General features: G+C 73.2%; 99 protein-coding genes (2 of these 99 cut by a window edge). 56 read left to right on the top strand and 43 right to left on the bottom strand.

The window, feature by feature from the left end:
- From DN051_RS29670 to DN051_RS29695, 6 genes are all read left to right on the top strand, one after another.
- Nucleotides 1-48, top strand: partial view of a hypothetical protein gene (locus DN051_RS29670; protein WP_053758146.1) — the 3' end only. 288 nt of this gene lie to the left of the window's left edge; 48 of the gene's 336 nt are visible here — the last part of the coding sequence; its start codon lies off the left edge, out of view; the stop codon is at nucleotides 46-48.
- A 7-nt stretch (nucleotides 49-55) separates the two neighbouring features.
- Nucleotides 56-871: a TlyA family RNA methyltransferase gene (locus DN051_RS29675; protein WP_053758145.1), complete on the top strand. Its 816-nt coding sequence runs from the start codon at nucleotides 56-58 to the stop codon at nucleotides 869-871.
- Nucleotides 868-1,773, top strand: coding sequence for an NAD kinase (locus DN051_RS29680; RefSeq protein ID WP_053758144.1), 906 nt, complete (start codon nucleotides 868-870; stop codon nucleotides 1,771-1,773). The genes DN051_RS29675 and DN051_RS29680 overlap by 4 nt, the downstream gene beginning before the upstream one ends.
- Before the next feature lie 106 nt (nucleotides 1,774-1,879).
- Entirely contained in the window at nucleotides 1,880-3,622 is a 1,743-nt protein-coding gene (gene recN / locus DN051_RS29685; RefSeq protein WP_199314707.1) for a DNA repair protein RecN, read from the top strand.
- A 21-nt stretch (nucleotides 3,623-3,643) separates the two neighbouring features.
- Nucleotides 3,644-4,414: a hypothetical protein gene (locus DN051_RS29690; protein ID WP_112439872.1), complete on the top strand. Its 771-nt coding sequence runs from the start codon at nucleotides 3,644-3,646 to the stop codon at nucleotides 4,412-4,414.
- A gap of 190 nt (nucleotides 4,415-4,604) precedes the next feature.
- Nucleotides 4,605-5,732, top strand: a complete 1,128-nt coding sequence (locus DN051_RS29695) for a glycosyltransferase family 4 protein (RefSeq protein ID WP_234388739.1) — start codon at nucleotides 4,605-4,607, stop codon at nucleotides 5,730-5,732.
- Nucleotides 5,733-5,753: 21 nt separating this feature from the next.
- Here DN051_RS29695 and DN051_RS29700 read toward each other — a convergent pair whose 3' ends face one another.
- The 5 genes from DN051_RS29700 to DN051_RS29720 all read right to left on the bottom strand — a co-directional run bounded on the left by DN051_RS29700 (nucleotide 5,754) and on the right by DN051_RS29720 (nucleotide 15,318).
- Complete coding sequence (locus tag DN051_RS29700) at nucleotides 5,754-7,397, bottom strand: PucR family transcriptional regulator (RefSeq protein ID WP_112439874.1); 1,644 nt, start codon at nucleotides 7,395-7,397, stop codon at nucleotides 5,754-5,756.
- Nucleotides 7,398-7,497: 100 nt separating this feature from the next.
- On the bottom strand, nucleotides 7,498-8,904 hold the full coding sequence (locus DN051_RS29705; RefSeq protein ID WP_053758140.1) for an FAD-binding oxidoreductase: 1,407 nt from the start codon (nucleotides 8,902-8,904) through the stop codon (nucleotides 7,498-7,500).
- A 139-nt stretch (nucleotides 8,905-9,043) separates the two neighbouring features.
- Entirely contained in the window at nucleotides 9,044-13,060 is a 4,017-nt protein-coding gene (locus DN051_RS29710; protein WP_112439876.1) for a S1 family peptidase, read from the bottom strand.
- A 4-nt stretch (nucleotides 13,061-13,064) separates the two neighbouring features.
- Nucleotides 13,065-13,391: a trypco2 family protein gene (locus DN051_RS29715; protein ID WP_220451572.1), complete on the bottom strand. Its 327-nt coding sequence runs from the start codon at nucleotides 13,389-13,391 to the stop codon at nucleotides 13,065-13,067.
- A gap of 124 nt (nucleotides 13,392-13,515) precedes the next feature.
- On the bottom strand, nucleotides 13,516-15,318 hold the full coding sequence (locus tag DN051_RS29720; protein ID WP_053758138.1) for a glycoside hydrolase family 15 protein: 1,803 nt from the start codon (nucleotides 15,316-15,318) through the stop codon (nucleotides 13,516-13,518).
- Nucleotides 15,319-15,829: 511 nt separating this feature from the next.
- Here DN051_RS29720 and DN051_RS29725 point away from each other — a divergent pair.
- From DN051_RS29725 to DN051_RS29765, 9 genes are all read left to right on the top strand, one after another.
- Nucleotides 15,830-17,479, top strand: coding sequence for a CTP synthase (locus tag DN051_RS29725; protein WP_112439878.1), 1,650 nt, complete (start codon nucleotides 15,830-15,832; stop codon nucleotides 17,477-17,479).
- Between the two features lie 83 nt (nucleotides 17,480-17,562).
- Nucleotides 17,563-18,189 (top strand): NUDIX domain-containing protein, encoded by a 627-nt coding sequence (locus tag DN051_RS29730; RefSeq protein ID WP_053758136.1) that lies wholly within the window; start codon nucleotides 17,563-17,565, stop codon nucleotides 18,187-18,189.
- Between the two features lie 181 nt (nucleotides 18,190-18,370).
- Nucleotides 18,371-20,437 (top strand): tetratricopeptide repeat protein, encoded by a 2,067-nt coding sequence (locus DN051_RS29735; protein ID WP_112439880.1) that lies wholly within the window; start codon nucleotides 18,371-18,373, stop codon nucleotides 20,435-20,437.
- Between the two features lie 129 nt (nucleotides 20,438-20,566).
- A complete protein-coding gene (ald, locus tag DN051_RS29740) occupies nucleotides 20,567-21,691 on the top strand; it encodes an alanine dehydrogenase (RefSeq protein ID WP_053758134.1) in 1,125 nt (374 codons plus the stop codon).
- Between the two features lie 358 nt (nucleotides 21,692-22,049).
- Nucleotides 22,050-23,228, top strand: coding sequence for a ParA family protein (locus tag DN051_RS29745; RefSeq protein ID WP_079000693.1), 1,179 nt, complete (start codon nucleotides 22,050-22,052; stop codon nucleotides 23,226-23,228).
- Complete coding sequence (locus DN051_RS29750) at nucleotides 23,213-23,785, top strand: hypothetical protein (protein WP_079000691.1); 573 nt, start codon at nucleotides 23,213-23,215, stop codon at nucleotides 23,783-23,785. Before DN051_RS29745 ends, DN051_RS29750 begins: the two co-directional genes overlap by 16 nt.
- An 18-nt stretch (nucleotides 23,786-23,803) precedes the next feature.
- Entirely contained in the window at nucleotides 23,804-24,964 is a 1,161-nt protein-coding gene (locus tag DN051_RS29755; protein ID WP_112439882.1) for a segregation and condensation protein A, read from the top strand.
- A gap of 95 nt (nucleotides 24,965-25,059) precedes the next feature.
- Nucleotides 25,060-25,629: an SMC-Scp complex subunit ScpB gene (gene scpB / locus DN051_RS29760; RefSeq protein ID WP_324612320.1), complete on the top strand. Its 570-nt coding sequence runs from the start codon at nucleotides 25,060-25,062 to the stop codon at nucleotides 25,627-25,629.
- A complete protein-coding gene (locus tag DN051_RS29765) occupies nucleotides 25,629-26,693 on the top strand; it encodes a pseudouridine synthase (protein ID WP_112439885.1) in 1,065 nt (354 codons plus the stop codon). Before scpB ends, DN051_RS29765 begins: the two co-directional genes overlap by 1 nt.
- A 24-nt stretch (nucleotides 26,694-26,717) precedes the next feature.
- On the opposite strand, the gene DN051_RS29770 is transcribed toward DN051_RS29765, so the two are convergent.
- Genes DN051_RS29770 through DN051_RS29780 form a run of 3 tightly spaced genes read right to left on the bottom strand, consistent with a single transcriptional unit; the run spans nucleotide 26,718 to nucleotide 28,490 of the window.
- Nucleotides 26,718-27,200, bottom strand: a complete 483-nt coding sequence (locus tag DN051_RS29770; RefSeq protein ID WP_053758128.1) for a Rieske (2Fe-2S) protein — start codon at nucleotides 27,198-27,200, stop codon at nucleotides 26,718-26,720.
- Nucleotides 27,197-27,790, bottom strand: coding sequence for a DUF6529 family protein (locus tag DN051_RS29775; protein ID WP_053758127.1), 594 nt, complete (start codon nucleotides 27,788-27,790; stop codon nucleotides 27,197-27,199). The genes DN051_RS29770 and DN051_RS29775 overlap by 4 nt, the downstream gene beginning before the upstream one ends.
- 22 nt (nucleotides 27,791-27,812) lie before the next feature.
- Nucleotides 27,813-28,490 (bottom strand): hypothetical protein, encoded by a 678-nt coding sequence (locus DN051_RS29780; RefSeq protein WP_112439887.1) that lies wholly within the window; start codon nucleotides 28,488-28,490, stop codon nucleotides 27,813-27,815.
- 295 nt (nucleotides 28,491-28,785) lie between these two features.
- Between DN051_RS29780 and aroH the strand changes: the two genes are divergently transcribed.
- The 5 genes from aroH (at nucleotide 28,786) to der (ending at nucleotide 33,333) form a co-directional block, all read left to right on the top strand.
- The gene (gene aroH / locus DN051_RS29785; protein ID WP_053758125.1) at nucleotides 28,786-29,148 is read left to right on the top strand and encodes a chorismate mutase; all 363 of its coding nucleotides are present in this window, start codon (nucleotides 28,786-28,788) and stop codon (nucleotides 29,146-29,148) included.
- Nucleotides 29,145-30,230, top strand: coding sequence for a prephenate dehydrogenase (locus DN051_RS29790; protein WP_053758124.1), 1,086 nt, complete (start codon nucleotides 29,145-29,147; stop codon nucleotides 30,228-30,230). The genes aroH and DN051_RS29790 overlap by 4 nt, the downstream gene beginning before the upstream one ends.
- A gap of 202 nt (nucleotides 30,231-30,432) precedes the next feature.
- Complete coding sequence (cmk, locus tag DN051_RS29795; RefSeq protein WP_053758123.1) at nucleotides 30,433-31,128, top strand: (d)CMP kinase; 696 nt, start codon at nucleotides 30,433-30,435, stop codon at nucleotides 31,126-31,128.
- A 62-nt stretch (nucleotides 31,129-31,190) separates the two neighbouring features.
- Nucleotides 31,191-31,778 (top strand): lysophospholipid acyltransferase family protein, encoded by a 588-nt coding sequence (locus DN051_RS29800; protein WP_112442505.1) that lies wholly within the window; start codon nucleotides 31,191-31,193, stop codon nucleotides 31,776-31,778.
- A gap of 76 nt (nucleotides 31,779-31,854) precedes the next feature.
- Nucleotides 31,855-33,333 carry a ribosome biogenesis GTPase Der gene (gene der / locus DN051_RS29805; protein WP_053758122.1) on the top strand — a complete coding sequence of 493 codons (1,479 nt, stop codon included), beginning with the start codon at nucleotides 31,855-31,857 and terminating at the stop codon, nucleotides 33,331-33,333.
- 54 nt (nucleotides 33,334-33,387) lie between these two features.
- On the opposite strand, the gene DN051_RS29810 is transcribed toward der, so the two are convergent.
- Together DN051_RS29810 and DN051_RS29815 are read right to left on the bottom strand one after the other, a co-directional pair.
- Nucleotides 33,388-33,795, bottom strand: coding sequence for a hypothetical protein (locus DN051_RS29810; RefSeq protein ID WP_053758121.1), 408 nt, complete (start codon nucleotides 33,793-33,795; stop codon nucleotides 33,388-33,390).
- Between the two features lie 133 nt (nucleotides 33,796-33,928).
- The gene (locus DN051_RS29815; RefSeq protein ID WP_053758120.1) at nucleotides 33,929-34,711 is read right to left on the bottom strand and encodes a hypothetical protein; all 783 of its coding nucleotides are present in this window, start codon (nucleotides 34,709-34,711) and stop codon (nucleotides 33,929-33,931) included.
- Between the two features lie 543 nt (nucleotides 34,712-35,254).
- On the opposite strand from DN051_RS29815, the gene DN051_RS29820 reads away from it, so the two are divergent.
- The gene (locus DN051_RS29820) at nucleotides 35,255-35,896 is read left to right on the top strand and encodes a LysM peptidoglycan-binding domain-containing protein (RefSeq protein ID WP_053758119.1); all 642 of its coding nucleotides are present in this window, start codon (nucleotides 35,255-35,257) and stop codon (nucleotides 35,894-35,896) included.
- Nucleotides 35,897-36,004: 108 nt separating this feature from the next.
- Here DN051_RS29820 and DN051_RS29825 read toward each other — a convergent pair whose 3' ends face one another.
- Genes DN051_RS29825 through DN051_RS29835 form a run of 3 tightly spaced genes read right to left on the bottom strand, consistent with a single transcriptional unit; the run spans nucleotide 36,005 to nucleotide 40,076 of the window.
- Nucleotides 36,005-36,730: an ABC transporter ATP-binding protein gene (locus DN051_RS29825; RefSeq protein ID WP_112439889.1), complete on the bottom strand. Its 726-nt coding sequence runs from the start codon at nucleotides 36,728-36,730 to the stop codon at nucleotides 36,005-36,007.
- Complete coding sequence (locus DN051_RS29830; RefSeq protein ID WP_112442507.1) at nucleotides 36,727-39,570, bottom strand: ABC transporter permease subunit; 2,844 nt, start codon at nucleotides 39,568-39,570, stop codon at nucleotides 36,727-36,729. The genes DN051_RS29825 and DN051_RS29830 overlap by 4 nt, the downstream gene beginning before the upstream one ends.
- The gene (locus DN051_RS29835) at nucleotides 39,570-40,076 is read right to left on the bottom strand and encodes a hypothetical protein (protein ID WP_112439891.1); all 507 of its coding nucleotides are present in this window, start codon (nucleotides 40,074-40,076) and stop codon (nucleotides 39,570-39,572) included. The genes DN051_RS29830 and DN051_RS29835 overlap by 1 nt, the downstream gene beginning before the upstream one ends.
- A gap of 131 nt (nucleotides 40,077-40,207) precedes the next feature.
- On the opposite strand from DN051_RS29835, the gene DN051_RS29840 reads away from it, so the two are divergent.
- The 4 genes from DN051_RS29840 (at nucleotide 40,208) to DN051_RS29855 (ending at nucleotide 43,805) form a co-directional block, all read left to right on the top strand.
- Nucleotides 40,208-40,786 (top strand): MTB12 C-terminal domain-containing protein, encoded by a 579-nt coding sequence (locus DN051_RS29840; protein ID WP_053758164.1) that lies wholly within the window; start codon nucleotides 40,208-40,210, stop codon nucleotides 40,784-40,786.
- Nucleotides 40,761-42,044: an ABC transporter substrate-binding protein gene (locus tag DN051_RS29845; RefSeq protein ID WP_112439893.1), complete on the top strand. Its 1,284-nt coding sequence runs from the start codon at nucleotides 40,761-40,763 to the stop codon at nucleotides 42,042-42,044. Before DN051_RS29840 ends, DN051_RS29845 begins: the two co-directional genes overlap by 26 nt.
- A 45-nt stretch (nucleotides 42,045-42,089) precedes the next feature.
- Complete coding sequence (locus DN051_RS29850) at nucleotides 42,090-43,166, top strand: helix-turn-helix transcriptional regulator (RefSeq protein WP_112439895.1); 1,077 nt, start codon at nucleotides 42,090-42,092, stop codon at nucleotides 43,164-43,166.
- Nucleotides 43,167-43,589: 423 nt separating this feature from the next.
- Nucleotides 43,590-43,805: an I78 family peptidase inhibitor gene (locus DN051_RS29855; RefSeq protein ID WP_053758105.1), complete on the top strand. Its 216-nt coding sequence runs from the start codon at nucleotides 43,590-43,592 to the stop codon at nucleotides 43,803-43,805.
- Between the two features lie 77 nt (nucleotides 43,806-43,882).
- On the opposite strand, the gene DN051_RS29860 is transcribed toward DN051_RS29855, so the two are convergent.
- Both DN051_RS29860 and DN051_RS45935 read right to left on the bottom strand, forming a co-directional pair.
- On the bottom strand, nucleotides 43,883-44,926 hold the full coding sequence (locus DN051_RS29860) for a phosphatase PAP2 family protein (RefSeq protein WP_053758106.1): 1,044 nt from the start codon (nucleotides 44,924-44,926) through the stop codon (nucleotides 43,883-43,885).
- A gap of 242 nt (nucleotides 44,927-45,168) precedes the next feature.
- Nucleotides 45,169-46,416, bottom strand: coding sequence for a glycosyltransferase family protein (locus DN051_RS45935; RefSeq protein ID WP_199314709.1), 1,248 nt, complete (start codon nucleotides 46,414-46,416; stop codon nucleotides 45,169-45,171).
- 261 nt (nucleotides 46,417-46,677) lie between these two features.
- Here DN051_RS45935 and DN051_RS29870 point away from each other — a divergent pair, with 261 nt between their 5' ends.
- Nucleotides 46,678-48,288 carry an MFS transporter gene (locus DN051_RS29870; RefSeq protein WP_112439897.1) on the top strand — a complete coding sequence of 537 codons (1,611 nt, stop codon included), beginning with the start codon at nucleotides 46,678-46,680 and terminating at the stop codon, nucleotides 48,286-48,288.
- 364 nt (nucleotides 48,289-48,652) lie between these two features.
- Entirely contained in the window at nucleotides 48,653-49,843 is a 1,191-nt protein-coding gene (locus DN051_RS29875) for an acyl-CoA dehydrogenase family protein (protein WP_053758109.1), read from the top strand.
- A 45-nt stretch (nucleotides 49,844-49,888) separates the two neighbouring features.
- On the opposite strand, the gene DN051_RS29880 is transcribed toward DN051_RS29875, so the two are convergent.
- Nucleotides 49,889-50,326, bottom strand: coding sequence for a cell division protein SepF (locus DN051_RS29880; RefSeq protein ID WP_053758110.1), 438 nt, complete (start codon nucleotides 50,324-50,326; stop codon nucleotides 49,889-49,891).
- Between the two features lie 310 nt (nucleotides 50,327-50,636).
- Here DN051_RS29880 and DN051_RS29885 point away from each other — a divergent pair, with 310 nt between their 5' ends.
- The 4 genes from DN051_RS29885 (at nucleotide 50,637) to DN051_RS29900 (ending at nucleotide 55,928) form a co-directional block, all read left to right on the top strand.
- Entirely contained in the window at nucleotides 50,637-51,845 is a 1,209-nt protein-coding gene (locus DN051_RS29885; protein WP_112439899.1) for a DUF5685 family protein, read from the top strand.
- 773 nt (nucleotides 51,846-52,618) lie between these two features.
- The gene (locus DN051_RS29890) at nucleotides 52,619-53,524 is read left to right on the top strand and encodes a S1 family peptidase (RefSeq protein ID WP_053758112.1); all 906 of its coding nucleotides are present in this window, start codon (nucleotides 52,619-52,621) and stop codon (nucleotides 53,522-53,524) included.
- Between the two features lie 194 nt (nucleotides 53,525-53,718).
- The gene (locus DN051_RS29895) at nucleotides 53,719-54,576 is read left to right on the top strand and encodes a slipin family protein (RefSeq protein ID WP_053758163.1); all 858 of its coding nucleotides are present in this window, start codon (nucleotides 53,719-53,721) and stop codon (nucleotides 54,574-54,576) included.
- A 269-nt stretch (nucleotides 54,577-54,845) separates the two neighbouring features.
- Complete coding sequence (locus DN051_RS29900) at nucleotides 54,846-55,928, top strand: S1 family peptidase (protein ID WP_112439902.1); 1,083 nt, start codon at nucleotides 54,846-54,848, stop codon at nucleotides 55,926-55,928.
- 76 nt (nucleotides 55,929-56,004) lie between these two features.
- Here the strand turns inward: DN051_RS29900 and DN051_RS29905 are convergent, their stop codons facing one another.
- Nucleotides 56,005-57,192: an AAA family ATPase gene (locus DN051_RS29905; protein ID WP_112439904.1), complete on the bottom strand. Its 1,188-nt coding sequence runs from the start codon at nucleotides 57,190-57,192 to the stop codon at nucleotides 56,005-56,007.
- Nucleotides 57,193-57,459: 267 nt separating this feature from the next.
- On the opposite strand from DN051_RS29905, the gene DN051_RS29910 reads away from it, so the two are divergent.
- From DN051_RS29910 to DN051_RS29920, 3 genes are all read left to right on the top strand, one after another.
- The gene (locus tag DN051_RS29910; RefSeq protein ID WP_112442509.1) at nucleotides 57,460-60,927 is read left to right on the top strand and encodes a DNA polymerase III subunit alpha; all 3,468 of its coding nucleotides are present in this window, start codon (nucleotides 57,460-57,462) and stop codon (nucleotides 60,925-60,927) included.
- Complete coding sequence (locus DN051_RS29915) at nucleotides 60,924-61,892, top strand: DNA polymerase Y family protein (RefSeq protein ID WP_112439906.1); 969 nt, start codon at nucleotides 60,924-60,926, stop codon at nucleotides 61,890-61,892. The genes DN051_RS29910 and DN051_RS29915 overlap by 4 nt, the downstream gene beginning before the upstream one ends.
- A 232-nt stretch (nucleotides 61,893-62,124) precedes the next feature.
- Nucleotides 62,125-63,003, top strand: a complete 879-nt coding sequence (locus DN051_RS29920) for an esterase/lipase family protein (protein WP_053758102.1) — start codon at nucleotides 62,125-62,127, stop codon at nucleotides 63,001-63,003.
- Between the two features lie 498 nt (nucleotides 63,004-63,501).
- Here DN051_RS29920 and DN051_RS47320 read toward each other — a convergent pair whose 3' ends face one another.
- On the bottom strand, nucleotides 63,502-63,636 hold the full coding sequence (locus tag DN051_RS47320; RefSeq protein WP_112439908.1) for a hypothetical protein: 135 nt from the start codon (nucleotides 63,634-63,636) through the stop codon (nucleotides 63,502-63,504).
- Nucleotides 63,637-63,775: 139 nt separating this feature from the next.
- Here DN051_RS47320 and DN051_RS29930 point away from each other — a divergent pair, with 139 nt between their 5' ends.
- A complete protein-coding gene (locus DN051_RS29930) occupies nucleotides 63,776-64,390 on the top strand; it encodes a class I SAM-dependent methyltransferase (RefSeq protein WP_053758162.1) in 615 nt (204 codons plus the stop codon).
- Nucleotides 64,391-64,440: 50 nt separating this feature from the next.
- Here DN051_RS29930 and DN051_RS29935 read toward each other — a convergent pair whose 3' ends face one another.
- Both DN051_RS29935 and DN051_RS29940 read right to left on the bottom strand, forming a co-directional pair.
- A complete protein-coding gene (locus DN051_RS29935) occupies nucleotides 64,441-64,941 on the bottom strand; it encodes a ribonuclease FAU-1 family protein (RefSeq protein ID WP_053758101.1) in 501 nt (166 codons plus the stop codon).
- Nucleotides 64,922-65,851 carry a GNAT family N-acetyltransferase gene (locus DN051_RS29940; RefSeq protein WP_112439910.1) on the bottom strand — a complete coding sequence of 310 codons (930 nt, stop codon included), beginning with the start codon at nucleotides 65,849-65,851 and terminating at the stop codon, nucleotides 64,922-64,924. The genes DN051_RS29935 and DN051_RS29940 overlap by 20 nt, the downstream gene beginning before the upstream one ends.
- Nucleotides 65,852-65,922: 71 nt before the next feature.
- On the opposite strand from DN051_RS29940, the gene DN051_RS29945 reads away from it, so the two are divergent.
- A complete protein-coding gene (locus tag DN051_RS29945; protein WP_053758161.1) occupies nucleotides 65,923-66,297 on the top strand; it encodes a GntR family transcriptional regulator in 375 nt (124 codons plus the stop codon).
- A gap of 19 nt (nucleotides 66,298-66,316) precedes the next feature.
- Here the strand turns inward: DN051_RS29945 and DN051_RS29950 are convergent, their stop codons facing one another.
- Together DN051_RS29950 and DN051_RS29955 are read right to left on the bottom strand one after the other, a co-directional pair.
- On the bottom strand, nucleotides 66,317-67,090 hold the full coding sequence (locus tag DN051_RS29950; RefSeq protein ID WP_053758099.1) for a DUF72 domain-containing protein: 774 nt from the start codon (nucleotides 67,088-67,090) through the stop codon (nucleotides 66,317-66,319).
- Nucleotides 67,091-67,119: 29 nt separating this feature from the next.
- Entirely contained in the window at nucleotides 67,120-68,214 is a 1,095-nt protein-coding gene (locus tag DN051_RS29955) for a DUF5925 domain-containing protein (RefSeq protein WP_053758160.1), read from the bottom strand.
- A gap of 168 nt (nucleotides 68,215-68,382) precedes the next feature.
- Here DN051_RS29955 and DN051_RS29960 point away from each other — a divergent pair, with 168 nt between their 5' ends.
- Nucleotides 68,383-69,807 carry a GH39 family glycosyl hydrolase gene (locus DN051_RS29960; protein WP_112439912.1) on the top strand — a complete coding sequence of 475 codons (1,425 nt, stop codon included), beginning with the start codon at nucleotides 68,383-68,385 and terminating at the stop codon, nucleotides 69,805-69,807.
- A gap of 10 nt (nucleotides 69,808-69,817) precedes the next feature.
- Here the strand turns inward: DN051_RS29960 and DN051_RS29965 are convergent, their stop codons facing one another.
- From DN051_RS29965 to DN051_RS29990, 6 genes are all read right to left on the bottom strand, one after another.
- Nucleotides 69,818-73,555 (bottom strand): lipopolysaccharide biosynthesis protein, encoded by a 3,738-nt coding sequence (locus DN051_RS29965; RefSeq protein ID WP_112439916.1) that lies wholly within the window; start codon nucleotides 73,553-73,555, stop codon nucleotides 69,818-69,820.
- Nucleotides 73,548-74,348, bottom strand: a complete 801-nt coding sequence (locus DN051_RS29970; protein WP_112439918.1) for a polysaccharide deacetylase family protein — start codon at nucleotides 74,346-74,348, stop codon at nucleotides 73,548-73,550. The genes DN051_RS29965 and DN051_RS29970 overlap by 8 nt, the downstream gene beginning before the upstream one ends.
- Entirely contained in the window at nucleotides 74,345-75,331 is a 987-nt protein-coding gene (locus DN051_RS29975) for a glycosyltransferase family 2 protein (RefSeq protein WP_053758095.1), read from the bottom strand. The genes DN051_RS29970 and DN051_RS29975 overlap by 4 nt, the downstream gene beginning before the upstream one ends.
- A complete protein-coding gene (locus tag DN051_RS29980; protein ID WP_053758094.1) occupies nucleotides 75,328-76,149 on the bottom strand; it encodes a glycosyltransferase family 2 protein in 822 nt (273 codons plus the stop codon). Before DN051_RS29980 ends, DN051_RS29975 begins: the two co-directional genes overlap by 4 nt.
- 322 nt (nucleotides 76,150-76,471) lie before the next feature.
- On the bottom strand, nucleotides 76,472-77,569 hold the full coding sequence (locus DN051_RS29985; RefSeq protein WP_053758093.1) for a GNAT family N-acetyltransferase: 1,098 nt from the start codon (nucleotides 77,567-77,569) through the stop codon (nucleotides 76,472-76,474).
- A gap of 1 nt (nucleotide 77,570) precedes the next feature.
- Nucleotides 77,571-77,915, bottom strand: coding sequence for a hypothetical protein (locus DN051_RS29990; RefSeq protein WP_053758092.1), 345 nt, complete (start codon nucleotides 77,913-77,915; stop codon nucleotides 77,571-77,573).
- 408 nt (nucleotides 77,916-78,323) lie between these two features.
- Here DN051_RS29990 and DN051_RS29995 point away from each other — a divergent pair, with 408 nt between their 5' ends.
- Nucleotides 78,324-79,127: an SGNH/GDSL hydrolase family protein gene (locus tag DN051_RS29995; RefSeq protein ID WP_053758091.1), complete on the top strand. Its 804-nt coding sequence runs from the start codon at nucleotides 78,324-78,326 to the stop codon at nucleotides 79,125-79,127.
- 3 nt (nucleotides 79,128-79,130) lie between these two features.
- On the opposite strand, the gene DN051_RS30000 is transcribed toward DN051_RS29995, so the two are convergent.
- The 4 genes from DN051_RS30000 to DN051_RS30015 form a co-directional block, all read right to left on the bottom strand.
- The gene (locus DN051_RS30000) at nucleotides 79,131-80,771 is read right to left on the bottom strand and encodes a serine/threonine-protein kinase (RefSeq protein WP_112439920.1); all 1,641 of its coding nucleotides are present in this window, start codon (nucleotides 80,769-80,771) and stop codon (nucleotides 79,131-79,133) included.
- Between the two features lie 40 nt (nucleotides 80,772-80,811).
- Entirely contained in the window at nucleotides 80,812-82,383 is a 1,572-nt protein-coding gene (locus DN051_RS30005) for a HoxN/HupN/NixA family nickel/cobalt transporter (RefSeq protein ID WP_112439922.1), read from the bottom strand.
- Nucleotides 82,380-83,888: a tetratricopeptide repeat protein gene (locus DN051_RS30010; protein ID WP_112439924.1), complete on the bottom strand. Its 1,509-nt coding sequence runs from the start codon at nucleotides 83,886-83,888 to the stop codon at nucleotides 82,380-82,382. The genes DN051_RS30005 and DN051_RS30010 overlap by 4 nt, the downstream gene beginning before the upstream one ends.
- Before the next feature lie 94 nt (nucleotides 83,889-83,982).
- On the bottom strand, nucleotides 83,983-85,512 hold the full coding sequence (locus DN051_RS30015; protein WP_112439926.1) for a DUF4331 domain-containing protein: 1,530 nt from the start codon (nucleotides 85,510-85,512) through the stop codon (nucleotides 83,983-83,985).
- 206 nt (nucleotides 85,513-85,718) lie between these two features.
- On the opposite strand from DN051_RS30015, the gene DN051_RS30020 reads away from it, so the two are divergent.
- From DN051_RS30020 to DN051_RS30030, 3 genes are all read left to right on the top strand, one after another.
- Nucleotides 85,719-86,261: a sigma-70 family RNA polymerase sigma factor gene (locus DN051_RS30020; protein WP_053758086.1), complete on the top strand. Its 543-nt coding sequence runs from the start codon at nucleotides 85,719-85,721 to the stop codon at nucleotides 86,259-86,261.
- A complete protein-coding gene (locus DN051_RS30025) occupies nucleotides 86,258-87,076 on the top strand; it encodes an anti-sigma factor (RefSeq protein WP_112439928.1) in 819 nt (272 codons plus the stop codon). Before DN051_RS30020 ends, DN051_RS30025 begins: the two co-directional genes overlap by 4 nt.
- 115 nt (nucleotides 87,077-87,191) lie before the next feature.
- Complete coding sequence (locus DN051_RS30030) at nucleotides 87,192-87,461, top strand: hypothetical protein (protein WP_053758084.1); 270 nt, start codon at nucleotides 87,192-87,194, stop codon at nucleotides 87,459-87,461.
- 274 nt (nucleotides 87,462-87,735) lie between these two features.
- Here DN051_RS30030 and DN051_RS30040 read toward each other — a convergent pair whose 3' ends face one another.
- Genes DN051_RS30040 through hmgA form a run of 3 tightly spaced genes read right to left on the bottom strand, consistent with a single transcriptional unit; the run spans nucleotide 87,736 to nucleotide 91,049 of the window.
- Nucleotides 87,736-88,905: a type ISP restriction/modification enzyme gene (locus DN051_RS30040; protein ID WP_053758083.1), complete on the bottom strand. Its 1,170-nt coding sequence runs from the start codon at nucleotides 88,903-88,905 to the stop codon at nucleotides 87,736-87,738.
- A gap of 40 nt (nucleotides 88,906-88,945) precedes the next feature.
- Complete coding sequence (locus tag DN051_RS30045) at nucleotides 88,946-89,695, bottom strand: GntR family transcriptional regulator (RefSeq protein WP_053758082.1); 750 nt, start codon at nucleotides 89,693-89,695, stop codon at nucleotides 88,946-88,948.
- 28 nt (nucleotides 89,696-89,723) lie between these two features.
- A complete protein-coding gene (hmgA, locus tag DN051_RS30050) occupies nucleotides 89,724-91,049 on the bottom strand; it encodes a homogentisate 1,2-dioxygenase (protein WP_112439932.1) in 1,326 nt (441 codons plus the stop codon).
- 164 nt (nucleotides 91,050-91,213) lie between these two features.
- On the opposite strand from hmgA, the gene DN051_RS30055 reads away from it, so the two are divergent.
- From DN051_RS30055 to DN051_RS30090, 8 genes are all read left to right on the top strand, one after another.
- The gene (locus tag DN051_RS30055; RefSeq protein WP_053758080.1) at nucleotides 91,214-91,777 is read left to right on the top strand and encodes a hypothetical protein; all 564 of its coding nucleotides are present in this window, start codon (nucleotides 91,214-91,216) and stop codon (nucleotides 91,775-91,777) included.
- Entirely contained in the window at nucleotides 91,774-92,391 is a 618-nt protein-coding gene (locus tag DN051_RS30060; protein ID WP_053758079.1) for a TetR/AcrR family transcriptional regulator, read from the top strand. Before DN051_RS30055 ends, DN051_RS30060 begins: the two co-directional genes overlap by 4 nt.
- A gap of 110 nt (nucleotides 92,392-92,501) precedes the next feature.
- Nucleotides 92,502-94,733, top strand: a complete 2,232-nt coding sequence (locus DN051_RS30065) for a molybdopterin oxidoreductase family protein (protein ID WP_053758078.1) — start codon at nucleotides 92,502-92,504, stop codon at nucleotides 94,731-94,733.
- A 157-nt stretch (nucleotides 94,734-94,890) separates the two neighbouring features.
- Entirely contained in the window at nucleotides 94,891-96,291 is a 1,401-nt protein-coding gene (locus DN051_RS30070) for a CitMHS family transporter (protein ID WP_112439934.1), read from the top strand.
- A 121-nt stretch (nucleotides 96,292-96,412) separates the two neighbouring features.
- Nucleotides 96,413-97,675: an MFS transporter gene (locus tag DN051_RS30075; RefSeq protein ID WP_053758076.1), complete on the top strand. Its 1,263-nt coding sequence runs from the start codon at nucleotides 96,413-96,415 to the stop codon at nucleotides 97,673-97,675.
- Between the two features lie 82 nt (nucleotides 97,676-97,757).
- Nucleotides 97,758-98,225 (top strand): DUF3574 domain-containing protein, encoded by a 468-nt coding sequence (locus DN051_RS30080; RefSeq protein ID WP_053758075.1) that lies wholly within the window; start codon nucleotides 97,758-97,760, stop codon nucleotides 98,223-98,225.
- A 100-nt stretch (nucleotides 98,226-98,325) separates the two neighbouring features.
- Complete coding sequence (locus DN051_RS30085; protein ID WP_053758074.1) at nucleotides 98,326-99,714, top strand: aldehyde dehydrogenase family protein; 1,389 nt, start codon at nucleotides 98,326-98,328, stop codon at nucleotides 99,712-99,714.
- Between the two features lie 14 nt (nucleotides 99,715-99,728).
- Entirely contained in the window at nucleotides 99,729-100,826 is a 1,098-nt protein-coding gene (locus DN051_RS30090) for a Zn-dependent alcohol dehydrogenase (RefSeq protein WP_053758073.1), read from the top strand.
- Between the two features lie 250 nt (nucleotides 100,827-101,076).
- On the opposite strand, the gene DN051_RS30095 is transcribed toward DN051_RS30090, so the two are convergent.
- The 3 genes from DN051_RS30095 to DN051_RS30105 form a co-directional block, all read right to left on the bottom strand.
- Nucleotides 101,077-102,084, bottom strand: a complete 1,008-nt coding sequence (locus DN051_RS30095; protein WP_112439936.1) for a DMT family transporter — start codon at nucleotides 102,082-102,084, stop codon at nucleotides 101,077-101,079.
- An 84-nt stretch (nucleotides 102,085-102,168) separates the two neighbouring features.
- A complete protein-coding gene (locus DN051_RS30100; protein ID WP_420709148.1) occupies nucleotides 102,169-102,894 on the bottom strand; it encodes an ArsR/SmtB family transcription factor in 726 nt (241 codons plus the stop codon).
- Nucleotides 102,895-102,964: 70 nt separating this feature from the next.
- Nucleotides 102,965-103,606 (bottom strand): TetR/AcrR family transcriptional regulator, encoded by a 642-nt coding sequence (locus DN051_RS30105; RefSeq protein ID WP_053758071.1) that lies wholly within the window; start codon nucleotides 103,604-103,606, stop codon nucleotides 102,965-102,967.
- Between the two features lie 80 nt (nucleotides 103,607-103,686).
- Here DN051_RS30105 and DN051_RS30110 point away from each other — a divergent pair, with 80 nt between their 5' ends.
- From DN051_RS30110 to DN051_RS30120, 3 genes are all read left to right on the top strand, one after another.
- Nucleotides 103,687-104,838, top strand: a complete 1,152-nt coding sequence (locus DN051_RS30110) for an acyl-CoA dehydrogenase family protein (protein ID WP_112439938.1) — start codon at nucleotides 103,687-103,689, stop codon at nucleotides 104,836-104,838.
- A gap of 58 nt (nucleotides 104,839-104,896) precedes the next feature.
- Nucleotides 104,897-105,184, top strand: coding sequence for a YiaA/YiaB family inner membrane protein (locus DN051_RS30115; RefSeq protein ID WP_053758069.1), 288 nt, complete (start codon nucleotides 104,897-104,899; stop codon nucleotides 105,182-105,184).
- Between the two features lie 73 nt (nucleotides 105,185-105,257).
- Nucleotides 105,258-105,905: a TetR/AcrR family transcriptional regulator gene (locus DN051_RS30120; RefSeq protein WP_053758068.1), complete on the top strand. Its 648-nt coding sequence runs from the start codon at nucleotides 105,258-105,260 to the stop codon at nucleotides 105,903-105,905.
- Between the two features lie 96 nt (nucleotides 105,906-106,001).
- On the opposite strand, the gene DN051_RS30125 is transcribed toward DN051_RS30120, so the two are convergent.
- Nucleotides 106,002-106,463, bottom strand: coding sequence for a MaoC family dehydratase (locus tag DN051_RS30125; protein ID WP_053758067.1), 462 nt, complete (start codon nucleotides 106,461-106,463; stop codon nucleotides 106,002-106,004).
- A 139-nt stretch (nucleotides 106,464-106,602) separates the two neighbouring features.
- Between DN051_RS30125 and soxR the strand changes: the two genes are divergently transcribed.
- Entirely contained in the window at nucleotides 106,603-107,118 is a 516-nt protein-coding gene (gene soxR, locus DN051_RS30130; RefSeq protein WP_053758066.1) for a redox-sensitive transcriptional activator SoxR, read from the top strand.
- Between the two features lie 67 nt (nucleotides 107,119-107,185).
- On the opposite strand, the gene DN051_RS30135 is transcribed toward soxR, so the two are convergent.
- From DN051_RS30135 to DN051_RS30150, 4 genes are all read right to left on the bottom strand, one after another.
- Entirely contained in the window at nucleotides 107,186-108,253 is a 1,068-nt protein-coding gene (locus tag DN051_RS30135; protein WP_112439940.1) for an RNA ligase (ATP), read from the bottom strand.
- A gap of 192 nt (nucleotides 108,254-108,445) precedes the next feature.
- Entirely contained in the window at nucleotides 108,446-109,048 is a 603-nt protein-coding gene (locus DN051_RS30140) for a hypothetical protein (protein WP_053758158.1), read from the bottom strand.
- Nucleotides 109,049-109,487: 439 nt separating this feature from the next.
- Entirely contained in the window at nucleotides 109,488-110,804 is a 1,317-nt protein-coding gene (locus DN051_RS30145; protein WP_112439942.1) for a serine-threonine protein kinase, read from the bottom strand.
- A gap of 89 nt (nucleotides 110,805-110,893) precedes the next feature.
- Nucleotides 110,894-112,156: an exo-beta-N-acetylmuramidase NamZ family protein gene (locus DN051_RS30150; protein WP_053758063.1), complete on the bottom strand. Its 1,263-nt coding sequence runs from the start codon at nucleotides 112,154-112,156 to the stop codon at nucleotides 110,894-110,896.
- 230 nt (nucleotides 112,157-112,386) lie between these two features.
- Here DN051_RS30150 and DN051_RS30155 point away from each other — a divergent pair, with 230 nt between their 5' ends.
- The 3 genes in view from DN051_RS30155 to DN051_RS30165 are tightly spaced (at most 27 nt apart) and all read left to right on the top strand, a layout consistent with a single transcriptional unit that may run on beyond the window.
- A complete protein-coding gene (locus DN051_RS30155) occupies nucleotides 112,387-113,148 on the top strand; it encodes an SDR family oxidoreductase (RefSeq protein WP_053758062.1) in 762 nt (253 codons plus the stop codon).
- The gene (locus tag DN051_RS30160) at nucleotides 113,145-114,812 is read left to right on the top strand and encodes a class I adenylate-forming enzyme family protein (protein WP_112439943.1); all 1,668 of its coding nucleotides are present in this window, start codon (nucleotides 113,145-113,147) and stop codon (nucleotides 114,810-114,812) included. The genes DN051_RS30155 and DN051_RS30160 overlap by 4 nt, the downstream gene beginning before the upstream one ends.
- Nucleotides 114,813-114,839: 27 nt before the next feature.
- Nucleotides 114,840-115,343, top strand: partial view of a TetR/AcrR family transcriptional regulator gene (locus DN051_RS30165; RefSeq protein WP_053758060.1) — the 5' portion only. It continues 90 nt past the right edge of the window; the window shows 504 of its 594 coding nt (coding positions 1-504); its start codon is at nucleotides 114,840-114,842; its stop codon lies off the right edge, out of view.

A 115,343-nucleotide genomic window follows, 5' to 3' on the forward strand; every position in this document is an offset into this window, starting at 1 on the left:
GGCCGACCGGGCCACCCGTCCGATGCACCGTATGGCAGTAGGAGCTGAACCGAACGTGGCAGGAGTCGCACGTCGCCGTCTGGACGCGGAGCTGGTCCGCCGCAAGCTCGCACGCTCGCGTGAGCACGCAGGCCAGCTGATCGCCGCGGGCCGGGTGAGCGTCGGCAAGACCGTCGCGACCAAACCGGCCACGCAGGTGGAGACCGCCGCCGCGATCGTGGTCGCCACCGACGCGAACGACCCGGACTACGTGTCTCGGGGCGGCCACAAGCTGGCGGGCGCGCTGGAGGCGTTCGTACCGCGGGGGCTGACGGTCGAGGGGCGGCGCGCCCTGGACGCGGGCGCGTCCACCGGGGGCTTCACGGACGTGTTGCTGCGGGCGGGGGCCGCGCACGTCGTCGCCGTCGACGTCGGATACGGACAACTCGCCTGGACTCTGCAGAGCGATGAACGCGTCACGGTCAAGGACCGTACGAACGTACGCGAGTTGACGCTCGAGGCGATCGATGGAGAGCCGGTGGATCTGGTGGTGGGGGATCTGTCCTTCATCCCGCTCGGAATCGTCCTGCCCGCACTGGTGCGGTGCGTGCGGCCGGACGCCGACCTGGTGATGATGGTCAAACCGCAGTTCGAGGTGGGCAAGGAGCGGCTGGGAAGCGGGGGAGTCGTACGGAGTCCGCAGCTGCGTGCCGAGGCCGTGCGCGGGGTGGCCGAGCGGGCCTGGGAGCTGGGGCTCGGGGTGAAGGGCGTGACGGCCAGTCCGCTGCCCGGCCCCTCGGGGAACGTGGAGTACTTTCTGTGGCTGCGGGCCGGGGCTCCCCGACCGGACCAGGCCGACATCGACCGTGCAGTGGCGGAGGGGCCCCGTTGACACCGAACCGAGCTCGTACTGTTTTCCTGCTCGCCCACACCGGGCGGCCCGCGGCCATTCGCAGCGCCGAGCTCGTGGTCAAGGGGCTGCTGCGGTCCGGTATCGGGGTGCGGGTCCTGGCGGCCGAGGCGCGCGACCTGCCGCTGCCGGACGAGGTGGAGCTGATCGAGGAGGCGACCGCGCAGTGCCTCGACGGGTGCGAGCTGCTCATCGTGCTCGGCGGTGACGGCACGCTGCTGAGGGGCGCGGAGTTCGCCCGCGCGTCCGGGGTGCCCATGCTCGGTGTGAACCTCGGGCGGGTCGGCTTCCTCGCCGAGGCCGAGCGGGACGACCTCGACAAGGTCGTCGACCGTGTGGTGACGAAGGCGTACGAGGTCGAGGAGCGGATGACCGTCGACGTCGTCGTGCACAGCAACGGGGACATCGTGCACACGGACTGGGCGCTGAACGAGGCCGCCGTGCAGAAGGTGTCCGCCGAGAAGCTGCTGGAGGTCGTCCTGGAGATCGACGGCCGGCCGGTGACGGGGTTCGGCTGCGACGGGATCGTGCTGTCGACCCCGACGGGCTCCACGGCGTACGCCTTCTCCGCGGGCGGGCCCGTGGTGTGGCCGGAGGTCGAGGCGCTGCTGATGGTGCCGATCAGCGCGCACGCGCTGTTCGCGAAGCCGCTGGTGACGTCGCCGAACTCGGTGCTCGCGGTGGAGGTGCTGCCGCACGTCCCGCCGGGGGTTCTGTGGTGCGACGGCCGCCGCACGGTGGAGCTGCCGCCCGGCGCGCGGGTGGAGGTGCGGCGGGGATCCGTGCCGGTGCGGCTGGCCCGGCTGCACCACGCGTCGTTCACCGACCGGCTGGTCGCGAAGTTCGCGCTGCCCGTGTCCGGATGGCGGGGGGCGCCGCACTAGTGCCGCGGCACTAGCGTGTGGCGTGAGGGCGATCACGCGGTGAAGCGGTGTGCACTCGCCCGGGTGACATGGGTGGCCCGCGTGCACTTCCTCGGCCGGACCTCGTATGGTCGTGTCCGTGTTGGAGGAGATGCGGATACGGTCGCTCGGAGTCATCGACGACGCTGTCGTCGAGCTGTCGCCCGGGTTCACGGCGGTCACCGGTGAGACGGGCGCGGGCAAGACCATGGTGGTCACCAGCCTGGGGCTGCTGCTGGGCGGGCGTGCGGATCCGGCGCTCGTCCGGATCGGCGCCAAGAACGCGGTCGTGGAGGGGCGGATCAGCCTGTCCGCGGACGCCTCGGCCGCCCTGCGGGCCGAGGAGGCCGGCGCCGAGCTGGACGACGGGGCGCTGCTGATCAGCCGTACCGTCTCCGCCGAGGGGCGCTCGCGGGCGCATCTGGGCGGCCGGTCCGTGCCCGTGGGGGTCCTGGCCGAGCTGGCCGACGAGCTGGTCGCGGTGCACGGGCAGACCGATCAGCAGGGGCTGCTCAAGCTGTCCCGGCAGCGGCAGGCGCTCGACCGGTACGCGGGCGGCGCGGTGGCCGGGCCGCTCACCAAGTACACGGAGGCCTACCGGCGGCTGCGGGCCGTCTCCGTGGAGCTGGACGAGATCACCACGCGCGCGCGTGAGCGGGCCCAGGAAGCCGACATGCTGCGCTACGGGCTCGACGAGATCGCCGCCGTGGAACCGCGGGCCGGTGAGGACGCGGAGCTGGCCGAGGAGGCGGAGCGGCTCGGGCACGCGGAGGCGCTGGCGTCCGCGGCGACCGCAGGGCACGCCGCGCTCGCGGGCAACCCCGAGGACCCCGAGGGCGTGGACGCCGCCACGCTGGTCGCGGGCGCGCACCGGGCGCTGGAGGCCGTACGGTCCCACGATCCGGCGCTGGCCTCGCTGGCCGACCGGATCGGCGAGGTCGCCATCCTGCTCGGCGACGTGGCAGGGGAGTTGGCGGGGTACGCCGACGACCTGGACGCCGACCCGCTGCGGCTGGCCGCGGTCGAGGAGCGGCGGGCCGCGCTCACGGCGCTGACCCGCAAGTACGGCGCGGACGTCGACGCGGTCCTCGCCTGGGCGGAGCAGAGCGCCGCGCGGCTGACCGAACTCGACGGCGACGACGAGCGGACCGGGGAGCTGACCGCCGAACGGGACGCGCTGAGGGCCGAACTGGGCGGGCTGGCGCAGGCGCTGACGGACGCGCGGACGGAGGCCGCCGAGCGGTTCGCCGGCGCCGTGACGGCCGAACTGGCCTCGCTGGCGATGCCGCACGCGCGCGTGTCGTTCGAGATCCGGCAGACCGAGGACCCGGAGGGCGTCGAGGTCGGCGGACGCACCGTCGCCTACGGGCCGTCCGGGGTCGACGAGGTCGAGCTGCTGCTCGCGCCCCACCCGGGCGCGCCGCCCCGGCCGATCGCCAAGGGCGCGTCCGGCGGTGAGCTCTCGCGCGTGATGCTGGCGGTGGAGGTCGTGTTCGCGGGGACGGATCCGGTGCCGACGTACCTCTTCGACGAGGTGGACGCCGGTGTGGGCGGCAAGGCCGCGGTCGAGATCGGGCGGCGTCTGGCTCGGCTGGCGAAGACCGCGCAGGTCGTGGTGGTGACGCACCTGCCGCAGGTCGCGGCGTTCGCCGACCGGCAGTTGCTGGTGGAGAAGACCAACGACGGCTCGGTGACCCGGTCCGGTGTCAAGGTGCTGGAGGGCGAGGAGCGGGTCCGGGAGCTGTCGCGGATGCTCGCCGGGCAGGAGGACTCCGAGACGGCCCGCGCGCACGCCGAGGAGCTGCTGGAGACGGCTCGGGCGGACGCCTAGCCGGACTTGGGGAGTGGCGTGATGACCGGCCGTACGCCCAGGATCACCTCGTTCGTCCGCGCCGCCGCCCTGACCGGGGCGGCGGTCGCCGTCCTGCGGGCCACCGCGCCGGGTGGGCGTGCGCGGTGGGAGCGGACGAACCACGCCGGGCGGCCCGTCGGGCTGTACGCCGGGCCCGCGGTGGCCCTCGCGGCGGCGGTGGGTGCCGGGCGGGTGCTGCCCGGCGCGGTGCCGGCCGTCGTGGCCGCCGGTGTCTGCGGGGCGTACGACGACGTCGCCGGGGCCGGGGACGGGCGCCGTGGCTTGCGGGCGCACCTGGCGGCGCTGCGGGACGGCGAGGTCACCAGCGGCGCCGTGAAGCTGATCGGTGTCTGCGCGGCGGGGCTGCTGACCGGCGGGGCGCTCAAGGAGCGGCCGGTGGACAAAGTGCTCGCCGGGGTCGTGGTCGCCGGGGCCGCGCATGCCGTGAACCTGGTGGACGTCCGGCCCGGGCGGGCCGCCGCGGCGGTCCTCGCGCTCGCGGCGCCGGGACTGCTGCGGGAGGGGCCCGGCGCACCGGCGGCGGCGGTCGCGATGGGCGCCGCCGCGGCGGTGCTGCCCGGCGATCTGAGGGAGCGCGTGATGATCGGTGACATGGGCGCGCACGCGCTGGGCGCCTTGCTCGGCGCGGCGGTCGTCGCGGGCAACGGGCGGGCCGGGCTGGTCGCGCACGCGGCGGCGGTGGTGGCCGCGGCGGTCTACGGGGACAAGGTCGGCGGGTCGGCGCACGCGCGATATCACTCGTGTGAGTGACCCGGGTCGCCAGGTTGTCTGCGGTCGGCGGGAGGCCGGGGCGGCCGGCGGTGCCGGAACGGCCGTACGGCCTGGCATGCTTGGGCGGGTACGCGGAGATCCCGCACCGTCCACCCCTCCCCACGAACCCTCCGCACGCCGCCTCGTGACCGTCCGACGCCGAACCAGGAGCCCCCGCCCAGGTGAACCCGTGAGCAGCCCCTCACCGCACGGCCGGTCGCCGCTGCGCACCGTGCAGGTGCTGGGCGGCGGCAACGTCGGCAGCAGCGCCCATGTGCGCTCCCTGACCGCCGGGCTCGTCGCACGGGGCGTGCGGGTCACTGTGTGCGCCCCGGTCGAGGCGGATCACTCCTACGACTTCACCGGTGCCGGAGCCGACCACGTCCATGTGCCGCGCAGCAGCGATCCGGGGTCCGTGGCCGCGCTGCGCGCCGCGTGCACCCACGCCGACCTGGTGCACGCGCACGGGCTGCACGCCTCGTTCCGGGCCGCCCTCGCACTCGCCGGACGCAGTACCCCGCTGGTCGTCACCTGGCACAACCGGGCCCACGCCGAGGGAGCGCGCGCCCAGTTCCTGCGCCTGCTGGAGCGGCGGGTGGTCAGGGCCGCCGCGGTGGTGCTCGGGACCACCTCGGACCTCGTGGACCGGGCCCGGCGGGCGGGCGCCCGGGACGCCCGGCTCGCCGGCGTCGGACTGCCCGGGCCGCGCACCCCCGTCGAGCACGACGACCCCGACCGGCAGCAGCCCAAGATCCGGGCCGAACTCGGTGCCACCGGCCGCCCGTTGCTGATGGCCGTCGGCTCCCTCGACCCCCAGCGCGGCTACGACCTCCTGCTGGACGCCGCGCGCGCCTGGCGCACCCGCGACCCCGTGCCGCTGGTCGTCATCGCGGGGGAGGGCCCGCTGCGTCCGGTGTTGCAGCGCCGTATCGAGGACGAGGAGCTGCCGGTGCGGCTCATCGGGCGCCGTGACGACGTGGGCGAACTGCTCGCCTCCGCCGATCTCGCGCTGCTGCCGAGCCGGTGGGAGGCGCGGTCCGTGCTCGCCCAGGAGGCCCTGCACGCGCGTGTGCCGCTGGTCGCCACCTCGGTCGGCGGGCTTCCCGAACTCGTCGGCGACGCGGCCGAACTCGTCCCGGCCGACGACGCCGAGGCGTTCGCGGACGCCGTCGAACGGCTCCTCGACGATCCCGAACGGCGGGAGCTGCTCCAGGAGATGGGCCTGCGGCAGGCGGCCACGTGGCCGAGCGAGGACGACACGGTCGCCCAAGTCCTGAGCGTCTACGACGAGTTGACGCAGGCCAGGCCGTTCATCTGAGGCCCCGGCGGGTGGCGGCGGCTAGCCGACGTGGCGGCGGGCCCGCAGGGCAAGGCTCAGGGCCAGCACGGTGTGCGGGTCGTCGAGGTCGGTGCCGAGCAACTCACCGATGCGGGCGAGGCGGTTGTAGAGCGTCTGGCGGTTGAGGTGCAGCTCACGGGCCGTCTCCGCCTTGCGGCCCGCGTGCGCCAGGTAGGTCTCCAGCGTGGGCAGCAGGGGCGGCTTGGAACGCCGGTCGTGCGCGGTGACGGGACCGATCGCGCGGTCCACGAAAGCCGCGAGGTCGGGATGGTCGCGCAACCGCCACAGCAGCAGGTCGATGTCCAGGCGGCGGGCGTCGTACCAGGGCCGGTCGCCCAGACCCTGGGCCGCGGTCGCCGTCTCCGCCGCGTGCCGCAGGCCCGCCGACGCCGCCGCCCACCCGCCTGGCACCCCGACCACCACGACCGGCGGGCGGGCGCCCGGCCGCTGCATGCCGGCCCGCTCCACACCGGCCCGCAGCGCCGCCGCGACCCGGTCGGCGACCGCCGAGCGCTCCGACTCCGAGCGCAGCCCCAGCAGCAGCGGGACGCGGCCCTCGACCGGCCGTACGCCCAGCAGCACCGGAACGCCCACCGCGGCCAGCTCCTCGGCGACCGCGCGCGCCAGCACCGCCCAGCCGCCGCCGGGGGCCAGCGCCTCGCCCAGCCGCATGACCACCGGCAGCAGCGGGCTGTCGCCCGGCTTGAAGCCCAGGACGCGGGCCTGCGCCGGGGCGTCCTCCGCCGGGATGCGGCCCTCCGCCAGGTCGGTGAGGAAGTCGCCGCGTCCGCGCGCGGCCAGCTCCTCCTCCTGGCGCGCCTGCATCAGGACCACGGCGAGGATGCCGGCGGCGCGCTCCGCCGCGATCCGGTGCACCGGCGCCAGCGGCGACCGCACCGGCAGCAGCACCAGCCGCGCCCGTACCGACCCCGCCCCGGCTCCGCCGCCCGGCACGTCCACCAGCACCGATCCGGCCGGCGGCGGAGCGTCCTTGTGCGGGCCGCGCAGCCCCTTCCACACCTGGAGCGGCTCGGCACCCTCGGGTCCGGCCCCGGCGGCGTACAGCAGCTGGCCGTCCGGGGTCTCCAGGAAGACCGGGTTGTCGCTGAAGCCGGCCAGGATGCCGAGCACCTGGGGTATCCCGCCGCCGCCCAGCAGGGCCTCCGTGCAGCGCCGGTGGACCTCCTCGGCGCGCTGGAGCAGCGCGTAGTGGCCGTTGACGATCTCGGTGTGGATCTCCTCGGTGACCGTCACGAACGGCACCTCGCGATGCAGTTGGACCAGGGGCAGCCCGGCCGCGCGAGCGGTGTCGACCAGGGCGGCGGGCAGCCGCGTGAAGCGCGGTCCGAGCTCGACCACGAGGGCCGCGATGCCCCGTTCGGCCAGGGTGCGCACGAACGCCCGCTGGTCGGCGGGCCGGGTGCCGAGGCCGTAGCCCGTGGTCAGCAGCAGTTCGCCGCCCTTCAGCAGCGAGGCGATGTTCGGGACCTCGCCGGCGTGCACCCAGCGCACCGTCCGCTGCAACCGGTCGGCGCCCGCGAGCACCTCCGGCAGCCCGCTGCGCAGACCGGGCAGCTCCAGCGCCCGCTGGACGGTGATCCCGGCGCTCCGGCTGTCGAAACGGTGGTCCGTGCGGCTGTCCATGCAGCGGACGCTACCCGCGCGCACCTTCCGGCGACATCTCCGCGCGGTCCGGCGAACGATCACCGCGTCCGGGCCCCGGCCAGCCGAGGTCCGCGGCGGCCTACAGCGGCTTGATGTTGTGGTTGAAGCGGAAGACGTTGTCCGGGTCGTGGCGCCGTTTCAGCTCGCCCAGGCGCCGCATGCTGCCGGCGCCGAGCCCGGCTCTCACCCGCTGGGGGCCCTCGTCGCCGACGAGGTTGAGCGGCGCCGCGCCCGTGCTCCACGGCTCGGCGTCGGCGCGGGCGTCCCGGACCCAGCGCACACAGCGCTCGTCGTGCGCGGGGTCCCGCCACACGGCGAACGGGTGCACGGCCCAGCGGGCACCCCGGTACGGCAGGGGCAGGCCGGCCGGGCCGTCGGCGACCGCGGCCCCCACCGGGAAGAGCAGGTGCTCCGTGCCGGTCCGCGGGGGCATGGACCGGGCGCGGGCGCAGAAGACGTCCACGAACCTGTCGGGGGCGCCGGTCAGGTACTCGGCGGACCAGTGGCACCGCAGCCCCGGCGGCACGTCGAACATGCGCTGGAGGCCGGCGTACGGCAGCGCGGTGACGGTCCCGACCTCGTGCGGCAGCGCGAGCAGCGGCTCGGCCAGCCCGCGCAGCTCCCGTACGTCTCCCGCGTACGCCAGCAGCGCCCCGCACCACAGCCGGCCGCCCGGCGACCCCGGCGGGGATGCGGCGGCCGGTTCCGGTACGAAGGCGGCGGGCCGGCCGGTGAACCAGCGCACGGCGCCGCTCGCCCGGAGCGGGCCGGACTCGACGACGTCGCGGAAGGCGCGGGTCAACTCGGCGCCGAACCGGGGCGGGCACACCACGAGGGCGACGCTGAACCGCGGCACCTCGTACAGCCTCAGGGTGAGGGCGGTGGCGACGCCGAAGTTCCCGCCGGCGCCGTGGAGGGCCCGGAACAGGTCCGGGTTCTCGTCGGGGTTGGCGTGGGTGCGCTCGCCGTCCGCGGTGACCAGTTCGACCCCGAGCAGATTGTCGGCGGCCGGACCGCAGCAGCGCTCCAGCCAGCCGCTGCCGCCGCCCAGGACGCAGCCGGCGACACCGGTGGTCGAGACCCGAGCACCGGTCGTCGCCAGCCCGTACGGCCCGGTCGCCCGGTCCAGGTGCCCCGTCGTGGCGCCGCCGCCGATCCGCGCCGCCTCGGCCGCCGGGTCGACCGTCACGCCGTGCATCGGGCGCAGGTCGACGACGAGACCGGCGTCGTTCACCCCCATGCCCGCCAGGCTGTGCCCACCCCCGCGCACCGCGATGTTGAGGTCCAGGTCCCGGCCGAAGCGCACCGCCCGCACGACGTCCGCCTCGTGCGCGCACCGCGCGATCACGGCGGGGCGGCGGTCGATCAGCGCGTTGAACACGGACCGGGCCCCGTCGTAGCCCGGGTCCCACGGGGCGAACACGTCACCGGAGAGGTCCTCGCGCAGCGCGGCGAGGGCCGTGCGCGCCTTCGAGAAGGGAGTCATCGGCGCCCCCTCGACGCCAGGGCGATCCGTTCGGGTCCAGGCTATGCCGGTGGGGTCGGGCGGTCCTGTCCGGCGGGGCCGGACCTCCGGCAGTGCGGATCCCGGCCACCGCGCCGAGCCGCCGGAGCAGCCTCGGGGCTCAGTGGGCCTCCTCCGGGCCCGACGGACCGGCCAGGATCCGGCGGTGGTGCTCCAGCGCCCGGCGCCGGTCGGAGGGCTCGTCGGGGTAGTCCCGCAGATGGGCGTCCATGCGGTCCTTCGCGCGTCGTATCCGCTCCTGTGCCCGGGGCCGCTGGGGCGCCCGCGCCAGCCAGTGCCCCACCAGCAGCAGTACGGCATGGGCCTTGCGGCGGTGCGCGGGCCCCGCGTGCTCCTCCAGCCAGCCCAGCGCGAAGTCCACGGCGGCGTCGGCGTGTTCCGGATCGGATAGGTCGCCGTCGCGCAGCAGCGCCTCCAGCAGCTTGCCGAGCGCGTCGTTGCGCTCGCTGCCCGGGCGGAGCCGGTCGCGCGCCACCTGCGAGACGCGGCGGCGCACGGCCGGGGAGGCGTCCCGGCTGCCGAGCACGGGGGACAGCAGATCGGGCACCCAGCCGGAGCGGTCGTACAGGGCGCACCAGTCGGCGCACGCCAGATGCAGGCGTTCCAGCACCGGGGCGTCGAGCAGGTCCGCGCCCTTCAGCAGCTCGCCGAGCAGGGGCGCGGTGTGCGCGGCCCGCCGGTCCAGCAGATCGCAGGCGCGCGAGACCAGGCGGTTCCATTCGGGCCGGATGCCGTGCCGGTGCAGCCGCAGGGTCTCGACCAGCCAGGGCCGTTTCTTCCCCGGCGGGAGCAGGGTGAGCGGGGACAGCACCTGCACGGCGCGGGCGGCCAGCCGGCCGCGGTCGTCCGGGCTCGTCCGCCGGCCGCCCAGCGCGCTGTTCAGCAGCCCCACCGCGCCCTGGCCCCGCGGGTACCGGTCCAGCCACTCCAGCGTCGCGGCCATGGCCCGGTCGTGCTCGTCGGCGCCGAGGTCGGCGCGGCTCAGCAGCGAGCTGAGCAGAAAGGCCGTGTGCGGGCTGGTGGGTGCGGGTGGCAGCTGGGCGAAGGCCGCCGCCATCAGCCGGTCCCGGGTGCCCGGATCGAGGTTCTTGTGCAGCAGCGGGGGCAGCACCGAGCGTGCCACGGTCGGGTACGGGTGCTTCTCCACCAGGTCCAGCGCCTGGCGCGTGAGCCGGTCCAGCACCTCCGGGTCCTGGTCGGGGTGCGAGGTGCGCAGCAGGGCGCCCGCCACCTCGCTGACGCCCCGCCACGAGGAGGAACCGGACGACGACAGCCAGCGCACGGCCAGTCGCTGGAGCTGGAGCTGCTCCTCGTCGGTGAAGGCGGCGTTGCGGTGCCCGTCCGCCTTGCGGACGTTCTTCAGCAGCGGCGGCAGGACCATGCCCAGCTCCAGGTGCCGGTCCGCGTTGGGCTCCAGCCAGTTCCAGGCCGCCTGCACGGCACGCGCCAGGGTGTCCCGCCCCGGCAGGTCGGGGGTGACCAGCTGCCTGAGCACGTACGCGGCGGCCGGACGGCGGCCGTGCCCCCCGCCGTCCTCCAGCCACAGCAGCGAGTCCTTCACGGCTTGCTCGAAGACCTCCTTGGGCAGGTCCCGCTGCTGCCGGCAGCGGCCCAGCACGGCCTCCAGGGCGAAGCTCGCGTCGGCCGGGTTCGCGGGCGCCACCGTGTCCAGCAGCAGCCGTGCCGTGCGGACCAGGCCGGTGCCGGTCAGCTCCGGGCGCATGAGGAGCGTCCTGGCCACGAAGCTCGCCTCGGAGGTGGTCCCGTACTCGTCCAGCCAGTTCAGGCCCCAGCGCAGGACCTGGCCGAGGCGCGGATCGTCGCGGGACAGGGCCTTCTTGCGCGGGTCCAGGAGCTCGCAGAGCGGGCGGGCGGCGCTGTGGCGGGGCGCGTGCAGGGTGAGCCACTCGTAGGCCAGGTCCGTCGTCCACTCCAGCGGACCGGGCGCGATGTCCTCGGCCCGCAGCACATGGTGGAAGGCGAACGCCGCCGCCGGATGGACGGCGTTGCGGCGCAGCCAGGCCATCAGGTACGGGCGGCTGACCTCGGGCGGCAGATGGCGCGCCGCGGTCAGTACGGCGTCGCGGGCCCGTGTCCTGCCGTGGTGCCGGGCCAGCCACGGACCGGCCAGCTCGCGCGCCGCGACCGGACGCCAGGTGGGCCGCGTCAGCAGGACCTCCAGTTCCCGGCCCTCGCTGCGGGGTTCCTCCACCACCAGCTCCCGCAGCGTGTCCAGGCGGGCCGTGCACCACTCCTCGACCTCGGCGGCCAGCCTGCCGCCCGCCTCGTCGCCCAGCGTCGCGCGCAGCCGGTCCACCGACGCGGCGACCCGCGCCAGGGCGGTGCCGTCGGCCAGTCCGCTCTCCAGCACCCGGCGCAGCCCGGCCCGGTGCACCCGCTCCCCGCCGGCCTCGACGACACCGTGACCGAGCAGCACGTCCCCGTACAGGTCGTGCACCGGACGCAGACTGTCGGCCTGGACCGACAGCAGACCGTTGCGCACCAGCCGCTGGATGGTCCCGGCGCCCGCTACGCGGCGCGGGTCGGCCGGGTCGTCGCTGTCGGGCGCGAAGCAGTCGAGCGCGTCCTTCAGGGCGCAGGGCGCGTGCGCGACGATCCGGGCCACGGCGGTCGTGGCGGGGTCCGCGTCGCCGTCCCAGGGCACCGCCGGCAGCCCGACCTCGGCCAGGACGCCGTGCAGCCAGACCCGGAAGTCGGCGTCGGGCCGGGGCACCACGGCCGTGATGTCGTTGCCCTCGCGGGCCTGGTTGTCGTAGACCGAGGCGAACAGCTGGCTGAAGGCGGGCGGGCCCTCGCACATCAGCTCCACCCGCTCCTCGCCCTGCTGTCCGACGGCGTTCGGGGCGAGGCCGCGCACCAGTTCCCGGCAGATGGCGCTGTGGTACCCCGGATCGGAGCGGACCCGGATCCGTACGAAGGTGTCCTGGGGACGCAGCGGTTCGGATTCGAGGTCCTTCAGCCGTACGGAGCGCGCGGTCGTCAGGAACGCCGCCCGGGTCCCCGACGCGGCGACCGCGTCCCGCACCCGGCCGTGGATCTGGCCCGCGTCGTTGATCCAGTCGATGTCGTCGGCGACCACGAGCACCCGCCCGGCCCGCGGGCCGACGCTGTCCCCGACGTCGGTCAGGGAGGCCTTGCCGGTGAGGTGGACGACCAGCCAGCCCTCGCGGTCGGCGCGGGCGGCGGTCTCCAGGCACAGCCGGGTCTTCCCCGCGCCGGCGTCGCCGGTGAGGACCACACCCGACGGCAGCCCGGGGCCGCTCGCCAGTTCGGTGAGCCGGGCGAGGACGTTCCCGGGCGAGCTGTCGTCGCCGGGGTCGACGAAGTGCACCTTCTCCTCGACCAGGGGGTGGCGCATCCGCCGGATCGCGTCCAGCCGCAGGTGGTGCCGCTGGAGCCGGCCACCGGTGCGGTCCCAGCCGTCCGGCAGCGCGGGCCGCGGCCGCGGGTCCACGCCCTCGGCCGTCAGCAGCGCCCGCCACTCCTCGTCGTCGACCCGGTCCAGCGCGGTGACCTGGTGCATGGCGACCCCGGTCGGCGTCAGGTGCTCGCGGAACACCGCGACCAGAAGGCCGTCCGTGGTGATCACCGCCGCACCGGACATGCCCTGCCACGGGCTGGCGCCGGGCGGCGCCGAAGCGGGCGCCGCGTCCTCGATGCCGACGCGCAGATCACCGGGCGCTCCCGTGTCGGCGGTACGCACGGAGCAGCGCACGGCGGCCCGGCCCCGCCGACCGCCGTCCGGAGTGCCGATCTCGGCGTACACCGGGTAGCCGGCGGCGTGGGCGCCGACAGTGGAGATCCGGGCGCGGTCCACGCCGCCGATCCGGACCGGGTCGACCCGCGCCGTAGGCGCCGCGGCGAAGCGGAGCAGGGCGAGGTCCGCGCCGGTGTCCCGCCACACGGGGGTGACCGGCCGGTAGTCGCCGTCACCGCCGAGGTCGGCCGCCAGGTCCGCGGCGTCGTCCAGGACGTGGGCGGCGGTCAGGACCAGGTGGTCGGAGATGCGGTAGCCGCTGCCGAGCCGAAACCGCGAACCGGGCAGTTCACCGACGACCCGAGCCACCCTGGCCACGTCCGGGAGGGACGTCACCACCGGGTCACCGCGGGCGTCGGCTCAGGGTGTCCGCCGTCTTCACCGGTTCGTCGTCCAGGGTGCGGGCGTCGAGCTGGAGCCGCAGCGTCTGTACGTCGCTGCGGCCCTGCGTGCGCTGCGCCCCCGCGGAGATCACATGGACCTTGATGCCGCCGTTCACCCCGCCCGAGCGGGTGAGCGTGGTCTGGAGCTCCAGCTCCAGCGAGGAGACCGACAGCCGTACGGGCCCGCCTTCGGTCTCGGCCGCGTCCATCGCCTGGGCCAGTTCCCGCCGTATCGCGCCGAGCGCGGCGGCGAGACCGATGCCCTCTTCCGGGTCCTGACCGGCCATACGCTCCCCCTCGTCGGACGTTCGACCAAAATGCTTGGTCAGCGAATCTAACGTCGTCGGGTGCGCCACGCCAGTGCCGCGGCCGGGCCCGGGATCGGTGAACTCCCCGGGCCCGCCGCGCAGTTCAGCCCCCGTACGCTCCCGAGGCCGTCAGCCGCAGCGCGGTGTCGATCAGCGGGACGTGGCTGAAGGCCTGCGGGAAGTTGCCGACCTGGCGCTGGAGGCGCGGGTCCCACTCCTCGGCGAGCAGACCGAGGTCGTTGCGCAGCGACAGCAGCTTCTCGAACAGCTTGCGGGCCTCGTCGACGCGGCCGATCATCGCCAGGTCGTCCGCCATCCAGAACGAGCAGGCGAGGAAGGCGCCCTCGTCGCCGGGTAGGCCGTCGACGCCCGCGTGCTCGCCGTGGGTCGGGTAGCGCAGGATGAAGCCGTCCGGCGTGGACAGCTCGCGCTGGATGGCCTCGATGGTGCCGATGACCCGCTTGTCGTCCGGCGGCAGGAAGCCCATCTGCGGGATCAGCAGCAGGGAGGCGTCCAGCTCCCGGGAGCCGTAGGACTGCGTGAAGGTGTTGCGTTCCTTGTCGTAGCCCTTCTCGCAGACGTCCCGGTGGATGTCGTCGCGCAGCTCGCGCCAGCGCTCCAGCGGGCCGTCCGCGTCGCCGGACTCCAGCAGCTTGATCGTGCGGTCGACGGCGACCCAGGCCATGACCTTGGAGTGCACGAAGTGGCGGCGCGGTCCGCGCACCTCCCAGATGCCCTCGTCCGGCTCCTGCCAGTGGTCCTCGAGGTAGCGGATCAGCTTCAGCTGGAGCAGCGAGGCGTAGTCGCTGCGGGCCAGGCCCGTCATATGGGCCAGGTGCAGGGCCTCGGTGACCTCGCCGTACACGTCGAGCTGGAGCTGGTGGGCGGCGCCGTTGCCGACCCGGACGGGGGCGGACTTCTCGTAGCCGGGCAGCCAGTCCAGCTCGGCCTCGCCCAGCTCGCGCTCGCCGGCGATGCCGTACATGATCTGGAGGTTCTCCGGGTCACCGGCGACGGCGCGCAGCAGCCACTCGCGCCAGGCGCGGGCCTCCTCGCGGTAGCCGGTGCGCAGCAGCGAGGACAGCGTGATCGCGGCGTCCCGCAGCCACGTGTAGCGGTAGTCCCAGTTGCGCACGCCGCCGATCTCCTCCGGCAGGGAGGTGGTCGGGGCGGCGACGATGCCGCCGGTGGGGGCGTACGTCAGGGCCTTGAGGGTGATCAGGGAGCGCACCACGGCCTCCCGGTAGGGCCCGTGGTACGTGCAGTGCTCGACCCAGTCGCGCCAGAACTCCTCCGTCGCCTCCAGCGACTGCTCGGGCTCCGGCAGCGGCGGCGGCTCACGGTGCGACGCCTGCCACGAGATGGTGAAGGCGATCCGGTCGCCCGGCGCGACCGTGAAGTCGGCGTAGGTCGTCAGCGCCCGGCCGTAGGTCTCGGCGGAGGTGTCGAACCACACCGAGTCCGGTCCCGCGACGGCCACCGTGCGTCCGTCGTGCTTGTGCACCCACGGCACGATCCGGCCGTAGGAGAAGCGCATCCGCAGCGCCGACCGCATCGGCACCCGGCCCGAGACGCCCTCCACGATGCGGATCAGCTGCGGCGCGCCGTCCCGGGGGGGCATGAAGTCGATCACCCGGACGGTGCCGCGCGGGGTGTCCCACTCCGACTCCAGGATGAGCGAGTCGCCGCGGTACTGGCGCCGAGCCGCCGTGGGGGGCTCGGCGTCCGCCGCGTGCGCAGGGCCGATCCGCCAGAATCCGTGCTCCTCGGTACCCAGCAGACCGGCGAAGATGGCATGCGAGTCGAAGCGGGGCAGGCACAGCCAGTCGACTGTGCCGTCCCGGCAGACCAGGGCAGCGGTCTGCATGTCTCCGATGAGTGCGTAGTCCTCGATGCGCCCGGCCACGTGCAACTCCAGTCGAACGGCCACGTAGCCCCATAGGGGGCTTTCGCTGTGCGGTCAGGGGGTTGTTGTACTGCGTCGTTGAGCTGTGAAGTAAAACTGTCGACCTGCCGGGAGGCAAAACGACGGTCGTCGCTCAACGAACTGACGAGCTCTCGTTGTTCCGGTGCGTACGGGCGAGGGGTGGTGCCGTGTTGCCGGCGGGCTCGGCAGCGAGTGTCCGAGCAGGATACGACGCACGTAGATGATCTGCGTGCCGCTCCGGGCAACGCGTGTGCGCCGAACGAGTGAGCACCGGGTGAGAATCCGGTGCACGGTGCATGTCCGTGGCGGGCCGTGCGCGGAGCGTGGCCGGACGCCATCCCGTCGTGGCGCTGTTACCCTGGTAGCCCGTGGACCGGTGGGCACGAAACCCCCGAACCGCAGCGACGGCTCCTCCAGAAACCCGGGATCTCCGGGGCCGGACAGCCGCACCGCACCCCCAGACCGCGACCACGGGAGCCCCCTCTTGGCCATGCCGCCCAAATCCACGACGACCAAGCACATCTTCGTCACCGGGGGTGTCGCCTCCTCGCTCGGCAAGGGTCTGACCGCCTCCAGCCTGGGCATGCTGCTCAAGGCCCGGGGCCTGCGCGTCGTGATGCAGAAGCTCGACCCGTACATCAATGTGGACCCCGGCACGATGAACCCCTTCCAGCACGGTGAGGTGTTCGTCACCAACGACGGCGCCGAGACCGACCTGGACATCGGCCACTACGAGCGCTTCCTCGACCGCGACCTGGACGGCTCCGCCAACGTCACCACGGGTCAGGTCTACTCGACGGTGATCGCCAAGGAGCGGCGCGGCGAGTACCTGGGCGACACGGTCCAGGTCATCCCGCACATCACCAACGAGATCAAGAACCGCATCCGCCGCATGGCCACCGACGACGTGGACGTCGTCATCACCGAGGTCGGCGGCACGGTCGGCGACATCGAGTCGCTGCCGTTCCTGGAGACCGTCCGCCAGGTCCGCCACGAGGTCGGCCGCGACAACGTCTTCGTCGTGCACATCTCGCTCCTGCCGTACATCGGCCCCTCGGGAGAGCTGAAGACGAAGCCGACCCAGCACTCGGTGGCCGCCCTGCGCAACATCGGTATCCAGCCGGACGCCATCGTGCTGCGCTGCGACCGCGAGGTGCCCACCGCGATCAAGCGGAAGATCTCGCTGATGTGCGACGTCGACGAGGCCGCCGTGGTCGCGTGCCCCGACGCGCCGTCCATCTACGACATTCCCAAGGTCGTGCACTCCGAGGGCCTGGACGCCTACGCGGTCCGCCGCCTGGACCTGCCGTTCCGCGACGTGGACTGGACGACCTGGGACGACCTGCTCGACCGCGTCCACAGCCCGCGGCACGAGATCACCCTCGCGCTGGTCGGCAAGTACATCGACCTGCCCGACGCCTATCTGTCGGTCACCGAGGCGCTGCGCGCGGGCGGCTTCGCGAACAAGACCCGCGTCAAGATCAAGTGGGTCACCTCCGACGACTGCAAGACCCCGTCCGGTGCCGAGGCGCAGCTCTCCGACGTGGACGCGATCTGCATCCCCGGCGGCTTCGGCGACCGCGGCGTCTCCGGCAAGGTCGGCGCCATCCGGTACGCCCGCGAGCACCGGATCCCGCTGCTCGGTCTCTGCCTCGGCCTCCAGTGCATCGTGATCGAGGCGGCGCGCAACCTCGCCGGCATCGCCGACGCGAACTCGACCGAGTTCGACCCCGCGACCGCCCACCCGGTGATCTCCACCATGGCCGAGCAGCTCGACATCGTGGCGGGCGAGGGCGACATGGGCGGCACGATGCGCCTCGGCATGTACCCGGCGAAGCTCGCCGAGGGCTCGATCGTGCGCGAGGTGTACGACGGCAAGGAGTACGTCGAGGAGCGGCACCGGCACCGCTACGAGGTGAACAACGCCTACCGGGCCGAGCTGGAGAAGAAGGCGGGCATCCTCTTCTCGGGCACCTCGCCGGACAACAAGCTCGTCGAGTACGTGGAGTACCCGCGCGACGTCCACCCGTACCTGGTCGCCACGCAGGCCCACCCCGAGCTGCGCTCGCGGCCGACGCGTCCGCACCCGCTGTTCGCCGGGCTCGTGAAGGCCGCGGTCGAGCGGAAGAATTCGAAGTAACACACCAGTTGTACGGTGGCCGGGGTGCATACCTTCAAAGGGTGGGCACCCCGGTTTCTTTTGTGCACGTGAAAGGGCAGGGCATGACGATCAAGGACACCCCCGAGGAGTGGGAGATCCGCGCCTCGGACACCCCCTTCGTGGGCAACAAGACCTCCGTCCGCACGGACGACGTGGTCATGCCCGACGGCACCGTCGTGCGCCGCGACTACCAGGTGCACCCCGGCTCGGTGGCCGTCCTCGCCCTCGACGACGCGGACCGCGTGCTGGTCCTGCGGCAGTACCGCCACCCCGTGCGCCACAAGCTGTGGGAGATTCCGGCCGGCCTGCTCGACGTGCCCGGCGAGAACCCGCTGCACGCCGCCCAGCGCGAGTTGTACGAGGAGGCGCACGTCAAGGCGGAGGACTGGCGGGTGCTGACCGACGTGTACACCACCCCCGGCGGCTGCGACGAGTCCGTGCGCATCTTCCTGGCCCGCGGTCTGTCCGAGGCCGAGGGGGCGCGCTTCGCGGTCGAGGACGAGGAGGCCGACATGGAGCTCGGGCGCGTGCCGGTCGCGGATCTCGTGCGGGGGGTGCTCGCCGGGGAACTGCACAACAACTGCCTGGTCGTCGGCGTCCTCTCGCTGGTCGCCGCCCGGCAGGGCGCCGGCCTGGACGCGCTGCGCCCGGCCGAGGCGCCCTGGCCCGCCCGCCCCTTCGAGGCCTGAACCCGCACCCCGGCCCCTGCGTCCCGGCACGGCGTCCTTTGGTGTGACGATCGCCTGATCCGATCGGGGGACGTCCCCGTCGTGCTCCACACGGTTCGTCGCAGAGCGTGAACTAGGCTCTGGAAACGCCCGAACCGGAGTCCCGGCGGGACTGTGCACGTGTGGGACGGGAGTGTGGCCCGTGACGGATCAGGCGGTGGACACGGACGGCGCGTGGTCGTCGGGACACACGTCGGTGGAGACCCCTTTCCTGGGCCGTACACGGGAGTTGAAGGAGCTGCGCGCCGACATCGAGCGTGCGGGGCTGGACACCATCTCGGGGAAGAAGGCCCCGCGCGCGCGAGTGCTGCTCATCGCGGGCAGACCCGGCTCCGGCCGTACGGCGCTCGCCGAGGAGCTGGTCCGGCAGGTCGCGAAACGTTACCCCGACGGCGTCCTGCGGGCCCGGCTCAGCGAGCCCGACGGCACCCCCGTCCCCACCGAGCGCACCGCCCGTGACCTGCTGGCCGCGCTGGACCGGCCGATCCCGCCCGGTGCCGCCGAGGACGAGCTGGCCGAGGCGCTCCGCGAGGCCCTGGCCGACCGCCGGGCCGTGCTCCTGCTGGACGACGCGGCCGAGGCGGAGCAGGTCGACGCCCTGCTGCCGGACACCCCGGACTGCCTGGTCGTCGCCGTCTCGAAGGGCCCGCTCACCGGTATCTCCGACGTCCGTCCCTGCACCCTCGGCGGCCTCGACACCAAGTCCGCCGTCGAACTGCTGTCCCGGCACACCGGCTCGGTGCGCATCACCGTCGACCCCAGGGCCGCCGAAGGGCTCGTCGAGGAGTGCCAGGCCCAGCCGGCCGCGCTGACGCTGGCCGGTGGCTGGCTGGCCGCCCGCCCCAAGTCGGCCGTCGCCGACCTGGCCAAGCAGCTGCGGGCCGAGGGCGACGACGCGACCGCGCTCGGCCGGGTCTTCCGGCTCGTCCATGCCTCCCTGCCGCCGTCCACCGCGCGCACCCTGCGGCTGCTCTCCCTCGCCCCGGCCGGCCATGTCGACCCGCACACCGCCTCGGCGCTCGCCGGCTGCTCGGTCAACGGCGCCCGCACCACGCTGGACGACCTGGCCGCCGTCGGACTGCTGCGGGCGGTGGACGGGCCGCTGCCGCAGTACGAGGTGCCGGGCAGCCTGCACCCCCTGCTGCGCTCCCTGACCGAGACCCTGGACCGCCCGGCCGAGCTCCAGCTGGCCCGCGCCCGGATGCTGGAGCGGACGGTGCGGCTGCTCCAGTCGTGCCGCGCGATCACCGAGACCGACAGCCCGCAGGCGCGCGAGAAACTGCTCGGCATGCCGCGCTCCCTGCGCTTCCCGAGTCCCCGCGCGGCCGCCGACTGGCTCAGCATCCGCAAGCCGGCGCTGCTCGCCGCGGCCCGTCTCGCGGTCGCCGACGGGGAGCTGGACACCCTGGCCCGGCGCCTGATGTCCCAGCTGGTCCGGGCGATGGTGGCGCACTTCGGCATGCGGGCGGCGGCGCCCGACCTGTACGGCATCCACGGCCTCGTGCTCGACGTGGCCGAACGCCAGGACCTGCCCCGCGAGCGGGCCGCGGCGCTGCTGAACCTCGGCGACCTGGACGCCCAGACCGGCCGGACGGCCGAGGCGCTGACCCGTTTCCGGGCCGCGCTGGACGCCGGACGCCTGGCGAACGACCCGTACGCGACCGGACGGGCGATGGAATCCGTGGGCGGCGCGCACCAGGAACGCGGCGACCACGACCGGGCCGCCGACTGGTACGGCCGCGCCCTCGCCGAGCGGCTGGCCCGCGACGAGCGGGCCGAGGCCGCCCGGCTCTACGGCCGGATCGCCACCGCGCACACCTACGCGGGCCGCTACGGCGAGGCCCAGCGGCACTGGCGCGCCGCGATCGCCGGCTACCGCAAGCTCGGCGACATGGCCGCCCACGCAAGGGCGTTGAGCGAACTGGCGCGGGTCCAGGAGTACGCGGGACGGCCCGAGGAGTCGCTGCGCACCTGCCAGGAGGGCGTCGAGTGGGCGCGCCGCGCCGAGGACGTACGACTCCAGGCGGCGCTGCACATGAGGCTGGCGGACACGCTGGAGCACCTCGGCGACTCCACGGCCGCTCTGCTGCACCGCAACGCGGCCGGGCGCATGCTGGGGGATGAGGTCCAGGAGGACGACTCGGGTGATCCAGTCACGGAACAGCCGGGTAGTGCCTGCGAAATCCGCAGTACATCCGCTGAAGATTGATGCAATGAAAGGCTAGACAGCGGGAACGCCTTCATTAAACTGGCTGTGCCGCACGTTCTCCAGCGGTGTCTCCCGGTGTGCCCATTACATCCGGGTAGATCGTGTATTGCCCCCTCTGAGTCAAGGACCGTGATCGACGTGAAGGTCGGCATCCCCCGCGAGGTCAAGAACAACGAGTTCCGGGTGGCCATCACCCCCGCCGGCGTGCACGAGCTGGTGCGCAACGGCCACCAGGTCGTCGTCGAGCGGAACGCCGGTATCGGCTCCTCCATCCCGAACGAGGAGTACATCGCCGCCGGGGCGCAGATCCTCGACACGGCCGACGAGGTGTGGGCCACCGCGGACCTGCTGCTGAAGGTGAAGGAGCCGATCGCGGAGGAGTACCACCGGCTGCGCAAGGACCAGATCCTCTTCACCTACCTGCACCTGGCCGCCTCCAAGGAGTGCACCGACGCCCTCCTGGAGTCCGGCACCACGGCCATCGCGTACGAGACCGTGGAGCTGCCGAGCCGCGCCCTGCCGCTGCTCGCCCCCATGTCCGAGGTCGCGGGCCGGCTGGCCCCGCAGGTCGGCGCCTACCACCTGATGCGCGCCGCGGGCGGCCGCGGTGTCCTGCCCGGTGGTGTCCCGGGCGTGCCGGCCGGCAAGGCCGTCGTCATCGGCGGTGGCGTCTCCGGCTGGAACGCCGCGCAGATCGCCATCGGCATGGGCTTCCACGTGACCCTGCTCGACCGTGACATCAACAAGCTCAAGGAAGCCGACAAGATCTTCGGCACGAAGATCCAGACCGTCGTCTCCAACGCCTTCGAGCTGGAGAAGGCGTGCCTGGAGGCCGACCTCGTCATCGGCGCCGTCCTCATCCCGGGCGCCAAGGCCCCGAAGCTCGTCACCAACGAGCTCGTCGCCCGGATGAAGGCGGGAAGTGTCCTTGTCGACATCGCGATCGACCAGGGCGGCTGCTTCGAGGACTCCCGTGCCACCACGCACGCCGAGCCGACCTTCCGCGTCCACAACTCGGTCTTCTACTGCGTCGCCAACATGCCCGGCGCGGTCCCCAACACCTCCACCTACGCGCTGACCAACGCCACGCTGCCGTACATCGTCGAGCTGGCCAACCGCGGCTGGGTCGAGGCGCTGCGCCGTGACGCCGCGCTGGCCAAGGGCCTCAACACGCACGACGGCAAGGTCGTCTACCGCGAGGTCGCCGAGGCGCACGGCCTGGAGCACGTGGACCTGGAGACCCTGATCGGCTGACCCGATCGACTAAGTCACCTTTTCGTAAAGGCGATACGTCAACACGCCTCGTCAACCGAGCACACCCGGCCGGACCTTGCCCGACAAGGTCCGGCCAGGTGTGTGTATGGTCACTTTGCGAAGCTCGGCCAACTCGCCTCGAACGTAACCCTTGAGCCGATTCGTACACCGGTGAAACCTGCCGTGCGACGGCCGTACGCCCTTGACAGAGGGATGTTTCATTGCCGACACATCCTGCCGGGTCCGGCGGATTGTGTTGCTGCGGACCGCCGACACGCCATAGAGTCGCCAACCGTCGGCATGGTGCCACGCTGACCTGTCTAGAAGTTTCCTGGTCACCAAGGAGGTAAGACGACTTGTGAATGAGTCGACATTTTCTCCCGGGGGTGGTCAACCAGGAAGCCCTGCGCGGGGTCAGGCTCCCGCGGGGTTCGAGGCTGTCGGCTCCGTCGCGGTGCGCACCTTCGCAGCCCACCAGAGTCACCAGATGTCAGGGGTGACTCACTCAGCACACCAGAGCATGGATGGCCATCACGTGAACGCCATGGCCGGCGACGGAAGTGGCGCGCCCCACAACCACTTCGCCGACTACGACGAACTGCCCGACGGGCACTTCTACGACCCCGACGCCGAGTACGAGCCGGACCCCGAGTACGCGGCCACGCTCGCGCCCGACGCCGCACGCCAGCGCCGCGAGCGCATCGGCCCGACCGGCCGCCCGCTGCCGTACTTCCCGATCCCGGGACCGCTGACCGATCACGGCCCCGCGAAGATCATCGCGATGTGCAACCAGAAGGGCGGCGTGGGCAAGACCACGTCGACCATCAATCTGGGCGCCGCGCTCGCGGAGTACGGACGCCGGGTGCTGCTCGTCGACTTCGACCCGCAGGGCGCGCTGTCGGTGGGTCTCGGCGTCAACCCGATGGAGCTCGACCTCACCGTCTACAACCTGCTCATGGAGCGGGGCATGGCGGCCGACGAGGTGCTGCTGAAGACGGCGGTCCCCAACATGGACCTGCTGCCCAGCAACATCGACCTGTCGGCGGCCGAGGTGCAGCTCGTCTCCGAGGTGGCCCGCGAGTCGACGCTCCAGCGCGCCCTGAAGCCGCTGCTGCCCGACTACGACTACATCGTGATCGACTGTCAGCCCTCGCTCGGTCTGCTCACAGTGAACGCCCTGACGGCCGCTCACAAGGTGATCGTGCCGCTGGAGTGCGAGTTCTTCGCACTGCGTGGTGTCGCGCTGCTCACCGAGACGATCGAGAAGGTCCAGGAGCGGCTCAACCCGGAGCTGGAGCTCGACGGCATCCTCGCCACGATGTACGACTCGCGCACGGTGCACAGCCGCGAGGTGCTGGCGCGCGTCGTCGAGGCGTTCGACGACCACGTCTACCACACGGTCATCGGGCGCACGGTCCGCTTCCCGGAGACCACGGTCGCCGGCGAGCCGATCACCACGTACGCGTCCAACTCCGTCGGCGCCGCCGCCTATCGCCAGCTCGCCAGGGAGGTGCTCGCCCGGTGTCACGCCGAGTGAGTCTGCCGGGGGCCGACGAACTGTTCCGTACGACAGGGGGAATGGCGCTCCAGGCATCCACTCCCCGGCGCCAGGCCAACGGCGAGCCCCGGGTGCCGCCGCCCGCGGGCGAGGGCGACGCGGCGGCAGCGGCGGCCGAGGACGCGCCGCAGTCGGTGCCCGTGCAGGGCGGTGACGGCGACGGCGACGAACATGTCGCGGCGGAGGCGGAACCGATCGACGCGGGGGAGTCCCGCAGCCGGGGCACGGCCCCGGAGCGCTCCACGCGGCGCCAGGCGGCCCAGGAGGGCTCGGGCGGGGCCGCACCCCGCAAGCAGCGCGGGCGGGCGGCCGCACGGCGCCCCAGCGGACGTGAGCGGCACGACGAGAAGATCACGGTGTACGTGTCCGCCGAGGAGCTCATGGATCTGGAGCACGCCCGGCTCGTGCTCCGCGGTGAGCACGGACTGGCCGTCGACCGCGGACGGATCGTCCGGGAGGCGGTCGCCGTGGTGCTCGCGGATCTGGAGAGCCGGGGAGACGCCAGCATCCTCGTACGACGGCTCCGTGGACGGTAGCGGTAGCCTGCGAGGGCTATGACCTCGAACGACGCTTCCGCCACCGGCTCCGGCGCCGGACGCCGGCGTGTGCTGGGCAGGGGCCCAGGGGCTCCGGCTCCGGCCGTCGAGGCCCCGGTCGCCTCGCCGCTGCCGCCCGAACCGGTCACGGCCGTGGCACCGCACGGGGCGGAACCAGAGGTCCCTGCGGCAGAACCAGCGGCCCGCGCGATCCATGCGGTCCCCGAAGCGGAACCTGCCGTCCCCGCGGTCCCCGTGGCGCAAGCCGCGGTCGCCGTCGCTCCGCGGCCCGAGGCCCCCGTACCGCGAACCGCCGCCGATGCCGCCGAGGCCGCAGAAGCCGCGGAAGCCGACGAGGGCGATTCCGGAGTCTTCAAGGTGCGGCTCTCCAACTTCGAGGGCCCCTTCGATCTGCTCCTCCAGCTGATCTCCAAGCACAAGCTGGACGTCACCGAGGTCGCGCTGTCCAAGGTCACCGACGAGTTCATGGCCCACATCCGTGCCATAGGGCCGGACTGGGACCTGGACGAGACGACCGAGTTCCTGGTCGTCGCCGCGACGCTGCTCGACCTGAAGGCGGCCCGGCTGCTGCCCGCCGCCGAGGTGGAGGACGAGGCCGACCTGGCGTTGCTGGAGGCACGCGACCTGCTGTTCGCCCGGCTGTTGCAGTACCGCGCGTACAAGCAGATCGCCGACATCTTCAACCACCGCCTCGACGAGGAGGCCCGGCGCCACCCCCGTACCGTCGGCCTCGAACCCCACCACGCCGAGCTGCTGCCCGAGGTGGTCATCAGCATCGGCCCCGAGGGGTTCGCCCGGCTCGCCGTCAAGGCGATGCAGCCCAAGCCCAAGCCGCAGGTGTACGTCGACCACATCCACGCGCCGCTGGTGAGCGTGCAGGAGCAGGCCGGGATCGTGGTCGCGCGGCTGCGGGAGCTGGGCGAGGCGAGCTTCCGGGCACTGATCGAGGACACCCCCGACACGCTCACCGTCGTGGCGCGCTTCCTGGCGCTGCTGGAGCTGTACCGGGAGAAGGCCGTGGCGCTGGAGCAGGAGGCCGCCCTCGGTGAGCTGCTGGTGCGCTGGACCGGCGGGGAAGAGGACGCGGCGCTCCGCGTGACCGACGAGTTCGACCGCCCGCCGGAGAAGCCCGAGGAAGCCAAGGAGGAGAAGGAGTGAGCGAGGAGAGCGTTCTCGAGGAGGTCTCTCGGCCGCCGGCCGCGCCGCGGAGCGTCGCCGACCTCGATCTGAGGCCCGCCCTGGAGGCGGTGCTGATGGTCGTGGACGAGCCCGCGACCGAGGAGCACCTCGCGAAGATCCTCCAGCGGCCCAGGCGGCAGGTCGCGAACGCGCTGCGCGAACTCGCCGACGAGTACACCGCGCAGCGGCGCGGCTTCGAACTGCGCCTGATCGCGGGCGGCTGGCGTTTCTACACCCGGCCCGAGTACGCCGCGGCGGTGGAGGGCTTCGTCCTGGACGGCCAGCAGGCCCGGCTGACCCAGGCCGCCCTGGAGACGCTGGCGGTGGTCGCCTACCGCCAGCCGGTCAGCCGGAGCAGGGTGTCTGCCGTGCGCGGAGTCAACTGCGACGGCGTGATGCGCACCCTCCTCCAACGCGGTCTCGTCCAGGAGGCGGGCGCGGAACCCGAAACAGGTGCGATCCTGTACACGACGACGAACTACTTCCTGGAGCGGATGGGCCTGCGCGGCCTGGACGAGCTCCCGGAGCTCGCGCCCTTCCTCCCGGAGGCCGAGGCGATCGAGGCCGAGACACAGGAAGGCGTTCCGTCGTTCGATCCGGACGCTCCGGATTCCGAGGACGCAGACGACAAGACGGAACTTTGATGCGAAGCAGCGGTAGCGGCAACAGCGGCGGGCGCGGTAACCACCGCGGAGCCGGGAACAACAGGGACCAGAAGCAGGGGCAGGGCCGCCCCCGCAAGCCCCGACCCGAGGAGCGCCGCTACGACGTGGGCCCCGGCGCCACCAAGGACGGCCCGAAGTCGGGGCGCGGTGCGAGTGCGCGGGGCGGTGCCAAGGGCGGCCCCAAGCAGGGCCGGCAGGACGGCGGCCGCACGGCTCCGGCGCGTTCGCGTGAGTACGACGCGCGGACCGAGGAGCGCAACCGGGACCGGTACGCGGAGAAGAAGGACGTGAAGCTGCCCAAGACCTTCCCCGGTGCGGAGCTGGAGGGCGAGCGGCTCCAGAAGGTGCTCGCGCGCGCGGGGTACGGCTCCCGGCGCGCCTGCGAGGAACTGATCGAGCAGGCGCGCGTCGAGGTCAACGGCGAGATCGTCCTGGAGCAGGGCCGGCGCGTCGACCCCGAGAAGGACGAGGTCAAGGTCGACGGTCTGACCGTCGCCACGCAGTCGTACCAGTTCTTCTCGCTGAACAAGCCCGCCGGTGTGGTGTCGACGATGGAGGACCCGGAGGGCCGTCAGTGCCTCGGCGACTACGTCACCAACCGTGAGACGCGGCTGTTCCACGTCGGCCGGCTCGACACCGAGACCGAGGGCGTCATCCTGCTCACGAACCACGGCGAGCTGGCCCACCGTCTGACCCACCCCAGGTACGGCGTCAAGAAGACCTACCTCGCGCACATCGTCGGCCCGATCCCGCGGGACCTGGGCAAGCGGCTCAAGGACGGCATCCAGCTGGAGGACGGGTACGCGCGCGCGGACCACTTCCGGGTCGTCGAGCAGACCGGCAAGAACTACCTCGTCGAGGTCACCCTGCACGAGGGACGCAAGCACATCGTCCGCCGCATGCTCGCGGAGGCCGGGTTCCCCGTGGACAAGCTGGTCCGCACCGCCTTCGGCCCGATCACCCTCGGGGACCAGAAGTCGGGCTGGCTGCGCCGTCTGTCCAACACCGAGGTCGGGATGCTGATGCAGGAGGTCGATCTCTGATCCGGGGTCGGCCCCGGCCGCGCGTCAGCCCCGGGTGATCGATTCCCCGGCGACCGTGATCGGTTCGGCGGACAGGGGCTGGGTCGCCGGGCCGGCGGCGACCGAGCCGTCCGTGATGCGGAACCTGCTGCCGTGGCAGGCGCAGTGGATGGTGCCGTCGGAGACGGCCGAGACCGCGCAGCCCTGGTGCGGGCAGATCGACGAGAAGGCCTTGAACTCGTTCGCCCGGGGCTGGGTCACCACGATCTGCTCGTCCTTGATGATCGCGCCGCCGCCGACCGGGATGTCGCCCGTCCGCGCCAGCTCCGGACGGGCCGGCGCGCTCCCCGCCGCCTCGCCCGGCGGGGCCGGCTCCGAGGTGGCGCCGCTGTCCTTCTTGCCGCCGCCGTTGCCCTCCTCGCCGTACTCGCCGCACCCCGCGACCAGTGCCGCGGCTCCCGCGGCACCCGTCGCGAGGAGGACCGTGCGACGTGTCGCGTCAGGAGTCGTGTCGTCACCAGAGGTCATGTCGTCACTCCGAAAGTGCGGAAGAACCACAGGGCGGAGGTCAGCCACACGACCGCCAGGACCGTGAACACGAGTCCGCCGACGACCGGCACCAGCCAACCGGGAAGGCGCTCCGAACGGAGCAGCAGCATCTTGGCACTGAAAGCACCGAAGAAGAAGCAACCCAGGGCAGAGTGCAAAAAAACGCGCATATCGTACGTCTGGTAGCCCAACGCATACAGGCAGTGCACGGCCACGGGGACCGACACGAGGAACGCCGCGCGGCCCGACCAGCGGTGCAGCAGCGGGGCCCAGCGCGGGCCGGGCAGCCGGCCGTACAGCATCAGCGCGGAGACGATCTGCACCACGGCGAGGAACACGGCCGCCGTCGCCAGCCATGACTTCACCGCGCCCGTGCTGCTGAACCCCGCGAGGTTGAAGGCCGTCCCGGCCGGGTCGTGGACCCGCCCGTACGCCCCGAGGGCGACCGCCACGGCGGCGGCCACCAGCGCCGGTACGAGGTAGGTGAGGGAGCGGCCGGGCCCCCGTCGTGCCCGGCCCCGGCGGTGGGGCGGGAAGTCCTGGGTGACGGCGTTCGGGTCGACGGTCATGGTCGGCTCCCGGGGGACGGGGTCAGGGGGTGGCCGGGCGGGCGGTGAGGCGCTGTCCGTCGACCGTCACCGCACCGGTCGCCGGGTCGATCCGCGGGGCCGGCGACGGCGCCCCGTCGCGGGTGAGCACGCCGACCTGGCTGCCGTCCCTCAGCACGATCCAGCCGGCGTCGATCCGCGCCTCGCGCACGGTGGCGGTCGCGCGGTAGAGACCGGACGGCTTCTTCGCCCGGTCGGCGGTGAACGCGTGCTCCCGGCCGCCGACCTCGACGGTGCCGCGGATCCGCTTGCCCTGCCTCAGGACGGCGTTCAGCTCGTCGCCGTCCCGGCCGGTGAGCCGCATCCCGCCGTCCGCCGCCACGTCACCCCGGAGCCAGGACTCGCGGGCGCGGCCGTCGCAGAAGTACGCGATCGCCCTCCCGTCGCGCACGGTCACCGCCACCGCGGCGGAGTCGTCGTCGGTGCGCCCGGCGTACTCGGCGTCGTCGGGCACGGGGGCGGACGGCTCGGGCGCAGCGGTGGACGGCGCTTCGGGCGCAGCGGTGGACGGCGCGGGCGGGGCCGTGGTCGTGGCCGCCGGGGGCGGCGAGGCGAACGCCGACGGGGAGCTCCTTTCCCCCGTCGTCGCGTTCAGCGACAGCATGAACACCCCGAACAGCAGTCCCGCGAGAAGGGTGAGCAGGGGTCCGGGACGCTTCATGACGGGCCTCCCCCCGAGGCGGACTCCCTGTCATCAGAGCGGACCCGCGGCCCGGCGTCCAGAGGCGCACGGGGGTGTTCTCCAGACCGCGGTCCGAGCGGCGGAAGCAGGGTGACCCGTGGGACGGGAGCGGCCCGCGAGAGCCGTCCGCCGCCCCGTACCCGGCCCCCGGCCACCGCCGGACCCGGCGGCCCGGCGGTGCGCGCCGTCTCACCGAGCGGGCGTGGTGCCCGGCCCGCTCGCGGGCTGACTACGCTGGACGGAGCCGATACGCACACCAGCAAGGAGCATCGTCGTGGCGGTACGAGCGGTCCGGGGCGCCGTCCAACTGGACAGGGACGAGGCCGGACACATGGACGAGCAGGTCGGAACCCTGCTCACCGCCATCCTGGAGCGGAACGGCCTGACCGCCGAGGACCTGATCAGCATCTGGTTCACGGCCACTCCCGACCTGCACAGCGACTTCCCGGCGGCCGCCGCGCGCAAGCTCGGCATCGTCGACGTCCCGCTGATCTGCGCCCAGGAACTCGACATCGACGGCGCGATGCCGCGTGTGGTCCGGGTCCTCGCGCACATCGAGTCCGACCGCGCCCGCGCGGACATCAACCACGTCTACCTCGGCACCGCGGCCGCCCTGCGCAAGGACATCGCCCAGTGAGGACCGCACTGGTCATCGGCACCGGACTCATCGGCACCTCCGCCGCCCTGGCCCTCGCCCAGCGCGGTGTCGTCGTGCACCTCACCGACCACGACCCCGAGCAGGCGCGCACGGCCGCCGCGCTCGGCGCCGGCACCGACGGGGCACCCGAGGGACCCGTCGACCTGGCGATCGTCGCGGCCCCGCCCGCCCACGTCGCCACGGTGCTCGCCGACGCCATGCGGCGCGGCGTCGCGCGCGGCTACCTCGACGTGGCCAGCGTCAAGGGCGGACCCCGCCGCGAGCTGGAGGCGCTCGGCCTCGACCTCACGGCCTACCTCGGCACCCACCCCATGTCCGGCCGTGAGAAGTCCGGCCCGCTGGCCGCGAGCGGCGACCTCTTCGAGGGCCGCCCCTGGGTGCTCACGCCGACCCGCGACACCGACACCGAGGTGCTGAACCTGGCCCTGGAGCTGGTCTCGCACTGCCGGGCCGTGCCCGTCGTCATGGACGCCGACGCCCACGACCGCGCCGTGGCCCTCGTCTCCCACATGCCCCACCTGGTCTCCAGCATGGTCGCCGCGCGACTGGAGAACGCCGAGGAGGCCGCCGTACGGCTGTGCGGGCAGGGCATCCGCGACGTGACCCGTATCGCCGCCTCCGACCCGCGGATGTGGATCGACATCCTCTCCGCGAACCCGGGACCGGTCGCCGACCTCCTCGCCGACGTCTCCGCCGACCTCGACGAGACGGTCCGCGCGCTGCGCGCCCTCCAGTCCTCCGACGAGGCCAAGCGCCGCGACGGCAGCGCCGGCATCGAGGACGTCCTGCGGCGCGGCAACGCGGGGCAGGTCCGCGTCCCCGGCAAGCACGGGTCCGCCCCGCGGGTCTACGAGACGGTCGCCGTCCTCATCGACGACCAGCCCGGCCAGCTGGCCCGCATCTTCGCGGACGCCGGACTGGCGGGCGTCAACATCGAGGACGTGCGCATCGAGCACGCCACCGGGCAGCAGGCCGGCCTGGTGCAGCTGATGGTCGAGCCGAAGGCGGCGCCCGTACTGAGCGCCGCGCTGCGGGAGAGGGGATGGGCCATCCGCCAGTAGGCCCGCGCCGGACGCCGGGCCCGCTGCCGGGCTTCCGCACCCCCGACGCCCGCGGGGCCGCCGCCGGACCGGGCTCCGTACGGCCGTCGTCCGGGGACGGCCGCCGTGCGGCCGGACGAGTGACGCGCACCCAGTAACCTTGTGCGGGGCACGATCGCGCCCCGCACACTCCCGCCACACCGCACCAGGAAGGTGTCCCCCCGTGGAAAACGGCGCCGTTCGGACCGCCCAGCCCGTGATTGTCGCCATCGACGGCCCCTCCGGCACGGGCAAGTCGAGCACGTCGAAGGCCGTGGCGGCGCAGCTCGGCCTGAGCTACCTGGACACCGGCGCCCAGTACCGGGCGATCACCTGGTGGATGGTGGCCAACGGGATAGACGTCGAGGACCCCTCCGCGATCGCCGCAGTGGCCGGCAAGCCGGAGATCGTCTCGGGCACCGACCCGGACGCCCCCACGATCACGGTGGACGGTGTGGACGTCGCCGCCCCGATCCGCACCCAGGACGTCACCTCCAAGGTGAGCGCGGTCAGCGCGGTGCCCGAGGTGCGGGCCCGGATCACCGAGCTCCAGCGTTCGGTCGCGGCCGCCGCCGGCCGGGGCATCGTGGTCGAGGGCCGTGACATCGGCACGACCGTGCTGCCCGACGCCGACCTGAAGATCTTCCTCACCGCCTCGCCGGAGGCCCGCGCCGCCCGCCGCAGCGGTGAGCTGAAGGGCGCCGACGTCGACGCGACCCGGGAAGCCCTGATCAAGCGGGACACCGCCGACTCCAGCCGTAAGACCTCGCCGCTCGCCAAGGCGGACGACGCGGTCGAGGTGGACACCACTGATCTCACCCTCTCGCAGGTCATCGAGTGTGTCGTCACCCTCGTCGAGGAGAAGCGGGCCGGAAAGTGAGTGAGGTACCGGTCCCCTCACCGCGGGGCGCGGAGGTCGGGCGGCGCATCGGCGTCGGGCTGATGTACGGGCTGTGGCGGCCCCGGGTGCTGGGCGCCTGGCGGGTCCCCGCGACGGGCCCGGCGATACTCGCCGTCAACCACTCCCACAACGTCGACGGACCGATGGTCATGGGCGTGGCGCCCCGGCCCGTGCACTTCCTGGTCAAGAAGGAGGCGTTCGTCGGCCCGCTCGGCCGCTTCCTGACCGCGATCGGCCAGGTGGAGGTGGACCGCCGGAGCACCGACCGCACGGCCATCACCCGCGCGCTGGACGTGCTGTCGGCCAGCGGCGTCCTGGGCATCTTCCCCGAGGGCACCCGGGGCGAGGGCGACTTCGCCGCGCTGCGCGCCGGACTCGCCTACTTCGCCGTGCGCAGCGGCGCCCCCATCGTCCCGGTGGCCGTCCTGGGAAGTTCGGACCGCCCGGGACGGTTGATAAAGGCGCTGCCTCCGCTGCGCAGCGGTGTCGACGTCGTGTTCGGCGACCCGTTCGAAGCGGGCGACGGCAGCGGACGACGCACGCGCACGGCGCTGGACGAGGCCACCGAGCACATCCAGAAGCAGCTCACCGACCACCTGGAAAACGCCAGGCGCCTCACCGGGCGCTGAGCGAGACTGAGTAGTGGATTCGCCCCGATCGGGGCACTCCACCGATCACCACGATGAACGACGAGGTACGGACTTCATGAACGACCACATCCAGCCCGACGGCTCGGAAGGCTTCGAGCACGATCACGGGGCGCTCGGCGACGCCGAGTACGCGGAGTTCATGGAGCTCGCCGCGGTGGAGGGCTTCGACCCGGAGGACGTCGAGGGCGCCATCGAGGCGGCCGGGCACGGGCCGCTGCCGGTGCTCGCCGTCGTCGGCCGCCCGAACGTCGGCAAGTCGACCCTGGTGAACCGGATCATCGGCCGCCGCGAGGCCGTCGTCGAGGACAAGCCGGGCGTCACCCGCGACCGTGTCACCTACGAGGCCGAGTGGGCGGGCCGCCGCTTCAAGGTCGTCGACACCGGCGGCTGGGAGCAGGACGTCTTCGGCATCGACGCGTCCGTGGCCGCGCAGGCCGAGTTCGCGATCGAGGCGGCCGACGCGGTCGTCTTCGTCGTCGACGCCAAGGTCGGCGCGACCGACACCGACGAGGCCGTCGTACGGCTGCTGCGCAAGGCCGGCAAGCCCGTGGTGCTGTGCGCCAACAAGGTCGACGGCCCCAGCGGCGAGGCCGACGCGTCGTACCTGTGGTCCCTCGGACTCGGCGAGCCGCACCCGGTCTCCGCGCTGCACGGCCGGGGCACCGGCGACATGCTGGACGCCGTCCTGGAGGCTCTGCCCGAGGCACCCGAGCAGTCCTTCGGCAGCGCCGTCGGCGGCCCGCGCCGTATCGCCCTGATCGGCCGCCCGAACGTCGGCAAGTCCTCGCTGCTGAACAAGGTGGCCGGCGAGGAGCGCGTGGTCGTCAACGAACTCGCGGGCACCACCCGCGACCCGGTCGACGAACTGATCGAACTCGGCGGCACGATCTGGAAGTTCGTGGACACCGCGGGCATCCGCAAGCGGGTCCACCTCCAGCAGGGCGCCGACTACTACGCCTCGCTGCGCACCGCGGCGGCCGTCGAGAAGGCCGAGGTGGCCGTCGTCCTGATCGACTCCGAGGAGTCCATCTCGGTCCAGGACCAGCGGATCATCTCCATGGCGGTGGAGGCCGGCCGCGCGATCGTGGTCGCCTACAACAAGTGGGACACCCTCGACGAGGAGCGCCGCTACTACCTGGAGCGGGAGATCGAGACCGAGATGGGCCAGGTCGCGTGGGCGCCCCGGGTGAACGTCTCGGCGCGGACCGGCCGCCACATGGAGAAGCTGGTCCCGGCGATCGAGACGGCCCTCGCGGGCTGGGAGACACGCGTCCCGACGGGCCGGCTGAACGCCTTCCTCGGCGAGCTGGTCTCCGCCCACCCCCACCCGGTGCGGGGCGGCAAGCAGCCGCGCATCCTGTTCGGCACGCAGGCCGGCACCAAGCCGCCGCGGTTCGTGCTGTTCGCCTCCGGTTTCATCGAGGCGGGCTACCGGCGGTTCATCGAGCGCCGGCTGCGTGAGGAGTTCGGTTTCGAGGGGACGCCGATCCACATCTCGGTCCGGGTGCGCGAGAAGCGCGGCAAGAAGAAGTAGCGGCAGCGCACACCGATGAAGGGGCGGCCCGTCGCGGGCCGCCCCTGAGGTGTTTCAGTTCCCCTTGCGCGGCCCGGGCGGCAGTGCGGCCGGGACGTGGTGCAGTCCGGTGCCGTAGTGCTGTCCGATCTGCCCGATCCGCTGCCAGGTCGTCGTGTGGTGCGCACCGCCGTGCCGGGCGCTCTGCGCGCCCGCGCTGTAGGCGCTGTACGAGCTGCTGAACGAACCGGCGCGATGGCCGCCGTGCGCTTCCGCACCGTGCGGGATGTTCCCGAACGCGGTGAACCCCAGATCCTCCTCGCCGCTGCGGTCGCCCGGCAGCGAGCGGAACGACTTGACGTACTCGGCGTAGAGCGCGTCGTAGATCGGTGTGGCCGACGGGCCGCCATGAGGATCCTGGGCCGACTGCGCGGACAGGATCGGCGAGTAGCTGTGGTGGCGGGGAACCTCGTATGCGTGCACGTATGTCCAAACGACCCCGGGCCTGAAGGGATGCGGCTCACGAGCGCCGCCGAGGGGCGTGCGGAACCACGCGAACGGTCACGGACGAGCCGTGGCCGCCGACGGCCGGCGCCCTGCTCGGCGAGCTCCGGGGTCACGTCCCGGCGAGCGGCAGGACACTGGCGACCAGCTTCCCGTTGGCCGCCGCCTTGTCCAGCGCGTCCCGCAGCAGGTCCTCCCGCGGCTGACGGCCGATCGACCCGACCGGGGCCGCGAACATCAGCACCTGCTGGTGCTTGTTGGCGGCGGCCCGCCATCCGTCGGTCACCTGGAGCGGCTGGTGCGCCTGCCACCACGCCACCGGCTGACCGCTGTTCGGGCCGGGCTGGAGCACCGCGTGCAGCTGGCCCATGGCCAGGAGCACGGACCAGCCGTGCAGCACCGGCGGCAGGGAGTTCAGCTCGGTCACCGGCATGAAGCCCTGTTCGATCAGCAGGGGCAGGAAGTCGTCGCCCACCGTGGTGGAGCCGGGGCGCACGATGGGGCCGGTGGGTTCGACCACGAGGGCGGGGTGCAGTTCGCCGGTGATCAGCACGAGTCCGCTGGTGACGCCGAGCACCGCCTGCTGGGGCACGACCTGCTCCGGCTCGAGGTCGACGCTGTCGCCGCTGATGGACTTCACGGCGCCCAGGAGCTGTTCCTCGGTGACCTGGACGACCTGGGAGGGCAGGCAGGTGGCGTGGGCGAAGGCGAGCACGGCGGTCTCGTCCCCGATGAAGAGGACGGTGCTGGTGCGCTCGCGCTCGGAGTCGCCCGGGGTACGGCAGGACGTGCAGTCGTAACTGCCCGGGGCGTTCTCTCCGGCGAGCAGCCGGTCGGCTTCTTCGTCGCCGATCTCGGCGCGTACCTCGTCGCTGACGTCGAGCATGCGCGGCACGGGTGACTCCCTCGGGATGCGTGCGTGGCGGGACCGGGTGGCTCCCGGCCCGTGCTCCGGGGTCGGTCCCCGGCTCATGAAGAAGACAACGGGCGATCTGTGGCGGGAGTCACGCAGACCGGCGAACGGAATCGAACCATCCACCGCACACGGTCACGAGCGGCACGGAATCGGGCACTCACCGTCAAGTCGTTGCCTGATCAAGGCACTTGGAGCGGTGAAGTGGGTCACAGATGGACAGAGCGACTGGTCGACAAATCAGGAAATCGGCGAATGAAAAGGGTGGCCGAAATTCGTTGATACCCGAGGTAACCGCGAACTGGCCTGGCGCGACGGCGAGTTGGTTGAGCTCCGCTCGCCGGGCTCCGTACATTCCTCCGCCGTGTGCAACGAGCACCGCTCGGGTACGTCCGCCACCGCACCGGCCATCGGTCCGGCGCAGAGTACGACCGTCGGCGGACGGGGCGAGGCGCGGCCACCGCGGCCCTACGCGGAGGACGCGCCCCGTCTTGGGGGATCCCGGGTACGTCGAGAGGGATTTACATGTCCGAATGTGCCGATACCACTCGCGGCAACGTCCGTAGGACACGTACGACGGCGGTCCTGACCGGAGCGGCCCTGCTGGCCCCGCTCGGGCTGCTGACGGCCACCGGCGGCGCGGCCGCCGCGGACGGCGGGGTGTGGGACCGCATCGCCCGGTGCGAGAGCGGCGGCAACTGGCACATCAACACCGGCAACGGCTACTACGGCGGCCTCCAGTTCTCCGCCGGGACCTGGCGCGCGTTCGGCGGCACGGCCTACGCGCCGACCGCGGACCGTGCCTCCAAGGAGCAGCAGATCGCCGTCGCCACCGAGGTCCAGCGCGCGCAGGGCTGGGGCGCCTGGCCGACCTGCTCGGCACGTGCCGGGGCGTACGGCAGCGGTCCCGAGGCGCCCGCGGCGCCCTCGGCCGGCTCGCCGTCCACCGAGGCGGTCCCGAAGCGGCAGGCGAAGGCGCCTGCACGGGCCTCGGACCGTACGGACCGCGGTGCCTCCCGCGGCGACCACACGGTGCGCCGGGGCGACACCCTGAGCACCATTGCGGAACGGCACGGCACCACCTGGCAGCGGCTGTACGCCGCCAACAGGTCCGTCATCGGCGGTGATCCCGACTTGATCGTCCCCGGGCAGCGCCTCGCACTCTGAGCGGCGCTTCCCGCCCCGGGAACCAGGCCCCGCCCGGTACGCCGACCGGGCGGGGCCGCGGCGCACCGGGCGCGGTCCCGCCGTGGCCCCGGGTCCGGCCCGCCACCGTCATCCCGGCGGGCCGGCCTCACGCGGGAGACCGGGGGCACCGCCGCGCGGCGTGCGGTCCGCGCCTTTTCGCGCCCGCAACTCGTCCGCCTCCCCGCTGAAGACCACGGCGCCACGGCGCAGTTCGTGGACCAGCGCACGCCGGCCGCGCAGGGCGGGCGGCAGCCGCTGCTCGGCCAGCACGACGCAGGCGTCCAGCGAGGCCAGCAGCTCGTAGGCGCGGGCCGCGACCGCCGGGGACATGCCCTGCGTCGGCTCGTCGACCAGCACCACGCGCGCGCGTGCGGACACGGCGCGGGCGAGGGCCAGCATGCGCTGCTCACCGCCCGACAGGGTGCCGGCCCGCCGCGCGAGGCGCGGCTCCAGCGGGGGGAAGGCGGCCAGCGCGGTGTCCAGGACGGGCCGCGACGGCGAGGCGAGTTCCAGGTTCTCCCGCACGGTGAGGGAGGCGAACACGGCCTGCCGCTCGGGTACCAGCCGCAGCCCGCGACGGGCCCGCTCGTGGGCGGGCACACCGGTCACGTCCACGCCGTCCCACACCACCGCGCCGCCCGACAGCGGCACGACACCGGCCAGCGCGCGCAGCGCGGTGGTACGCCCGGAACCGTTGCGGCCGAGCAGGACGGTCGGGCCGGCCGGACCGCTGGAGGGGGCGACGACGGTGACGCCGTGCAGGGCCTCCAGCGGGCCGTAACGCACGCGCGCGTGGCGCAGGGCGATGGTCACGGGCCGGCCTCCCGGGCGGCGAGTGTGTCCAGGACGCGGGCCGGCGGCCCCGACGCGACGATCCGGCCCGCCGCCATGACGTGCACGACGTCGGCGAGTCCGGCGACGAGGTCGAGGTCGTGCTCCACGACGAGGACGGCGGTCCCGTCGGCGGCGAGCGCCCTCAGCACCCGGGCCAGCGCGGCCACTTCGGCGGCGTCGAGGCCGGCCGCTGGCTCGTCGAGGAGCAGCACGAACGGACCGCCCGCGAGGGCCCGGGCCAGTTCGACCCGGCGCAGTGTGCCGGTGGGCAGCCCGGCGGCCGGCAGCGCCCGCGCGGGGCCCGCCAGCCCGAACAGCCGCAGGGTCCGCTCCACGGCGTCCGGATCGGCGATCCGCCCCTGCTCGGCACCGACCCGGACGTTGTCCGCCACCGTCAGCGAAGGGAACACGGCCAGCTGCTGAAAGGTCCGTGCGACACCGAGGCGGGTGCGGGCGTGGGCGGGCAGCCGGGTGATGTCCCGCCCGCCCAGCAGCACTTGACCGCGGGTCGGGCGCAGGGTGCCCGCCAGGCAGTGGAACAGCGTGCTCTTGCCGGCCCCGTTGGGCCCGACGACCGCGGTGATCCGCCCCGGCGGCAGGTCCAGGCCGACCCCGTCGAGGGCCCGGAAGCCGCCGTGACGCACCTGGAGACCGCGGGCGGTGAGGGTACGGGCGGCGGGTGGGGGCGGGGGCTTCGGGGACGGAGTGGTGGGCCCGTCGTACCGGGACGTGCCGACCGCCGCACCCGGCCCGGGCCCCGGCGGGGCCTGCCGCACGCGTTCCCCCGAGGTGCGTCCGGCCGTCGTACGGCTGGCGCGTGGCCCGGGCCGCAGTCGGCCGGCGGCGGTGCGCAGGGCCCCGTACGGTCGGGCGGTGAGTGCGGGACGGGTCAGCGGTGTGTCCGGGGTGGTGGTCGGCGGGCGCGTCCGGCGGGCCTCGCGGAGGTGGTCGCGTACGGCGCTTCCGGTCGTGGTCAGGGCGGTGGGCGGCCTCGGCCGCAGGCGGTCGGTGAGGGTGCGCAGGGCCTCGTACGGCCCGCCCGGGAAGCGGCCGACCAGCACCGCCAGCAGGCCGATCAGGGCCGCCGCGACGCCGCCCCGCGTACCCGCGTCCAGGCCGACCAGAAGGGCCGCGGCGGCCAGGGCGCCGAGTGTGCTGTCGGCGCCCAGCACGACGACCGCCGCGAACCACAGCAGGCCGCGCACGGGATCGAACGCGGTGGGGTCGAAGGCGCGCAGCCCCATGCCGAGCATGCCGCCGCCGAGCGCGGCGAGCGCGGCGCCCGTGACGAACGCCAGGAGTTTCAGGGAAGGCACCCGCACACCGGCCGCCGACGCCCCCGACTCGTGGTCGCGCAGGGCCGCCAGCGCCCGGCCGGTACGCCCCCGGCGCAGCGCGCGCGTCGCCAGCAGGGCGCCGGCCAGGAGGACCAGTTCCAGCAGGTAGTAGGCGCGGTCCCCGGCGAAGCCGGCCGGGCGGCCCAGCGCCAGTCCGGAAGTGGCGTACGGCTGGGTGAGGACGAACCGGCTCACCGCGACGCCCACCGCGAACGTGGCCAGCGCGAGCGCCAGGCCCCGGCGGCTGATCGCCGGCCAGCCGGTCAGCAGACCGAGGGGCGCGACCAGGACGACCGCGACCGCGAGCGCGGCCAGTTCCGGCAGCCTGGGCAGACCCGGCAGGCGCCCGGCGGCGAGCAGGGCGGTGAACAGGGCGCCCAGCCCCGCGTACGCCGCCTGCCCGAGGGAGATCTGGCCGCCGCGGCCGGTGACCACCACCAGCGACAGCAGCACCACACCCAGCGCGGGCACCTGCACCGAGGTGTGCAGATCCGGTCCGGCCAGGCCGAGCGGCAGCAGCAACAGCACCGCGGCGACGACCCGCGCCCCGGCCGGTGCCGGCGCCCGCGGGACGGCCGGGCGGGGCAGCGCGTCCCGGGCGCCGATCCCCGGCAGCACCAGGGCGACGACGAGCAGGGCCACCACGAACAGGTTGGCGCCGACGGCGCGCAGCAACGGCTCGCCCCAGCCCTCCGGATGAACCCGCGTCAACTGGGCCTGCGCGACGCCGAGACCCAGCGCGACCACCACCGCGACCGCCGTACCGCGCATCCGAGCGGCCACCGCGACCGCGACCACCTCCATGACCAGCAGCGGCATCCCGTACGGGTCGAGGCGCACGTACGGCGCCAGCAGGACGCCCGTCAGACCCGCGGTGAACGACCCGAAGGCCCAGCCGGCCGCCGCCACCCGGTCCGCGTCGGTCCCGCCGAGCCGGGCGAGCTGCCGGTCGTCCACGACCGCCCGCAGCTCCCGCCCGAAACGGGTCCACCGCCCGGGGCCGCGGAGCCCCCGCGCGGGCGGACGCAGCGCCACCGCGACCGCTACGGCCAGGACGAGCACGACGGCCAGTTGCGCCCACGGCTCGTCCGGCATCAGCTCCGGCGCGTCGTCGCGCGCCCCCTGCCCCCACAGCAGCGCCGCCCCGCCGACCAGGAGCACGAACACGCCGATGGACGCCACCAGCGTCCGCGCCGGATCGCCGCCGAGCGCCGACAGCGGGCGGAAGACCCATCGTTCCAGGGCCAGTCCGAGGCACGGCGCGACCACCAGCAGCGTCACCGCGGCGGCCGGCCACAACGGCAGGCCCCACTCCACGACGAACTGCCGCAGCACGTAGGCGCACACCATCGCGATCGCACCGTGCGCGAGGTTCAGCACGCCGGTCGCGCGGTACGTCACGATCAGCCCGAGCCCGGTGAGCGCGGCGGCGCCGCCCACCGACAGACCCGCGAGCGTCAGGTCGTAGGTGACGGAGGACATCAGCCGGACGTCCCGGGGGGCTCGCAGATCGGGCACGGGTCCAGCTCGCCGCTCGCCACCGGCTTCGCGTCGACCGGCACGGCCTCCGCCTTCCCGGTCACCAACGGGCAGTCCGCGCGGTGGTAGAGCGTGCCGCCGGGCACCATCAGCAGGTCCCCGGCGACCGCGACCGGCAGGAGCGCCACGCGTCCGGCCGCCCCGTCCGGCTCGGTGGGTCCGGCGGCCACCAGCAGGCCGTACAGCTCCTCGATCCGCGCGGCGGCGAGCGCGGTACGGCCGTGGGTGAGCAGTACCGACCCGGCGACGATCAGCGCGGCGCCGGGAACCGTGCACGAGGCCAGATAGGGCAGTTGACGTTCCGCGAACCGCTCTCCGGACACGCCGTACCAGCCGAGGACGCACAGCACCGCGCCGGCCGAGAGCGCGGCCCAGCCGGCCCACAGGACGGGGTGCGCCGTCCGCGGTCGGGCCGGTGGGACGGGACGGGCTGGTCGGGCTGTTGTCATCGCCGGCTCCCACACGTCGTGTGTCTGGCTGTATGTCCAACTCTGCCGATTGCCTGCACTATGCCTTCTGGAAGCCGACCCTGAAAGAACCGGGCGCGCACCGCCCGGACGGACACCCGGTGGTGAGCCAGATGGTTCTCGGGAGCGACCTCGGGCAACGGCACGCGCAGGGACGCGTTCCCCGGGCGAGAGGGCGGAGGGCGGCGCCTGCGGTGGCCCTGCTCCTCCTCCTGGCCCCGGCCCTCGCGGCGTGCAGCGACGACGAGGGCGGCGGCGGTGACGGCCCCCCTCCGACGCCGAGCGTGGAGCGTACGCAACCGTCGGGCGCCGGGGCGGGCGCGCCCGCCGACACGGGCGCGGCCGAACAGGAGATCAGGCGGAACTGGGAGCGGTTCTTCGACCCGGACACGCCCCTGGAGGCCAAGCAGGACTTCCTGGAGAACGGCGACCGGATGGCGCCGGTGCTGCGGGCGTTCAGCGGTGACGAACGCGGCGCCCAGGTGGGGGCGGAGGTCGACCGGGTCGAGTTCACCTCGGCGACCGGGGCGAACGTGACCTACACGCTGACGCTTCAGGGCGCCACCGCCCTGCCGGACGCCGCCGGAACCGCGGTCGAGCAGGACGGCACCTGGAAGGTGTCGGTCAAGACCCTGTGCGGACTCGTCGCGTTGAACGGCACCGGCGATGCGACGCCGGCGCCGGGTTGCTGAGGCCGCCGCCGCGGCGGCGCTGCTCCTGCTGGGCACGGCCTGCGGCAGCCGGCTGCCCGAGAGCGACTTCGAGGACCGCGCCGCGCCCACCGGGCACGGCGCGGCCCCGCTGCGCGTCGGCATCATCACCAGCGCCACCAGCCCGGTCGGCGGCGACGCCTTCACCGGCCCGCGCGACGGCGCCAAGGCCTACTTCGACCACCTCAACGCGCGCGGCGGCATCGACGGCCGCCGCGTCGAGGTGCGCCTGTGCGACGACGGCGGCAGCGGCGTCGGCAACAACGAGTGCGTGCGGCAGCTGATCGACGAGGACCGGGTCGTCGCCCTCGTCGCCACCTCGGCCCTGGACTACGCCGGCGCCCCGCTCGTCTCCCGCGCGCGTGTGCCCGACATCGGCGGCCAGCCCATCGGCGCCGCCTACGACACCCACCCGCACCTTTACGGCATCTACGGCAGCCAGGCACCCCGGCAGGGGAGAGCGGGCTGGGACGGGAAGCTGTACGGCGGCACGGAGGTGTACCGCTACTTCAAGCGCGAGCACGGCGCCCGGACGGCCGCGGTCGTCTCCTACAACCAGTCCGCGTCCGCGGCCTACGCGCGGCTTATCGAACGCGGCCTGAGGGCCGAGGGCTACCAGGTCGTCACCGAGCAGGTCGACTTCGTGCTGCCCAACTTCCGGGCCGTCGCCGCCGACCTGAAACAGCAGGGCGCCGACCTGGTCTTCGACGCCATCGACGCCCACGGCAACGCCCGTCTGTGCGAGGCCATGGACGACGTCGGCGCCGAGGTCACCGCCAAGGTCACCAATGTGCAGAACTGGACGTCCACCGTCGCCGAGGACTACCGGGACGCCCCGCGCTGCCGCAACGCCCTGTGGGCGACCGGGGCCAGCCGCAACCACCAGGACACCGGGCACCCCGGCGTACGCGAGTTCCGCGACGCCACCGAGGGCCTGCCGGCCCGCTCCCAGTGGCAGTTGGAGGGGTGGGCGGCGGCGAAGTGGTTCACGGACGCCGCCCGGTCCTGCGCCGGCACCGATGTCACGCGCGCGTGCCTCGACCGCCAGGTGGCCCGCGGCGACGGCTACACCGCCGGCGGCCTGCTGCTGCCCGTGACCTTCCGGCCGCTGCCCGAGCCGCCGCGGACCCGTACGAACTGTCTGTCGGTGGCCCGCTGGCAGGACGGCCGGGGCTGGGTCTCCCAGGGGGACATGAACAGCACCTGCTTCGAGGTCCCGATGCTGGCGTACGACCCCTGATCCTTCAGGACCGTCCCTGTCCGCAACGGCTGGCAGACTCGGCCCATGCTGGAAACCTCCGCACGCCTCCTGCGCCTGCTCTCGCTGCTCCAGGCCCACCGTGACTGGTCCGGCGCCGAACTGGCCGACCGCCTCGGCGTCACCCCGCGCACCGTGCGCCGTGACGTCGACCGGCTGCGCGAGCTGGGCTACCCGGTCAACGCCAGCCCCGGCACCGGCGGCGGCTACACCCTGGGCGCGGGCGCCGAACTGCCGCCCCTGCTGCTGGACGACGACGAGGCCGTCGCGGTCGCCGTCGGGCTGCGCACGGCCGCCGGCCAGGGCATCGACGGCATCGGCGAGTCCTCGGTGCGGGCCCTCACCAAGCTGGAACAGGTGCTGCCCGGCCGGCTGCGCCGCCGGGTCGGCGCGCTCAACGCCTTCACCGTGCCGATGCTGCACGGCGGGCGTCAGGCGGCCGTGGACCCGGCCGTGCTGACCGAGCTGGCGGGCCTGTGCCGGGACGCCGAGCGGCTGCGTTTCGACTACGCCGAGCGCGGCCCGTCCGCACCGGCCCCGGGCGGGGGGACCGCCGGAGCTGCCCTGGTCCGCCGTACCGTCGAACCGCACCGGCTGGTGTGCACCGAGCGCCGCTGGTACCTGGTCGCCTGGGACCTCGACCGCGACGACTGGCGTACGTTCCGGGTCGACCGCATCGTCCCGAAGCCGCCGCACGGGCCGCGCTTCGCGCCGCGCACCCCGCCCGCCGAGGACCTGGCGGCCTACGTGTCGGAAGGTGTCTCCACGCGCGCGTACCCGACCCGGGCCGCCGTCCGGCTGCTGGTGCCCGTCGAGGAGGCCGCGGAGCGCATCTCGCCCTCCGCCGGGACATTGGAGGCCGACGGCGACGACGCCTGCATCCTGCGCACCGGCGCCGCGAGTTCGGACGTGATGGTCATCCACGTGATGCTGATGGGCTTCGAGTTCGAGGTGCTGGAGCCGGCCGGACTGTCGGAGTCGATCAGGACGGCACGGGACCGCCTGAGCCGGGCTCTCGAACGGGGCGCCGACGCGGCTCGGCGCCCCGCGGACGGCGCAGGGCGTACGCCGGGGAGTCGGAGCGGACCCCGGGCGGCGTCGTGAAGTCGTCCGAGTCCGCCGGGTGCGCCGGGTGCGCCGGGTCCGCGCCACGGGCGCCCGCGAGCCGTCGCGACGCTGCCCGCCGGGCGGGGGCCGCGGCAGGGGGCGTACGGAGAGTCTGTGGGGGAGACGTGCATTTCCTGTGTCGCCCGGCCCCGTGCCCGGCCGCCCGGAATCGGAAAGGAATGGGGGTCGCGGGCGATCCTGCCGGAACTTTTCGCGGAGCAATTCGAAGAGTGGTCACCCCGCACGGGAATTACGTTCGAATGCCTGCGTACGGCGTACCGATCCGTCCATTGGAGTGACGGAGTTCCACCGAAACGCGTGTCGTGATCCTGTGACAGAAGCGTGACCGCAGAGGGACCAGTGACCCACGGTGCACGGCTGTGCCTTCCCCGGCCGCCGTCCAGCGCCTAGCGTGGCGGCATGGCACCCATTCCGACACCTCCCAGGGAACCCGACGACCGTCCCGAGGCGTACGTCGGCCTCGAACAGGCCGCGGCCGAACGGCTCGCGCGTGAACGCGGCTGGTCGACCGTGCGGTCGCTGCCGCCCGGGGCGATCATCACGATGGAGTACCGCGTGGGGCGGCTGAACTTCGAGGTCAGGGACGGAGCGGTGGCCCGCTCCTGGAAGGGCTGACCCGTCCGGCGCGGCAGAGCGAGGCCCCGGTTCCCGGTGTGGAACCGGGGCCTTCGCCGTGTGTGCCGAGCGGCCGGTCAGGCGCCCGTGACGGGGCGGGCCGCCGGGGCGGAGCCGCGCGGGTGGCGCTCGGGATGCGGGGGCCGGCGGCTGCCCACGGGGGTGACCGGGGTGCGTTCCGAACGGGTGCTGTGCGGACCGGGGGCCAGGTAGGCCGGCGCTCGGGTGGCGCGGGCCGCCGACTGGGGGATCGTCTCGCGCACGGGTGCCGGCTCCTCGTCGGCCGTCGGGCACGGGGTGACCGCGACGGGAGCCTCGACCGGGGCGGGCGCCGACCGCGGCGCGGTGCGCCGCACGGCGGCGAGCCAGCGGTCGCGCAGCACCAGGATCCAGGCCTCGGCCGTGGCGATCACCGGCTCGAACCACGGCAGCGCCAGCAGGATCAGCAGCCCCGCGGCCCAGCCCAGCAGGACGTCGCTCAGCCAGTGAGTGCCGAGGTAGACGGTGGTCAGGCCGACGCTGAGCGACAGCACGGCCGACAGCGCGGACAGCCAGCGCCGGGCCCGCGGCGTGGACGCCAGATAGGCGAGGATGCCCCAGGTCACGACCGCGTTCGCGGTGTGCCCCGAGGGAAATATGTCACTGCCTGCCTGGAACCAGTGCCACATCTCGTTGGAGCCGACCTCGGTCGCGTAGTGCGGGCCGGAGCGGCCCAGACCGTACTTCACGGCTCCCACGGTGACGTTCAGCAACAGCAGCGCGGCGCCGAAGGCCAGCAACGGCCGCAGCGTGTGCTGCCGCCAGCAGCGCCAGCCCAGCCAGGCGGCGACCATCACGGCGGTCGGGCCGCGCTGCCCGAGGACGACCCAGTAGTCCAGGAAGGCGTGGATCCCGGGCCACTGCTGGTAGGGCCGGAACAGCATCGCCTGCCAGTCGAACCGGACGAGCCACGAGGTGGTCACCACCGCGAGGACGATCGTCAGGTAGAAGGAGAGCGTCGCGCCGAAGAGCACCACCCGGTGCCGCGTCATGCGCGGCACGTCGAGGACCGGCCGCACGGGTTCGCGGTCCAGTCGGGCGAAGATCCGGTCGAGCCGGGTCGGCTTTGGTTCGGTACGCACGCAATCGACGTTACAGCGAGTGAGCTGAGTTCCTCGCCGAATCACTGCGGTTGTAATGACGATGTGATGTGGGATTACTCTCAAGCGGGGGTTTATTTCCAAGGATTCTGCTATCCGCGGGCGCCGTTCCCTTCAATTCCTTTGACCGTTCCGTGGATCACTGTTTCGGCATGCTTATGAATGCGTTCACCCGGTCATGGGACGGATTTCCCCATGGGAACACCGAATGGCCGAACGCCTGGTCACGGCGGACCGGAGCCGTTCAGCCAGAACGCCCCGTACACCGCCGACGCCACCGCGATACCGCCCACGACGAGCGCGCACGCGGTCGTGCGCAGTCTGGCCAGGGCGATCGCGAGCGGCAGCAGCAGCGGGAAGGCCGGCATCAGCAGGCGGGGCTTGGAGCCGAAGTAGCTCGACGCGCACAGGGCGAGCGCGGTGACGACCCCGGCGTAGACCAGGAGCGGAAGCGGCTGGCGCTGCCGTACACAGACGACGTACAGCCAGATCACCAGTCCGACCCCGACGATCAGGCCCGCCCCGGCCGCCGCCGACGGGAACGACGTGAACTTCTCGCCGATGAAGCGGGCGAAGGCGTAGCCGCCGTCGAAGCCGTTGCGCCAGCCCGCCTGGACGTCGAGATAGGCGAGCGGGCCCCCGCCGGTGTGGGCGCCGACCCACAGGACGTACCCGGCGGCTCCCAGGGGCGCGACGAGCATGCCGAGGGCGCGCCGCCCGACGGACGCGCCCGCGGTGGAGGGGGCGGCGGCCGGGGAGAGGGCGTGCGGCAACTCGTGTGCGCCGCCGGGGGAGGCCGCGCTTCGCTGTCGCGCGGATGGAGCAACGCGCCGGTCCCGGACGAACGTGGCGATCGCCGCCGCCCACACCGCCGCGACCACGGCGAGCCCCACCGGCCGGGTGAGCCCCGCGAGCAGGGCCAGCGAGCCGGCCGTGACCCAGCGGCCGGTGAGCACCGCGTACAGCGACCAGGCGGCGAGCGCCGTGAACAGGGACTCGCTGTACGCCATCGACTGCACGATCCCGACCGGCAGCACGGCCCACAGCAGCACCGCGCAGACCCCGGCCCGCCGGCCGTACACATGGTCGGCCACCGCGAAGATCCCCCAGGCCGCCGCGAGCGAGGCGGTCAGGGAGACGGCGAACCCGGCGTCCGCGTAGGACATCGGGGTCACCGCGTGCAGCAGCCGCTCCAGCCAGGGCAGCAGCGGGAAGAAGGCGAGGTTGGAGTGGACGTCGCCGTTCGGCAGGCGCACCTCGTAGCCGTAGCCCAGCTCGGCGACCCTGGTGTACCAGAGCGCGTCCCAGCGGGCGGTCAGCAGCGTGTACGCGCTCTTGTCGCGCGCGGCGCTCCACACGGCCAGGGCCAGCAGTCCGAGCGCCCGGACGGCCGCGTACCCGAGGAGGGCGGGGGCCGCCCGGCGCAGGGCGGCGGCGCCGCTTCGTGCCACAGGCGTTTCAAGATCGGTCACGGGCTCGATTATCGACGGACCGTCCAACCGGCCGGTCGGCGGTGTGGGCGCCGGCATGCGGGGTAGTGGCGCATGCCACACCGTTGCGCCGAATGTATGAGACGTCCGCCACTCGGGTCCGGCGGCGACTCGCGTACGCTGACGTGTCACTCGCCGCACGTTGCGCGCGCCGGGGAGCACCGCTCCTCTCCGGTCGAGACGCGGGGGAGTCCCCACCCCCGTGAGCCCGCCGAGGCGAGGGAACTTCTGGGAGGTACGTGAATGTCCGGGACGACCACGGGCGCTGTCGGGCTGCGCCGGCGGGCGGCCGGGGCCGGTGCCAACCGCTGGGTCGTCCTCGTGGTCCTCTGCGCCAGCCTGCTGCTGGTCGCGGTCGACGCGACCGTGCTGCACGTGGCGGTGCCCGCCGTCACCGAGGATCTCAAGCCCAGCGCCATAGAGCTGCTCTGGATCGTCGACGTCTACCCGCTCGTCTGCGCCTCGCTGCTGATCCTGTTCGGCACGCTCGGCGACCGGGTGGGCCGCAGACGGGTCCTGCTGCTCGGCTACACCCTGTTCGGTGTCGCCTCCGCCATGGCGGCCGTGGCCGACACCGCCCAGGTCCTGATCGCGGCACGGGCGCTGCTCGGGGTCGGCGGCGCGATGATCATGCCCGCGACGCTGTCGATCCTGCGGCAGGTGTTCCCCGACCGGCGCGAGCGGGCGGTCGCGATCGGTGTCTGGAGCGCGGTGGCCGCGGTGGGCGCGGCGGTCGGGCCCCTGCTCGGCGGATTCCTTCTGGAGCACTTCTGGTGGGGGTCGGTCTTCCTCGTCAACATCCCGCTGATGCTGGTCAGCCTGCCGGTGGGGCGAATTCTGCTGCCCGAGTCGACGGGTGCGGGGGACGGCCCCTGGGACGTGGTCGGCGCGCTGATGGCGGCGGCCGGACTGTTCGGGGTGGTGCTCGGCGTCAAGCGGCTGGGCGGCGGCGAGCCGGCGGACAGCGCGTTCACCGTGGTGCCGCTGGTGCTGGGCGCGGCGCTGCTGGTCCTGTTCGTGCGCCGGCAGCGGCGGCGCAAGCATCCGCTGATCGACCTGCGGATGTTCGCCCGGCCGGCGTTCAGCACGTCCGTCGGGTGCATCGTGCTGGCGATGCTCGCGCTGGTCGGCCTGGAGCTGATCGCGGCGCAGTACCTGCAACTGGTGCTCGGCCTGTCGCCGCTGGAGACCGGGCTGCGGCTGCTCCCGCTGACCGTCGCCGCGATGGCGGCGGGGCTGCTGGGAGCGCGGATGCTGCGGCGGTTCGGGCCCCGGCGGATGGTGTCCGCCGGGTTCTGCCTGACGGCCTTCGCGGTGGTCCTGCTGACCGCGATGGGACGGCACGACAACCCGGGACTGCTGCTGGCCGGCTTCGTGCTGCTCGGGTTCGGGCTGGAGACCACGCTGTTCGGGGCGTACGAGTCGATGCTGAGCGAGGCGCCGCCGGAACAGGCCGGTGGCGCGGCGGCGATCGGTGAGACGTCGTACCAACTCGGGGCCGGGATCGGGATCGCGCTGCTCGGGAGTGTGATGAACGCGGCGTACACGCCCGGACTCACCTCGGTGCCCGGCGTTCCGGCGTCGGCCTCGGCCGCGGCGGGGCATTCGCTGGGGGAGGCCTACGCCGTCGCCGACCGGCTCGGCGGAACGGCGGGCGAGGCCCTGCGGAGGGCGGCCCGGGACTGCTTCGTGCACGGTCTGCATGTGACGTTGCTGGTGAGCGCGGGACTGTTGCTCATGGGCGCGGCGATGGCGCTGCGGCTGCCCCGGCTGATGCACTGCGAGGTGGGGGAGGTCGAGGTGCCGGCGCCGCGGGAGGCCGCCCGCCCCCTGCCCACCCACGCCCGCCCGTGACCGCCTCGCCGCCCGGGGTGTGGGCCGGCCGGACCGTGTCGTGGTGACCGGACGCCGCGGCGGTGGCACGATCCCCGCTGTGGACCGTCGTGCCGCGGCGCCGCGCCGCGCCGGGGTGGACGTGCGGGCGGCCGCCTCGTAACGTCGGCATCCAGTCCGTGCCTAGCGGTGCTAGTGCCGCAGCAGGCAACGTTCGCCCCGTCGCGACGCCCGGCACGCCCTCTCGCCGCACCGGCCGAAAGCCCGAGTACGTCCAGTACGAGGACTTCCGGCCGGTACACCGAGAGCACGCACCGGACGCCGCTCCTTGACGGGCGAACGTTGCCTGCCACGGCACTAGTTTTGAGCTGCCGGAGGGTGGTCCGTGTCCGCGACCTCGAAGTTGCCCCCGTTCGATCCGACCGATCCGCTGGGGATCGACGAGCTCCTGGAGCCCGAGGACCTGGCCGTGCGGGACACCGTCCGCGGCTGGGCCGCGGACCGGGTGCTGCCGTACGTCGCCGAGTGGTACGAGACCGGCGAGCTGCCGGTGATCCGCGAACTGGCCCGGGAACTCGGCGCGATCGGCGCCCTCGGGATGTCGCTGAGCGGGTACGGCTGCGCCGGAGCCAGTGCCGTGCAGTACGGCCTGGCCTGTCTGGAGCTGGAGGCCGCCGACTCGGGCATCCGCTCCCTGGTCTCCGTGCAGGGCTCGCTCGCCATGTACGCCATCCACCGGTTCGGCTCCGAGGAGCAGAAGCTGCGGTGGCTGCCGCCCATGGCCGCCGGGGACGTCATCGGCTGCTTCGGACTGACCGAGCCCGACCACGGGTCCGACCCCGCCTCGATGCGGACCTACGCCAAGCGGGACGGCGGTGACTGGATCCTCAACGGGCGCAAGATGTGGATCACCAACGGGTCCGTCGCGGGCGTGGCCGTGGTGTGGGCGCAGACCGAGGACGGGGTGCGCGGGTTCGCCGTCCCGACGGACAGCCCCGGATTCTCCGCGCCCGAGATCCGGCACAAGTGGTCGCTGCGGGCCAGCGTCACCAGCGAGCTGATCCTCGACGACGTCCGGCTGCCCGCCGACGCCGTGCTGCCGGACGTGACCGGCCTGCGCGGTCCGCTGAGCTGCCTGTCCCACGCCCGGTACGGCATCGTCTGGGGCGCCATGGGCGCGGCGCGGACCTGCTTCGAGACCGCCGTCGACTACGCGAGGACGCGGGAGCAGTTCGGGCGGCCCATCGCGGGCTTCCAGCTCACCCAGGCCAAACTCGCCGACATGGCGGTCGAACTGCACAAGGGGATTCTGCTCGCCCATCATCTGGGGCGGCGGATGGACGCGGGCCGGCTGCGTCCCGAACAGGTCAGCTTCGGCAAGCTCAACAACGTGCGGGAGGCCATCGACATCTGCCGTACGGCCCGGACGATCCTCGGTGCCAACGGGATCTCCCTGGAGTACCCGGTGATGCGGCACGCGACCAATCTCGAATCCGTGCTCACCTACGAGGGCACCGTCGAGATGCACCAACTCGTGCTGGGCAAGGCGCTCACCGGGGTCGACGCCTTCCGGTGACGGTGAGCCGTCCACCGTTCGGGCGGACCGGTGAGCGGCCCTGCCTCAGCTCTGGTTGAAGAAGCCGTCCTCACGGCGGGCGGCGGAGTCCCCGCTGATGATCTCCGTGTCGGCGGGGGACAGCAGGAACACGCGGTTGGACACACGGTCGATCGAGCCGCGCAGCCCGAAGATCAGGCCGGCCGCGAAGTCGACCACGCGCTTGGCGTCGGCGGGCTCCATGGCCGTCAGGTTCATGATCACGGGGACGCCGTCCCGGAAGAGTTCACCGATGGCGCGTGCGTCCCGGAAGCTGTCCGGCGTGACCGTGCCGATGCGACGGCCCACCTCCTCGGCCGTGTCGGTGGCCACCTTCACCCGGGGGTCCGTGACCCAGGCGTCCCCGGACTCGGGTTCCTCGTAGGTGTCGTCGTCGTAGTAACGCTCGTCATCGTTGTCGTCGACGAGGCCGAGCCACGCACTCGCCTTGCGCACCGATCCCATGGACGCCTCCTCTCACAGCGGTCTTTCTGCTTTCCGCATCCCTATGGTCATCCATGATGCGGACGGCGCGCCAAGTGGATAGACGCCGCGCGGGGGGTTTGTGACGGTACTGGTGCACAGCGAATACGTCGAGAGCCCGGCTGTGGCAAGGGTGTTGCCGAGCCCGGCTGCTGACTGTGAGTGAAATACGATTCTTCTCGGCGTCCGGGTGAGCGGTGGGGCGGACGGGTGACGCAAGAGGGCAGCCCGATGTGAAGATCAGTCGATACGATGCCGCCGCTCAGCGCCGTACGCATCTCGGGGGGTCGCCATGTTCGGAATCGTCAGGCCGTGCCGGCATCGGCTGGGGGAACGGCTCAGAACCCAGTGGATGGCGCATCTGTGCGGGCTGTGCCTCGCGCTGCGCAGTGACCACGGGCAGTTCGCCCGGGTGGCGACGAACTACGACGGGCTGCTCATCTCCGTTCTGACGGAGGCTCAGGCGGAGGGGGCGGTCGCCGAGGGGTGGCGGCGTACGGCGGGGCCCTGTCCGCTGCGCGGCATGCGGACCGCGTCCGTCGCCCGAGGCGAGGGCGCGCGGCTCGCCGCCGCCGTCTCGCTGGTGCTCGCCTCCGCCAAGGTGCGCGACCATGTCGCCGACGGGGACGGGCTGCTGGCCCGCCGACCGGTGGCGCTCGCCGCCCGCCGGGTGGCGGAGAGCTGGGGGCGTGCGGGCGCGCGCGGCGGAGCGGGCGTGGGCTTCGACACCGGCGTCCTCGTCGACGCGGTGGACCGGCAGTCGGACGTCGAGGCGCTCGCGGGGATCGGCACACCCCTGCTGACCGTCACCGAGCCGACCGAGACCGCCACCTCCGCCGCCTTCGCGCACACCGCGGTCCTGGCGGGCCGGCCGGACAACGCCGAGCCGCTCGCCGAGGCCGGACGCCTCTTCGGACGGCTGGCGCACCTGCTGGACGCGGTGGAGGACAGGGAGGCCGACACCGCGTCCGGTGCCTGGAACCCGCTCACCGCGACGGGCACCTCGCTCACCGAGGCCCGTCGGCTCGCCGACGACGCCGTGCACGGGATACGGCTCGCGCTGGGTGAGGTGACCTGGGGATCGCAGGCCGAGCCGGGCAAGCCGGGCGCGAACGGCAGGCTGGCGCACCGGCTGCTGGTCCACGAACTGCCCTCCTCCGTCGAGCGGGCGTTCGGCAGCGCGTCCTGCGGCCATCGGCCGGAGCTGTACGGACCGTACTCACCGCCCGGCGGACCGGCCGGGCCGGGCGCGCCGCCGCCCCCGGGCCCGCCCCGGCGTGACCGGCGCGGACTGCTCGCGGGATGCGCCGTGTGGCTGGGACTGGCCTGCACGTGCCAGCTGTGCTGCGGGGAGTACGACGATCCGTGGACCGGTGAGCGCAAGGAAGGGCTGTGCAACAACTGCGACTGCGACTGCGGCAACTGTGAAGGGTGCTGCGATTGCTGCAACTGCTGTGACAAGTGCGGCTGCGACGGGTGCGACTGCGGCTGCAACTGCTGACGACCGTGAGCCCGGCCGTGGGACGGCCGGCGCGGCCGGTCGCTGAGCGCGGCGGCACCGGCGCCGTACCGGGACGCCGTCCGCACGCCGGCACACCGCTCGCGCGGCGGCCCGGCCGCCGCACGGGGCCGGGCTCCCGCCGGGCTCGGGTGTCCGGCCGTAGGGGCGACTTCTGGACATCCGGGGGTCCGGCCCGCCGGCCGCGACGGGGTGCTCCCCGGCGTGGACGGCCTGCCCCTCGACGGCGAGCCCTGCGTGGGGTGGGCGCGGCACATCGTCAGCCGGGATCCCGTGGGCTGGGCGCGGTGGGCGGCGGGCGTCCGTCCCGGTCCGTGAAGGCGTCCGCGGTGTACGGGATTTCGACCCGAGGCCGAGGCCCCGGCGGTGGTTCGGTGAGATCCGGGCCGCACCGCACCGTCCGCGTCCGGCCGGTGCGGTGCCGGTTCATACCGTGAGCGGGCCCGCGCACGGTGCGCGTCGAGAAACGCGCTCGACCGCCCCTTCCCGCCGCCGGGCGGCCCGCGGCACGGTGGCCGAACCGAGGGAGGGCGACGTGTTCTGACGGTGGGTCGGCAGGGGCCGGGCCAAGGTTTGTTCAAAGATTGACGGCCGAAAGGCGCCCTTGCGCCCGTCGGCCGTGCCACCGAATACTCCCCCTCAGCGCTTGTCAGGGGCACGTCGTGTTCGGAATCCGGACGATCATGCCGCTGGCTGCGCCTCACGGGCCCGCAACCCCACGACCGGGCCCCCTACTCCCCGTGGAGGGACGAAAAGTGAGGATCAAGCGCACCACCCCCCGTAGCGGCTTCTCGAGACGGACTCGGCTGATCGCCGTTTCCACCGGCCTCGTGGCCGCCGCCGCGATCGCGATCCCCAGCGCGAACGCGGCCGACACCCCCACCACCTTCAGCTCCGCCGAGCTCAAGAGCGCGAGCGCCTCGGTGCTGAAGGCCGACGTCCCGGGCACCGCCTGGGCCGTCGACAGCAAGACCGGCCGGGTGCTCCTGACGGCCGACAGCACCGTGTCGCAGGCCGAGATAGCGAAGATCAAGGAGCAGGCCGGCGGCAACGCCGACGCGCTCACGATCAAGCGCACCCCCGGCAAGTTCAGCAAGCTCATCCAGGGCGGCGACGCCATCTACGCCAGCAGTTGGCGCTGCTCCCTGGGCTTCAACGTCCGCGCCAGCAACGGCACCGAATACTTCCTGACCGCCGGTCACTGCACCGACGGCGCGGGCACCTGGTACTCCAACTCCGGCCGGACCACGGTGATCGGCTCGACCGCCGGCTCCAGCTTCCCGGGCAACGACTACGGCATCGTGCGCTACTCCGGCTCCGTGAGCCGGCCCGGCACGGCCAACGGTGTGGACATCACCCGCGCCGCGACGCCCAGCGTGGGCACCACCGTCATCCGTGACGGTTCGACCACCGGCACGCACAGCGGCCGGGTCACCGCGCTCAACGCCACCGTGAACTACGGCGGCGGCGACATCGTCTCCGGCCTGATCCAGACCACGGTCTGCGCCGAGCCCGGCGACTCCGGCGGTTCGCTGTACGGCAGCGGCGGCGTCGCCTACGGTCTGACCTCCGGCGGCAGCGGCAACTGCTCCTCCGGCGGTACGACCTTCTTCCAGCCCGTCACGGAGGCCCTGAGCGCCTACGGCGTCAGCGTCTACTAGGCCGGCCCGTACCACCGGCACCCGTACGGCACGACTCCGGTCGGCAGCACGACGAGCCCCCGCACACGCAACAGCCGTGCGGGGGCTCGCCCTTGTGCGGGGGACGGAGTTACCGTCGAAGGACGCAGCGAGGACGCGCGCGGACGCGGCGGTCGAGCACCCGCCTGCGCCCACTTCGGACTCTGGGGGCCGTGATGGTCGAGGAGCTGGTGGCGGCGGGAGCGACCCTCGTGTTCGCCGGGGCGGTGTACGTCTCGGCGGCGGCGCGGGTCGTCAAGCAGTACGAGCGCGGTGTGGTCTTCCGGCTCGGCAGGCTGCGGCCCGAGGTGCGCGGACCCGGGTTCACGCTGGTCGTCCCGTTCGTCGACCGGATGCGCAAGGTCAACATGCAGATCGTGACGATGCCGGTGCCCGCCCAGGAGGGCATCACCCGGGACAACGTCACGGTGCGGGTCGACGCGGTCGTGTACTTCAAGGTGACCTCACCGGCCGACGCCATCGTGCGTGTCGAGGACTACCGGTTCGCCGTCTCGCAGATGGCGCAGACCTCGCTGAGGTCCATCATCGGCAAGAGCGATCTGGACGACCTGCTGTCCGACCGCGAGAAGCTCAACCAGGGCCTGGAGTTGATGATCGACAGCCCGGCCGTGGAGTGGGGCGTCACCATCGACCGGGTGGAGATCAAGGACGTCTCCCTGCCCGAGACCATGAAGCGCTCCATGGCCCGCCAGGCCGAGGCGGACCGGGAGCGGCGGGCCCGGGTCATCAACGCCGATGCCGAGCTCCAGGCGTCCAAGAAGCTGTCCGAGGCGGCGAAGGAGATGTCCGAGACGCCCGCCGCGCTGCAACTGCGGCTGCTGCAGACGGTGGTGGCGGTCGCGGCCGAGAAGAACTCGACGCTCGTGCTGCCCTTCCCGGTCGAGCTGCTGCGCTTCCTGGAGAGGGCTCAGCCGGCCGCGCCCGCGCCGCCTCCCCGGGCGTCCGTCGAGCCCGCGCAATCGGTGCGGGAGCAACCGCCGGTCGCCGAGGCGCGTGAGGAACCCGCTTCCTAGAGTCGAATTCAGGACAGGACTAAACCTCACTCAGCGCATACCGGTTACTCGCGCGTAGTGTTTGCACTGCGAATCACACCCGCCGTGACCGTGGACATTCAAACGACACAAGGCGTACGGGGCGCACGGCAGTTGTCGTACGCGCGTCCTGAACTGGACCTTGTGTGCTCCCTGTGAGGGTCGGAATAGTGGACGTCCAGTCCACAACCCTCCCGGTTCGTAAGGCCCCCACAGCCGTACGGACCGGACCCCCCACAGGAGGACGTGAGTTGAAGCACCGACGCATACCCAGGCGGCGGGCCGCCGTGGCAGGTGCGGGTATCGCCGCACTGGTGGCCGCGGGTGTCACCTTCCAGAGTGCGAACGCCAGCGAGGCGCCGGACACCCCCGAGTTGAAGACGCTGTCGGCCCTGTCGGCCGGAAAGCTCGCCTCGACGCTCGACCAGGACCTCGGCACGGACGCGGCGGGAACGTACTACGACGCGAAAGCGAAGAGCCTCGTGGTGAACGTGCTCGACGAGGCCGCCGCCCGACTGGTCCAGGAGGCCGGGGCCAGGGCCAGAATCGTCGAGAACTCCCTGGCCGAGCTCAAGGGCGCCCGCACGACGCTCAAGCAGGACGCGACGATCCCCGGCACTTCCTGGGTGACCGACCCGACCACCAACAAGATCGTCGTGACCGCCGACCGCACGGTGTCGGCGGCCGAGTGGAAGAAGCTGACCGGCGTCGTCGAGGAGCTCGGCGGCACCGCGGAACTCCAGCGCACCAAGGGTGAGTTCAAGCCCTTCGTCGCCGGCGGTGACGCGATCACCGGCGGTGGCGGCCGCTGCTCGCTCGGCTTCAACGTGGTCAAGGGAGGAGAACCGTTCTTCCTGACCGCCGGGCACTGCACCGAGGGCATCTCCACCTGGTCGGACTCGTCCGGCACCGTCATCGGTGAGAACGAGGCCTCCAGCTTCCCGGACAACGACTACGGTCTCGTCAAGTACACCGCCGAGGTGGACCACCCGAGCGAGGTCAACCTCTACGACGGCTCCACGCAGGCGATCTCGGGCGCGGCCGAGGCCACGGTCGGCATGGAGGTCACCCGCAGCGGTTCGACGACGCAGGTGCACTCCGGTGCCGTCACCGGCCTCGACGCCACCGTGAACTACGGCAACGGCGACATCGTCAACGGCCTCATCCAGACCGACGTGTGCGCCGAGCCCGGTGACAGCGGCGGTTCGCTGTTCTCCGGCAGCAACGCGATCGGCCTCACCTCCGGCGGCAGCGGCGACTGCACCTCCGGCGGGGAGACCTTCTTCCAGCCGGTGACCGAGGCCCTGTCGGCGACCGGCACCGAGATCGGCTGATCCGCCTCGCACCCCGCTTCACGGAGTCCCGCCCCCGCGCGCGAGGGGGCGGGACTTCCGCGTGCCGGGGGGCCGCTCAGCGCTTCGGCCAGTGCCACAGAGGTTCGTCCAGCGGCCCTTCCCGGCCGGCCACCTCCGTCCGGCCGAACTCCTTGACCAGCTCGATCGCGTTGACGTCGAGACGGTGGCCCGGGGCCCCCTTGGCCAGCGCCTCGGCGAGCGGCCGGGCGTGGGTGACCACGACGACCTGGGTGTCCCGGGCGGCGGTGAGGATCAGGTCGGCGAGCGGCGGGACGAGGTCGGGATGGAGGCTGGTCTCCGGTTCGTTGAGCACCAGCAGGGACGGCGGCCGCGGGGTCAGCAGGGCGGCCGCCCACAGCAGATAGCGCAGGGTGCCGTCGGACAGTTCGGCGGCGCCGAGCGGACGCAGCAGCCCGTGCTGGCGCAGGGCGAGCTCGAAGCGCCCGCCGTGGCTGTCGACCGTGACGTGGCTGCCCGGGAAGGCCGCGTCGACCGCCGCGTCCAGCGCGGCGGCGTCGCCGGTCTCGCGGATCGTCTGCAGGGCCGCCGCCAGGTCCGAGCCGTCGCCGCTGAGCACCGGGGTGCGGGTGCCGATGCGGGCGGTGCGGGCCGGGGCGTGGGCGTCGGTGCGGACGTGGTCGTAGAACCGCCAGGACCGGATGAACTCGCGCACCGCCAGTACGTCCGGCGCGTGCTGCGGGTCGGCCAGCTCGCCGAGCATGCTGTCGTACGGCCGCAGCGTCCCGTGCGCCCGGGACCAGCCGCCGCCCGCGCCCCGCAGCCGCACCGCGGCCCCCGCCCGCTCCGAGAGCACGGCGGCCGGGCGCAGCACGGGCCCGCTCCAGATGCACTCGTGCTTGATCTCGGGGTCGAGGTCGAACATCGAGGACCCGCCGGCCGGGGTCGGGTGCCCGAAGTCCACCGCGTAGCCGAACTCGTCGCCCGCGAAGCCCAGTTGGAGGCTGACCGGTCCGGAGCGGACGGTGCCCTGCACCGGATGGTGCCCCTCGCGCACCGCCCGGCCGGTCCGCTCCGGGCCGGCCCACAGGGCCGAGGGCAGCCCGCCCTCCTGGGCCAGTGCCCCGACCGCGCCGCCGCGCGCGGACTCGGCGAGCAGCCGCAGGGTCCGGTACAGGCTCGACTTTCCCGTGCCGTTCGCTCCCGTGATCACGTTGAGTCCGTCCAGGGGCACGATCAGGCGGCGCAGCGAGCGGTAGTTCTCGACGGCGAGGGTGCGGATCATGCGTCCAGGCTGTCAGACGGGTCCGACAGCGGCCTCCGCCCGGACGCGCCCGGGTCCCGCCCGCGCGGTGATCGCCGCGCCGGGGCCCGACGTGCGGGCGGGCCTGTGTCATGTCCCCCACGGCCCGGAATGTGCGGTGTTTGCGCAGGTGGGACACGCCCCGATCGATGTCGCACAGATGTTCGGGAATTGGTCTATGGTGGGGGTGGGAGAGTTGGGAACAGATGTTCGATAGCCGGTGACGGCTCGCGAGTGCGGGAGGTGCGTGTGCCTGGGTTCACGCATCTGCACACCGTCTCCGGGTTCTCCCTGCGCTACGGCGCCTCCCATCCGGAACGGCTGGCCGAGCGTGCCTCCGAGCGGGGCATGGACGCCCTCGCCCTCACCGACCGCGACACCCTCGGCGGCGCGGTCCGCTTCGCCAAGGCCTGCGCCGCGGAGGGCGTCCGTCCGCTGTTCGGCGTGAACCTGGCGGTGGAGGGGTTCGAGCCCGACGGGCCGGTACGACGGGAAAGGCGCCGCACGCCCGTGCGCGGCGGTGCCTTCATCGACGAGTCGACTCCCCGGGTCGTCTATCTCGCCCGGGACGGCGCCCGGGGCTGGGCCGACCTGTGCGGACTCGTCACCGCGGCGCACACCGCCGAGGGCGCCCCGCTGCTGCCCCGGTCCGCCAACCACGGCGACGGCCTCGTCGTCCTGCTCGGCCCCGACTCCGGCGTCGGCCGCGCCCTCGCCGCGGGCCGCCCGGACCGCGCGGCCCGGCTGCTCGTTCCCTGGCGGGAGGCCTACGGCGACGCCCTGCGCCTGGAGACCGTCTGGCACGGCCGCGAGGGCACCGGCCCCGGCTCCCTGCGGCTGGCCGCCCGTACCGTCGGCTTCGCCGCCGAGCAGCGCGTGCGGCCCGTGCTCAGCAACGCCGTCCGGTACGCGGACCCGGGGCAGGGCCGGGTCGCCGACGTGCTGGACGCCGCCCGCCGTCTCGTCCCCATCGACCCCACCGAGGAACTGGACTCCGGCGAGGCCTGGCTCAAGGACGCCGACGCCATGCTGCGCGCCGCCGAGCGGATCGTCGAGGCCGCGGGCTTCCGGCGCGACACCGCCCACCGGCTGCTGGAGCAGACGCGGGCGACCGCCGCCGAGTGCCTGGTCGATCCCGAGGACGACCTCGGCATCGGCTCCGTCCACTTCCCCGAGCCGCACCTCGTCGGCGCCGGGCGGCGCACCGCGCAGCGGGTGCTGGCCTCCCGGGCGGCGGCGGGGATGGTGCGGCTCGGCCACGCCGGCCGGCGCGCGTACTGGGAGCGGATGCACGAGGAACTGGACGTCATCGCCCACCACGGCTTCGCCTCCTACTTCCTCACGGTCGCCCGGGTCGTCGACGACGTGAAGGGGATGGGCATCCGGGTCGCGGCGCGCGGCTCCGGCGCGGGCTCCCTCGTCAACCACCTCCTCGGCATCGCCCACGCCGACCCCGTCGAGCACGGGCTGCTGATGGAGCGCTTCCTGTCCAAGCGCCGCCCGGTGCTGCCCGACATCGACATCGACGTGGAGTCCGCGCGGCGGCTGGAGGTCTACCGGGCGATCATCGACCGGTTCGGCGCCGAACGGGTGGCGACGGTCGCGATGCCGGAGACGTACCGCGTCCGCCACGCGATCCGGGACGTCGGCGCGGCCCTGTCCATGGACCCGGCCGACATCGACCGCATCGCCAAGTCCTTCCCGCACATCCGCGCGCGAGACGCCCGCGCGGCCCTGGAGGAACTGCCCGAACTGCGGAGACTCGCGGGGGAGAAGGAGAGGTACGGCGAGCTGTGGGAGCTGGTCGAGGGGCTGGACGCCCTCCCGCGCGGGATCGCCATGCACCCCTGCGGCGTCCTGCTGTCCGACTCCTCCCTCCTGGCTCGTACACCGGTCGTGCCGACCAGCGGTGAGGGCTTCCCGATGGCGCAGTTCGACAAGGACGACGTCGAGGACCTCGGGCTGCTCAAGCTCGATGTGCTGGGTGTGCGGATGCAGTCGGCGATGGCGCACGCGGTGGCGGAGGTGGAGCGGGCGACGGGGGAGCGGGTCGACCTGGACGCGGTGCGGGACGGCGACCCGGCGACGTACGACCTCATCCGGTCCGCCGAGACGCTGGGCTGCTTCCAGATCGAGTCGCCGGGCCAGCGGGACCTGGTCGGCAGGCTCCAGCCGGCCGGCTTCCACGACCTGGTCGTGGACATCTCGCTGTTCCGGCCGGGTCCGGTCGCCGCCGACATGGTGCGGCCGTTCATCGAGGCGCGGCACGGGCGGGCGCCGATCCGCTACCCGCACCCGGACCTGGAGGAGCCGCTGCGGGAGACGTACGGGGTCGTCGTCTTCCACGAGCAGGTCATCCACATCATCGACATCATGACCGGCTGCGGGCGCGGCGAGGCCGACCGGGTGCGGCGCGGACTGTCCGACCCGGGGTCGCAGGGCCGGATCGGGGTGTGGTTCGCGCAGCACGCGGCGGCGAAGGGATATGACGCGGAAACGATTCGGCGGACCTGGGAGATCGTCGAGGCCTTCGGGTCGTACGGCTTCTGCAAGGCGCACGCGGTCGCCTTCGCGGTGCCGACGTACCAGTCGGCATGGCTGAAGGCGCATCATCCGGCCGCCTTCTACGCGGGGCTGCTCGCGCACGACCCCGGGATGTACCCGAAGCGGCTGCTGCTGGCGGACGCGCGGCGGCGCGGGGTGCCGATCCTGCCGCTGGACGTGAACAAGTCGGGCGTCACCCATCAGATCGAACTGGTGTCTGATTCAAAGGGTGGTGCGAAAGTGTGGGGGCTGCGGCTGGCCCTGTCCGACGTGCACGGCATCAGCGAGGCCGAGGCCGCCCGGGTCGCCGAGGGGCAGCCGTACGCCTCGCTGCTGGACTTCTGGGAGCGGGCGCGGCCGAGCCGGCCGCTCGCCCAACGGCTCGCGCAGGTCGGCGCGCTGGACGCGTTCGGCGCCAACCGCCGCGATCTGCAACTGCATCTGACCGAGCTGCACCGGGGCGCCCGGAGCCGGGGCGGTGGCCAGCTCCCGCTGTCCGGGGGGCACAGGACCGCGTCGGCCGGGCTGCCCGACCTCTCGTCGACGGAGCGGCTCAGCGCCGAGCTGGGTGTGCTGTCCATGGACGCCTCACGCAATCTGATGGACGACCACCGGGCCTTCCTCGAGGAGCTGGGCGTGGCGTCGGCGCGGCGGCTGCGGGAGGCCCGGCACGGTGAGACGGTGCTGGTCGCGGGGGCCAAGGCGGCCACGCAGACGCCGCCGGTCCGGTCCGGCAAGCGGGTCATCTTCAGCACCCTGGACGACGGTACGGGCCTGGTCGACCTCGCCTTCTTCGACGACTCCCACGACGCCTGCGCCCACACCGTCTTCCACTCCTGGCTGCTGCTGGTGCGCGGAGTGGTGCAGCGCCGCGGCCCGCGCAGCCTCAGCGTGGTCGGCTCCGCCGCCTGGAACCTCGCCGAGCTGGTCGAACTGCGCGCCGAGGGCGGACTCGACGTGGTGGCGGCGCGGCTGGCGGAGCCGGTCGGGGGCCCGGACGACCCGGACGCCCCGGACGGCCGGGACGCCCCGGACGGCGATCCGACGCGCGGTCGTCGAATCCGTCTGCCCACCGGATACGAACTGCATCCGTGGGCGGATCTGCGCCCCGCGGGCGAAGCGCCCGCGAAGGTACGGAAGTTGTGGCACCAGAGTCCGGGGAGTGCGGGATGACCATCCTCTGCGTACGTTTCCAGCTGCCGCCGACGCACGAGACGGCCCTGCCGGGGCTGCTCGGTCTGCTGGAGGAGTTCACGCCGGTCGTCGAGGCGCTCCCGCCGGACGGGGCGCTGGCCGATCTGCGCGGCGCCGAGCGGTACTTCGGGCGGGACGCGGTGGAGCTGGCGTCGGTGATCCGGGTCCGCGCGCTCGCCCACCACGACTGCGTGATGGGCGCCGGACCCGGCCCGATGCTGGCCCGCGTGGCGCTGCGCGACGCAGGGCCCGGTGTGACCCGTGTGGTGCCCGGGGAGCCGGCGGCCGTCGCGGAGTTCCTCGCCGGCCGGCCCGTCACCGCGCTCCCGGGTGTCGGCGCCGCGACCGCCCGCACCCTGCGCGAGTACGGCCTCGACACCCTCGGCCGGGTCGCCACCGCGCCGCTGTCCACGCTCCAGCGCCTGATCGGCGCGACGGCCGGCCGCGAGCTGCACGAGAAGGCGAACGGCGTCGACCGCGGCCGCGTCGTACCGAACGCCGTCTCCCGCTCCCTGGCCACCGAACGACCGTTCTCGCGCGACGAGCTGGACCCCGACCGGCACCGCCGCGCACTGCTCGCCGCCGCCGGGGAACTGGGCGCCCGGCTGCGCGCCCTGGAGAAGGTCTGCCGCACCCTGACCCTCACCGTCCGCTACGCCGACCGCTCCGCCACCACCCGCAGCCGCACCCTCACGGAACCCACGGCCCACTCGGCGGCGCTGGCGAAGGCGGCGTACGGCATGTACGAGTCCCTCGGTCTCCAGCGTGCCCGGGTCCGCGCGCTCGCCCTGCGCGCCGAGGGTCTCGCCTCGGCTGAGAAGGCCTCCCACCAGCTCACCTTCGACCCCGTGGACGAGAAGGTCCGCCGTATCGAGGAGGTCGCGGACCGCGCGCGAGCGAGGTTCGGGGCGCGGGCGGTGATGCCGGGGTCGCTGGCCGCGTGACTCCCGGCGCGTCCCCGCGGCCGCCGGCCCGCGGGGGCGCGGCGCGCACCGGGCCGCCCAAGGGGCCCGTACGGCACTGCTCATGACCGGTTATCACTGCGAGTTTTTACTGACGCGTAACTTCCCACTTGAACTACTCGTCCGTAACTTGACGAGTGAACGGCATCCTCGTGATCCGGATCACAGGGCGTAAGGCAATCGCAACTCCCTTGAGCCGCAAGGAGATCACCCGATGCTGCCCTGGAAACGAGTGCTCAGATCCGCTGCCGCGCTGCTGCTGGCAGCCGTCGCCGCCACCCTCCCCGCCGCCACCGCAGCCCATGGGGCCGACACCGCCACCGCCACGGCCTCGTCCGGCGGCTGGAACGACTACTCCTGCAAGCCCTCCACCGCCCACCCCCGCCCCGTCGTCCTGGTGCACGGCACCTTCGGCAACTCCGTCGACAACTGGCTGGGGCTGGCACCCTACCTGACCAACCGCGGTTACTGCGTCTTCTCGCTCGATTACGGCCAGCTGCCGGGTGTCCCGTTCTTCCACGGCCTCGGCCCGATCGACAAGTCGGCGGAGCAACTGGACCGGTTCGTCGACAAGGTGCTCGCCGCGACCGGCGCCGGCGAGGTCGACCTCGTCGGGCACTCGCAGGGCGGCATGATGCCCCGCCACTACCTCCGGTTCCTCGGCGGAGCAGCCGAGGTGAACGCCCTCATCGGCCTCGCGCCCTCCAACCACGGCGCGACGCTGAGCGGACTCACCCATTTGCTGCCGTACTTCCCGGGCGCCGAGGAACTGCTCTCGGCCGCCACCCCCGCCCTCGCCGACCAGATCCCCGGTTCCGCCTTCCTCACCGAGCTCAACGAGGGCGGCGACACCGTGCCCGGCGTCCGGTACACCGTCATCACCACCAAGTACGACCAGGTGGTCACGCCGTACCGCAGCCAGTTCCTGAGCGGTTCGAACGTGCGCAACGTCCTGCTCCAGGACCTGTGCCCGGTCGACCTCTCGGAGCACGTGGCGATCGGGCTGTTCGACCGGATCGCCTTCCACGAGGTGGCCAACGCCCTCGATCCGGCCCGGGCCAAGCCCACCACCTGCGCGTCGGTGTTCAGTTGAGCACCGCCGGGGCCCGACCGGCCTGAGCCGCCGGTCAGGCCCCGGAGTCCGGGTTCAGCGACCGCGCCGGGCACCGCCCGACCCGGCGAGCGGGACCGGACCGACGGCGAGCGCGGCGGCCCTGCGGGGTCCGGGCACGGGGGAACTCCTCGTGACGGTCACCGGGGGATTTCCGGGTGGGCATCCCGTGGGGGGACGGTCAGAAACTAGCCCCGGAAGACCGTGAAGTCGCCTGCCGGAGGCGATCGGCGGAGATCCTTATGGTCGCTTTAAGGGAGTGCTCAGACTGCGCTGAGGATCGAGGCGCCCGAGGACGCACACGCGCGTGCGCTCGGACCGACCGGGACCCGGCTCCGCACCGACGCGTCGACGCGGAGAACGGGCGGATCCATCCGAGATACGGCTACGAGGCCGTGGCCCGGTGAACGGACGGGCCCCACGACCAGGGCCACCGCAAGCCGCCGTGCCCAGGCGCCGCTCGCCGGCCGCCCGGCCCGGTCACCCCTGCGGCCACCACGTCCGCGCGATGTCCTTGCGCACCTCAGGGCGCTCGGCCGTCCGCTCGTCGGCTTCCTCGCGGATGCGGCGGGCGTCCGTCCTGCGCGGGGGCTTGTGCACGGTGAGTCGGCGCATGGCTGCCTCCTTCAGTGCCTGCCGGGTCCCGTGGTGTCACGGAGGCAGACCCTTTCCGGGAGGGTTGCTCATCGGTACCACCCTGTCAGTGGCGGGTGTCACCAATCGACTGTCAGTGGCGGGTGTCACGCTGGGCCTCATGACGGATGACGACGGTACGACCTCGCCGGACGCCGTGGACTGGGACGCGTCGGCCGCCGGCTTCGACGACGAGCCGGACCACGGGCTGCGCGACCCTGACGTCCGGGCCGCCTGGGCGGAGCGACTGAGCCGGTGGCTGCCCGGCCCCGCCCGCGACGTCCTCGACCTGGGCTGCGGCACCGGCAGCCTGTCGCTGCTCGCGGCCGAGCAGGGGCACCGCGTCACCGGTGTCGACCGGTCCCGGGCCATGGTGGACCGGGCCCGCGCGAAGCTCGCCGGACGTGACGCCGCGTTCCTCGTCGGTGACGCGGTGGCGCCCCCGGTGGGGGAGCAGCGTTTCGACGTCGTCCTCGTGCGGCACGTCGTGTGGACGCTGCCGGACCCCGGCCGCGCGCTGCGGCACTGGCGGGGGCTGGTGCGGCCCGGCGGACGGTTCGTGCTGGTCGAGGGGGTGTGGGGGACGTCGAGTCCGGTCGGCATCCCGGCCGAGCGGCTGCTCGCGCTCGTGCTGCCGCTGGTGGGGCAGGCGCGCGTGGAGCGGCTGTCGGAGGACGCCCGGCTGTGGGGCAGAGCCGTGGAGGACGAGCGATACGCCCTGGTGGCGGTGGTCTGAGGCCGTCCCAGGGCCGGGCCGCGCGGCAGGCGGGAATTCGACGACCGGCCCTAGCCGAGCAGCGCCTCGAAGGCGTCGTCGTGGGCCAGGGCCTCCAGCTCGTCCAGGGCGGCGACGGCGGCGGCCGCCGCTGCCGGGTCCCGCGCCGGCAGGCCGCTCAGCGCGAACTCGTCCTCGTCCAGCCGGCGTACGTCCGTGCCGTCGGCGGAGCGCCACAGGTCCAGGTCGAGATCCTCGACGACCAGCCGCGTGCCCGACAGCTCGGCCGGGCGGGTGACGTCGCAGTACCAGCCCTTCAACACCCCCCGGGCGTCGCGGACCTCCTTCACCGAGTACCAGCGGTCGCGCCAGTAGTGCTCGGTGAAGACGTCGCCCGACTCGAAGCGCACGAAGCCGAAGTCACGGGCGGCGTCACCCGCCCAGGGCGCGCGCACCGAGATCCGGACGCCGTCGTCCCCGAGCAGCTCGGCCGGGTAACGGATCTTCGTACGGCCGCCCTTGACCAGGACCACCTCCACCGTGCGGGCCGGTTCAGCCGAGTTCGCGGGCATGGCGCACCTCCGTGGCGCAGATCTCGTACCCGAACCACCTGTTGATCGCGAGCATCGGGCCGTTGCCCGCGTCGTTGCCGGTGTAGGCCTCCCGGTACCCGGCCGCGCGGGCGCGGTGCAGGGAGTCGTTCTTGGCGAGCTTGGCCAGGCCCCGGCCGCGGAAGGCGCGGGCGGTGCCGGTCATGGCGCTGCCGTAGCGGGTGCCGCCGTCGGTGTGGGCCGCGCTGAAGGCGACCGGCCGGCCGTCGACGACCACGACCGAGGTCAGGTCGAGATCGAGGAGCGGTCCGTGCCAGGTGCCCTCGAGCCAGGCCTCGTAGTCCGTGAGTTCGTGGTCGATGTCGCTCGGCTCGTCCGACGTCGCCTCCGCGTCCAGCTCGAACATCGGCCGGGGATCGGCCGCGAAGTCGGCGGCCGTACGCAGTTCGGCGCCCGCCGGCGGGTCCGCGAGGGGCGGCAGCGCGCCGTCGGCCAGATCGAGGCGCAGGAAGTGCGCGCTGCGGCTCGCGCGATAGCCGTGGCGCTCGGCGAAGGCGCGGTCGGCCGGGGCGTCCAGGACCCAGGTGAACAGCCTCGTCGCCCCCAGCGCGGCGAGATGTTCCTCCGCGGTGCGGACCAGCAGCGAACCGGCGCCGTGCCGCAGCCGCTCCGGATGCACATAGACGTTGACGTAGCCCTGGCCCGGCTCCGGGCTCTCATGGGCCAGACCGACCTGCGCCGTGCCGATGATCTCGCCGTCCCGCTCGGCGACCAGGGCGCGGTGATGGGCGTCGGGGTGGGCCCGGGTCACGCCGTGGACGACGGAGCGCGGGGTGGACAGCATGAAGGGCAGCGCGAGATGCCGGACCCGGGCGAAGCCCTCGACATCGGCCGGGACGTCGGGGCGCAGGTCGCGCACGATCACAGTCATGGGGGCGCAGGCTACGTGGAGGAACGGGCCGGGTGCCTCCCATTTTGCGGCGGGTGCGGAAGAATCGCTCCGTGACCTTGCAGATCCACATCGATGAGGGTGCCGAGGCGCCGCCGTTCGAGCAGGTGCGGGAGCAGATCTCCACGCAGGCGCGGTCGGGGGTGCTGCCCGTGGGGTACCGGCTGCCGACGGTTCGCGGGCTCGCGGAGGCGCTCGGGCTGGCCGCGAACACGGTGGCCAAGGCGTACCGGGCGCTGGAGACGGACGGGGTGATCGAGACCCGCGGACGCAACGGGACGTTCGTCGCGGCCGCCGGCTCGGCGGCGGAGCGTCAGGCGGCGTCGGCCGCGCAGGCGTACGCGGACCGGGTCCGGCGGCTCGGGCTCGGCGAGGACGCCGCGCTCGCCGCGGTGAGCGACGCCCTGCGGGCGGCCTACCGGCAGTAGCCGGGACGCGGACGCCGGGTCATCCCCGGGTGAGCAGGTCCTGCGGGGTGCGGGTGACCGTCAGCCCCGCACCGTGCGCAAGGACCGCGAACGCCGACGCGTCCTCCACCGCCGCCCCGCCCGGGTCGTTGTTGAAGTAGGCGTACACGTCCTGCCGGTCGGACCAGGTGGTCGCGATCCGGTCGACCCAGGTGCGCAGGGACCGGCGCCCGTAGTGGGGCCACGGGTGGGCGCGGCCCTGGTGGAAGCGGACGTAGCCCCAGTCGGCGGTGCGGCGCAGCGGCGTCGCGGGGCGACCGAGGACGTCCGCCCAGCACAGCGCCGCGCCCCTGGACCGCAGCACCTCCTCGACCCGCGGGGTCCACCACGAGTCGTGGCGCGGTTCGACCGCCACGCGCGTCGAGGCGGGGAAGCAGCCGAGGCAGGCGTCCAGCAGGTCCGGGTCCGCGCGCAGCGTCGGCGGCAGCTGGAGCAGGACCGGGCCGAGCCGGCGGCCGAGGCCCGCGGCATGGCTCATCAGACGGTGCACCGGTTCCTCGGGGTCCCGCAGCCGCCTGACGTGGGTCAGGTAGCGGCTGGCCTTGACCGCGACGACGAAGTCCGGCGGCACGCGTTCCCGCCAGGCGGCGAAGTTCTCCCGTGTCGGCAGCCGGTAGAACGCGTTGTTCACCTCCACGGTGGCGAAGCGCGCCGCGTACTCCTCCAGCCACAGCCGGGTGGGACAGCCCTCCGGGTACAGCAGCCCCCGCCAGTCCTTGTACTGCCACCCCGACGTGCCGACGAACAGGGTCATACCTCCATCAAAGCACCGCGGCGCGCTCCCTACAGGTACAGCCCCGCCTCCGTGCCGCCCCGCGGCTCCGGAAGCGCCGTCGGCGAGGTGCCCCGGCGCAGCGCGTACAGCTCCGCCAGTGTCGCGCCCTCACGGCCGACGCCCTCCTCGCCGCCCAGCCAGGCCACGGATTCCCGCCGGGTCAGCGGCCCCACCTCGATCCGCGCCAGACAGCGGCCCGGCCGGACCACGGCGGGGTGCAGCCGCTCCAGGTCCTCGTTGGTGGTCACCCCGACCAGGACGTTGCGCCCCTGGCCCAGCAGGCCGTCGGTGAGGTTGAGCAGCCGGGACAGCGCCTGCCCCGCCGTGTGCTTCGCCTCGCCGCGGATCAGCTCGTCGCAGTCCTCCAGCAGGAGCAGCCGCCAGCGGCCCTTGCCCGCCGCGTCCTCCTCGCCGATCGCGATGTCCATCAGATAGCCGACGTCGGAGAAGAGCCGCTCGGGGTCCAGGACGCAGTCCACCTGGCACCAGTCCCGCCAGGAGCGGGCGAGCGTGCGCAGCGCCGACGTCTTGCCGGTGCCGGGCGGCCCGTGCAGAAGCAGCAGCCGGCCCGCGATGTCCTCCGGGGTCGTCTTCATCAGCCGGTCCATGGCGTCCGCGACCGGAGCGGTGTAGTTGGGCCGCACCTCGTCCCACGTGCCCGCCGAGATCTGCCGCGTCGTGCGGTGCGGCCCGCGCCTCGGGGAGACGTACCAGAAGCCCATCGTCACGTTCTCCGGCTGCGGTTCGGGCTCGTCCGCCGCGCCGTCCGTGGCCTGGTCGAGGACCTTCTTCGCCAGCTCGGACGTGGTCGCCGTCACCGTGACGTCGGCCCCGCGGCTCCAGCGGGAGACGAGCAGCGTCCAGCCGTCGCCCTCCGCCAGCGTGGCACTGCGGTCGTCGTCGCGGGCCACGCGCAGCACACGGGCGTCCGGCGGCAGCAGCGTCGCCCCGGACCGCACCCGGTCGATGTTCGCCGCGTGCGAGTACGGCTGCTCGCCCGTCGCGAAGCGGCCGAGGAACAGCGCGTCGACGACATCGGACGGCGAGTCGCTGTCGTCGACGTTGAGCCGGATCGGCAGAGCGTCGTAAGGGTTCGCAGACATGTCGCCATGATCGGGCACACGGACGGCGTGTGCACCCGGTTTCCCTGGTGCGCGCGGAGTGTCGGCTCCACGTTCCTCCTCCTGCTGTGTCCCTCTCCGTCCCGTCACCAGGTCGTACATCCACGACATCTGCCCCAACCCCCGGCCCCGCCGTTACTGTTGCCTTCGATGGGACGTCATGGGTGGGATTCGGGGGCACAGCGGTGGCGGCTCACCGCGCTGCTCGGCGTGTCGGCGGCCGTCGTGGCCCTGGTGGTGACCCTGGTCAACACGCTGCCCGGCGGTGGCACGAGCACCGAGGGCACCTCGCCGGACGGCGACCGGGTGCACGGCACGCCCGCCGTCCCCGCGGGGGAGCCGCGGCCGGACGTCGGATGGGGCTTCACCCACACCCAGTTCAGCGCCGACGAGGGACCCGCCGGTGCCACCGCACGGGTGAGCGAGCGCCTGAGCGACGACCGCCTGCCGCAGAACCAGCACATCATGGGCTGGGGGGCGGACAACCCCGAGCCGGTCAAGGGGCGTTACGACTTCGCGGCCCTGGACCGCCGTGTCGACTTCGTCCGTGCCTCCGGCGGCACCCCCGTCATCACCCTGTGCTGCGCCCCGGACTGGATGAAGGGCGGCGAGGCCGGCGCGGACAACACCGACTGGAGCCGGTCGGCCCTGGAGACGGCGCCCGACCCCGAGCACTTCGCGGACTTCGCCGCGCTCGCCGCGACCGTCGCCAAGCGCTATCCCGACGTGCGTCACTTCATCGTCTGGAACGAGTTCAAGGGCTTCTGGAACGACACCGAGCACCGCTGGGACCACGAGGGCTACACCGAGCTGTACAACCTGGTGCACCGCGCGCTGAAGAAGGTCGACCCCGACATCATGGTCGGCGGCCCGTACCTGGTGATGGACAGCGTCGACCCGCGCCAGACCGAGAACGCCTCGCGCACGCTCAGGGGCCCCTGGGGCGCGTTGGACCAGCGGGTCCTGGACGCGTTCACCTACTGGAACGAGCACAAGGCGGGCGCCGACTTCGTCGTCGTGGACGGCTCCAGCTACACCAAGGACGACGATCTGCTGCCCGACGAGTTCGCCGCGACCGACAAGTTCACGGCGGTCGGCGAGTGGGTGCGCCGGCAGACCGGCGACGACCTGCCGCTGTGGTGGGCGGAGTACTACGTCGAGCCCGCCGACGGCAACGACGACCGGCACGGCTGGTCGGAGGCCCGCCGCGGCGCCGTCCAGGCCGCCGGACTGATCGCCATGGTCAAGGGCGGCGCCACCTCCGGTTTCTACTGGAACCCGCAGGAGGAGAAGGGCCCGGACTGTCCGGGCTGCCTGTGGACACCGACCGGCTCCGGCGACGGCGGCCGGAAACTGCCGATGTACGACCTGCTCGCCCGCTTCAGCGCCGAGTTCCCGCCCGGCACGGCGTACGAGCGGGTGTCCGTCGCCGCGGACGACGCCTCCGACCTCCGCGTCCTCGCCACCGAGCGGGCCGTGCTGGTGGTCAACACGCTCGACCGGGCGACCACGGCGAGGGTCGACGGACGGCGGCTCGACCTCCAGGCGTACGAGGTGCGGTGGCTCGACCGCTGAGCCACCGCCCTCACTTCATCGTCAGGAACCGCTGCACCAGTGACGCGAGCAGCACCGCCAGCAGCGGCAACGAGAACCAGAAGCTGCTCTGGAGCCACCGCAGCCGCCGCACGCCCGGCCGCATCGCCACCCGGACCACCTCCCGCGACGTCAGCAGCACGATCAGCGCCAGCGCCGCGAGCGCCCCGACCACCGACCAGGGCGTCCAGGTCACCAGCGGTCCGGGCGGCCCCGGGTGCGCCTTCGGCACGGCGCCCTCGGGCTGCCGGGCCTGGGTGTAGAGGGTCACGTCCTCGTTGACGTACACCTTCCGCAACTCGGGCCGCCGGTCCAGGTTCTGGATCAGCCGGGGCTCCCAGGTCGCCGAGTAGCCCACGTCCATGCGCAGGAAGGTGACCTGACTGCGGTTGATCATCAGATACGAGTTCGGACCCGCGTCCTTCAACGCCTTGACCAGCCCCGACACCAGCACCGGGTCGGTCGGCGCCTGCGTCGGCACGTACTGCACCCGCTCCATGTCCCGGGCACCCCACGGCATCGCCGGTGTCACGGTCTCCAGCGGGTCGTCGCTGAGCCACAGCAGCCGGACGCTCGGTTCGTCATGGGCGTACACGTACTCCATCGCGGCGACCTCGCCGGGGCGCACCCGCTCGAAGGTCTCGTTGCCCCAGCGGGCCACCAGGAACCCGCCCATGAGCACCAGCCCGGCCATCAGCGCGGCCAGCGGGGCCAGACTCAGCCGGTCCTTGTCGCGCTCCTCGGCGGTGACGCCGGTCCGCGGGAACAGTGCCAGCGCCGCCAGCAGGGCCGCGCCGGGCAGCGCGAACATGAAGACCCGCAGCGCCATCTCGCCGCCGTAGGACTGCATGCCGAAGCCCAGGAACGGCACGAAGGCCAGGACCAGCAGCGAACGCTCCCGGTACTTGTGGTCGCGCCGCCGCCACCAGCCCCAGCAGGCGAACGCCATCACTCCGCCGGCCAGCGCCACGCGCGCGTACAGCACGAGCTGGTGGGCGGAGTTGCCGCCCTCGATCCGGCCGGACACCGACGACGACACGTTGCCGCCGACGCCGCCGACGCCGCCGAACAGCTCGTCGAAGTGCCCCGACCAGTACGGCTCGGCCATGAAGCCGATCCAGGTCGCCACCATCACACCGAACAGGATTGGCAGACCGCGCAGTTCGGACTTGCCGATCAGCACGAGGACGGTCAGCACGCCCAGCATCACGAACGGGGTGAGCTGGTGGGCCGGGACGGTCGCCGCGAACAGGCCGATCACCACCAGCAGCAGCACCGTGCGCTGCCGCCGGTTCGCCGGTTCCACCTCCGCCTCACCGGGCCGCGCCTTGCTCCAGATCACCCGAGGGGCACGGAACCAGACGAGCAGCATCGCCGCGAAGACGAGGTAGAGCAGATAGGTGAAGCCCTGCGGGGAGAAGTAGTCCTGACCGACCCAGCCGCTCAGCACGAAGATCCACACGCCGGTCCACTTGGCGCGCCAGCTCGCCCGCAGCGAACGGGTGAGCAGGAACATCGGCGCCAGGTACAGCAGTTGCACGGTCAGCGGCCACCACCGGATGACCTCGGTGAGGTCGCCGATCCCGCAGGCCTGCGCGACGAACGCGGCCGCCGCGAAGAAGCCCGGCCAGCTCCAGCGCGCGTCGAGGTCGGGCACGGCGGTGCCGGTCCGCTCGATGTGGTCGAGGAACCCGAGGTGCTGCCAGGCCGTCGCGAACCGCGGCTCGGCCTCGATCACCGCGGGCAGCGCGTGCAGCGACACGACGGTCGCCAGCAGGGTGACCAGCAGCAGCGCCCGGTGCTCCCGGCCCAGCCAGAGCAGCGACCCGAACACCACGACCAGCAGCGCCGCCCCGATCAGCGTCGGCGCCGGCAGCACGGAGACCAGACCCAGCCCGCCCATGCGGTCGAGGTCGGCCTCGCCGAGCCGGGACGCGGGCACCCAGTACAGCAGCAGCGCGGCGACGAGCAGACAGCCGAGGATCACACCGAGCCGGGTGGGAGCCATGCGCCGGTGCCACGGGACCGAGGACCGCGGAGGCGGCAGCTCCGTCTCCGCGAGAGCCACGGACACGGGCACCGGCTCGGGCCGGGGCTCCGGTTCCGCCGCCGCCTCGTCGGCCTCGGTGTCCCGCTCGAACGGCGCGTCCACCTCCGACTCCGGGACCACCGGCACACCCGTGGGCGGAGTGCCCGGCCCCGGCCGCACATCGGGCCGGCGTTCCAGGTGGTCGAGGTCGACATGGATGCCGAGGCCGAGGGTGTCGCTGTCGAGCGCCCAGGCCGGCCCGCGCTTGCGGGCCGGCCCGGACGCCACCGGGACCTCACGCGCCCCCAGGTCGGCGAGGTCCCCGTCCGGTGCCGCGCCCGCGTCCGCGGGGTCGGAGGGCGCGGCCTTGACGGTCCGGTACAGCTTGGGCGCGGCGACCGCCACGATCACCGCGAGACTGGCGATCTCCGCGACGCCCGCACCGGTCAGCCCCATACGGGGGAGCAGCACCAGCGTCAGTCCGAGCACCAGCGCGCACAGCAGGCCCTGCAGCCAGGCGAGTCCGGCGGTGCGGCTCTGGGCGCGCAGCACCGCGAAGTACGTCTCCATCACGACCCGCAGCACCGCGCCCACCGCGAACCAGCGCAGCAGCGGCGTCGCCGCGTCGGCGTAGCCCGAGCCGAACACACCGAGGATCCACGGCGCGCCGAAGAACAGCACGGCGGCGACCGGCAGCATGATCCGGGCCATCCGCCGCAGCGCCGCGCGGGTGTTGGCGGCGAGCCGGCCCGGGTCGTGCGAGCCCTCCACGGTCAGCGACGCGCCCATGTTGATCGCGAGCAGGTTGACGGTGCCGCCGATGGTGGTGGCGATGTAGAAGTACGCGTTGTTCTCGGAGCTGACCTGCGCCGCCACGATGACCGGCACGAGATACACCACGGCCAGCGAGAACAGCGACCCCGTGTAGTCGCCCGCCAGGAACCTGCCGACCTCCCTGAGCGTCGGCGGCGCGGACTGTCCCTCGGTCGTCTTCACGTGCCGGGGCACCAGCCGCCGGAACACCAGCCAGCCCAGCGGCAGTACGGAGGTGGCGATGGCCGCCACCCAGGACACGAAGACACCGGTCACCGGGACGGCCACCGCCAGCGCGATCAGCAGCCCCAGTTTCACCGCGGAGAACACCGTGTTGCCGACCGGTACCCACAGCGCGCTGCGCAGCCCGGTCAGCACTCCGTCCTGGAGCGTGAGCAGGTTCCAGGCCACGACGGCCACCACGAAACCGGCCGCGGTCAGCGGCCCGTGCAGGAAGCGGTACGACGGCCCCCAGGCGTCCAGGGTCAGCAGGAAGACCCCGGCCGCGAGCGCCACCACCAGCGAACTGCCCGCGTAGGTGCGGAAGATGAGCCGACCCGTGGTACGGCCGGCGACCGGTATGAACCGGGCCAGCGCACCGGTGAGCGTCACCGCGGTGAGCCCCGCCAGCAGCTTCATCGCGGCGATCGCGGCCGAACCCTGGCCGACCGACGACTCGGAGTAGTACCGGGCCGCCGCCAGCCAGAAACCGAGGCCCAAAAGGGCGGAGATGCCGGTGTTGAGCATCAGCGCGTACGCGTTGCGGAACAGTTGACTGCCGCCCGGCGACCGGCCGAGTCCGGGCAGACGGAGCCGGCGCCGGGGCTGCTCCGCATCCCGGGTCCCGGTCGGTTCGGCGGCCTGGGTCGTGGTCGTCGTGTCAGACACGGGTTCGGCCGGCCTTCCGGCGGACCTGTCGTGCTCTGCGGACCATCGCGTATCCCTTGGTCAGGACGCGGTCGCCGGCGAAGGTGCGGGTGATCGCGCGGCCCCGGACGAGCCGCTCGAACTCCTCCGCACCGGTGCTGCGGCGCACCGTGACACGACGCAGCGCGTACGGCCCCTGGTGCCGGCCGGCCAGGTCGTTGCCCACGGCGAGTGCCTGGGCGTACCCGGTGGCGCGCACCTCCTGCCGTACCCGCCGGCTGGAGTAGCCGTACGGGTAGGCGAACGACGTGGGGGGAGCGCCGAGTTCATCGGTGACGATGTCCCGGCAGCGGGTCAGCTCGTGGCGCAGCGCGTCGTCGTCGAGCTGGTCCAGCTGCGGGTGGCTGTGGCTGTGGCCGCCGATCTCCACACCGGCGCCGGCCAGCTCCCGCACCTGGTCCCAGTCGAGCATCCGGTCCAGGCCGCCCCCGGTGTCGTACGCGCCCCGCAGCCAGCCGGTGGAGACGAACAGGGTGGCCGGGAAGCCGTGCTTGGCGAGCACCGGCAGGGCGTGGCGGTGCACGCCCTCGTAGCCGTCGTCGAAGGTGACCAGCACCGGGTGCAGCGGCAGCGGGCGGCCGGTGCGCCAGCGCGCCGCCAGATCGGCCGTGGTGACCGGGGTGAGACCCAGGTCCGCCACGACGTCCATCTGCCGCGCGAACGCGTCGGGCGTGACCGACAGGGCGCGGGTGGCGTCGTTCGGGTCCACCGCGACCGCGTGGTACATGAGGATCGGCACACGCGCCTCGCTCATCTCACGCCCCCCTCGATCGGCTCCACGGAGAACGTGGTGCCGCCCCTGCGCGCCCGGACACTCCCCACGACGTACCCACCGGCCGCCGCGAACACGCCCGCGACGATCGCCCCGGCCCGGCCCGCACCGCCCGGGCGGGCCAGCAGCGCGTCGCGCATCCCGCGGGCCACCCCGGCGGGCAGCACCCGGGTCGTGTACCGGCGTTCGGACTCCAGCCCCTTGTCCGCCCCGACGCTCCGGGCCACCAGCGCCTTCGACAGGCCCTCGGCGTAGGTGCGGGTGCGGAAGTAGCCGAAGTGCTCACGTGCCTCGGGCACCCGGTGGTGGATCACCGCGCGGTCGTCGATCAGCAGGATGGCCTCGGGCACGGCCCGGCTGAGGCGGATGCACAGCTCCGTCTCCTCGCAGCCCAGCGGCCGCTTGTCGCCGTCGCGTCCGATGCCGGTGGCGAAACCCCCCGCGGCGTCGAACGCGCCGCGGCGGAAGGAGGCGTTGCCGCCGAGGACGTTGCGCACCCGGACCCGCCCCTGCGGCAGGCCCCGGTAGGTGCAGCCGACCACCCAGTCGAACTCCTCCGGGAACCAGTCCGGGCGGCGGCCCGAGGCCCAGACCGGCTCCGTACGGCCGCCGACCGCCATGACCCGGGGGTCCGCGTAGCCCTCGGCGAAGTGGCGCAGCCAGTCGCGTTCGGCCACGGCGTCGTCGTCGAGGAACGCGATCACGTCGCCGTGGGAGGCGGCGATGCCGGTGTTGCGGCCGGCGGACAGTCCGCGGGGGCCCGCGTTGGCGAGCACCCGGACGTCCTCGGCCTCCTTGTACTCCTTGCCCAGCCGGTCCAGGAGCGCCTGGTTGTGGTCGACGACCAGGAGCGTCTCCAGCGCCGGACGGGACTGCGCCCGCACCGAGGCGACCGCCGCGAGGATGTCCTCCCAGCGGTCCTCGGTGTAGACGCAGATCACGACGGAGATGTCGGGACCGCTCAAGACACCTCTCCCCGGACCGAGTCGAGCATCGGTGAGGGGTGCGAACGGCGACGCAGCGCACGCCGGTTGGAGCGCTCCCGCAGGATCACCCGCAGCACCCGCAGACCGTCGCGCACGGCACGCAGATTGCTGGTGCCGTGGATGCGGAGGTACTCGTGGCTCGGTATCTCCTGCACCTTCAGTCCCGCCTTGACCACCCGGATGTTCATCAGGGTCTCGACCTCGAACCCGGTGCAGTCGAGTTCGATCTTGTCCAGGCAGTGCCGCCAGAACGCGTTGTATCCGTAGCACAGGTCGGTGTAGCGGGCGCCGAACTTGCGGTTGACGACGGCGCACAGGGCGCGGTTGCCGAGCTTGCGGATGAAGGTCATGTCGTCGGTGCCGCCGCCGTTGGCGAAGCGCGACCCCTTGGCGAAGTCAGCGCCGGAGACGAGGGCGGAGACGTACGACACGATCTCGTTGCCGTCGGCCGAACCGTCCGCGTCGACCATCACGATGATGTCGCCGGAGCAGGCCTCGAAGCCGGTGATCAGCGCGTCGCCCTTGCCCTTGCCGCGCTGGGCGACGACCTTCACCCCCGGCCACAGATCGCGGGCGACGTCGACGGTGTCGTCGGTGGAGTTGCCGTCGACGAGGACCACTTCGTGGATCCAGTCCGGCAGCGTCTTGAAGACGTACGGGAGATTCTCCGCCTCGTTCATGGCGGGAATCACCACACTCACCGGCGGCGTGATGGCCAGGTGAGAGGAGATCGGCCGGTACGCGCCGGCGGTGGTCGGATCGTGGCTCGTGGTTGCCGAGCCCAGGATGGAGCTCATGAGTCTGGTCCCTCTCGTCCGGTGGACCGCCCACCCCCGGGCGGCCCGGCTCTGTGTCCGGTTCGAAAGGGGGGTTGTCAATGGCATGGCTCACCGGCCCCGGAAAACGGCGACCGGTTGCGCGGCACGTCCCGGTCACCCGCAGGTCACCGAGCACGGCACCCCCCTACCGCGCCCCGCTTCGGCACTTTCGCGGCCCCTGAGCCCTCCCCTGGTGCCGCTGTGGTGATGGTCCGATGCGGGTGAGATGTACGACGGTATTGACGAATCACTCCTTATGGCAAGACCTGGAACCTGCCCCACGTTTTTGTTGGTTTGGCCGTTACCTACGACCTGACCGGATCTTGCCCATTTGCTTCAGTAGTCTGTCGGCGGGTCCGAACAGTTCCGGACGTGCCACCACGACATTGCGCAGCGCCCTGACGGGGGCGCGGCGCGCCCGGTGCCCGAACGCCACCGGGTGACGGCGTGTCACCCATCCCTCCGACACCCGGATCTCACGGGTCTTGAGGGAGTCCTTGTATTCCTTCTGGCCCCGGCCCAGATCCAGATACGCGATGCCGTCGGCGGCGGCCGCCTCGGCCATCCGCAGATGCAGGACGAGTCCCGGGGAGTACTTCGAGAACGCCGGGTCGTACGCCGGGAACCAGCAGGCGAGCACCCGTTCGGTGCGCAGTCCGAAGTGGGCGGCGACCGGTTTGCCGCCGGCGTAGAGCACGGACAGGATCCCGGCGAACGGCTCGGAGCGGGTGTGGAACAACTGCTGCACCAGCCGGGTGATCCAGTCGTGCGCGAAGCGGTCGCTGCGCCCGGTCCTGCGGTACTGGGCGGACTTCCAGTCCATCAGCGTGCGCAGGGCGGCGGGGTCGCGCTCGTCGTGCACGTACACCACGTCGCCGGTGTCACGGCCGAGTTTGCGCCCCTTGGCGAGCGTCGTACGGGTGAATTTCGGCGATCGCTCGCGCAGCGAGCCGAGATAGGCCTCGTAGCCCTGGTCGACGTCCATCACCGGGGACGGGAAGGTGTCCGAGGCCCCCTCCTCGAAGGGGAGTTGGCCCTCCACCAGGTGGTCGAACTCCCACACCGCGAGCCCGCAGGCCCGCAGCAGCTCGCGCGCGTCCCAGGTGAACCCGGGGCGGTGCACCACGCCCTGTGCGTCGGAGACGCCGAGGCCGACGGCCCGGCCGACACCGCTCGTCGTCTTCTGGAAGGCGAAGAAGGCGGCGGGTTCGCCGCCCTCGCGGACCACCGCGATGCGCACACCGCGTCTGCACCGGCCCACCGCGAGCGCGAACTCGGGGGACAGGAAGGGATTCGCCAGTTCGGGCACACCGTGCAGATGCGCCTTGGCCTGCATGGCCGTCCAGGCCGCCCGGTCGGCGGCGGTCAGTTCGCCGGGGCGGTACACACTGATGTCCACGTCACGAGCCCTGTCTTCTCGCGGTGCGGCCGCCGCGGCGCCGCACCAGGACCAGCAGGAGAGTGAGGGCGCTGACGGCGGTCACGGCCGCGATCCCGCCGCGTACCGACCACAGGTGCAGGGCCAGCAGGCCCTGGGCGACCAGCATGTCGACGACGATCGCGCCGGACAGCGACACGAGCGCCCGACTCAGCGGATCCAGTCCGTCGAGCGCGGCGGCGATGGCCACGGCCGGCGCCACCAGCAGGAAGAACAGCGTGAACGGCGCGCGCAGCGGCGCGCCGGACTCGGTCAGCGCGAGCAGCGCGCCGATCCCCCCGACGGCCGTCGCGGCCCCCGCGAGCACGAGTCCCAGGTCCCTCCCCGAACCCGGTCCCGTCCGCTCGATGCCTTCTGGTCCGTCTGGTCCGTCTGATGCATCTGTGTTGATGCGGATGGTCTGCATTGGCGACTTTGCCCCCCGAAGCGCCGGATGCCGGGCTTCAATGTGGCCCAGCGCCGCGGGAGCCGTCAAGACGGCGTAATGCGCTGAGCTGTCGCACATGTGGTCGTTGTCCCCGGGCCGCGGCCCGATGCCGCCGGTGCTCGCGCAGGCCACGGAGTTGACGGTCCGTCGGTGCATCGGTGTCGGTCACGCCTTCGAACGCGGGGTGAACACATGGCGGCGGCCGAAAAGTTTTGGCATGGACACTTCCATTCAACACGCGTAGTTGGTACCACGGTTGAGGCAGAGATCCTGCTAAAGGGAGGTTCCATGAGACGTTCCCGACTTGTCGTGTTCCTCGGCTCACTCCTCCTCGCGGTCGGAGCCGCCCTCACCGGGGCCGCTCCGGCGCAGGCGTCAGAAGCCGCCGCCACGGGCTATGTGGCGCTCGGCGACTCCTACTCCTCCGGCGTCGGCGCGGGCAGTTACATCAGCTCCAGCGGCGACTGCAAGCGCAGCACGCGCGCGTACCCGCAGCTGTGGGCCGCCGCGAACTCACCCTCGTCGTTCTCCTTCACCGCCTGCTCGGGCGCCCGAACGGATGAAGTTCTCTCGAGTCAGCTCAGCCCGCTCAACTCGACCACCGGTCTGGTCTCCATCAGCGTCGGCGGCAACGACGCCGGATTCGCGGACGTCATGACGACGTGCGTACTCCAGTCCGACAGCGCCTGCATCTCCCGTATCAACACCGCCCGGGCGTACGTCTCCACGACGCTGCCCGGCAAGCTCGACACCGTCTACACGGCGATCCGCAGCCGGGCCCCGTCCGCCCAGGTCGTCGTGCTCGGCTACCCCCGCTTCTACAAGCTCGGCCAGTCCTGCCTCGGCCTGTCCGAGACCAAGCGCCGCGCCATCAACGACGCCTCGGACCACCTGAACAGCGCCATCGCGCAGCGTGCCCAGAGCCACGGATTCACCTGGGGCGACGTGCGCGGCACCTTCACCAACCACGAGATCTGCTCCGGCAGTTCCTGGCTGCACAGCGTCAACTGGCTGAACATCGGCGAGTCGTACCACCCGACCGCGGCCGGCCAGTCCGGCGGCTACCTGCCCGTGTTCAACAGCGCCGCCTGACCCTCAGGGAGTCGGCGAAGGTGAGGAGGAGGCCCCGTCCGACGGGGTCTCCGACACACAGGTCACCGAGAACGCCACCGCCTCCGACGTCGTGCGGACCGGATCGCGGACCTCGACACCGATCTCGTTCTCGTACGTCCCGCTGTCGGCGTACGTCGTCACGATCACCCAGTCCTGCCGGGTTTTCCCGCCCCCCTCCGGGAACGACAGCGTCCGCCAGCTCTGGACCTCGCCGTCCTCGGTCACCCAGCGGTAGTCCACCTCGGCCGGCAGCCGGCCCACCGTGAACGTCGCCGTGAACGCGGGAGCGTGGTCGTCCGGCGGCGGACAGGCACCGGAGTACTCCGTGCGCGCCCCGGTCAGGGCGACCGTCACCGACTGCGGCGGCGGAGCGCCGGTGGGGCTCTCGCTCGGACTCGGCGTGGTCCGCGTCTCCTCGTCCTCCGGTTCGGTCTTCTCCTCCTCCTCGGGAGCCGTGGAGGTCTCCTCCGTGGTACGCGTGCCGGCGCCCTCGGGGGTGCCACCGCCGCCGTCGCCGCGGTTCAGCAGCGCGTACGTCAGCCCGGCGAGCGCCAGCGCGAGCGCCACGACACCCGCGATCAGCACCGCGGCGGTGCGGCGGTCGCGGCGCGGCCGGATCCCCGCCGTGGTCGCGGCGGAACCCGGGGGCGGGCCCGGGACGGGCGGCGGCGGAGTGGGCGACGGCGGCTGCCGGTGCGCGGCGGCCGTCCGCGCATGGGGCGCCCCGGGCGTCGTCGCGGCGGTGTCCGCGCTCGCGGTGCCGCCCGCGGAGGGCGTGCCCCCGGCGCCGATCAGCCGCAGGTCCTGCTCGGCCCGCCCGGCCGGCAGCCGCTCGGCCGGATCCTTGCGCAGAAGGCCCTCGATGACGCCGGCGAGCGGCCCGCCCCGTCGGGGCGGCGGCAACTCCTCGTCGACGATGGCCCGCAGGGTGCTCAGCGGGGTGTCCTGGCGGAACGGCGAGTTGCCCTCGACCGCCGCGTACAGCAGCACGCCCAGCGACCACAGGTCGGACTCGGGGCCCGGCGTGCGGCCCAGCGCCCGTTCCGGCGCGAGGAACTCGGGCGAGCCGACCACCTCGCCGGTCATCGTCAGCGCGGAACTGCCCTCCACCGTCGCGATGCCGAAGTCGGTCAGCACCACGCGCCCGTCGTTCGACAGCAGCACGTTGCCCGGCTTCACGTCGCGGTGCAGCACCCCGGCGGCGTGCGCCGCGCGCAGCGCCGACAGCACCTCGGCGCCGATGTGCGCGGCCCGCCGAGGCTCCAGCGGTCCCTCCGCGTCAAGCAGTTCGGCCAGGGATATGCCGCGCACCAGCTCCATCACGATCCACGGCCGGCCCCCGTCCGTGGCCACGTCGTACACCGTCACGACGTTGCGGTTCGCCACCCGCGCCGCCGCCCAGGCCTCGCGCTCCAGCCGGGCGTACATCCGCTCCACGTCGGAGACCGGCAGACCGGCCGGGGCCCGCACCTCCTTGACGGCGACCTCGCGGTGCAGCACCTCGTCGCGGGCGCGCCACACCGTCCCCATGCCGCCCTCACCGAGCGGCGCCAGCAGACGGTAGCGGCCGGCGATCACACGTTCACTGCCCGGTTCTACGGACACGGGCGCCCCCATTCGCATCCGCGAGTGATGTGTCGTCGGATTTCTCCCCAAAAGTAGCTCAGCCGAATGCGGATGCCGCCCCCCTGAACACCAATCCGGCCCCGAGGACCACGACGACGCAGGCGGAACCCATCGGCGCGGTACGGCGGACCAGCGCGGCCAGCGGACCGGCGGACCAGCGGGGACGCCGGACCAGGGCCCGGGTCACGCGGCCGCCGAACCGGACGACGGCGAATCCGGCGGCGGTCAGGGTGAGCGCGAGCCCGGCCCCGTACGCGACGACCAGCAGCAGCCCGAACCAGGCCTGCCCCAGCGCGGCGGCGCCCACGAGCACGACCACCGCCGAGGGACTGGGCACGAGCCCGCCGGCGAAGCCCATCAGGATCGTGCCGCGCAGGGTGGGCGCGACGGGATGGCTGTGGGTGTGACCGCCGTGGGTGTGCTCGACGGAGTGCGGGTGGGCGTGCGCGTGACTGTGCTGGTCGTGATCGTGCTCGTGCCCGTGATGGCGGTCGTGCCCGTCGTCGTGCTCGTGGTGGTCGTGACCGTCGTGGGGCGCGTGTGCGGCGTGGGCCTGCGCGTGGGCGCGGGTGTGCGCGCGGTTGCGGAGCGCGCGGCGCAGGAGTCCCGCGCCGGCCAGCGTCACCAGCACTCCGCTGGCCACGCCCAGCCAGGCGATCACCGAGGGCGCCGCCGCGGAACCGGCCGTGACCAGCAGACCGAGGGCGACCACGCCGAGGGTGTGGGTGACCGTCACCGAGGCGGCCAGCGGCAGGACATGGCGCATCCGGGCCCGGCCCCCGTGCGCCGCCGCCGTCGCGGCCATCAGGGTCTTGCCGTGGCCCGGGGCGAGGGCGTGCATCGCGCCGAGCCCGAGCGCGATCAGCAGGGCGAGCCCGGCGAAACCGACGGTCAGGTCGTGCCGGGCCACCAGCGACTCCAGGGCCCGCGTCCAGCGGTCGGCGCCGCGCGGCAGGACGGACGCGCCGGGCGCCTCGCCCCGTTCGTCGACCAGGGCCGCACCGCCGGGCCGCACCCGCAGCGAGGCGGACGTGGTGTCGGCCGGGGAGGAGAGCAGTTCCTCGGGGTAGGCCGTCAGCTCGCGGGAGGAGGACTCGGCCGGCACGTCCGACGCGGTGAGCGTCGTACGGTCGCCGCGCGCGGTGATCTCCCGCCAGCCGGGGCCCGAGTCGGCGCCCGCGCTGCGGAAGTCCACGGACACCGGGCCGCCCTCGGGCAGGGGAGCGGTCAGCCGGCACTCCACCCGCAGGGTGTCGAGCCCGGCCTGACCGGGCAGCACGCGCGCGCGGCTGCGGGCGACGTCGAGCGAGCGCGGGCGCCCGTCGACCGTCACCTCGCTGTTTTGCGCGGCGTCCGCGCACCGCTGCCGGGCCCAGCCGGCCACGCCGAGCCGTTCCACCTCGCGTCGCGCCTGGGTCGCCGGGATCTCGGCGAGGTCCTCGACATGGTCGACGCGCAGTTCGCCGGGCGCGGCGACCAGACCGTCGTAGTGGTTGACGGTGAAGTTGCCCAGAGGATGCGCGCCCGCCGTGGCGGCGGGGACGAGCACGATCGCCCCGGCGAGGCCGAGCACGGCCGCGGCGGAGGCGAGGACACGACGGGACCTCACCGGTCTGCCTCCAGCTTCCTCAGGGCCGCCCGGGCCTCGCGCGCGGCCGACGGGGAGAACCCGGCGTTGAGTTCGAGCGCCGCCGTCAGCGAGGCACGGGCGTCCTTCGTCCGGCCCGTGGCGAGCTCGATCATGCCGCGGTGGTGGAGGAAGGCGGCGTTGCGGTAGCCGGTGGCGGTGGCCCGGCGGGCGTACGGCAGGGCCTCCTCGTCGCGGCCGTTGACGTGCAGCGCCCAGGCCAGGGCGTCCGCCGTGTGCACCGTGCGGCGGCGGGACCACTCGGCGCGGGCCGCGCTCAGGGCGAGGGCCGCGTCCCCGTGGTCGGCCGCCGCGAGCGCGGTGTCGAGATCCGGGTTGACGCCGCCCGCGCGGGCGAGCGCCGTCCAGGCGTCGACGAGCGCGTACTGGTCGCGGGCCCTGACCCGGTCGCCGTCGGCGCCGCGCTCCTCGTACAGCTCGCCCAGCGCGACCAGCGCGCCGGGCAGCGGGGCGCGGGCGACGACCGCCTCCATGCCCCGCACGGCCGCCGAGCGGTCGCCCAGCGCGGCCTGGGCGAGGGCGCGGCCCTCCAGCGCGGGCAGGTACGTGTCGTCGGCGGCGAGGGCGCGCGCGTAGTGCCGCAGGGCGGCCCTGTGGTCGCCCTGGTTCCACTCGAGCCGGCCGAGCGCGGTGGCGACGTAGGCCACGTCGCCGGGTGACACGGCGTTGCCAAGGGCCCGGCGCAGGACCTGACGGGCGGTACGGACGTCGCCGCGCAGTTCCCGTACGTACGCGTACCTGGTGAAGACCGGTATCCCCGGCCGGCGGGTGTCGGCGGTGTCGACCGCCTCGGACGCGGCCCGGTAGCGGCCGAGTTCGACGAGGGCGTCGACGCGGGTGGCCAGCGCGCGCTCGTTGTAGGGGTTCCGCCGCAGGGCCCGGTCGGCGAGGCGCAGGGCGCCGGTGAAGTCGTGCCGGGCCGCGGCGAGGGCGGCCCGCCCGGCCAGGGCCTGGTCGTTGTCGGGGCGAAGGCCCAGTGAGCGCTTCAGCGCCCGTTCGGCCTGCGGGTAGCGGGACGGGTCGCCGTCGACCCGGGCCTGTTCGACGTAGGCGAGCCCGAGGACGGCCCAGCTGCCGAAGTCCCGCGGCTGCGCCCGGAGATGGGCCTGGAGGGCGGCGACGCTCTCGTCGAGGTCGCCGCCGGCCTGTGCGACCGCGGGCACGGCGCCGGGGGCCGCGGCCACGCCACGCGCGTGGTCGTCCCGGACGTTCCCCACGGCGATCGAACCGGCCGTCAGTGCCACGGCCAGCAGGACGGCGCAGCCGGTGAACCGGCCGGCCCGCCGGCGCCGCACGGCCGCCGCGACCCGCCGCAGGGCGACGACCCGCCCGTCCGCGCCCGCGTCGGCGCGCTCGTCCGGGCCCGGGCCCGGGTCCGGGGCGGTGGCGGGCCGCGCGTCGGGTCCGACCTGCGGCCTCCGGTCGAGCCGGCTCTCCGGCTCGCTGTCGTTCGTACGCGGGACCATGCCCTCTCCTCGGTGCGCGACTGGTTCGACGACGTGAAGCGGCGCGGCCCGCGCCGTGGGGGACGGAAGACGGGCCGCGCCAGTGGACGGGGCGTCAGTACGCCCGGCCGCGCATCCGGCGCCACCACAGCAGGCCGGCGCCGATCAGCAGGATCCCGGCCGCTCCGGCGCCCGCGGAGGCGGCGATGAGCGTGGTGTCGTCCGAGGACGTCCCGACCGGCTGGAGCGCGTCGCCGATCTGGTTGCGTACGTCGTTGCCGCCCGAGGTGCCCTGGGCGAGGGGGCCGCGGGACCCCTCCGTCGGCAGGGCGAGGTACGGGAAGCTCTTGCCGAACGCCTTGTCGTTCTTGTCGACCGCGTCGCCCAGGTCGTTCTTCTGGCCGAGCAGTTCACCCTCGACGACCTGGAGCGAGGCGTCGACCACGTCGTCGCTCAGACGCCGGCCGTTGGGGAAGCCGGCGGTGTCGCCGTCGAGCACGCCGAGCCGCTTGGGCTTCGCGGCGGGTTTGATCGAGGTGTTGAGACGCAACTGCTCCGACGGACGCACATGCGGCGGCTGGTTGAGGTCCTTCACGCCCTTGAGGAAGACGTCGACCAGGTCGTTGCGCGGTTCGGCGGGCGCCTCGATCTTGTAGATCGCCTCGATGAGCTTGGGCAGTTCGGGCTTGGTGACGTTGTCCAGGAACTGGCCGTCGTTCCAGGGCGAGTCCGCGTTGAACCTGTCCTTGTCCTCGATCGGGTTGACGACCTCGTTGACCAGCGGGTTGCCGAGCCGCGATACCTGTGTGAAGTGGCCCTGGGCGTTCTTGCGCTGGGTCGTCGACCAGATGCCCACGATGGGCTGCTTCGCGGACTCGCGGATCAGCTTGTTGGGCAGCTGGAGGGCGACGGAGTTGACGTTGTAGCCCTTCAGCGTGTCGTTGCCGACCTCGGAGAGGTTCCCGCCGTACAGCAGGTCGAAGACCCGGAGGTCCAGGAAGAAGGGGTCGTCGGCCTGCCCGGCGAACGTCGTGGAGCCCCCGGCGAGCCGATGGACCGCCTGCTTGCGCAGCTGGGCGTAGTCCGGCATCGACGCCTTGCCGACGTTCGAGGGAGCGACCGGCACGTCGTCGGCGATCTTCGTGCGGGACAGCAGGCGCTGGTCCTTCAGCCGGAGCAGTTCGAGGTCGTAGGTCTGCGTGACGTTGAGGTCCGGGTCGTCGAGGCTCTCGACGGGGCCGGTGTTGTAGAGGAACGTCTTCTGGTTCTTGACGTGTGTCCTGAACGTGTAGCGGAACAGCAGTTCGCCCTGCGCGTCGCCGTTGTTGTCGATGTGGATGTCGTACTGGGCGTCCTCGGCGAAGGTGAAGAAGTTCGGTCCGCCGGCCGGCTCCTCGAACGGTATCCAGTTGGCGATGACCGTCGTCGTGTCGGGCTTGTCCGGGCTCACGAACGCGTACACGTCCGTGTTGTCGTACTGCGGGGTGCCCGAGATCAGCGGGGCCTCCCGATGGCTGGAGGCGGTGGCCGCCCCCGGTTCCAGCGCGGTCACACCGGCGGCTGCGAGCCCCCCGGCGGCCAGCGCACCACAGATGAGGGTGGCGACGCCCTTGCGTCCGCCGCCACTCCTGGAGATAGGTGTCATGCTGTCCGTCCTCCGTGCCGACTTGCCTGTCGCCGGGGATTCGGAGCCGGCGGCGAGGCGGATTGGTGGAAACCCGAAACTCATTTCCCGGCCACCCGACCCGCGTTTTCGGCCCGCTGATCCGTAACCCCATCCGGAGGCGTGCGCGCCGCGAATGCCGTACGTCATGGTGGGGGCCGGGGTGCGGCCCGGGAGGGGGAGGCGAGTTGGAGGCGGACGATCTTCTGCTGCGCGTCGCGGACGGCGACCAGAAGGCATTCGAGGAGCTGTACACGCAGGTGTCCGGGACGGTGTTCGGGCTGGTGAGGCGAGTGGTGCGGGATCCGGCCCAGTCGGAGGAGGTGGCCCAGGAGGTGCTGCTCGAACTCTGGCGGTCCGCGGCCCGGTTCGATCCGGCCCGCGGCAGCGCCCTGTCATGGATCCTCACGCTCGCCCACCGGCGCGCCGTGGACCGGGTGCGCAGCGCCCGCGCGGCCGGCGAACGTGAGGAGCGGGAGGCCAGACGCGCCCACCACCCCGCCTTCGACCAGGTCTCCGAGGAGGTCGAGGCCGGGCTCGAACGCGAGTGGGTGCGCCGCTGCCTGGACCGCCTCACCGCCCTCCAGCGCCAGTCCGTCACCCTCGCCTACTACGACGGATACACCTACCGAGAGGTGGCCGAGCGGCTGTCCCTGCCGCTGGGCACGGTCAAGACCCGGATGCGCGACGGACTGACCCGGCTGCGCCAGTGCCTGGGAGGAGTGGCGTGAGCGTCCTGCACCGCATCCTGGGCCGTGACGACCTGCACAGTCTGGCCGCGCCGTACGCGCTGGACGCGCTGGAGGGCGACGAGCGGCGCCGCTTCGAGAAGCATCTGGCGCGCTGCGAACGCTGTGCCGCCGAGGTGCGGGCGCTCTCGGAGGACGCCGTCCGCCTCGCCCGGTCCACCGCCGCGCCCGCGCCGGCCGCACTGCGCGAACGGGTGCTGGCCGCGGTGCGGACCACTCCGCAGGACCCCGCGCCGGCCCGCGGGCACGCCCCCGCGCTGCCCGCGCACGTCTGGGGCACGCAGCCCCCGCCGTCGTCGTCACGCACCCGTACGCCCCGCATGCGCCCCCTGCTCGTCCCGTTCGCCACCGCGACCGCGGCGGCGGCCCTCGTCGTCGCCTCCCTGTTCGCCGTCCAGGCGAACCGGACCCAGGAGCAACTGAACGCCGAACGGGACCGGTCACGTGAGATCGCCGAGGTGCTCGCCGCCCCCGACGCACGGGCGACGACCGGCCGGGACGGCGACGGGGGAACGATCGGAGTGGTCGCCTCCGCGTCGGCGGGCCGCGCCGTGGTCACCTTGAGCGGATACGACGATCCACCGGACGACCGGGTGCATCAGCTGTGGCTCATGCGCCCCCGGGCGCAACCACGCTCCCTCGGACTCTTCGAAGGCGACACGCCCCTGGTCGCGAGCGGCCTCGACCCCTCCGCGTCGTCACTCGCCGTGACCGTCGAGCCGGACGGGGGATCACCCCGACCCACCAGCCAGCCACTTGTCCAACTCGCCCTGAAATCGCTCGGATTCGGAGAGTAATCGTCAACCCCCTTACGGGGAAGGTGAATCCTGTGACCGCGATACACGGGTGCCCCAAGGGGACGATAGGGTTACTCTGCCCGGGCCGGGTGGACTCGTACGGGTGGGGAGTGACATGGAACAGATAACAGTGCGCAACAGGGCCAGGGTCCCTGCGATCACCTGCGGGAGCAGTGCGACCAGTTCGCGCCTCGACCGCCACCTGTCGGTGCTGGCGGGGCCCGCGGTCCCGCAGCGGGACACGGCCGAGGCGACCTCGCTGATGCGTGAGCTGACCGCGCGTGAGCCCGCTTCCACCCACAGCGCCAGGGGTGCGCGAGTGAGCCGGGTCTCACTCTTCGCCCCGCTGCGTCGGCTGCGCCGCACCCTGTTCGGCGGTCGCTGACCGGTATTCGCGTTCCTCGACGTCCTGAGGACCCGCGCTCAGGCGGTTCGCACCGTCCCGGCGCAGCGCCGTGCTCCCGTCGTCCGTCATCCCCACGGCGCGCGGCGAGGCCCCGGCCGGCCACCTGAGCGCGGGCACGTCCCCGCTTCGCGCCCCCACCCGGCAGTGTCGGGCGCCCCGGCTCGCACTTCGAACGACTCTTCCCCCCCCCGCACCGCTCGCCGCCGGTCCACCGGCGTGCGGTGGCCCCGTCGGCGGCAGCCGTGCCGGCGGGTCAGATCAGCGCCAACTGGCCCTCCGGGCCCTCCTCCTGCCGGTCCAGGACGGAGGCCGGCCTGCGCGCGCCCTCCGGGACCGGCAGGACCCCGGCCGTACGCAGGTCCGATGCGGTGACCGGGTCCGTCGGACCGTCCGGCAGGCGGGCGGTGTCGGCCAGCAGGGCCAGGACCGTGACCAGTTCCAGCAGCTCGGAGGTCCAGGCCTGGGTCCAGGCGGCCGGGCGGATCGCCGCCAGCGTGCCCGGTTCGGCCTCGTCCGTGCGGGCGGTGAGCCACTGCTCCAGCACCCGGACGCCGTCCACGGTGAAGTCCCAGGCCTGCGGCGGCACGGGGGAGACGCGGCCCTCGTCCAGGTGGAGGGTCTCCTCGTCGCGGTCGTAGCGGACGGTGAGGGGGCGGGCGGGCAGCGGCGCCCGGACGTAGGGGCGGCGGCCGCCGGGGAGTTTGGGGCGGTCGCCGTTGCGGCGCATCAGCCACAGTGTGCGGTGGCCCGCCTCGACACCCTCGGCCCAGAGCGCCGGGTCACCGGTGAGGGGGACGACGGGTCCCGCGGGCGACGCGCGCACCGCCGCCATGATCCAGGCGAGGACGTCCAGCGGCTCCGGGACCTGCCCGAGCCGGCTGCCGAGGTACCGCACCAGGCCAGGGGCCAGGTTCGGTTCCCGCGCGCCGGGGCGGCGGTGCAGCGGGCGGACGCGGCCGGGCCGGAGCACGGGCAGTTGCGAGGTCGCCAGCAGCAGCGGTTCGCCGGAGCCGGGGGCCGCCGCCGTCTCGACGACGAAGACCTGCTGGTCGTCGGCGACACGCCACAGTTCGGGACGGGCCGCGTCGATCAGGCGGTGGTCGGGGATCAGCCACTGCTCGTCGAACGGGGCGGACAGCACCCGGACGGGTTCCGGACCCGGACCCGTGGCCCGCACCAGCCGCTCCGTGCCGGTGGACTGGCCCGGAAGCTGTCCGACCGCGGAGTGCAGCGTGCGCGAGCGCGTCGGCTCGAACAGCCTCTCGCGGTCCGACCCCGCCGCCTTCGTCAGCGCGGCCCAACGAGCCGCGAGAGACGCCGGGTCGGGGGCCACCGGCCAGGCCCGGCCGAGCCGGGGTGGTGCGACGGACCACGGCATGAGGTCCGCGAGCAGCGGAGCGTCGTCGTACGTCACGCTGGGCATCGTACGACGTGTGTCCGCGGCGCGGCCGGGGTCGCCCGGTTCAGGTGGCGTCCAGCGTGACCGTGAACGAGAAGCGGTCGCCGCGGTAGTGGATGACGGCCACGTCCAGCGGCCGTCCCCCGGTGTCGTAGGTGACGCCCGTGTAGTGCAGGATCGGGCTGAGCAGCGGGACGTCGAGCAGACGGGCCGTCTCGGGGTCGGCGAGACGCGCCTGGACGGTGTCCGTGATGCGGCTGATGTCCGCGCCCACGACGTCCCGCAGCACCTTGGTCATGGGCCAGCGGACCAGGTCGTCCAGGTCGACGCGGTCGGCCAGTTCCGGACGGACGTAGTTGACGGCGTGGTTGGTCGGCTCGCCCGTCTTCTCGTCGCTGCGCAGCCGGTGGTACGTCGCCACCTCGTCGAGGTCCGGGAAGAACTCGGCGAACTCGCCCGGCACCTCCGCCCGGCCGTGGGTCAGCAGCTGGGTCGTCATGCCGGACTGCTGGGCCACGATCGCGTCCACCGAGCCGAGCAGCCGCACGGGAGTGCCCCGGCGGGCGTCCGGCTCGATGAACGTGCCGCGCCGGCGGTGGCGGGTGATGAGGCCCTCGTCCTCCAGCTCCTTCAGTGCCTGCCGCATGGTCAGCACACTCACCCCGTAGTGCACCGCCAGCTGCTCCTCCGTGGGCAGGCGCAGCGGGTCCCGGGGCGAGCGGCCGAGTATCGAGGCGCGCAGCGACTGCGAGACCTGGTACCAGAGCGGCAGCTTGCGGTTCAGGACGATCGAATCAGGGGCGAAGGAGGTCACGGGCCCATCCGTACCGGCCGGGGAACGCTCAGTGCAAGGGGCGGAAGTGCCGCTGAAGGCCCTGCCACACGTCGTCGTAGCGCTGTTGCAGATGTTCCGCGCCCGCCGCCGCCGGGGTCAGGGTGAGCGGCCAGCGGGTCTCGAACATGAACGCCAGCCCGTCGTCCACCTTCTGCGGGCGCAGCTCGGCGGCGCTCGCCCGGTCGAAGGTCTCCCGGTCCGGGCCGTGCGCCGACATCATGTTGTGCAGCGAGCCGCCGCCCGGCACGAAGCCGCCCTTCCCGGCCGCCTTCGCGTCGTACGCGCCCTCGACGAGGCCCATGTACTCGCTCATCACGTTCCGGTGGAAGTACGGCGGGCGGAAGGTGTCCTCGCCCACCAGCCAGCGCGGTGCGAAGACCACGAAGTCGACGCCCGCGAGGCCGGGGGTGTCGCTGGGCGAGGTCAGCACCGTGAAGATCGACGGATCGGGATGGTCGTAGCTGATGGAGCCGATCACGTTGAACCGGCGCAGGTCGTAGGCGTACGGCACGTGGTTGCCGTGCCAGGCGACCACGTCGAGCGGTGAGTGGTCGTAGGTGGCCGTCCAGAGGTTGCCGCAGAACTTGTTGACCACCTCGACGGGGCCCTCGACGTCCTCGTACGCGGCGACCGGCGCGCGGAAGTCGCGCGGGTTGGCGAGCCCGTTGGCGCCGATCGGGCCGAGGTCGGGCAGGCGGAAGGGGGCGCCGTAGTTCTCGCAGACGTAGCCGCGGGCCGTGTCGTCGAGCAGTTCCACCCGCAGCCGCACCCCGCGCGGGATCAGGGCCATGTGGCCGGGTTCCACCGCCAGGAGCCCGAACTCGGTGCGCAGCAGCAGTCCGCCGTGCTCCGGGACGATCAGCAGCTCACCGTCCGCGTCGCTGAACACCCGGTCCATGTCGGCGTTGGCGTGGTAGAGGTGCACGGCCATGCCGGTGCGCTGGGTCGCGTCGCCGTTGCCGCCGAGGGTCCACAGGCCGGCCAGGAAGTCCGTGCCGGGTGCCGGGTCCGGCAGCGGGTCCCACCGCAGCCGGTTCGGGTCGGGCTCGGTCTCGGTGAACGGGGCGGTGCGCAGCGCCCCGTTGTCCACGCGGGTGAACGCCGGGTGGGCGGCCGACGGGCGGATGCGGTAGAGCCAGGAGCGGCGGTTGTACGCCCTCGGCTCGGTGAAGGCCGTGCCGCTGAGCTGTTCCGCGTAGAGGCCGAGCGGTGCGCGCTGGGGTGAGTTGCGGCCCTCCGGCAGCGCGCCGGGGACCGCCTCCGAGCTGTGTTCGTTGCCGAACCCGAAGAGGTGAGCCAGCCCTTCGGCCGTCTTGCGCGCGTCCCCGCTCATGATCGCTGCTCCCTTGCCCGCCGATTCCTATGGCTCACCGTAGGATTGCGGTTGCTCCGGCGCAAGAGGCGATGCGTCCTCCTCTCGCCGGATGATCCGGAGGATGACGAGAACCAGACTCCAGGGGGATTCAGGGTGTCGGACCCGTGTTCTAGTCTCCGGGCATGCCGTGGACCCGACGACCACTCGCCGCGCTCGCGGTCTGTGCCCTGCTGCTGTTCTGGTCCGCGGGCTGCGGCACCAGTGACGCGGGAGAACGGACGCACGGCCGGTCCCCGGCTCCGGTGGGCCGGCTCCTCGACGTCACCGACGACGCGGGGCGGCCCTACCGCGAGGTGGACGCGGAACACGCCCCCGAGGTCGACATCGAGATACAGCCGGACACCTCCGGCGCCGGCTGGGACGTACGGCTGAGCGTCCACGGCTTCGGCTTCTCGCCGGCCGGCGCGCGGGCGGAGGCGGTGTCCGGCCGGGGCTTCGCCCGACTCTTCGTCGACGGCCGCCCGGTCGCCGAACTGCGCTCCGGCGAGCACCGCCTGGACGCCGGCCTCGTCCCGCGCGGCACGCACCAGGTCACCGCGCGGCTGTACGCCGACGACGGCACCGGCTGGGCGGTCGACGGCGAGCCCGTCCAGTGCACGGCCGACATCACCGCCTCGGGCGCCGAACCGACCGCGGCGGCAACGGGCCCCGGAGGTACACCGGACGACGACGGCCGGGCATCATGAAGCGCGTGCCCCACGCGACATCGCTCCGTCGTGCGCCCGTGCAGCGCCGCAGCGCCGAACGGCTGACACGGATTCTCGACGCCTGCGCCGACCTCCTCGACGAGGTCGGCTACGACGAACTCAGCACCCGTGCCGTGGCGCAGCGCGCCGGCGTCCCCATCGGCTCGGTGTACCGGTTCTTCGGCAACAAGCGCCAGATGGCCTGCGCGCTCGCCCAGCGCAACCTGGAGCGCTACACCGAGCGTGTGACGGAGCGTCTGAAGGCCGCCGGGCGGCGCGACTGGCGGACCGCCATGGACGCCGTGCTCGACGAGTACCTCGCCATGAAGCGCACCGCACCCGGCTTCTCCCTGGTCGACTTCGGCAACCAGATACCGGTCGGGGCCCGGCACACCGAGCCCAACCACCTGGTGGCCGACCGTCTGGGCGACCTCGTCTCCGGCTATCTCGGCCGGACGCCCGACGACGCCCTGCGCCGCACCTTCCTGATCGCGGTGGAGACCGCGGACACCCTCGTGCACCTGGCGTTCCGGCTGGATCCGCGGGGCGACGAGGCGGTCGTCGCGGAGATGCGGGAGATGCTGCGGGCGTATCTGGCGCGCGTCCTGGACTGAACCGGCCGATTCGCGCCGTGTCCCCGCGAGGCCTCCCCACCGTGCATACCGGTCGGTATGCTCGGGCCCAGTCCGTGCGTCACCGCTGTCGCCAGACCCCGGGAGGACCCGTGTCCCGCACCGCCCTGCGTATCTGCCCCCTGTGCGAGGCCACCTGCGGGCTGACGCTCACCATCGAGGGAACCCGGGTCACCGGCGCCCGCGGCGACCGCGACGACGTGTTCAGCCAGGGGTTCATCTGCCCCAAGGGGGCCTCCTTCGGCGCGGTCGACGCCGACCCCGACCGGCTGCGCACCCCGCTCGTGCGCCGCGACGGGGAACTGCGCGAGGCCACCTGGGAGGAGGCCTTCGACGCGGTGGCCGCCGGGATCCGGCCGGTCGTCGAGCGGTACGGGCCGCACAGCGTCGGTGTCGTCCTCGGCAACCCCAACGTGCACACCATGGCCGGCGCGCTGTACCCGCCGGTCCTCATCGCCGGGCTCGGCACCCGCAGCCTGTTCACCGCCTCCACGGTCGACCAGATGCCCAAGCACGTCTCCAGCGGGCTGCTCTACGGCGACGCGCTCGCGATCCCCGTGCCCGACCTCGACCGCACCGACCACCTGCTCCTGATCGGCGCCAACCCGCTGGAGTCCAACGGCAGTCTGTGCACGGCGCCCGACTTCCCCGGAAGGCTCAAGGCCCTCAAGGCCCGCGGCGGCACGCTCACCGTGATCGACCCGCGCCGCACCCGCACCGCGAAACTGGCCGACCGGCACATCGCCGTCCGCCCCGGCACGGACGCGCTGCTCCTGGCCGCCATGGCGCAGGTCCTGTTCGAGGAGGACCTCGCCGATCCCGGCCACCTCGCGCCCCATGTCCAGGGTCTGCCCGAACTCCGCGACGCGATAGGGGACTTCACCCCCGAGGCCGTCGCGGCGGCCTGCGACGTCGACGCCGCCACCATTCGCACCCTCGCCCGCGAACTGGCCGCCGCCCCCACCGCCGCCGTCTACGGCCGTATCGGCAGCTGCACCGTCCCGCACGGCACGCTCGCCAGCTGGCTCGTCGACGTCCTCAACATCCTCACCGGCAACCTGGACCGGCCCGGCGGCGCCCTGTTCCCGCAGGCCGCCACCGACCGGACCCCCCGGCCCGCCGGACCGGGCCGCGGGTTCGCGCTCGGCCGCTGGCACTCCCGGGTCGCCCGGCACCCCGAGGCCAAGGGCGAACTGCCGCTGTCCGCGCTCGCCGAGGAGATCGACACCGCCACCGAGGAGGGAGAACCGGTCCGGGCGCTGATCTCGATCGCCGCCAACCCCGTGCTCTCCGCGCCCGACGGGGACCGCCTCGCCAAGGCGCTCGACTCGCTGGACTTCATGGTCAGCGTCGACCCCTACCTGAACGAGACCTCACGCCACGCCCACGTCGTCCTGCCCCCGCCCCCGCCCGCGCAGAGCGCGCACCACGACTTCGCCTTCAACACCCTCGCCGTCCGCAACCAGGTCCGCTACACCCGCCCCGCCGTCCCCCTGGAGCCCGGACGGATGGCCGAGACCGAGATCCTCGCCCGGCTCGTGCTGGCCGCCACCGGAATGCACGGCGCCGACCCGGCCGCCGTCGACACGATGGTCGTCGACCAGACCCTCGGCAAGGCGGTCGGGGAACCGCACTCACCCGTGCACGGCCGCGACCCGCGGGAACTGGCCGCCCGGCTCACGGGTGACGGCGGCCCGGAGCGACGGCTCGACATGATGCTGCGCCTCGGGCCCTACGGCGACGGCTTCGGCGCCCGGCCGGACGGGCTGACGCTGGAGAAGCTGCTCGCCCGTCCGCACGGCATCGACCTCGGCCCGCTGCGGCCCCGGCTGCCGCAGCCGCTGAAGACGGTGAGCGGAAAGGTGGAGCTGCTGCCGCAGCCCCTCGCCGACGATCTGCCGCGGCTGCGCGCGGCGCTGCGGGAGCGGCCCGCCGGACTCGTCCTGGTCGGCCGCCGTCATCTGCGCTCCAACAACAGCTGGCTGCACAACGTGCCCGCCCTGACCGGCGGCAGCAACCGCTGCACCCTGCACATCCACCCGGACGACGCCGCCCGGCTCGGCCTGCGGGACGGGCAGCCGGTCCGGATCAAGGGCGCCGGGGGAGAGGTGACGGCCCCGGCGGAGGTCACCGACGGCGTACGCACCGGAGTGGTCAGCCTGCCGCACGGCTGGGGCCACGACCGGCCCGGCACCCGGCTGGCGCACGCCGCCGCGGACCCCGGGGTCAACGTCAACCAGCTCCTCGACGGCAGCCTCCTCGACCCCCTGTCGGGCAACGCGGTCCTCAACGGAGTGCCGGTCGACCTCGCCCCCGTGACCTGAAATCGTCAGCGCGCTGACCTGAGCAAAGCTGTGACCAGCAGTTTTGCGCTTATTGCTCGCGCGTCAACATCTTGTTAACGCCATGTGGCGCGACCTAACGTCATCGCACCGCCGGCCCTGGTGGGAGTTCAAGGGCGAACGTTAGGTATCCACACACATGCTGACCATCCTCGGCTTCCTCATGATCGCGACCTTCCTGGTCCTGATCATGATGAAGAAGATGTCGCCCATCGCGGCGCTCGTGCTCATACCCGCGCTGTTCTGCGTGATCGTGGGCAAGGGCGCGCACCTCGGCGAATACGTCATCGACGGCGTCTCCAGCCTCGCCCCCACCGCGGCGATGCTCATGTTCGCGATCGTCTACTTCGGGGTGATGATCGACGTCGGTCTCTTCGACCCGATCGTCCGCGGCATCCTGAAGTTCTGCAAGGCCGATCCGATGCGCATCGTCGTCGGTACCGCCCTGCTCGCCGCGATCGTCTCGCTGGACGGCGACGGCTCGACCACGTTCATGATCACGGTCTCGGCGCTCTACCCGCTGTACAAGCGGCTGAAGATGAGCCTGGTCATCCTGACCGGTGTCGCGGCGATGGCGAACGGCGTGATGAACACCCTGCCGTGGGGCGGCCCCACCGCCCGCGCCGCCACCGCCCTGAAGCTCGACGCCAGCGACATCTTCGTCCCGATGATCCCGGCCCTCGCCGTCGGACTGCTGTTCGTGATCGCCCTGTCGTACGGGCTCGGACTGCGCGAGCGCCGGCGGCTCGGCGTGCTGACGCTGGACGAGGTGCTCGTCGAGGAGAAGGAGACGGTCCTGGTGACCGCCGGTTCCGGCGCGGGCACCGGCCTCGGCAAGGAAGGCGCGGGCAACGGCGGTTCGGGCGCCGGTGCCGACGCCGACGAGGAGGACGACGACTTCCAGGGCCTCGACCCGAACCGGCCCACGCTGCGTCCCAAGCTGCTCTGGTTCAACGTCCTGCTCACGGTGACCCTGCTCACCGCCATGATCATGGAGTGGCTGCCGATTCCGGTGCTGTTCCTGCTCGGCGCCGCCCTCGCCCTCACCGTCAACTTCCCGAAGATCCCGGACCAGAAGGCCCGGCTCGCCGCCCACGCCGACAACGTCCTCAACGTCTCGGGCATGGTCTTCGCCGCCGCCGTCTTCACCGGCGTCCTCCAGGGCACCGGCATGGTCGACAGCATGGCCGAGTGGCTGGTCGACATCATCCCCGCCGGCATGGGCCCGCACATGGCCCTCGTCACCGGCGTGCTGAGCCTGCCGCTCACCTACTTCATGTCGAACGACGGCTTCTACTTCGGCGTCCTGCCGGTCCTCGCCGAGGCCGGAGCGGCGCACGGCGTCTCCCCGCTGGAGATGGCCCGCGCCTCGCTCGTCGGCCAGCCGCTGCACATGTCCAGCCCGCTCGTCCCGGCCGTGTACGTGCTGGTCGGCATGGCGAAGGTCGAATTCGGCGACCACACCCGGTTCGTGGTGAAGTGGGCGGCCCTCACCTGTCTGGTGATTCTCGCCGCCGGGGTCCTCTTCGGCATCATCTGACCCGTCGGAGGTCTGACCCATCGGAGGTCTGACCCGTAGGACGCCCGACCCGTTGGATGCCCGACCCGTCGGACATCGAGGCCACGCCCCGACAGGGGCCCGAGCGCACCAGGAGGACCCCTTGAGGCCCGGCAGGAACCGCGGCTGGCTGCTCCGCCTCGTCATCGCCTTCAGCTTCGCGCAGGCGGCGGTGTCGATGGCCCGGCCGGCCGTGTCCTACCGGGCTCTCGCGCTCGGCGCCGACGAGCGGGCGGTCGGTGTGATCGCCGGTGTCTACGCCCTGCTGCCCCTGTTCGCCGCCGTCCCCCTGGGCCGCCGTACCGACCACGGCCGCTGCGCGCCCCTGCTGCCGGCCGGAGTGGTCCTGATCTCCGGCGGCTGCGCGCTCAGCGGCGTCGCCGGCTCCCTGTGGGCGATGGCGGTCTGGAGCGGTGTGATGGGCCTCGGCCACCTCGCCTTCGTCATCGGGGCGCAGTCCCTCGTGGCCCGCCGGTCCGCCCCGCACGAACAGGACCGCAACTTCGGCCACTTCACCATCGGCGCCTCGCTCGGCCAACTGGTCGGCCCCGTGGCGGCCGGCGCGCTCATCGGCGGCCACGACATGGCGACCAGCAGCGCGCTCGCCCTGCTGGTGGCCGGCGCGGGCGCCGCGGTCGCGTTCACCTCGCTGTGGCGCATCGAGGACCGCCGTACGTCCTCCGGGTCCCGCGCGCGGCCGGGCGACCGGGTCCCCGTGCGGCGCATCCTGCGCGCCCGGGGTGTGCCCGCCGGCATCCTGATCAGCCTCGCCGTGCTGTCCGCTACCGATGTGCTGACCGCCTACCTGCCGGTGGTCGGCGAGGACCGGGGCATCGCGCCCTCGGTGATCGGCCTGCTGCTCAGCCTGCGGGCCGCGGCCACCATCGCCTGCCGGCTGGTCCTCACGCCCCTGCTGCGCCTGGTCGGCCGTACCCTGCTGCTCACCGTGACCTGTCTGCTGTCGGCGCTGCTGTGCGCGGGCATCGCGCTGCCGGTGCCGCTCTGGGCGCTGGCGCTGATCCTCGCCGCGCTCGGCTTCTGTCTGGGCGTCGGGCAGCCGCTGTCCATGACGACGGTCGTGCGGGCCGCGCCCGACGGAGCCCGTTCCACCGCCCTCGCCCTGCGTCTGACCGGCAACCGGCTCGGTCAGGTCGCCGCGCCCGCCACGGCCGGTCTGATCGCCGGACTCGCCGGTGTGGCCGCGCCGTTCGTGATGCTCGGCGGGCTGCTGCTGGTCTCCGCCGGTGTGGCGCTGCGCTCCCCGGCGCGGCCCGCCGACCGGGACGGGGCGACCGCGGACCGGGAGCCGCCGGCCCGCGGAAGGGCGCGCCGTACGAGCGGCGCCGGCCGCCGCACGCCCCCCTGACGCTCCCGTGCCACGGGCCGACGGGGCCGTCGGGCGGCGCGGCTGCGCGGGCCGGGGCTCCCGCCCCGGTAAGGGATGGGGCATGACGATCCGCCAGACCCGTACCAGGGCGGCCCTCGCGGTCGCCGGTGCCCTGCTCGCGGTGGGCGCGCCGACCGCGTACGCCACCCTCGCCGACGACGCCCCCGTGTCCGCCCCCGCGCCCGCCGCGGTGCGCGGTGATCCGTACGTCGAGACCCGTCTGCTGTTCGGCACCGAGCGCCCCGACGGCGGACCGGCCGTCACGGACCGGCAGTTCACGGCCTTCGTGGACCGGGAGGTCACGCCCGGCTTCCCCGGCGGACTGACCGTGCGCAGTGTGCGCGGACAGTGGCGGAACGCCGACGGCACCATCGACAAGGAGCGGTCGTACGAGCTGGTCCTGCTCTACCCGCTGCGCGAGGCGACGGCGAGCGACCGCAGGATCGAGGAGATCCGCCGGGCCTACGAGAAGGAGTTCGGCCAGGAGTCGGTGGGGCGGGTCGACGACCGGGCCCACGTGGACTTCTGACGGCGGTGTGACCCGGGCCCCGCGGCCACCCCTGGCGCCACAAAACTATCACCGCTAGTTTGGGCGCGGACGAGACGCAGGTTCGGGAGGCAGGTAGCTCATGAAGGCCCAGCAGGCCCTGTACATCGACGGAGTCTGGCGGCCGGCCGCCGGCCCGGACGCGATCGAGGTGGTGAACCCGGCCGACGAGCAGGTCATCGGCCGGGTACCCGCCGGCAGCGCCGAGGACGTGGACCACGCGGTGCGCGCCGCCCGCGCCGCCCTGGCGGCCTGGTCCGCGACCCCGCCCGCCGAGCGGGCCGCGCGCCTGACCGCCCTGCGCGACGTCCTGGTGGCCCGCAAGGAGGAGATCGCCCAGACGATCACGGCGGAGCTGGGCGCGCCCCCGGCGTTCGCGCAAGCGGTGCACGTGGGCGCGCCCATCGCGGTCGCGGGCTCGTACGCCGAACTGGCCGCGGCGTTCGCCTTCGAGGAGAAGGTCGGGAACTCCGTCGTCCATCTGGAACCGATCGGCGTGGTCGGTGCGATCACCCCGTGGAACTACCCGCTCCACCAGGTCGTCGCCAAGGTCGCCCCCGCCCTGGCCGCGGGCTGCACCGTCGTCCTCAAGCCGGCCGAGGACACCCCGCTGACCGCGCAGGCCTTCGCCGCGGCGGTGCACGAGGCGGGCTTCCCGGCCGGTGTGTTCAACCTGGTCACCGGCCTCGGTCCGGTGGCCGGCCAGGCCCTCGCCGAGCACCCGGACGTCGACCTGGTGTCCTTCACCGGTTCCACGGCCGTCGGCCGGCGCATCGGCGCCACGGCCGGAGCGCATGTGAAGAAGGCCGCCCTCGAACTGGGCGGCAAGTCCGCCAACGTCATCCTGCCCAGCGCCGACCTGGCCAAGGCCGTCAACGTGGGCGTCGCCAACGTGATGTCCAACTCCGGCCAGGCGTGCAACGCGTGGACCCGCATGCTCGTCCACACCTCGCAGTACGACCGGGCCGTCGAGCTGGCCGCGGCGGCCGCCGCCAAGTACGGCGACCGCATCGGCCCGCTCGTGAACGCCGCCCAGCGAGACCGGGTGCGCGGCTACATCGCGCAGGGCGTGGCCGAGGGCGCCCGTCTGGTCGCGGGCGGCACCGACACCCCGCACGAGCGCGGCCACTACGTCAGCCCGACCGTGTTCGCCGACGTCACTCCCACGATGACCATCGCCCAGGAGGAGATCTTCGGCCCGGTGCTGTCGGTGCTGCGCTACGAGGACGAGGACGACGCCCTGCGCATCGCCAACGGCACCGTGTACGGACTCGCCGGAGCCGTCTGGGCGGGTGACGAGTCGGAGGCGGTGGCCTTCGCCCGCCGGATGGACGCCGGCCAGATCGACATCAACGGCGGCCGCTTCAACCCGCTCGCGCCCTTCGGCGGCTACAAGCAGTCGGGTGTGGGCCGTGAGCTGGGCGTGCACGGCCTGACCGAGTACCTCCAGACCAAGTCCCTCCAGTTCTAGAGGAGTCGCCCGCCATGGCCGTCCGCCCCACCGTCCGTGCCGCCGTACTGCCCGCGGTCGGCTCCCCGCTGGAGATCACCGGCATCGAACTGCCCGACCCGGGCCCGGGACAGGTCCGGGTCCGGCTCGCCGCCGCGGGGGTGTGCCACTCCGACCTGTCGCTCAGCGACGGCACCATGCGGCTGCCGGTGCCCGCCGTCCTCGGGCACGAGGGCGCCGGCACGGTCGTCGCCGTCGGTGAAGGGGTGACCCGCCTCGCTCCCGGCACCGATGTCGTCCTCAACTGGGCGCCCTCCTGCGGAAGCTGCCCCGCCTGCGCGCGCGGCGAGGTCTGGCTGTGCGCCGACGCCCTCACCGGCGCGGCCCGCGTCCACGCCCGCCGGGCCGCCGACGGAGCCGAACTCCACCCCGGGCTCAACGTGGCCGCGTTCGCGCAGGAGACCGTCGTCCCCGCCTCCTGCGCGCTGCCGGCGCCGCCCGGCGTCCCGCTGACCGACGCGGCGCTCCTCGGCTGCGCGGTCCTCACCGGCTACGGCGCCGTGCACCACTCGGCGCGGGTCAGGGCCGGGGAGAGCGTCGCGGTGTTCGGTGTCGGAGGCGTCGGTCTGGCCGCGCTCCAGTCGGCGCGTATCGCGGGCGCGGAGCGGATCGTCGCGGTCGACGTGACGCCGCAGAAGGAGGGACTGGCCCGCGCCGCGGGCGCCACGGACTTCGTGCTCGCCACCGAGAACACGCACCGCGAGATCCGCGCGCTGACGGCCGGGCAGGGCGTCGACGTAGCAGTCGAGTGCGTCGGCCGCGCCGTCACCATCCGCGCCGCCTGGGACTCCACCCGCCGCGGCGGCCGTACGACGGTCGTCGGCATCGGCGGCAAGGACCAGCAGGTCACCTTCAACGCCTTGGAGATCTTCCACTGGGGCCGCACCCTGAGCGGCTGCGTCTACGGCAACTGCGACCCGGAGCGCGACCTGCCCGTGCTGGCCGACCACGTCCGCTCCGGCCGGCTCGACCTCGCCGCCCTGGTGACGGAACGCATCACCCTGGACGGCATCCCGGCCGCGTTCGAGAACATGCGGGCGGGGAAGGGCGGCCGGGCGCTCGTCGTCTTCTGACCGGACGCACCCGCACCGAGGACGGGGTCCGGGGCCGCGCCCGGGACCCCGCGGCGATGCCCGGACCGGCACCCGGGCGCACTCCACTTCGCCGGGTCCGGACCGGCCCCGGCGATCACACCGCACCCCCGTCGCCGTCCTGGTGCTGCTGCTGGAGGCGACGGGCACGTCGATGGCGGTGTCCGGCCACATCCTCGTGCTCGCCGCGACGGCCCTGCTGTCCATCAAGGTCCTCGCGGACCGGGCGCGGTCACGCCGACTCGGCGGCCCGCTCGCTCCGCCGCGGTTCCGGAACCGCCTCCGGCGCCGGAACCGCCTCCGGCGCCGGAACCGCGTCCGGCGCCGCGGTCCGCGGCCGGGACCGGGACCGGGACACCGCCACCCCGACCAGGCACAGCGCCCCGCCCGCCAGTGTGAGCAGGCCCGGCACCTCGCCGAGGGCCAGCCACGACATCAGGACCACCAGCGCGGGCACCGCGTACGTCGTGGCGCCCATGCTCCCGGCCGTCGTACGGGCCAGGGCGTACGCCCAGGTGGTGAAGGCGAGCGCGGTCGGGAACACGCCGAGGTACACCATGTTGAGGGTGGCCGACAGCGGTGCCTTCGCCGCCTCCGCCGCCAACTGCCCCGCGAACGGCAGACATCCCACCGCGCCGACCAGGCACCCGAACGTCGTCACCTGCAAGGCGCTCGCCCGGCCGAGAGCCGGCTTCTGCGCCACGACACCGCCGGCGTACGCCACCGCGGCCAGCAGGCACAGCACCACCCCGAGCAGCGACGAGCCCCCTCGGCCCGACATCGACAGGCCCACGGTCACCGCTCCGGCGAACGACACCGCCATCCCCGCCAGCAGCCGCGGCGGCATCCGGTCGCCGAGCAGCCGTGCGGCGAGCAGGGCGATGAGGATCGGCCCGATGTTCACCACCAGGGCCGCGGTGCCGGCGTCGACCTGCTGCTCGCCCCAGTTGAGGGCGACCATGTAGACGCCGAACCACAGCACGCCCGAGGTAGCGATCCCGCGCCAGGACGAGCGCGGCGGCCATCCCTCCCGCCGTACGAGGCAGAACACCCCGAGGACGAGGGCGCCGGCGAGCAGCCGGCCGAGCGCCAGCGCGCCCGGGGAGTACGCGGTGCCCGCGCTGCGGATCGAGACGAAGGCGGAGGCCCACAGCACGACCGAGACGCCCGCGGCGCAGGCGGCGAGCAGTCCGGCTCGTCGGGACGGCGGGGCGGGGGTTTCCTCGGCGGCGTTCATCATGCTCCTGAGGCTAGGAGGGCGAAGGGCCCGGGGGCTCGCGGAATTCGGACCGGGTGTCGGGGCGGGGTTCGCAGCGCGGACCGCTCAGCGCAGCTGCCGCGCCTCGATGCCCAGCAACTCGGACAGCGCGCGTTCGCCCGTCGCCGTCACCTTCACGGCCCGTTCGGAGCCGATGCGTACGCACCAGCCCGCGTCCAGGGCGTGCCGGCACAGGGCCGCGCCCGCGACACCCGCGAGATGCGGGCGGCGCTCCGTCCAGTCGAGGCAGGCGCGCACCAGGGGACGGCGGCCGGTGCGGGGCAGGTCGATACCGGCGGCGGAGAACCACGCCAGTCCCGCGTCGGTGAGCGCGAACCCGGTGTCCCGGCGCAGCAGCCCGCGGGAGGCGAGCGCGTCGGTCACCGTGATGCCCAGCCGGCCGGCCAGGTGGTCGTAGCAGGTGCGGCCGCGCGCCATGGCCGACCCGGCGCCCGACTCCCGCAGCGTGCGCGGCCGTTCGGCCGCGGTCCCCGGGGCGACCTGCGCGGCCAGCTCCTCGACCAGCTGCGCGGCCCGCGCGTCCGCCAGCCGTACGTAGCGGTGCCGCCCCTGCCGCTCCTCGGCGATCAGCCCGCCGGCGACGAGCCGGTCCAGGTGCTCGCTGAGTGTCGACGCGGCCACGCCCGCGTGCCGGGCCAGCTCGCCGGCGGTCCACGCCCGTCCGTCGAACAGGGCCAGCAGACACGCGGCACGCGTCTCGTCGGCGAGCAGCCCGGCGAACGCGGCCAGTCCCTTCGCGCGGGGGTCCCTGGTGGTCATGGCTCCCAGCATGCGGCACGCACCTTTCGGCGTCCGCCGAAAGGTCCCGGCGCCCTGTCCGGCCACTCGCGTCCGGTCCGCACTAGGCGGGCCGCCCGACCTGCGCGTACTGCTGGGCCAGCCCGTCCAGCAGGGCCGCGAGTCCGGTCTCGAAGGCCCGCTCGTCGATCTTCTCCTGGCGTTCGGCGAGGAGATGGGCCTGACCGAGGTGCGGATAGTCGGCGGGATCGTAGGCGCTGACGTCGTCCACGAAGCCCGCGGCGAAGGAGCCGAGCGCGGAGCCCATGATGAAGTACCGCATCAGCGCCCCGATGGAGGTGGCCTGCGCGGGCGGCCAGCCCGCCTCGACCATCGCGCCGTACACGGCGTCCGCGAGACGCAGCGCGGCCGGCCGGCGGCCGGGGCCGCGGGCGAGGACGGGGACGATGTTCGGGTGGTCGCGCAGCGCGGAGCGGTAGGAGACCGCCCAGTCGTGCAGCGCGGCCCGCCAGTCCCGTCCGTCCTCGAACATCGACAGATCGACCTGGGCGCTCACCGAGTCCGCGACCGCCTCCAGGATCTCGTCCTTGGTGCGGAAGTGGTTGTAGAGCGAGGGCCCGCTGACGCCCAGCTCCGCGGCGAGCCGGCGGGTGGAGACGGCCGCGAGGCCCTCCGTGTCCACGAGCGCGCGTGCCGTCTCGACGATCCGGTCGGTGCTGAGCAGGGGCTTGCGCGGTCGGGCCATGGCGCACATAGTAGGGCTGCGACTGGAAACTAGCAGTGCTAATTTAAATGTGCGACATTCAATCTGTGGGGTGACTCGTCATGGACCTGGAGCTCAGCGAGGAGCAGCGCGCGGTACAGCGGCTCGCCCGGGACTTCGCGGACCGTGAGATCGCCCCGAACGTCGTGGCCTGGGACCGCGCCGAGGAGGTGGACCGGGGGATCGTCAAGAAGCTCGGCGAGGTCGGTTTCCTCGGTCTGACCGTGGACGAGGAGTACGGCGGCAGCGGCGGCGACCATCTCGCGTACTGCCTGGTGACCGAGGAACTGGGCCGCGGGGACTCCTCGGTGCGCGGCATCGTGTCGGTCTCGCTCGGCCTGGTCGCCAAGACGATCGCGTCGTGGGGGAGCGCCGAGCAGCGGCGGCGGTGGCTGCCGGGGCTGACGTCCGGCGGGTACGTCGGCTGTTTCGGCCTCACCGAACCGGGCACCGGCTCCGACGCCGGCAACCTCGCCACCCGCGCGGTCCGGGACGGCGACCACTACGTCCTCGACGGCACCAAGACGTTCATCACCAACGGCACCTGGGCCGATGTCGTGCTGCTGTTCGCCCGCTCCACGGACGCCCCCGGCCACCGGGGCGTGTCCGCCTTCCTGGTGCCGGCCGACGCACCCGGCCTGACCCGCCGCGCGATCCACGGCAAACTCGGTCTGCGCGGCCAGGCCACCGCCGAACTGGTCCTCCAGGACGTCCGGGTGCCCGCCGGCGCGATGCTCGGACCGGAGGGCAAGGGCTTCTCGATCGCCATGTCCGCCCTCGCCAAGGGGCGGATGTCGGTCGCCGCGGGCTGCGTCGGCCTGGCACGGGCCGCGCTGGAGGCGGCGGTGCGGTACGCGGGCGAGCGCGAGCAGTTCGGCCGGAGCATCGCCCACCACCAGCTCGTCCAGGAGCTGATCAGCGACATCGCCGTGGACGTCGACGCCGCCCGGCTGCTGACCTGGCGGGTCGCCGATCTGATCGACCGCGGACTGCCGTTCGCCACCGAGGCGTCCAAGGCGAAACTCTTCGCCTCGGAGGCGGCCGTCCGCGCGGCCAACAACGCCCTCCAGGTCTTCGGCGGTTACGGCTACATCGACGAGTACCCGGCGGGCAAACTCCTGCGCGACGCCCGGGTGATGACCCTCTACGAGGGCACGAGCCAGATACAGAAGCTGCTCATCGGGCGGGCGCTGACGGGGGTTTCGGCGTTCTGAGTACCGTCTGAGTACCGGAGCGGATGTGGTGCCCGCCGCCGCGGCTCACCCTGTTCGCATGAGTGACACTTCGGTCAAACAGCAGAGCACGGCCGCCTTCTACGGACAGGCCGTCGCGTCCTTCGCGGTCGCCCTGGCCGCCACCGCCGTCGGCATCTTCCAACTGGACGCCGACCCCTGGGTGCGCGGCTTCCTGGGCATCGCCGTCCTGTATCTCGTCACCTCCGCCTTCACGCTCGCCAAGGTCATCCGGGACCGGCAGGAGGCGGGGCAGATCGTCAACCGGGTCGACCAGGCCCGGCTGGAGAAGCTGCTCGCCGAGCACGATCCGTTCGAGAAGCTCTGAACCAGCTCACTAAGCGCTCGCTCACCTTCGGCGGTATGGTGGTGCCCCTGTCATCGAGAGGGGCGAGCGAGCGATGAGTACGGCGGAGCAGACGGCCGGTGAGGAGGGCCCGACGTGGGGAGAGGTCACCCCTGACGCGGCCCGGCGACTGCTGATCGCCGCCGTGGAGGCCTTCGCCGAACGCGGCTATCACGCGACGACGACCCGGGACATCGCGGGCCGCGCGGGCATGAGCCCGGCCGCGCTGTACATCCATTACAAGACCAAGGAAGAACTGCTGCACCGCATCAGCAGGATCGGCCACGAGAGGGCCCTCGGCATCCTGCGCACCGCGGCGAGCGGCGAGGGCAGCCCGACGGTGCGGCTGGCCGACGCGGTGAGCTCCTTCGTCCGCTGGCACGCCGGAGGGCGCACCACGGCGCGGGTCGTGCAGTACGAACTGGACTCGCTCGGCCCCGAGGCCCGCGCCGAGATCGTCGCGCTGCGCCGGCAGTGCGACGCCCAGGTGCGCGAGATCATCGAGGACGGCGTCGCGGCGGGCGACTTCGAGGTGCTCGACGTGCGGGGCACCACCCTCGCCGTGCTCTCGCTCTGCATCGACGTGGCCCGGTGGTTCAACACCGAGGGCCCCTGGACGCCCGACGAGGTCGGCGCGCTGTACGCCGACCTCGTGCTGCGGATGGTGGGGGCCGAGCGGGCTCCCGGCGGCGAGGGGCGGTAACCCGGCGTCGAGGCCGGGTGGTCAGGGCCGGGCGCCGGTGGTCCGCGGCCCGTACCGGTCGGTCCCCGTGGGCCCGGTCCGGTCCGAGCCGGCGCCTCAGAGGTAGTAGCGCGCCACGGATTCGGCCACGCACACCGGCTTGTCGCCGCCCTCGCGCTCCACGGTGAAGGCGACCGCGACCTGGACGCCGCCCGCCACCTCCTCGACCCCGGTGATGCGCGCGGTGGCGCGCAGCCGGGAGTCGACCGGGACGGGCGAGGGGAACCGCACCTTGTTCGTGCCGTAGTTGACGCCCATCCGCACGCCCTCGACGGCGATGAGCTGGGGGCCGAAGAGGGGGAGCAGCGACAGGGTCAGATAGCCGTGCGCGATGGTCGTGCCGAACGGGCCCGCGGCGGCCTTCTCCGGATCCACGTGGATCCACTGGTGGTCCCCCGTGGCCTCGGCGAACAGATCGATCCGCTTCTGGTCGACCGTCACCCAGTCCGTGTACCCGAGCTGCTCGTCCACCGCCGCCTTCAGCTCGTCGACGGACGTGAAGATCCTCGGCTCTGCCATGTCCCGGCCTCTCGCGTGGCGAAGTGGCGCGCGGCGTCGGCACGCCGAGCGCGGAATGTCTAAGCAACTGCTTAGCATGGTCGGGCGGGCGCCCCGTGTCAACGGACGCGGGGCGCGGCGGGTGGGTAGGCTCTGAGGGGTGCCCAAGATTCCCGAGAAGATCCATGAGCTCACGGTCGGCCAGCTCGCCGCACGCAGCGGCGCCGCCGTGTCGGCCCTGCACTTCTACGAGTCCAAGGGCCTGATCCGCAGCCGCCGCACCGCCGGGAACCAGCGCCGCTACACCCGTGACACCCTGCGCCGCGTCGCCTTCGTCCGTGCCGCCCAGCGCGTCGGCATCCCGCTCGCCACGATCCGCGAGGCACTCGCCGAACTGCCCGAGGAGCGCACGCCCACCCGGGAGGACTGGGCCCGTCTGTCCGCGGCCTGGCGGTCCGAGCTCGACGAACGGATCAAGCAGCTCAACCGGCTGCGGGACCACCTCACCGACTGCATCGGCTGCGGATGCCTCTCCCTGGACACCTGCGTCCTGTCCAACCCCGACGACGCCTTCGGCGAACGCCGGTCGGGCTCGCGCCTGATGGTGGAACGCCCGGCCGGCGGCCGTACCCGGCCGCCCCGCGACCGTGAGCCGGCACCCGAGGAGTGCTGCTAGAGCACATCGGCGGTACGGGCCCGGCGGGCGGTGCGCCGAAGGCGGGCATGCGCTGCCCGCCCCGGCCTCACTCGAACTCGGTGCCGCCCTTGCGGGTCAGATACGCCGGGCTGACCGCCTTGGCGATGGCCCGCCCGCCGGTCACCGGGCTGTACCGCTCGACGGCCGGCCGTATCACCACGCCCTCCCGCAGATGCGCCCCGCGGCCGGACACCGTCTCGCGCCCGGTGGCGGCCTCCAGCACCCGCCCGATGTCGTACGGGCCCAAGTACAGCCGCGGCACCAGCGGCAGTTGCCCCTCCAGCAGGGCCGCCGCGTCCAGCCAGCGCACCCGGCCGCCGATGTCCGCGGACACGTCGAACACGGCGTATCCGAGGGTGTCGCGCCGCCCGTCCGCGCCGTAGGTCAGGTCCTGCACGCCGGCGCCGTACACCTCGGCGAAGATGCCGACCCGTCGCGCCCCCAGTCGTTCGGCGAGCCGGGCCGTGACCTCGGCGACCCCGTGCCCGCGCACCGCGCGCCAGTACAGATTGCGCGCGTCCTCCCGAAGCGCCAGTGACTTCGCGCCGAACCCCTTGGAGGAGACGAGCAGGCGGTCCTCGTCCGCGAGATACGTCACCAGGCAGGCGGACCCGTGCAGCTTCTCGGTCAGCACCACCGGCTCGCCCGGGGCGAAGACGTCCGGGTGGCGCTGGATGTTCTCGATGTCGACCCACGGCAGCAGGTCCGGCGCGGACTCGACGTCACCGTTCATCGTCGGCGGCACCGGCGGCACCCACTTGGTGATGCCCAGCAGCTCGGCGAAGTCGGTGCCGTCCGCGGCGGCCCGCGCCAGGTCGACGTCCGCCAGCGCAGCGGGCCGGCACACGATGCCCTGCGACAGCTCACCGCGCAGCCGCACCGCCTTGACCCGGTCCGCGTTGCCGCCCGCCAGCCGCCCGGTCAGCCCCAGTTCCTCGATCAGCCCGGTCGGGAGGACGGACTGCTCCGGGATGTAGAGCGCGACGTCGCCGCTGCGGTACGCGCCCTTGGCGACGACGGCCCGGTACAGGCCCACCTGGGCCAGTTCGAGCGCGTCGGCGTTCGGATGCTCGTGGACGGTCAGCACTTCGGCGGTCACGCGCAGGGTCGACATCGGGGCGCTCCTCGGGTTCGTCGGAGGTGTTTCATCGACCCCAACTGTCCGTACCCGAAAGGGGTGGAGCGACCGGTTTTGCGGCTGATAGCGTCCGGCGGTGCCGGCCCGCCCGGCAGGAGGTGCGGCATCCCCTGCGCACCCCCGGCGGACCCCCGTTCCCCGTCCCCCGTCGGCCCCGCGTCCCGCTCCTCAGGCGGACATCAACAGCCGCCCGCGCCTGGCGTACGCCAGTGCCTCGGGCGTGAGCACGGGTCGCGGCACCAGGATTCCGCAGTCCGCGCAGACCGGACCCGACGAGGGTTCGTGGTCCAGGTCGTACTTCCACACGAGGCGTTCCCCGCAGCAGACCGGACAGGCCGAGCCGGGGTCGCGCTCCAGTGCGGCGATCAGGCGGCGCAGCACCTCCGCCAGCGGCTCGTCCGGGTGGACCCGCGGGTCGTCGCACCAGGCGACACCGAAACCGCCCCAGGTCAGCCGGTGCCAGTCGTCCACGGTGCCCGGCCTGCGCAGCCCGTCGTGCTTCTCCTTCTTGCGGCGCTCGGCGAACTCGACCTCATAGGCCAGCCAGACCGCCCGCGCCTCCTCCAGTTCCTCCAACGCGGCCACGAGCCGCGCAGGGTCGGGAGAACGGTCCTCCGGGCCGAACCCGGCCCGGGAGCACAAGTGGTCCCAGGTCGCCCTGTGCCCGTAGGGGGCGAACCTCTCAAGGCACTTGCGCAGTGAGTAGCGCCGCAGCGCCAGATCGCATCGAGGGTCGCGTACCTGTCTCGCCAGACTCCGGAAACCGGCCATCGCCTGCACCTCCGTCACACCTGCACCTGTACTTCGGTCACTTCGGCGTCGTCGTACGGACGTCGCCGAATAGACGTATCGACACCCGATTCGGCTCCATCCGTTTTCCTCCCCGTTCGACGGTTGCCCTCGTTCGGTCGTCTCACCTCCAAGAAGAAGTGACACATTCTCATCCCCCGGCTCAGGGGCAGCCGGCAGAACGTCCCGCTCACCCGCACCGGGAGGAGTCGGCTTGCCGCGGCGCCACCCCGCAACGCCCTCGACGGACTGAGAACTCCCGGCGGATCTCACGGGTTCCTGAAGACCGCCGCGGTATGCGCGCCGATTGCCGGCCTTCCGTCCCCGCACTCCGCGACGGCGGCTGATGAGGGCCGAGTTCGAACCGGGCCCGCGCGCTCGATCGTGCGCCGGGCCCCGGCGGTCACGGCCACGACAGCGCTCACCCGGCGGCGGGCCCGCCGATGCGGCCCGCCGTCAGCACCACTTGCGCCAGCTCCCGGTGCACGATGTCGCTGTGCGCGCCGGACGGCGGCCCGCCGCGCCGGACCACCGCCGCGGCGTCGACGTTGACGCAGCCGCCGGCGGGCAGTCGCTGCCGCAGCGCCTCCGCCAGTGTCAACGCGCGTGTGCCCGGCACCCCTCGGACCCCGCCGAACCCCATCGCGCCCCACCGCTCGCCCAGGACGCGCCGGGCGTCGAGGTCCAGCAGACCGCGGTCGTCGCCCGCCATCCGGGAGGCCAGCGGATAGAAGGTGCCGAGGGACGAGTCGTGGCGGGAGTGGCAGCACACCAGGGGGCCGTCGATGCGGTTGTGCTGGCCCTGGAGCACCCCGCCCGCGCGCGCGTCGTGCGGAAGGCGGGCGGCGAAGGCGTAGTGGGAGAAGGCGCCCTGGAGCAGGGTGACGGACTTGACCGTGCGCACCCCCTCGGGCAGCCCGCGCAGCGCGAACGACACCAGCCGCGCGCCGAAGCTGTGCCCGACCAGATGCACCCGCACCCCGGGCACGGCCCGGGCGAGCTGCCCGACCACCCGGCCGAGCCCGCGCTCCCCGACGGTGCCGGCCCGCCGCTTCATCGCGTGGTAGGTCGCCTGCCGCAGCAGTTCGTGCGCGCCGTCCCAGGGATCGGGCAGCGAGAGGGACGGAGCCGAGCCGGCCAGCGCCGCCGCGAACTGCGCGCACACCGACGCCGCGGGCGCGAAGAACATCGCGGGCTCGTCCTGGGGCACCCCCTCCGCCAGTGTGTCCGCCGCGAACAGCGCCTGGGGGCCCGGCGGTACGAGTTCCACCAGCAGCCGCACCAGCCGGGCGAACTCGTCCAGCTCGGCGTCCTCGCGCGGCTGCTGGTCCAGCAGCCGCGCGAGCTGGTCGATCACCGTCGCCCGCCCCGGGAAGGTCTCCAGCAGGGCGTGCCGTGTGTCCTTGTCGAGCGCCGGGCGGCGCGGCGTCTCGGCCGCCACGGACCGCGGGAAGTCCGGGATCGGCTCGTCCGCGAACCGCATCGACGGCCAGACCACCCCCACGTATCCGATGCGTGCCCGCGGCGCCAGTTCGGGGAACGGGGCGAGGAAGCGGCTGCACAGCGCGGTCGCGGCGGAACGGTCGCTGTTCCAGCCGTGCGCGAAGACGACCAGGTCCCGCACGCCGCGCTCCGGGACGCCGGCCAGCAGCCGGTCCCGCTGCCGGCCGTGCGGGTCGCCGTCCGCGTCGAAGGTCAGCTCCCAGTAGGGAGACACGCTCACTGCCGGATCCGCCATGACAGGCCCCCAATCGCCCGCCGAGGTGCGATGCGGTCGCATCGTCCTGCCAACGGGCGTTGTTGGCCATACGTCATGGCGCTTCCGGTTCAGCGGTACAGGAGGTACTCCCTGCGCACCCGCCGGAAGGCCGCGAGCTCCTGCTGCCAGCCCGCCACCACGTCGTCGGTGTCCGCGCCGGCGTCGATCATCGTGCGGACCAGGGTGGAGCCGGTGAGCTTGTCGATCCAGTTGTCCGGACGCCAGGCGAAGCCGCTCCAGGTCTTCTTCGCGGTCACCAGCAGGGCGATCCCGGTGCGCACCGGGTCGTACGCCGCCCGGTCGTGCACATGGAGCTGCACGCCCCCGACGGTCTTGCCCTGGAACTTCGAGAAGGTCGGCGCGAAGTACGCCTCCCTGAAGCGCACGCCCGGCAGGTCCAGCTCGTTGGCGGCGGCGGCCCAGCGCCCGTCGACGCCCTCCGCGCCGAGCAGTTCGAACGGTCTGGTGGTCCCGCGCCCCTCCGACAGGTTCGTCCCCTCGAACAGGCACGTCCCCGAATACACCAGGGCGGTCTCGGGCGTCGGCATGTTGGGGCTCGGCGGCACCCACGGCAGCCCGGAGGCGTCGTAGAAGTCCGACCGCCGCCAGCCAGTCATCTGCACGGTGTCCAGCCGCACCGGCGAGGCCAGGAACTCCCCGTTGAACAGCCGGGCCAGTTCCGCGACGGTCATGCCGTGCGCCTGGGAGATGGGCTGCCGTCCGACGAAGGTGGCGAACTCCTTGTGCAGCACGGGGCCGTCGGCCGATCGCCCGGTCACCGGGTTGGGCCGGTCGAGCACCACGAGGCGCTTGCCCGCCAGGGCGGCCGCCTCCATGCAGTCGAACAGCGTCCAGATGTAGGTGTAGAAGCGCGCGCCCGCGTCCTGGATGTCGAAGACGACCGTGTCCACCTGCGACGCCGTGAAGATGTCGGCGAGCGGCTGCCCGCTCTTGAGGTAGGTGTCGTAGACGGGCAGCCCGGTCGCCGGGTCGTCGTAGCGGCCCTCGGAGCCGCCGGCCTGGGCCGTGCCGCGGAAGCCGTGCTCGGGACCGAAGACCGCGGTGAGGTTCACACGGTCGTCGGCGTGCATCACGTCGACGATGTGGCGTACGTCCCTGGTGATGCCGGTCGGGTTGGTGACCACGCCGACCCGGTCGCCGTCCAGGAGCGCGTAGCCGTCGGCGGCCAGCCGCTCGAAGCCGGTGCGCCCGCGGTGCCCCTTGCCGGTGGCCGGGGAGGCCGAATGCCCCGCCGCGGTGTTCGGGGACGCCGCGGACAGGGATGCGACTGCCGTGGTCGTGGCGAGCAGACCGCGTCTGGACAGGTGCATGAGTGACCTCCGGGACCGGATTGACAGTGGCATGGGCACGTTAAGCGCTTACCCGGGTGGTGCGGAAGGTGCGGGCCGCGGGAGACCGGCCCAGCCGTTCGGCGCAGTCGCGCGGCCCCGCGGCCACCCGCTCGCACGACGTCGCGTCACCCTTCCTCTACCACATACCGACCGGTTAGTCTGACCCGGCAGAGCCGCAGGCGCGTCAGCCCCGAAGGAGACCGGTCGTCGTGGAAGCCGTGCAGGGTACGGGAGTGGTCGTCACCGGAGCGGGGGGCGGCATCGGAGCCGCGCTGGCCCGCCGATTCGCCGCCGAGGGCGCGCGCGTGGTGGTCAACGACCTGGACGCCGGCAAGGCGGAGGCGGTCGCCGAGGAGATCGGCGGGATCGCCGTCGCGGGCGACGCCTCCGCCGTCCTCGACCGGGCGAGGGACGCGCTCGGCGGCACGGTCGACGTCTACTGCGCGAACGCCGGTGTCGCCTCGGGCGGCTCGGAGGACGCGGGCGAGCCCGTCTGGGAACTCGCCTGGGACGTCAACGTGATGGCCCATGTCCGCGCCGCGCAGGCCCTGCTGCCGGACTGGCTGGAACGCGGCAGCGGGCGGTTCGTCTCCACGGTGTCCGCCGCCGGGCTGCTCACCATGATCGGCGCCGCGCCCTACAGCGTCACCAAGCACGGCGCCTACGCCTTCGCGGAGTGGCTGTCCCTGACGTACCGCCACCGGGGTCTGAAGGTCCACGCGATCTGCCCGCAGGGCGTGCGCACCGACATGCTGGCCGGCACCGGCAGCGCGGGCGACCTGGTGCTGGTGCCGACCGCGATCGCGCCCGAGGACGTGGCGGACGCGCTGTTCAAGGGCATCGAGGAGGACCGCTTCCTGATCCTGCCGCACCCCGAGGTCGCCGAGTACTACCGGGCGCGGGCCGCCGATCCGGAGCGCTGGCTCGGCAACATGAACCACCTCCAGCAGAAGTGGGAGTCGCTGCGGTGACCGGCTCACGGTACGCGGCCAAGCCCTGGCTGGCGCTGCTCGACGACGCCCAGCGCGCCCCGGTCGACCCCGCCGACTCCCTGGTGCACGCGCTGCGCCGGGCGGTCACCGAGGCGCCGGACCGTACCTTCCTCACCTACTTCGACGGGCGGCTGAGCTACCGCGACGTCGACCTGCTCAGCGACTCGGTCGCCGGGCACCTCGCCGCGCGCGGTCTGGAGCGCGGCGACCGGGTCGCCGTGCTCCTGCAGAACTCGCCGCACTTCGTACTCGCCGTGCTCGGCGCCTGGAAGGCGGGCGCGGTCGTCGTCCCGGTCAACCCGATGTACAAGTCGGCGGAGGCGGGGCACGTACTGCGGGACGGCGGGGTGACCGCGCTGATCTGCTCCGAGCGGGCCTGGGAGGCGTATCTGCGCGAGGCCGCCGCCGACTCGCCGGTGCGGATCGCGCTCACCGCCAGCGAGCTGGACTTCCAGACCCGGCACGACACGCGCGTGCTCGGCTTCGAGCCGCTCCCGCGGGCGGCGGACGCCGACGACCTCGTCTCCGTCGCCCGGCACGGGCACCCGGCCCCCGAGGACCGCGACCCCGGCCCGGCCGACATCGCGCTGATCAGCTACACCTCCGGCACCAGCGGCACCCCCAAGGGAGCCACCAACACCCACGGCAACATCATGTACAACGCCGAGCGGCAGCGGACCGGCCTCGCCCTGCCCGACGCGCCGGTGTACTTCGCGATGGCGCCGCTGTTCCACATCACCGGCATGGTCTGCCAGTTCGGCGCCTGTCTGAACAGCGCGGGCACCCTGGTGCTGGCCCACCGCTTCGAGGCCGGCGTCGTCCTGGAGGCGTTCGCCGCGCACCGGCCGCACTACACGGTCGGCCCGTCGACCGCGTTCATGGCGCTGGCCGCCCACCCCTCCGTCACCCCGGACCACTTCTCGTCCTTCCGGATCATCTCCTCCGGAGGCGCCCCGCTGCCGCCGGCCCTGGTGGAGAAGTTCCGGGCCGGCTTCGGGCCGTACATCCGCAACGGCTACGGGCTCACCGAGTGCACCGCGCCGTGCGCCGCCGTCCCGCCCGGCCGCGAGGCGCCCGTCGACCCGGGTTCGGGAACCCTGGCCGTGGGCGTGCCGGGACCCGACACGGTCGTGCGCATCGTCGACGACCAGGGTGCGGAGCTGCCGTTCGGGGAGCAGGGCGAGATCGTCGTACGCGGCCCGCAGGTCGTGCCCGGCTACTGGCGGCGGCCCGACGCCACCGCCGAGACCTTCCCCGGCGGCGAGCTGCGCACCGGCGACATCGGGTTCATGGACACCGAGGGCTGGCTGTACGTCGTCGACCGCAAGAAGGACATGATCAACGCGTCCGGCTTCAAGGTCTGGCCGCGCGAGGTCGAGGACGTGCTGTACACCCACCCGGCCGTACGCGAGGCGGCCGTCGTCGGCGTCCCCGACGGCTACCGGGGAGAGACCGTCAAGGCCTACATCAGCCTGCGCCCGGGAGCCGAGGCGGACCCGGACGCGCTCGCCGCGTACTGCAAGGAGAGACTGGCCGCCTACAAGTACCCGCGGCAGGTGGAGGTCCTGCCCGACTTGCCGAAGACGGCGAGTGGGAAGATCCTCCGTCGGGAATTGCGTTCCCGTTCACGCGAGAGTCAGTGAGTCATCACGGAAAGGCAGGTGGCGGCAGTGCCCAGGACGACGGACGGAGAGGGAGCCCCAGTTCCTCAGCGGCTCCTTGCCGCCGCCACCCGGCTCTTCGCCGAGCAGGGATACGACCGCACCTCGGTGCAGGAGATCGTCGAGGCGGCCGGCGTCACCAAGGGTGCGCTGTACCACTACTTCGGCTCCAAGGACGACCTCCTGCACGAGGTCTACGCCCGTGTCCTGCGCGTGCAGCAGGAGCGCCTCGACGCCTTCGCCGACGCCGACGAGCCGGTCGAGAAGCGGCTGCGGGCCGCGGCGGCCGACGTGGTGGTCACGACGATCGAGAACCTCGACGACGCGATGATCTTCTTCCGCTCCATGCACCATCTGAGCCCGGAGAAGAACAAGCAGGTGCGGGCCGAGCGCCGGCGCTACCACGAGCGCTTCCGCGCGCTCATCGAGGAGGGCCAGCAGGCGGGCGTCTTCTCCGCCGCCACACCCGCCGACCTCGTCGTCGACTACCACTTCGGCTCGGTCCACCATCTG

Origin of the sequence: Streptomyces cadmiisoli, assembly GCF_003261055.1 — a bacterium.
In the GTDB taxonomy this organism is placed as follows: domain Bacteria; phylum Actinomycetota; class Actinomycetes; order Streptomycetales; family Streptomycetaceae; genus Streptomyces; species Streptomyces cadmiisoli.

Coding starts and splice junctions, on each gene's coding strand:
- recN (WP_199314707.1), top strand. CDS start 1,880: ATGGTCGTGTCCGTGTTGGAGGAGATGCGGATACGGTCGCTCGGAGTC.
- DN051_RS29690 (WP_112439872.1), top strand. CDS start 3,644: ATGACCGGCCGTACGCCCAGGATCACCTCGTTCGTCCGCGCCGCCGCC.
- DN051_RS29700 (WP_112439874.1), bottom strand. CDS start 7,397: ATGGACAGCCGCACGGACCACCGTTTCGACAGCCGGAGCGCCGGGATC.
- DN051_RS29705 (WP_053758140.1), bottom strand. CDS start 8,904: ATGACTCCCTTCTCGAAGGCGCGCACGGCCCTCGCCGCGCTGCGCGAG.
- DN051_RS29715 (WP_220451572.1), bottom strand. CDS start 13,391: ATGGCCGGTCAGGACCCGGAAGAGGGCATCGGTCTCGCCGCCGCGCTC.
- DN051_RS29725 (WP_112439878.1), top strand. CDS start 15,830: ATGCCGCCCAAATCCACGACGACCAAGCACATCTTCGTCACCGGGGGT.
- DN051_RS29730 (WP_053758136.1), top strand. CDS start 17,563: ATGACGATCAAGGACACCCCCGAGGAGTGGGAGATCCGCGCCTCGGAC.
- DN051_RS29755 (WP_112439882.1), top strand. CDS start 23,804: ATGACCTCGAACGACGCTTCCGCCACCGGCTCCGGCGCCGGACGCCGG.
- scpB (WP_324612320.1), top strand. CDS start 25,060: ATGGTCGTGGACGAGCCCGCGACCGAGGAGCACCTCGCGAAGATCCTC.
- DN051_RS29765 (WP_112439885.1), top strand. CDS start 25,629: ATGCGAAGCAGCGGTAGCGGCAACAGCGGCGGGCGCGGTAACCACCGC.
- DN051_RS29770 (WP_053758128.1), bottom strand. CDS start 27,200: ATGACCTCTGGTGACGACACGACTCCTGACGCGACACGTCGCACGGTC.
- DN051_RS29775 (WP_053758127.1), bottom strand. CDS start 27,790: ATGACCGTCGACCCGAACGCCGTCACCCAGGACTTCCCGCCCCACCGC.
- DN051_RS29780 (WP_112439887.1), bottom strand. CDS start 28,490: ATGAAGCGTCCCGGACCCCTGCTCACCCTTCTCGCGGGACTGCTGTTC.
- DN051_RS29800 (WP_112442505.1), top strand. CDS start 31,191: ATGTACGGGCTGTGGCGGCCCCGGGTGCTGGGCGCCTGGCGGGTCCCC.
- der (WP_053758122.1), top strand. CDS start 31,855: ATGAACGACCACATCCAGCCCGACGGCTCGGAAGGCTTCGAGCACGAT.
- DN051_RS29820 (WP_053758119.1), top strand. CDS start 35,255: ATGTCCGAATGTGCCGATACCACTCGCGGCAACGTCCGTAGGACACGT.
- DN051_RS29830 (WP_112442507.1), bottom strand. CDS start 39,570: ATGTCCTCCGTCACCTACGACCTGACGCTCGCGGGTCTGTCGGTGGGC.
- DN051_RS29835 (WP_112439891.1), bottom strand. CDS start 40,076: ATGACAACAGCCCGACCAGCCCGTCCCGTCCCACCGGCCCGACCGCGG.
- DN051_RS29840 (WP_053758164.1), top strand. CDS start 40,208: ATGGTTCTCGGGAGCGACCTCGGGCAACGGCACGCGCAGGGACGCGTT.
- DN051_RS29845 (WP_112439893.1), top strand. CDS start 40,761: ATGCGACGCCGGCGCCGGGTTGCTGAGGCCGCCGCCGCGGCGGCGCTG.
- DN051_RS29850 (WP_112439895.1), top strand. CDS start 42,090: ATGCTGGAAACCTCCGCACGCCTCCTGCGCCTGCTCTCGCTGCTCCAG.
- DN051_RS29855 (WP_053758105.1), top strand. CDS start 43,590: ATGGCACCCATTCCGACACCTCCCAGGGAACCCGACGACCGTCCCGAG.
- DN051_RS29870 (WP_112439897.1), top strand. CDS start 46,678: ATGTCCGGGACGACCACGGGCGCTGTCGGGCTGCGCCGGCGGGCGGCC.
- DN051_RS29880 (WP_053758110.1), bottom strand. CDS start 50,326: ATGGGATCGGTGCGCAAGGCGAGTGCGTGGCTCGGCCTCGTCGACGAC.
- DN051_RS29885 (WP_112439899.1), top strand. CDS start 50,637: ATGTTCGGAATCGTCAGGCCGTGCCGGCATCGGCTGGGGGAACGGCTC.
- DN051_RS29895 (WP_053758163.1), top strand. CDS start 53,719: ATGGTCGAGGAGCTGGTGGCGGCGGGAGCGACCCTCGTGTTCGCCGGG.
- DN051_RS29905 (WP_112439904.1), bottom strand. CDS start 57,192: ATGATCCGCACCCTCGCCGTCGAGAACTACCGCTCGCTGCGCCGCCTG.
- DN051_RS29915 (WP_112439906.1), top strand. CDS start 60,924: ATGACCATCCTCTGCGTACGTTTCCAGCTGCCGCCGACGCACGAGACG.
- DN051_RS29920 (WP_053758102.1), top strand. CDS start 62,125: ATGCTGCCCTGGAAACGAGTGCTCAGATCCGCTGCCGCGCTGCTGCTG.
- DN051_RS47320 (WP_112439908.1), bottom strand. CDS start 63,636: ATGCGCCGACTCACCGTGCACAAGCCCCCGCGCAGGACGGACGCCCGC.
- DN051_RS29930 (WP_053758162.1), top strand. CDS start 63,776: ATGACGGATGACGACGGTACGACCTCGCCGGACGCCGTGGACTGGGAC.
- DN051_RS29935 (WP_053758101.1), bottom strand. CDS start 64,941: ATGCCCGCGAACTCGGCTGAACCGGCCCGCACGGTGGAGGTGGTCCTG.
- DN051_RS29940 (WP_112439910.1), bottom strand. CDS start 65,851: ATGACTGTGATCGTGCGCGACCTGCGCCCCGACGTCCCGGCCGATGTC.
- DN051_RS29950 (WP_053758099.1), bottom strand. CDS start 67,090: ATGACCCTGTTCGTCGGCACGTCGGGGTGGCAGTACAAGGACTGGCGG.
- DN051_RS29955 (WP_053758160.1), bottom strand. CDS start 68,214: ATGTCTGCGAACCCTTACGACGCTCTGCCGATCCGGCTCAACGTCGAC.
- DN051_RS29960 (WP_112439912.1), top strand. CDS start 68,383: ATGGGACGTCATGGGTGGGATTCGGGGGCACAGCGGTGGCGGCTCACC.
- DN051_RS29970 (WP_112439918.1), bottom strand. CDS start 74,348: ATGAGCGAGGCGCGTGTGCCGATCCTCATGTACCACGCGGTCGCGGTG.
- DN051_RS29980 (WP_053758094.1), bottom strand. CDS start 76,149: ATGAGCTCCATCCTGGGCTCGGCAACCACGAGCCACGATCCGACCACC.
- DN051_RS29995 (WP_053758091.1), top strand. CDS start 78,324: ATGAGACGTTCCCGACTTGTCGTGTTCCTCGGCTCACTCCTCCTCGCG.
- DN051_RS30000 (WP_112439920.1), bottom strand. CDS start 80,771: ATGCGAATGGGGGCGCCCGTGTCCGTAGAACCGGGCAGTGAACGTGTG.
- DN051_RS30010 (WP_112439924.1), bottom strand. CDS start 83,888: ATGGTCCCGCGTACGAACGACAGCGAGCCGGAGAGCCGGCTCGACCGG.
- DN051_RS30015 (WP_112439926.1), bottom strand. CDS start 85,512: ATGACACCTATCTCCAGGAGTGGCGGCGGACGCAAGGGCGTCGCCACC.
- DN051_RS30030 (WP_053758084.1), top strand. CDS start 87,192: ATGGAACAGATAACAGTGCGCAACAGGGCCAGGGTCCCTGCGATCACC.
- DN051_RS30040 (WP_053758083.1), bottom strand. CDS start 88,905: ATGCCCAGCGTGACGTACGACGACGCTCCGCTGCTCGCGGACCTCATG.
- hmgA (WP_112439932.1), bottom strand. CDS start 91,049: ATGAGCGGGGACGCGCGCAAGACGGCCGAAGGGCTGGCTCACCTCTTC.
- DN051_RS30055 (WP_053758080.1), top strand. CDS start 91,214: ATGCCGTGGACCCGACGACCACTCGCCGCGCTCGCGGTCTGTGCCCTG.
- DN051_RS30060 (WP_053758079.1), top strand. CDS start 91,774: ATGAAGCGCGTGCCCCACGCGACATCGCTCCGTCGTGCGCCCGTGCAG.
- DN051_RS30070 (WP_112439934.1), top strand. CDS start 94,891: ATGCTGACCATCCTCGGCTTCCTCATGATCGCGACCTTCCTGGTCCTG.
- DN051_RS30080 (WP_053758075.1), top strand. CDS start 97,758: ATGACGATCCGCCAGACCCGTACCAGGGCGGCCCTCGCGGTCGCCGGT.
- DN051_RS30085 (WP_053758074.1), top strand. CDS start 98,326: ATGAAGGCCCAGCAGGCCCTGTACATCGACGGAGTCTGGCGGCCGGCC.
- DN051_RS30090 (WP_053758073.1), top strand. CDS start 99,729: ATGGCCGTCCGCCCCACCGTCCGTGCCGCCGTACTGCCCGCGGTCGGC.
- DN051_RS30095 (WP_112439936.1), bottom strand. CDS start 102,084: ATGATGAACGCCGCCGAGGAAACCCCCGCCCCGCCGTCCCGACGAGCC.
- DN051_RS30100 (WP_420709148.1), bottom strand. CDS start 102,894: ATGCTGGGAGCCATGACCACCAGGGACCCCCGCGCGAAGGGACTGGCC.
- DN051_RS30105 (WP_053758071.1), bottom strand. CDS start 103,606: ATGGCCCGACCGCGCAAGCCCCTGCTCAGCACCGACCGGATCGTCGAG.
- DN051_RS30110 (WP_112439938.1), top strand. CDS start 103,687: ATGGACCTGGAGCTCAGCGAGGAGCAGCGCGCGGTACAGCGGCTCGCC.
- DN051_RS30115 (WP_053758069.1), top strand. CDS start 104,897: ATGAGTGACACTTCGGTCAAACAGCAGAGCACGGCCGCCTTCTACGGA.
- DN051_RS30120 (WP_053758068.1), top strand. CDS start 105,258: ATGAGTACGGCGGAGCAGACGGCCGGTGAGGAGGGCCCGACGTGGGGA.
- DN051_RS30125 (WP_053758067.1), bottom strand. CDS start 106,463: ATGGCAGAGCCGAGGATCTTCACGTCCGTCGACGAGCTGAAGGCGGCG.
- DN051_RS30135 (WP_112439940.1), bottom strand. CDS start 108,253: ATGTCGACCCTGCGCGTGACCGCCGAAGTGCTGACCGTCCACGAGCAT.
- DN051_RS30140 (WP_053758158.1), bottom strand. CDS start 109,048: ATGGCCGGTTTCCGGAGTCTGGCGAGACAGGTACGCGACCCTCGATGC.
- DN051_RS30145 (WP_112439942.1), bottom strand. CDS start 110,804: ATGGCGGATCCGGCAGTGAGCGTGTCTCCCTACTGGGAGCTGACCTTC.
- DN051_RS30150 (WP_053758063.1), bottom strand. CDS start 112,156: ATGCACCTGTCCAGACGCGGTCTGCTCGCCACGACCACGGCAGTCGCA.